This is a genomic window from Streptomyces sp. Da 82-17, assembly GCF_046098215.1.
Classification (GTDB): Bacteria; Actinomycetota; Actinomycetes; order Streptomycetales; family Streptomycetaceae; genus Streptomyces.
This window is the reverse complement of the sequence record NZ_JBJURH010000001.1, coordinates 573,555-674,640: the sequence shown is the minus strand read 5'-3', so window position 1 is coordinate 674,640 and position 101,086 is coordinate 573,555. Positions and strand designations below refer to the sequence as shown.

The 101,086-nt window shown below is 72.2% G+C and carries 65 protein-coding genes, 1 other RNA gene and 2 pseudogenes; 43 read left to right on the top strand and 25 right to left on the bottom strand.

Going from position 1 to position 101,086, the window contains the following annotated elements:
- Positions 1-43: 43 nt before the first annotated feature.
- The 5 genes from ACIDOF_RS02935 to ACIDOF_RS02915 are packed head-to-tail and all read right to left on the bottom strand — an operon-like array spanning position 44 to position 5,510.
- The gene (locus ACIDOF_RS02935; protein ID WP_409003996.1) at positions 44-1,354 is read right to left on the bottom strand and encodes a DUF58 domain-containing protein; all 1,311 of its coding nucleotides are present in this window, start codon (positions 1,352-1,354) and stop codon (positions 44-46) included.
- Positions 1,355-1,365: 11 nt separating this feature from the next.
- Positions 1,366-2,349 (bottom strand): AAA family ATPase, encoded by a 984-nt coding sequence (locus tag ACIDOF_RS02930; protein WP_409003995.1) that lies wholly within the window; start codon positions 2,347-2,349, stop codon positions 1,366-1,368.
- A complete protein-coding gene (locus tag ACIDOF_RS02925; protein WP_409003994.1) occupies positions 2,346-3,524 on the bottom strand; it encodes a DUF4350 domain-containing protein in 1,179 nt (392 codons plus the stop codon). The genes ACIDOF_RS02930 and ACIDOF_RS02925 overlap by 4 nt, the downstream gene beginning before the upstream one ends.
- The gene (locus ACIDOF_RS02920) at positions 3,521-4,210 is read right to left on the bottom strand and encodes a DUF4129 domain-containing protein (protein WP_409003993.1); all 690 of its coding nucleotides are present in this window, start codon (positions 4,208-4,210) and stop codon (positions 3,521-3,523) included. The genes ACIDOF_RS02925 and ACIDOF_RS02920 overlap by 4 nt, the downstream gene beginning before the upstream one ends.
- 4 nt (positions 4,211-4,214) lie before the next feature.
- Positions 4,215-5,510: a hypothetical protein gene (locus ACIDOF_RS02915; RefSeq protein WP_409003992.1), complete on the bottom strand. Its 1,296-nt coding sequence runs from the start codon at positions 5,508-5,510 to the stop codon at positions 4,215-4,217.
- A gap of 140 nt (positions 5,511-5,650) precedes the next feature.
- Between ACIDOF_RS02915 and ACIDOF_RS02910 the strand changes: the two genes are divergently transcribed.
- The 7 genes from ACIDOF_RS02910 (at position 5,651) to ACIDOF_RS02880 (ending at position 14,707) form a co-directional block, all read left to right on the top strand.
- Positions 5,651-6,883, top strand: a complete 1,233-nt coding sequence (locus tag ACIDOF_RS02910) for an S-methyl-5-thioribose-1-phosphate isomerase (RefSeq protein WP_409003991.1) — start codon at positions 5,651-5,653, stop codon at positions 6,881-6,883.
- Positions 6,884-6,887: 4 nt separating this feature from the next.
- On the top strand, positions 6,888-7,577 hold the full coding sequence (gene mtrA, locus ACIDOF_RS02905; protein WP_282537543.1) for a two-component system response regulator MtrA: 690 nt from the start codon (positions 6,888-6,890) through the stop codon (positions 7,575-7,577).
- A gap of 1 nt (position 7,578) precedes the next feature.
- Complete coding sequence (gene mtrB / locus ACIDOF_RS02900) at positions 7,579-9,726, top strand: MtrAB system histidine kinase MtrB (RefSeq protein WP_409003990.1); 2,148 nt, start codon at positions 7,579-7,581, stop codon at positions 9,724-9,726.
- Positions 9,716-11,554 carry an LpqB family beta-propeller domain-containing protein gene (locus ACIDOF_RS02895; RefSeq protein WP_409003989.1) on the top strand — a complete coding sequence of 613 codons (1,839 nt, stop codon included), beginning with the start codon at positions 9,716-9,718 and terminating at the stop codon, positions 11,552-11,554. The genes mtrB and ACIDOF_RS02895 overlap by 11 nt, the downstream gene beginning before the upstream one ends.
- Before the next feature lie 194 nt (positions 11,555-11,748).
- A complete protein-coding gene (locus ACIDOF_RS02890) occupies positions 11,749-12,765 on the top strand; it encodes a ComF family protein (protein WP_409003988.1) in 1,017 nt (338 codons plus the stop codon).
- 317 nt (positions 12,766-13,082) lie between these two features.
- Positions 13,083-13,775 (top strand): ribosome hibernation-promoting factor, HPF/YfiA family, encoded by a 693-nt coding sequence (gene hpf / locus ACIDOF_RS02885; RefSeq protein ID WP_409003987.1) that lies wholly within the window; start codon positions 13,083-13,085, stop codon positions 13,773-13,775.
- 185 nt (positions 13,776-13,960) lie between these two features.
- Complete coding sequence (locus ACIDOF_RS02880) at positions 13,961-14,707, top strand: response regulator (protein WP_409003986.1); 747 nt, start codon at positions 13,961-13,963, stop codon at positions 14,705-14,707.
- Between the two features lie 61 nt (positions 14,708-14,768).
- Here the strand turns inward: ACIDOF_RS02880 and ACIDOF_RS02875 are convergent, their stop codons facing one another.
- Entirely contained in the window at positions 14,769-15,953 is a 1,185-nt protein-coding gene (locus ACIDOF_RS02875) for a winged helix-turn-helix domain-containing protein (protein ID WP_409003985.1), read from the bottom strand.
- Between the two features lie 29 nt (positions 15,954-15,982).
- Complete coding sequence (locus tag ACIDOF_RS02870; RefSeq protein ID WP_409003984.1) at positions 15,983-16,567, bottom strand: GNAT family N-acetyltransferase; 585 nt, start codon at positions 16,565-16,567, stop codon at positions 15,983-15,985.
- Between the two features lie 248 nt (positions 16,568-16,815).
- On the opposite strand from ACIDOF_RS02870, the gene secA reads away from it, so the two are divergent.
- Positions 16,816-19,662: a preprotein translocase subunit SecA gene (gene secA / locus ACIDOF_RS02865; RefSeq protein WP_409003983.1), complete on the top strand. Its 2,847-nt coding sequence runs from the start codon at positions 16,816-16,818 to the stop codon at positions 19,660-19,662.
- Between the two features lie 94 nt (positions 19,663-19,756).
- Here the strand turns inward: secA and ACIDOF_RS02860 are convergent.
- A pseudogene (locus ACIDOF_RS02860) lies at positions 19,757-20,146 on the bottom strand (Rv3235 family protein); the annotation flags it as partial.
- A 423-nt stretch (positions 20,147-20,569) separates the two neighbouring features.
- Between ACIDOF_RS02860 and ACIDOF_RS02855 the strand changes: the two are divergent.
- The 5 genes from ACIDOF_RS02855 (at position 20,570) to ACIDOF_RS02835 (ending at position 31,676) form a co-directional block, all read left to right on the top strand.
- Complete coding sequence (locus ACIDOF_RS02855) at positions 20,570-21,076, top strand: DUF6912 family protein (RefSeq protein ID WP_409003982.1); 507 nt, start codon at positions 20,570-20,572, stop codon at positions 21,074-21,076.
- A gap of 97 nt (positions 21,077-21,173) precedes the next feature.
- Positions 21,174-21,842 carry an HAD family hydrolase gene (locus ACIDOF_RS02850; protein WP_409003981.1) on the top strand — a complete coding sequence of 223 codons (669 nt, stop codon included), beginning with the start codon at positions 21,174-21,176 and terminating at the stop codon, positions 21,840-21,842.
- 449 nt (positions 21,843-22,291) lie between these two features.
- The gene (locus tag ACIDOF_RS02845; RefSeq protein ID WP_409003980.1) at positions 22,292-27,226 is read left to right on the top strand and encodes an NAD-glutamate dehydrogenase; all 4,935 of its coding nucleotides are present in this window, start codon (positions 22,292-22,294) and stop codon (positions 27,224-27,226) included.
- A 338-nt stretch (positions 27,227-27,564) separates the two neighbouring features.
- Complete coding sequence (locus ACIDOF_RS02840) at positions 27,565-30,510, top strand: CDP-glycerol glycerophosphotransferase family protein (protein ID WP_409003979.1); 2,946 nt, start codon at positions 27,565-27,567, stop codon at positions 30,508-30,510.
- On the top strand, positions 30,507-31,676 hold the full coding sequence (locus ACIDOF_RS02835) for a glycosyltransferase (protein ID WP_409003978.1): 1,170 nt from the start codon (positions 30,507-30,509) through the stop codon (positions 31,674-31,676). The genes ACIDOF_RS02840 and ACIDOF_RS02835 overlap by 4 nt, the downstream gene beginning before the upstream one ends.
- Positions 31,677-31,707: 31 nt before the next feature.
- Here the strand turns inward: ACIDOF_RS02835 and ACIDOF_RS02830 are convergent, their stop codons facing one another.
- Complete coding sequence (locus ACIDOF_RS02830) at positions 31,708-32,535, bottom strand: ABC transporter ATP-binding protein (protein ID WP_409003977.1); 828 nt, start codon at positions 32,533-32,535, stop codon at positions 31,708-31,710.
- Positions 32,528-33,454 (bottom strand): ABC transporter permease, encoded by a 927-nt coding sequence (locus ACIDOF_RS02825; protein ID WP_409003976.1) that lies wholly within the window; start codon positions 33,452-33,454, stop codon positions 32,528-32,530. Before ACIDOF_RS02825 ends, ACIDOF_RS02830 begins: the two co-directional genes overlap by 8 nt.
- Positions 33,455-33,576: 122 nt before the next feature.
- Here ACIDOF_RS02825 and ACIDOF_RS02820 point away from each other — a divergent pair, with 122 nt between their 5' ends.
- Positions 33,577-34,197, top strand: a complete 621-nt coding sequence (locus tag ACIDOF_RS02820) for a TetR/AcrR family transcriptional regulator (RefSeq protein WP_409003975.1) — start codon at positions 33,577-33,579, stop codon at positions 34,195-34,197.
- 179 nt (positions 34,198-34,376) lie between these two features.
- Here ACIDOF_RS02820 and galE read toward each other — a convergent pair whose 3' ends face one another.
- From galE to ACIDOF_RS02805, 3 genes are all read right to left on the bottom strand, one after another.
- On the bottom strand, positions 34,377-35,357 hold the full coding sequence (galE, locus tag ACIDOF_RS02815) for a UDP-glucose 4-epimerase GalE (protein ID WP_409003974.1): 981 nt from the start codon (positions 35,355-35,357) through the stop codon (positions 34,377-34,379).
- Between the two features lie 147 nt (positions 35,358-35,504).
- Positions 35,505-37,136: a glycosyltransferase family 2 protein gene (locus tag ACIDOF_RS02810; protein WP_409003973.1), complete on the bottom strand. Its 1,632-nt coding sequence runs from the start codon at positions 37,134-37,136 to the stop codon at positions 35,505-35,507.
- An 18-nt stretch (positions 37,137-37,154) separates the two neighbouring features.
- Positions 37,155-38,492, bottom strand: a complete 1,338-nt coding sequence (locus ACIDOF_RS02805; protein WP_409003972.1) for a glycosyltransferase 87 family protein — start codon at positions 38,490-38,492, stop codon at positions 37,155-37,157.
- An 82-nt stretch (positions 38,493-38,574) separates the two neighbouring features.
- Here ACIDOF_RS02805 and ACIDOF_RS02800 point away from each other — a divergent pair, with 82 nt between their 5' ends.
- On the top strand, positions 38,575-40,185 hold the full coding sequence (locus ACIDOF_RS02800) for a glycosyltransferase family 39 protein (protein WP_409003971.1): 1,611 nt from the start codon (positions 38,575-38,577) through the stop codon (positions 40,183-40,185).
- Positions 40,186-40,247: 62 nt separating this feature from the next.
- Here ACIDOF_RS02800 and ACIDOF_RS02795 read toward each other — a convergent pair whose 3' ends face one another.
- Positions 40,248-41,798, bottom strand: a complete 1,551-nt coding sequence (locus ACIDOF_RS02795) for a hypothetical protein (protein WP_409003970.1) — start codon at positions 41,796-41,798, stop codon at positions 40,248-40,250.
- A complete protein-coding gene (locus ACIDOF_RS02790; RefSeq protein ID WP_409003969.1) occupies positions 41,795-45,322 on the bottom strand; it encodes a CDP-glycerol glycerophosphotransferase family protein in 3,528 nt (1,175 codons plus the stop codon). Before ACIDOF_RS02790 ends, ACIDOF_RS02795 begins: the two co-directional genes overlap by 4 nt.
- Positions 45,323-45,483: 161 nt before the next feature.
- Between ACIDOF_RS02790 and ACIDOF_RS02785 the strand changes: the two genes are divergently transcribed.
- Positions 45,484-47,643: a CDP-glycerol:glycerophosphate glycerophosphotransferase gene (locus tag ACIDOF_RS02785; RefSeq protein WP_409003968.1), complete on the top strand. Its 2,160-nt coding sequence runs from the start codon at positions 45,484-45,486 to the stop codon at positions 47,641-47,643.
- Here ACIDOF_RS02785 and ACIDOF_RS02780 read toward each other — a convergent pair.
- Together ACIDOF_RS02780 and ACIDOF_RS02775 are read right to left on the bottom strand one after the other, a co-directional pair.
- Complete coding sequence (locus ACIDOF_RS02780; RefSeq protein ID WP_409003967.1) at positions 47,619-50,195, bottom strand: glycosyltransferase; 2,577 nt, start codon at positions 50,193-50,195, stop codon at positions 47,619-47,621. The two genes, ACIDOF_RS02785 and ACIDOF_RS02780, sit on opposite strands and share 25 nt — an antisense overlap.
- A gap of 10 nt (positions 50,196-50,205) precedes the next feature.
- Complete coding sequence (locus ACIDOF_RS02775; protein ID WP_409003966.1) at positions 50,206-51,114, bottom strand: hypothetical protein; 909 nt, start codon at positions 51,112-51,114, stop codon at positions 50,206-50,208.
- Positions 51,115-51,212: 98 nt separating this feature from the next.
- Here ACIDOF_RS02775 and ACIDOF_RS02770 point away from each other — a divergent pair, with 98 nt between their 5' ends.
- From ACIDOF_RS02770 to ACIDOF_RS02740, 7 genes are all read left to right on the top strand, one after another.
- Positions 51,213-52,562 carry an FAD-binding protein gene (locus tag ACIDOF_RS02770; protein WP_409003965.1) on the top strand — a complete coding sequence of 450 codons (1,350 nt, stop codon included), beginning with the start codon at positions 51,213-51,215 and terminating at the stop codon, positions 52,560-52,562.
- 43 nt (positions 52,563-52,605) lie between these two features.
- Positions 52,606-53,361 (top strand): decaprenylphospho-beta-D-erythro-pentofuranosid-2-ulose 2-reductase, encoded by a 756-nt coding sequence (locus ACIDOF_RS02765; protein WP_409003964.1) that lies wholly within the window; start codon positions 52,606-52,608, stop codon positions 53,359-53,361.
- Between the two features lie 262 nt (positions 53,362-53,623).
- On the top strand, positions 53,624-54,364 hold the full coding sequence (locus ACIDOF_RS02760) for a methyltransferase domain-containing protein (protein ID WP_409003963.1): 741 nt from the start codon (positions 53,624-53,626) through the stop codon (positions 54,362-54,364).
- A gap of 55 nt (positions 54,365-54,419) precedes the next feature.
- On the top strand, positions 54,420-55,241 hold the full coding sequence (locus ACIDOF_RS02755) for a TylF/MycF/NovP-related O-methyltransferase (protein ID WP_409003962.1): 822 nt from the start codon (positions 54,420-54,422) through the stop codon (positions 55,239-55,241).
- A gap of 192 nt (positions 55,242-55,433) precedes the next feature.
- On the top strand, positions 55,434-58,958 hold the full coding sequence (locus ACIDOF_RS02750) for a CDP-glycerol glycerophosphotransferase family protein (protein ID WP_409003961.1): 3,525 nt from the start codon (positions 55,434-55,436) through the stop codon (positions 58,956-58,958).
- A complete protein-coding gene (locus ACIDOF_RS02745; RefSeq protein ID WP_409003960.1) occupies positions 58,955-61,771 on the top strand; it encodes a CDP-glycerol glycerophosphotransferase family protein in 2,817 nt (938 codons plus the stop codon). Before ACIDOF_RS02750 ends, ACIDOF_RS02745 begins: the two co-directional genes overlap by 4 nt.
- Positions 61,768-62,928, top strand: coding sequence for a glycosyltransferase (locus tag ACIDOF_RS02740; protein WP_409003959.1), 1,161 nt, complete (start codon positions 61,768-61,770; stop codon positions 62,926-62,928). The genes ACIDOF_RS02745 and ACIDOF_RS02740 overlap by 4 nt, the downstream gene beginning before the upstream one ends.
- A gap of 172 nt (positions 62,929-63,100) precedes the next feature.
- Here the strand turns inward: ACIDOF_RS02740 and ACIDOF_RS02735 are convergent, their stop codons facing one another.
- The 6 genes from ACIDOF_RS02735 to ACIDOF_RS02710 form a co-directional block, all read right to left on the bottom strand.
- A complete protein-coding gene (locus ACIDOF_RS02735; protein ID WP_409003958.1) occupies positions 63,101-63,955 on the bottom strand; it encodes a class I SAM-dependent methyltransferase in 855 nt (284 codons plus the stop codon).
- Between the two features lie 144 nt (positions 63,956-64,099).
- Entirely contained in the window at positions 64,100-66,331 is a 2,232-nt protein-coding gene (locus ACIDOF_RS02730) for a CDP-glycerol glycerophosphotransferase family protein (RefSeq protein ID WP_409003957.1), read from the bottom strand.
- 215 nt (positions 66,332-66,546) lie between these two features.
- Positions 66,547-67,449, bottom strand: a complete 903-nt coding sequence (locus ACIDOF_RS02725) for a carbohydrate ABC transporter permease (protein WP_409003956.1) — start codon at positions 67,447-67,449, stop codon at positions 66,547-66,549.
- Positions 67,446-68,729 carry a carbohydrate ABC transporter permease gene (locus tag ACIDOF_RS02720; RefSeq protein WP_409004034.1) on the bottom strand — a complete coding sequence of 428 codons (1,284 nt, stop codon included), beginning with the start codon at positions 68,727-68,729 and terminating at the stop codon, positions 67,446-67,448. The genes ACIDOF_RS02725 and ACIDOF_RS02720 overlap by 4 nt, the downstream gene beginning before the upstream one ends.
- A gap of 61 nt (positions 68,730-68,790) precedes the next feature.
- Positions 68,791-70,164 (bottom strand): ABC transporter substrate-binding protein, encoded by a 1,374-nt coding sequence (locus tag ACIDOF_RS02715; RefSeq protein WP_409003955.1) that lies wholly within the window; start codon positions 70,162-70,164, stop codon positions 68,791-68,793.
- Positions 70,165-70,634: 470 nt separating this feature from the next.
- A complete protein-coding gene (locus tag ACIDOF_RS02710) occupies positions 70,635-74,060 on the bottom strand; it encodes an FHA domain-containing protein (protein WP_409003954.1) in 3,426 nt (1,141 codons plus the stop codon).
- A gap of 471 nt (positions 74,061-74,531) precedes the next feature.
- Between ACIDOF_RS02710 and ACIDOF_RS02705 the strand changes: the two genes are divergently transcribed.
- The 4 genes from ACIDOF_RS02705 (at position 74,532) to ACIDOF_RS02690 (ending at position 79,902) form a co-directional block, all read left to right on the top strand.
- Positions 74,532-76,169, top strand: coding sequence for a serine/threonine-protein kinase (locus tag ACIDOF_RS02705; protein ID WP_409003953.1), 1,638 nt, complete (start codon positions 74,532-74,534; stop codon positions 76,167-76,169).
- Positions 76,170-76,423: 254 nt separating this feature from the next.
- Entirely contained in the window at positions 76,424-77,674 is a 1,251-nt protein-coding gene (locus ACIDOF_RS02700; protein WP_409003952.1) for a serine/threonine-protein kinase, read from the top strand.
- Positions 77,675-77,828: 154 nt separating this feature from the next.
- Positions 77,829-78,935 (top strand): peptide chain release factor 2, encoded by a 1,107-nt coding sequence (prfB, locus tag ACIDOF_RS02695; RefSeq protein ID WP_409003951.1) that lies wholly within the window; start codon positions 77,829-77,831, stop codon positions 78,933-78,935.
- 304 nt (positions 78,936-79,239) lie between these two features.
- Positions 79,240-79,902: an LPXTG cell wall anchor domain-containing protein gene (locus tag ACIDOF_RS02690; protein WP_409003950.1), complete on the top strand. Its 663-nt coding sequence runs from the start codon at positions 79,240-79,242 to the stop codon at positions 79,900-79,902.
- 140 nt (positions 79,903-80,042) lie between these two features.
- On the opposite strand, the gene ACIDOF_RS02685 is transcribed toward ACIDOF_RS02690, so the two are convergent.
- Positions 80,043-80,231 carry a hypothetical protein gene (locus tag ACIDOF_RS02685; protein ID WP_409003949.1) on the bottom strand — a complete coding sequence of 63 codons (189 nt, stop codon included), beginning with the start codon at positions 80,229-80,231 and terminating at the stop codon, positions 80,043-80,045.
- Between the two features lie 242 nt (positions 80,232-80,473).
- On the opposite strand from ACIDOF_RS02685, the gene ftsE reads away from it, so the two are divergent.
- From ftsE to dacB, 7 genes and pseudogenes are all read left to right on the top strand, one after another.
- Positions 80,474-81,163 carry a cell division ATP-binding protein FtsE gene (ftsE, locus tag ACIDOF_RS02680; protein WP_409003948.1) on the top strand — a complete coding sequence of 230 codons (690 nt, stop codon included), beginning with the start codon at positions 80,474-80,476 and terminating at the stop codon, positions 81,161-81,163.
- A 48-nt stretch (positions 81,164-81,211) separates the two neighbouring features.
- Positions 81,212-82,129, top strand: a complete 918-nt coding sequence (gene ftsX / locus ACIDOF_RS02675) for a permease-like cell division protein FtsX (RefSeq protein WP_409003947.1) — start codon at positions 81,212-81,214, stop codon at positions 82,127-82,129.
- Between the two features lie 68 nt (positions 82,130-82,197).
- Complete coding sequence (locus ACIDOF_RS02670) at positions 82,198-83,373, top strand: S41 family peptidase (RefSeq protein ID WP_409003946.1); 1,176 nt, start codon at positions 82,198-82,200, stop codon at positions 83,371-83,373.
- A gap of 18 nt (positions 83,374-83,391) precedes the next feature.
- Positions 83,392-83,895 (top strand): SsrA-binding protein SmpB, encoded by a 504-nt coding sequence (smpB, locus tag ACIDOF_RS02665; protein ID WP_409003945.1) that lies wholly within the window; start codon positions 83,392-83,394, stop codon positions 83,893-83,895.
- Between the two features lie 130 nt (positions 83,896-84,025).
- Positions 84,026-84,396: a transfer-messenger RNA gene (ssrA, locus tag ACIDOF_RS02660) on the top strand.
- Positions 84,397-84,533: 137 nt separating this feature from the next.
- A complete protein-coding gene (locus ACIDOF_RS02655) occupies positions 84,534-85,589 on the top strand; it encodes an alpha/beta hydrolase family esterase (protein ID WP_409003944.1) in 1,056 nt (351 codons plus the stop codon).
- Positions 85,586-87,019, top strand: a pseudogene (gene dacB, locus ACIDOF_RS02650) (D-alanyl-D-alanine carboxypeptidase/D-alanyl-D-alanine-endopeptidase); the annotation flags it as partial. The gene ACIDOF_RS02655 and the pseudogene dacB, both read left to right, overlap by 4 nt.
- On the opposite strand, the gene ACIDOF_RS02645 reads toward dacB, so the two are convergent.
- Positions 87,015-88,355, bottom strand: coding sequence for an MFS transporter (locus tag ACIDOF_RS02645; protein WP_409003943.1), 1,341 nt, complete (start codon positions 88,353-88,355; stop codon positions 87,015-87,017). The pseudogene dacB and the gene ACIDOF_RS02645 overlap by 5 nt on opposite strands.
- Before the next feature lie 83 nt (positions 88,356-88,438).
- Here ACIDOF_RS02645 and ACIDOF_RS02640 point away from each other — a divergent pair, with 83 nt between their 5' ends.
- The 9 genes from ACIDOF_RS02640 (at position 88,439) to ACIDOF_RS02600 (ending at position 100,697) form a co-directional block, all read left to right on the top strand.
- A complete protein-coding gene (locus ACIDOF_RS02640) occupies positions 88,439-89,404 on the top strand; it encodes a LysR family transcriptional regulator (RefSeq protein WP_409003942.1) in 966 nt (321 codons plus the stop codon).
- Positions 89,405-89,587: 183 nt separating this feature from the next.
- The gene (locus ACIDOF_RS02635; RefSeq protein WP_409003941.1) at positions 89,588-90,469 is read left to right on the top strand and encodes a hypothetical protein; all 882 of its coding nucleotides are present in this window, start codon (positions 89,588-89,590) and stop codon (positions 90,467-90,469) included.
- A complete protein-coding gene (locus ACIDOF_RS02630) occupies positions 90,466-92,730 on the top strand; it encodes a bifunctional polysaccharide deacetylase/glycosyltransferase family 2 protein (RefSeq protein ID WP_409003940.1) in 2,265 nt (754 codons plus the stop codon). The genes ACIDOF_RS02635 and ACIDOF_RS02630 overlap by 4 nt, the downstream gene beginning before the upstream one ends.
- A complete protein-coding gene (locus tag ACIDOF_RS02625) occupies positions 92,727-93,911 on the top strand; it encodes an acyltransferase family protein (protein WP_409003939.1) in 1,185 nt (394 codons plus the stop codon). The genes ACIDOF_RS02630 and ACIDOF_RS02625 overlap by 4 nt, the downstream gene beginning before the upstream one ends.
- Positions 93,912-94,005: 94 nt before the next feature.
- Positions 94,006-95,382: a nitrate/nitrite transporter gene (locus ACIDOF_RS02620; protein WP_409003938.1), complete on the top strand. Its 1,377-nt coding sequence runs from the start codon at positions 94,006-94,008 to the stop codon at positions 95,380-95,382.
- Positions 95,383-95,540: 158 nt separating this feature from the next.
- Positions 95,541-96,698, top strand: coding sequence for a uroporphyrinogen-III synthase (locus ACIDOF_RS02615; protein ID WP_409003937.1), 1,158 nt, complete (start codon positions 95,541-95,543; stop codon positions 96,696-96,698).
- 299 nt (positions 96,699-96,997) lie between these two features.
- Positions 96,998-97,585 carry a sigma-70 family RNA polymerase sigma factor gene (locus tag ACIDOF_RS02610; RefSeq protein WP_409003936.1) on the top strand — a complete coding sequence of 196 codons (588 nt, stop codon included), beginning with the start codon at positions 96,998-97,000 and terminating at the stop codon, positions 97,583-97,585.
- Positions 97,582-98,370, top strand: a complete 789-nt coding sequence (locus ACIDOF_RS02605) for an anti-sigma factor family protein (RefSeq protein WP_409003935.1) — start codon at positions 97,582-97,584, stop codon at positions 98,368-98,370. The genes ACIDOF_RS02610 and ACIDOF_RS02605 overlap by 4 nt, the downstream gene beginning before the upstream one ends.
- A gap of 68 nt (positions 98,371-98,438) precedes the next feature.
- A complete protein-coding gene (locus ACIDOF_RS02600; protein WP_409003934.1) occupies positions 98,439-100,697 on the top strand; it encodes a HelD family protein in 2,259 nt (752 codons plus the stop codon).
- Positions 100,698-101,086 lie beyond the last annotated feature (389 nt).

Sequence of the window (101,086 nt, the reverse complement as noted above, 5' to 3'; positions counted from 1 at the left end):
TATTTTTCGTCCCAACCGAAATGGGTCACTCTCTGAACGCAATTCACAGGCGGCCTGAAGCCTTCAAGGCGAGATAGGCATCTGCCAGAGCCGGCGCCAATTCACTCGGGGGCGCATCGATCACTGTTACGCCGTGGCGTGACAGGCGTTCTGCGGTACGCCGACGTTCCTCTTGAGCCTGTGCTGCTGCGGCAGCTCCGTATACGGCTTCCGCATTTCCTCGGCCAGCGGCCATGTGATCGACCTGGGGGTCTGAAACAGATGCCGCGATAACTGCATGGCGCTTCGTGAGTTGAGGCAGCACAGGGAGAAGGCCTTCTTCCATAGGAGCTGCATCAAGGCTGGTGAGAAGTACGACCAGAGAGCGCCGCGGGGCAGTCTTCAGGACTGTGGCGGCCAGAGTTCTTGCATCGGTTTCGACGAGCTCCGGTTCGAGGGCAGCCAGGGAGTTGACCAGCGCGGGCAGGAGTTCGTTCGCAGTTCGGCCCTGAACGAGGGTGCGGATCCGCCTGTCATAGGCCAGGAGATCGACGCGGTCGCCCGCCCTGGTGGCCAGGGCCGCTAGTAGGAGTGCCGCGTCCATCGATGCGTCGAGGCGAGGTGCGTCACCCACGCGGCCGGCTGACGTGCGGCCGGTGTCTAGGACCAGGAGGATGTGGCGGTCCCGTTCGGGACGCCAGGTGCGTACGGCGACGGCCGATTGGCGGGCGGTGGCTCGCCAATCGATGGACCTCGTGTCATCGCCGGGAACGTAGTCGCGGAGGCTGTCGAACTCTGTGCCCTCGCCGCGAGTCAAGACGCTGGTGCGACCGTCGAGTTCGCGCAGACGGGACAGCTTTGACGGCAGGTGCTTGCGGCTGTGGAACGCCGGCAGGACGCGGAGTGTCCAAGGGATTTTGTGGCCGCCTTGGCGCGCGATGAGGCCCAGAGGGCCGAGGGAACGGACCGTGACACGTTCTGCCTGGTGGTCACCACGGCGGGATGGGCGGAGTCTCGTCGTGATCCTGCGTCGCTCGCCGGGCGGGACCATGAGGCGTTGACGGGAGGCCGTGGGCTCCTTGCCGGGCAGCTGGCTGCTGGGCGGCCACGCATCGCGAAGCCGGGCGCGGAGCGGGCGTCTTGATGGGTTCGCAACGTTCAGGGAGACCTCGGCGTCCTCGCCAAGTCGAACATTTGTGTCACCGGATCGAGTGAAACGGAGCCTTCGCACTGGCGCGGCGAGGGCGTAGTCGCACATCATTGCCAGTGCGAGAGGGGAATTGACGGCGAGAATCCCTGTCCAGCTCGGCTCGATGAAGCCGACAGGGATCGTGCCGATGGCCGCGAGAAGAGCGGCGCGTCCTGTGGGGACCATGAGCAGTGGCCTCAGCGGGGTACGGGGACGTTGGTGAGGATCGCGCTGATCACAGAGTCAGCGGTGACTCCCTCCATCTCGGCCTCGGGACGCAACTGAACCCGGTGTCGCAACGTAGGCAGAGCAAGAGCTTTCACATCGTCCGGGATCACGTAGTCCCGACCAGTGAGCCAAGCCCAGGCGCGTGCAGTGGCCAGCAAAGCAGTAGCCCCACGGGGCGAGACGCCGAGAGTGAGAGACGGCGATTCGCGGGTGGCGCGGCAGATGTCGACAACATAGCCGGTGATCTCAGGGGAGACGGACGTCTTGGCGACCGATACGCGGGCCGCTTCAAGGTCTGCAGGGCCGGCAACGGGCCGGACGCCCGCCGCCTGAAGGTCTCGCGGATTGAAGCCGTCCGCGTGGCGGGTCAGTACGGCGATCTCGTCCTGCCGTGATGGAAGCGCGACGTTGAGCTTGAGGAGGAAGCGGTCGAGCTGGGCCTCGGGAAGGGGGTAAGTGCCCTCGTACTCGACCGGGTTCTGAGTTGCTGCGACGAGGAACGGCTCTGGAAGCGGGCGAGGCGTGCCGTCGACCGTGACCTGACGCTCCTCCATCGCCTCCAGGAGGGAGGACTGCGTCTTCGGCGGGGTGCGGTTGATCTCGTCGGCCAGCAGGAGATTCGTGAACACCGGGCCAGGCTGGAAGGAGAACTCCGCAGTACGCGCGTCATAGACGAGGGAACCGGTGACGTCGCTGGGCATCAGGTCGGGAGTGAACTGGACGCGCTTGGTGTCGACGTCGAGAGCAGCCGACAGGGCCCGCACGAGGAGAGTCTTGGCGACGCCAGGGACGCCCTCGAGCAGGACGTGACCTCGGCACAGCAGAGCGACCACAAGGCCCGTGACGGCAGGGTCCTGGCCGACCACGGCCTTGGCGATCTCGGTGCGCAGAGCCTCCAGGGAGGAACGGGCGGCGTCCGCGTTCCCTGCGGAGTCTGCGATCGGGGCGCTCATGAGGTGCGTACCTCTCTTTCGAGGGCGTCGAGTCGGTCGGCGAGAGTGATCAGAGCAGCGTCGTCGGGAGGGGGAGACCCGAAGAGGAGATCAGGCAGATCGGCGTAGCTGTCGGGGAGTTGGGCGGACACGGCAGGGAGCAGCGTCTCCGGGGCGTGGGCGCGGGCCTGCGGGACGCCTACAAGTGGGGCCAGGCGAATGCGGGTGGCGGAGCGAAGAGCCTTCGCGGCGCGGTCGCGTGCCCTGGCCTTGCTGTACAGGCGGGCCCTGCCCTCCACGGCTTCGGAGGCGCGGATCGTCACGGGAAGGCGTTCCTGCACCAAGGGGCCGAAGCGGCGGCCGCGCCAGAGGGCGGCAAGTACGGCGGCGACCGTGAGCTGCAGGGCACCCCAGCTCCAGCCGGACGGAATGAGGTCGAAGAAGCTGCGGTCGCCGTCCGCGGCGGCCGAAGAGTCACTGAGCGAGGGGAGGTACCAGACGAGATGCGGGCGGGAGCCGAGGAGTTGAAGGGCGAGGGACGCGTTGCCGTGCTCGTCGAGGCGGTCGTTGTAGAGGATGTCCGGGGCGCCGAGGAGGACGGTGTCCCCGGAGCCGGACGGAATGCGAAGGAGGGTGGGGAGGCCTTCGCTCGTGTAGCAGGACGTGGTGGCCGTGAGGGTCGAGTCGTAGCGGATGCCGCCGGTGTCGGCGCTGCCTGCCCGGCGGGCCTCGGGGAGGGAACAGGCGGGCTTGAGCGTCGTCTTGTCGCTTGGCTGCATGGCGCTGACACCAGGTGCGAGACCTGGGAGGGAGGGCTTCCCGGGGGCCACCAGGACAGTGCGGCCGGACGAGCGCTTCGTCGCGGAGCGGAGGGCCGACTGCTGCTTCTTCGTGAGCAGGTCGGGGTTGGCGATCAGCAGAGTGGTGTCCGGGCCCGCGGCTGCGGCGGCGGCCTTGCTCGTGGTGACCACGCGGGTGGATACGTCCCGGTCGGCGAGGAGTTCGGCCACAGCTCGGCTGCCGTAAGGGTCTGCCGCGCGGGGGTCGAGCCGGCCGTGGTGGCCGCCCGAGCGGATGGCGGCGATGGCGATGCCGGCGGCGAGCAGGACGACGAAGCCGAGGAGGAGCCCGCGCGTACGGGCCCACACCTGGCGAGGAGTTGTGGAGACCGAGGTGGAGGCGGCGGCTTCGGTCATTCGGCGGCCCCTGGAGAGGGGGCGAGGACGGGCTGGGTGCGTTCGATGTCCCGGTCGAGGTCGGCGATCCGGCGATACGCGCGCTCGTCGGCGCTGCGTCCGCCGTACGTGACGTCGTCGAAGTCGCGGGCTGCCGTGTGCAGTCCGGCCTCGTGGGAGGGCAAGGAGCGGGCGGCCTCGGAAGCGGCTTCGTCGGCGGTGCGGCCGGGCCGGGGATCGAGGAGGGCGCGCTCTTCGAGGGAGCGTACGACGGCGCGCATGCGTTCCTGCAGGGCCTGGCTCCACTGCTGGTCCGCTGCGTGGGCCTCGGCGGCCGCGCGGTGCTCGGCGGCGCTGCGGGGGCGGTCGTCGAAGACGGGGGCGGAGGACGACGGGGCGCGGTGGGGAGTCCCCAGGCGCCACCACAAGGCGCCCAGGAGGAGCAGCACGACCAGGACGAGCACGACGACTCCGACGGCGCCGCCGGGAGTTGCCCCCGCGGCGGCGTCGAAGAGGTCGCCGACCCACTCCCAGAAGCGGTCGAGGGCTCGCTGGAGGAGGCTCGGATCGTTCTCGTGGTACATCGGCCTGGACAGTTCGCGCTCCGCGGCTTCCCGTGCCGGAACGCGCTCGATGGTGACCGGCGGTTCGTCGCCGGACAGCGGCAGCACGACCCCCGCCCCGTGGAATCCCCCCGCCGTCGTCACCGCATCAACTCCCGGGTGTGGTGCCGGGGGAGGGGGAGCCGTAGCCCTGGACGCCGGCGGCGCGGGCCAGCTCCAGGTCGAGGGCCTCGCGGCGGATCCGCAGATCGATGTACAGGAGCACCGAGACGCCCGCAGTGATGGGGAAGGCGAGCATGGAGCCGATGACGGAACCGATGCCCGTGATGATCAGGAACGTCCAACCGACGTTCCCGGCACCGCTGTTGAGGAACCCGCTGACTCCGTCGCCGCTGAGGGCCACGGCGACGGCGGTGAACGGGATCAGGATGACCGACACCACGATGTTCACGAGGATCGCCGCCAGCAGCTGGATGCCGAAGACCCGCCACCACGAGCCCTGGACGAGCTTCGCGGAACGGCCGAGGGCCTTGCGTACGGTCTGCTTCTCCAGCATCAGCGCGGGCGAGGAGAGGGAGAACCGGACCATCAGCCAGATGGTGACGATCAGTCCGCCGAGCCCGCCCAGGAGCGCGAGCGACGTACCCGCCCGACCGGCGCCCGCGATGGCGACGAGGATGCCGGGCAGGGTGCCGACGGTGACGATGGCGGCGGCCAGCAGGGGCAGCAGGAAGGTGAGCCCGAGAAGACGCGGGAGCTGCGGCCGGGCGTCGCGCCAGGCCTCACCGGTGGTCACCGGCTTACCCAGGACGGCGCGGCTGGTGACCATGGTGAGCAGCGCGGTGACGACGAAACTGCCGAGCAGGGACACCAGGAGGATGACGCCGGAGTCGAGGAGCGTGGTGGTCAGGGCGTTGGTGAGCTCCTCGACCGTGGCGCTCGGGTCGCTGAGGGCGTCGGTGGTGGCCTGCGAGTTGAGGACGAGGCCCTGCAGCAGGACGACGATCAGCTCCGTGACCAGGGCCACGGCGAGGGAGATGCCCAGGACGGTGCGCCAGTGGGCGCGCATCGTGGAGACGGCTCCGTCGAGGATCTCGCCGACGCCGAGCGGGCGGAGCGGGATGACGCCGGGCTTCGCCGCGGCAGGCGGTGCGCCCCAGCCTCCGCCGCCCCAGCCACCGCGCGGCTGACCGGGCTGGCCGGGAGGCCCACCGGGGCCGCCGCCCCAACCGCCCTGACCACCCGGGCCGCCCGAGGGCGGGGGCGTCTGGCCAGGGCCGGGAGCGCCGGGCGCCGACCACTGGGCGGGCGGAGGCTGTTCCTTGGACCACTTGGAGCTCGGCCCGTCCTGAGGGGCGGTCGGCTCGGCGGGGCGGGGAGTCTCCCCGTCCGGTCCTTCGGAGGGGGTGGATCCGGGCGAGGCCCAGCCCGGAGTGTCGTTCATCGTCGCTCCTTCACGGTGCACGACCGCGGTTGCGGCGGCAGGTTGGCTGCCATCGTGCCACGGTGTGCTCGTTCGGGGACGGGGTGCTGGATGAGCTGCTTACCTTCAATTGTCCGACAGGGAAAGGGCAGACTGGGCGGATGGCTGATCAGTACGCGCAATCCCACGAGGACGGCGGGCGGATACGGATCCCTTCGATCCGCTGGGACTCCTCGCCTCAGGGGCCGGTGGTGGTCCTGCTCGACCAGACCCGGCTGCCGACCGAGGAAACCGAGCTGGCGTGCAAGGACGTGCCGGCGCTGGTGCAGGCGATCCGGTCGCTGGCCGTGCGGGGAGCGCCGCTGCTCGGGATCGCCGGTGCGTACGGGGTCGCGCTCGCCGCCGCGCGGGGGCACGACGTGGACGAGGCGGCCGAGGCGCTCGCGACGGCGCGGCCCACGGCGGTGAACCTGGCCCGTGGAGTGCGCCGGGCGCAGGCCGCGTACCGAGCCGCCGTCGTGAGCGGAGCCGGGCAGCCGGAAGCCGCGGCCAGAGCGCTGGCCGAGGCGAAGGCGCTGCACGCGGAGGACGCGGACGGAAGCCGACGGATGGCCGAGCACGGCTTGGCGCTGCTCGACGAGCTGCTGGCGGCCGGAGGCTCCGCTCCCGGAAGCCGCCCGGCGGCCGGGGGCCACTCAGTGGCGGGCTCCGCGCGCACAAGCGGCCCGGCATCCGGAGGCGGCGGCTACCGGATCCTCACGCACTGCAACACCGGCGCCCTGGTCTCCGGCGGCGAGGGCACCGCGCTGGCCGTGGCGCTCGCCGCGCACAGGGAGGGGCGGCTGCGGCGGCTGTGGGTGGACGAGACGCGGCCGCTGCTGCAGGGCGCCCGGCTCACGGCGTACGAGGCGGCGCGGCACGGCATGCCGTACACGTTGCTGACGGACAACGCGGCGGGTTCGCTGTTCGCTGCGGGGGAGGTGGACGCGGTGGTGATCGGGGCGGACCGGATCGCGGCCGACGGTTCGGTGGCGAACAAGGTGGGGAGCTATCCGCTCGCCGTGCTCGCCCGCTATCACCACGTGCCGTTCATCGTGGTGGCGCCGGTCACGACGGTGGATCCGGATACGCCCGGCGGGGCCGCGATCGAGGTCGAGCAGCGGGCGGGACAGGAAGTGACGGAGGTCATGGTGCCGCCGCTGCCGGGGGTCGGCGGGGTGCCGGAAAGCCGCTCTGTGGCGCCCGCGGGGACGCGGGCGTACAACCCGGCGTTCGATGTGACGCCGCCGGAGCTGGTGACGGCGATCGTCACCGAGTACGGGGCCGTCTCGCCGGTGACCGCCGACGGGCTCGTGGAGCTGTGTGACAGGTCACGCCAGGTAACGATTAGCTAATGGGATGATGTCAGTCATGAAGGGACGAGTCCTTGTCGTCGACGACGACACAGCACTGGCCGAGATGTTGGGCATCGTGCTCCGTGGTGAGGGTTTTGAGCCGTCGTTCGTAGCTGATGGCGACAAGGCGCTGGCTGCCTTCCGTGAGACCAAGCCGGATCTGGTGCTGCTCGATCTGATGCTGCCCGGTCGGGACGGCATCGAGGTGTGCCGCCTGATCAGGGCGGAGTCCGGGGTGCCGATCGTGATGCTCACGGCGAAGAGCGACACCGTCGATGTGGTGGTGGGCCTCGAGTCGGGCGCCGACGACTACATCGTGAAGCCGTTCAAGCCCAAGGAGCTGGTGGCCCGTATCCGGGCCAGGCTGCGCAGGTCGGAGGAGCCGGCGCCGGAGCAGCTGGCGATCGGTGACCTGGTGATCGACGTGGCCGGTCACTCCGTGAAGCGGGACGGCCAGTCGATCGCGCTGACGCCGCTGGAGTTCGACCTGCTGGTGGCGCTGGCCAGGAAGCCGTGGCAGGTGTTCACGCGTGAGGTGCTCCTCGAGCAGGTGTGGGGCTACCGGCACGCGGCGGACACGCGCCTCGTGAACGTGCATGTGCAGCGGCTGCGCTCGAAGGTCGAGAAGGACCCCGAGCGCCCGGAGATCGTCGTGACGGTCCGCGGTGTCGGCTACAAGGCCGGACCCAGCTGACATGTCCCGGGACAGTGCCGCTTCGGCGCCCGGGGAGCCGGGGAACCGCCAGGGGCGGCCGGTGAGCCCGACAGGGCGCACCCCCCGGTTCGGGCGGCTGATCGACGGTGGGCTGCTGCTGCAGGACGGTGTGCAGGGCAGCCCGGTGTTGCGGCTGTTCTCCCGCTGGGTGCGGCGACCGCTGCTGCCGGTGATGCGGCTGTGGCGGCGCAACATCCAGCTGCGGGTCGTCGCGGCCACCCTGGTCATGTCGCTCGGAGTGGTCCTGCTGCTCGGCTTCGTGGTCATCGGGCAGGTGCGCAACGGCCTGCTCGACGCCAAGGAGAAGGCTGCACAGATCCAGGCGACCGGCGGTTTCAAGGTCGCCCAGGAGAACGCGGCGGACAGTCAGGGCGCGGGCGCCGGCGGCGCCGCCAACAACATGGGCAAGCAGAACGCGGTCCTGTGGCGCTCCGACCTGGTCACGCAGCTGTCGAGCGGCGGCCAGAGCGCGTTCCACGTGGTGGCGCTCGCCGCGGGCAGTGACGCCGGACGGGGCCGCGGACCGCGTGCCTCCGGTTACGTCGACGCGCTGAAGAGCGTCCCGAACGAGCTGCGCACGCAGGTCGACCGAGCCGACGGCGCGTACCAGAGCTTCTCCCGGATCGTGTACACGGAGTCGGGGCCGGACCCGGTCGCCGGCCTTGTCGTCGGCAAGCGGCTGACGGACATCAACAACGATCCGTACCAGCTGTACTACCTCTTCCCGCTGACGCAGGAGGAGAAGTCGTTGAGCCTGGTCAAGGGCACCTTGGCCACGGCCGGGCTGTTCGTGGTGGTGCTGCTCGGGGCGATCGCGTGGCTGGTCGTGCGGCAGGTCGTCACGCCGGTGCGGATGGCGGCGGGGATCGCGGAGCGGCTGTCCGCCGGGCGGCTCCAGGAGCGGATGAAGGTCACCGGCGAGGACGACATCGCCCGGCTCGGCGAGGCCTTCAACAAGATGGCGCAGAACCTGCAGCTGAAGATCCAGCAGCTGGAGGACCTGTCGCGGATGCAGCGCCGGTTCGTCTCGGACGTGTCGCACGAGCTGCGTACGCCGCTGACGACGGTACGGATGGCCGCCGATGTCATCCATGAGGCGCGGGTGGACTTCGACCCGGTCACCGCGCGGTCGGCGGAGCTGCTCGCGGACCAGCTGGACCGGTTCGAGTCGCTGCTCGCGGACCTGCTGGAGATCAGCCGCTTCGACGCGGGCGCAGCGGCGCTCGAGGCGGAGCCGACGGACCTGCGGGACGTCGTACGGAGAGTGGTCGGCGGCGCCGAGCCGCTGGCGGAGGCGAAGGGCGGCCGGATCCGGGTCGTCGGCGACGAGCAGCCGGTCGTGGCGGAGGCGGACGCGCGCCGCGTGGAGCGGGTCCTGCGCAACCTCGTGGTGAACGCGGTGGAGCACGGCGACGGCAAGGACGTGGTCGTACGCCTCGGCGCTGCGGGAGGCGCGGTCGCGGTCGCGGTGCGGGACTACGGCGTGGGCCTGAAGCCGGGGGAGGCGACGCGGGTCTTCAACAGGTTCTGGCGCGCCGACCCGGCACGCGCGCGTACGACCGGTGGCACGGGTCTCGGCCTGTCCATCGCGCTCGAGGACGCGCGGCTGCACGGCGGCTGGCTGCAGGCCTGGGGTGAGCCCGGCGGCGGTTCGCAGTTCCGCCTGACGCTGCCGCGCACCGCGGACGAGGCCCTGCGAGGCTCCCCGATACCGCTGGAGCCGGACGACTCGCGCCGCAACAGCGCCCGCAAGGAAGCGGGCCGTACGGCCGACGGTGAGCAGGGCAAGCAGGCGACGGTGCCGGCCCAGCCGGTGGCCGAGCGCGCGCCGGTGGCCGTGCCGCCGACCGCGTCGACGCTGCTCGCGCCCCCGCCCAGCGCGGACCCGACGGCGCTGCCGGGCAGCGGGGCACGCGTCGTACCGCGGCAGGTCGGCGCACCGGAGACGTCAACGGCCCCCGTAGCCAAGTCGGTTGAGGCAAAGCCGGAGCCTGAGGCGGAAGCAGCACCAGAGCCGAAGCCTGAGCCGAAGGCAGCGCCGGAGACAGAGCCAGAGGCAGAGCCACAGTCGGAACGCGAAGCACCGGCACCGAGAGCGGCGGAAGAGGAGAGTGCGCGTGGGCGCTGATCGTGGACGGTCCGGGCTCATCCGCTCCTCGCGTACCGCCGTGGTGTTCGCGTGCGCCGCGGTGGTGCTCGCCGGGTGTGCCTCCATGCCGGACAGCGGGGGCGTCGAGCATGTGGACGCCTCGCCGCAGGAACCGCAGGTGCAGGTCTTCGCCGTGCCGCCGCAGAAGGACGCGAGCCCTTCGGAGATCGTCGAGGGCTTCCTCGAGGCGCTGACCAGCGACGATCCGGAGTTCTCGACGGCCAGGAAGTACCTGACCAAGGAGGCGTCGCAGCGCTGGGAGCCGGAGCGGTCCACGACGGTCCTGGCCGACGGCCCCAACACGGACTCGACGCGTACGAGAACGGACCCGGACGGGGACGGCTATCTGTACGCGCTGACGGGCCGGATGATCGGCACGGTCGACGACGAGCACGCGTATCTGTCGGAGCAGGGGCAGTACTCCTCGCTGGTGCATCTCGTCCGGCAGGACGGCGACGAGTGGCGGATCGACGTTCCGCCGAACGGCGTGGTGCTGGCGCAGTCGGACTTCGAGCGCCTCTATCTGCCGGTCAACAAGTACTACTACGCGTCGCCTTCCTCGTCGGACGGCGGCGAGGTGCAGCAGGCGCCGGCGATGGTGGCCGACCCGGTGTACGTCCGCAAGCGGATAGACCCGGTGACGCAGGCGGTGCGTTCGCTGCTCGACGGCCCGACGAACTGGCTCGACAACGTGGCGGACTCCCGCTTCCCGTCGGGCATCGGGCTGAAGAAGGGCGTCAAGTCCCTTGCGCCGGACGACCAGAACTATCTGAAGGTCCCGCTGAACGAGCGGGCGAACGCCGTGAAACCCGACCGCTGCGCGAAGATGGCCGCTCAACTCTTCTTCACCCTCCGGGACTTGACGCCCGCGGGTATCGAGCAGGTGGAGCTGCAGCGCGCCGACGGCCGCAAGCTGTGCGCCCTCGACGCCGACCAGGCCGAGGCCAGCGCGCCCAACCGCTCGCTGAACGGCGCGGACTACCAGTACTTCATCGACGACAAGCACCGCCTGGTGCGGATGCCGAAGAACGACGACGAGGTGGAGCCGGTCCCCGGCCCGCTCGGCAACGGCGAACGGCAACTGCGCTCGGCCGCGGTGTCGCGTGCGGAGGACCGCGCGGCGGGGGTGTCGAACGACGGCCGCTCGCTGTACGTGGGGTCCCTGCTGTCCGACGAACGGCTGGAGAAGACCGAGGTCCGCAGCAGCGCCAAGCAGGAGAAGGACCGCCTGACGAAGCCGAGTTGGGACGGCCGCGGCGACCTGTGGGTGGCCGACCGGAACCCGCGCGACCAGCGACTGCTGTGGCTGGCGCAGGGCGGCGGGAAGCCCGTCGAGGTCAAGGTCGCCGGTCTGGGCGACGCCCGGATCAACGCCGTACGGGTGTCGGCCGACGGAGTGCGCGTCGCGCTGATCGTCGAGCACGACGGCAGGACCGAGCTGAAGATAGGCCGGGTCGAGCGGCAGGGCACGTCCGAGGACCCCGAGGTGTCGGTCGTCGAACTCCGGCCGGGCGCACCACAGATGGAGGACGTCACGGCCATGTCCTGGGCCGGCGGCAGCCGTCTCGTTGTGGTCGGCAAGGAGGCAGGCGGCGTCCAGCAGTTGCAGTACGTGCAGAGCGACGGCTCGGTCGTGCAGGACTCGACGCTGCCCGCGCTCACCGGCGTGACGGACATCGCGGCTTCGGAGGACGAGCGGCTGCCGATGGTCGCCCGCTCCGAGGAGGACGGCATCGTCCGACTGCCTCCGGGCGCGAACTGGCGCCCGGTGGTCAAGGACGGGTCGTCGCCGGTCTATCCCGGCTAGGCGACTGGCGCCAGGCGACTGGCGGCTGGCGACTGTGCTGCTCGGACGACTTCGCGGTTTGACGGTACGTCAAATCCCGTCACCCTAAGCCTACTTGGGATCCTCGCTCGGCTTCTGACCTGCGATTTCGACGCCCTCCCGGAAGTTATCCACAGGGGTGGCGGGGAGCTCGCCGCCTTGGCAGAGTGAACGGCATGCGGGGTTGGTGGCGCGACCTCGCCGACCTGGTGCTGCCCGCCGACTGCGCGGGCTGCGGGCGGCCCCGGACCCTCCTGTGCGACACCTGCCGGGCAGCGCTGTACGGCAGCGAGCCACGCCGTGCGCGACCCAACCACGAGCCGGCCGGACTGCCGGTGGTGCACGCGGCCGCGCCCTATGCGGACACGGTGCGCACCATCCTGCTCGCCCACAAAGAGCGGGGCGCCCTGGCACTGGCGGAGCCACTGGGCGCCGCCCTCGCAGGCGCGGTGAGTGCGGGGACCGGCCACGGCATCAGGCGCGGCGCGGATGAGGCGCGGGATACGTGGGACGTGTGGGACGACGAGAACGGGGGACACGGTGGAACCAACAGGGACGCCTCCGACGGAACCAGCGGGGGTTCCCATGGCGGTGCATATGGGGGTGCCTATGGGGGTGGTGCGTACGAATCGGAGGACCCGGTCCTGTCGGAGGACCCGGTCCTGCTGGTGCCCATGCCGTCGGCCGGGCGGGCCGTCGCCGCGCGCGGGCACGACTCAGTGCGGCGGATCGCCCGCGCCGCCGCGCGCGAGCTGCGGCGCACGGGCATCGGGGCCCAGGTGCTCCCCGCACTGCGACAGCGGCGCACCGTCGCGGACCAGTCGGGGCTCAACTCCCGGCAGCGGATGGCGAACATGAGCGGCGCGCTGGAGGTCGTGCCGGGCGCGGAACGGCTCCTCGCGGGCCGCAGCGTGGTCCTGGTCGACGACCTGATGACGACAGGCGCATCCCTGGCGGAAGGAGCCCGCGCTCTTGCCGCCGCAGGGACGCGAGTACGTGTGAGGAGAACACAAGTAACCCGAGCCGGAGGACAAGCCGGGTCGCGGGCAGCAAGTCGGGGCGGAACAGTGGATACAAGCGCACCCAACGCCCTGGCGGGAGCACCGAGAACGATCGAACACCGAGGAATGTTCCGGCTGCGCGCGGCGGTGATCGCCACTTCTCCGGATTCCTTCGAAATAAACCGGAACTGAGCGAGAACTTGCATCGTTGCAGGTAGTGAGAGTCGAAATACACCTGAACGGAGGTACGCCGCAGTAGAGGGTGACGACATCCGTCCGGGCGAGATATGTTCGGTTGTGAGGAAAGGCCAGCCGCCTGACCTCGTATATCGGAATGCTGGTGCGTGGATTTTCCGCAATCACCCGCACCGGTGGGGTGGAGATCTTGCCCATGGGGGAGGAGGAGGTGGAAGTCACCGAGTCCGTGACTCCGGGGTCACACCGGAGTCTGGTGCAAAAGGGAGACGCTCCGCCCAAGACCGCGGAGCGATCCGGGAACGGAGTTCTGCGTGGACATCGTCGTCAAGGGCCGCAAGACAGAGGTGCCCGAGCGGTTCCGCAAGCACGTGGCCGAGAAGCTGAAGCTGGACAAGATCCAGAAGCTCGATGCCAAGGTCATCAACCTCGACGTCGAGGTGTCCAAGGAGCCCAATCCGCGACAGGCCGACCGTTCTGACCGCGTAGAGATCACTCTGCGCACGCGCGGCCCGGTGATCCGGGCAGAGGCCTCGGCCAGCGATCCGTACGCTGCGCTCGACCTGGCCCAGGAGAAGCTGGAAGCACGACTGCGCAAGCAGCACAGCAAGCGCTCCACGCGCCGTGGCAACGGCCGACTCTCCGCGGCCGAAGTGGCCGACCGAGTCCCCGGCGCAGCCACCCTCAACGGCGACGGCACGCCCGTCCCGGCCGAAGAGGAAGAAGGCGTACCGACGAAGCGGATCGGTTCCCTCGAGATCCAGGGCGACGGCCCCATCGTCGTACGCGAGAAGACCCACGTCGCGACACCCATGTCACTCGATCAGGCGCTCTACGAGATGGAGTTGGTCGGGCACGACTTCTACCTGTTCGTCGACTCCGAGACCAAGGAACCCAGCGTCGTCTACCGACGCCACGCCTACGACTACGGCGTCATCCACCTCAGCACGGACCCGATGGTGTCGAAGGCCCAGTCGACCGCGCCCGGCGGCTCGCTCGGCGGCTGACCCTCGATGACAGCGACGGTGGTGCCCCTGGAGCGCATGTGCGCCCCCAGGGGCACCATCGTGCGACCCCTTCCGGCACAGGTGCGCCGTCGGGGCATGAAATCATGGCCGAGCAGGCCAACCCGTGTGCCACGGAAGCGGGTTGCGGCATCTTGAACAGGCCTCGGCCTTCAGGGGGAGGAACGATGGCGGGCACGTTTGGACCACTGCGTGACGAGGGTGCGGACGACGACGTCGTAAGCATCGGGACGGAGGCGGAAGCCCCACGGAAGGAGCCCATCCGGGTCCTCGTGGTGGACGACCACGCGCTCTTCCGGCGGGGGCTGGAGATCGTCCTTGCACAGGAGGAGGACATCCAGGTCGTCGGAGAGGCGGGGGACGGCTCCGAGGCCGTGGACAAGGCGGCCGACCTGCTGCCGGACATCGTTCTCATGGACGTCCGCATGCCCAAGCGCGGCGGCATCGAGGCGTGCACCGCCATCAAGGAAGTCGCCCCCAGCGCCAAGATCATCATGCTGACGATCAGCGACGAGGAGGCCGACCTCTACGACGCGATCAAGGCCGGTGCCACCGGCTATCTCCTCAAGGAGATCTCCACGGACGAGGTGTCGACCGCGATCCGCGCCGTCGCCGACGGCCAATCGCAGATCAGCCCCTCCATGGCGTCCAAGCTGCTCACCGAGTTCAAGTCGATGATCCAGCGCACCGACGAGCGCCGGCTCGTGCCCGCACCGAGACTCACCGACCGCGAGCTCGAAGTGCTCAAGCTCGTCGCCACCGGCATGAACAACCGGGACATCGCCAAGGAGCTGTTCATCTCCGAGAACACCGTGAAGAACCACGTGCGCAACATCCTGGAGAAGCTGCAGCTGCACTCCCGCATGGAAGCCGTGGTCTACGCGATGCGGGAGAAGATCCTCGAGATCCGCTGACACGCCGGGCCCGGCTGACACGCCGGACCCGGGGGAGCAGGCAGCGCCGTACGGCGGCGGCTCAGGCGAGCGCCGCCGCCAGCGGGGCGCGCAACTCCACCGGAGTCACCCGCTCCACCCGCACCTGGTCGCAGCCCACCCACTCCGCGGCCTCCCGCAGCGCACGCGCCATCGGCTCCACGGCCTTCGGCGTATCGAGCGAGGCATGTCTGGCGACCAGGGTGCTGCCCTCGCGCGCCGGGTCCACGCGGCCGAGGAGACGGCCACCGGACAGCAGCGGCATCGCGAAGTAGCCGTACACCCGCTTCGGCTTCGGCACATACGCCTCCAGGCGGTGCGTGAAGCCGAAGATGCGCTCCGTGCGCGCACGCTCCCAGATCAGCGAGTCGAACGGCGACAGCAGCGTCGTCCGATGCCGGCCGCGCGGAGTGCTCGCCAGCGCCGCCGGGTCCGCCCAGGCCGGCTTGGACCAGCCCTCGACCCGCACCGGCACCAGACCCGAATCCGCCACCACCGCGTCGAACTGCTCGCTCTTCAGACGGTGGTAGTCCGCGATGTCCGAGCGCGTGCCCACACCGAGCGCCTCGCCGGCCAGCCGCACCAGCCGGCGCAGACACTCCAGGTCGTCCAGATCGTCATGCAGCAGCTCGCCCGGCACGGCACGCTCCGCCAGGTCGTACACCCGCTTCCAGCCCCTGCGCTCGACGCACACCACCTCGCCGTACATCAGGGCGCGCTCCACGGCGACCTTCGACTCGGACCAGTCCCACCACTCGCCCTTGTTCTTCGCGCCGCCCAACTCCGTTGCCGTGAGCGGCCCTTCGGCGCGCAGCTGCTTCACCACCTGGTCGTACGCCGACTGGCTCAGGTCGTGGTGCCAGTGCGGCCGGGAGCGGTACGCGCGGCGGCGGAACGCGAAGTGCGGCCACTCCTCGATGGGCAGGATGCACGCCGCGTGCGACCAGTACTCGAACGCGTGCGTGTCCGTCCAGTACGCCTCCTCCACCGGCTTGCGGCCGACCGCGCCAAGCCGCGCGTACGGAATCAGCTCGTGGGAGCGGGCGAGGACCGAGATCGTGTCGAGCTGGACGGCGCCGAGGTGACGCAGGACGCCGCGCACCCCGCCGCGGCGGTCGGGCGCACCGAGGAAGCCCTGGGCGCGCAGGGCGATACGGCGCGCCTCATCGGCGGAGAGCTCGACTTCGGGGACGGCTGTGGTCGCGGCTGAGGGCACGGCGGAGGTCATGTCCGTACCGTATTGCGCGCCACTGACAATCAGGCCCCGCCCGCGGATTTCGGAGGCAAGTACGGGTCCAGCGGGGACAGTTGGAGGTCCGAGGGAAGCAGCGAGCCGATCCAGCAGTCGCGTCGGGTGCCGCGGTGCAGGGAGCCCGCGCGCAGCGTGCCCTCCATCGTGAAGCCGGCGCGAATCGCCACCGCGCGTGAGGCGGTGTTGCCCACCTCGGCGCGCCACTCCAGCCGATCGATCGCCGCGCGTGTGAAGGCCCAGCGGGACACCGTGCGGAGCGCCTCGGTGACGTAGCCGCGCCCGCGCTGTTCCTTCACCGCCCAGAAACCCACCTCCGCGGCGCCCTCGCCGCGCAGCATGACGCCCATCACCGCGGCGAGAACGCCCTCCGCGCGTGTGCGGATCGCGAAGGTGTACTCCCTGCTGTCGCGCCAGGCGTCGGGCGCGAAGTGGTGCGCGAAGGTCTCGGCGTGTGCGCGCTCATAAGGAGAGGGGACGGTCGTCCAGCGCTGGATCTCCGGGTCCTGACACGCGGAGTAGCAGTCGTCCGCGTCGTCCGGGCCGAGGGGGCGCAGGACGAGGCGTTCGGTGGTGAGGGTGACCGGTTCCATCGGCCGATTCTCGACCGTTCCGACCGCGGGCGCCAGAACTTTTGCCGAGCGCACGGGCACCTACCGGGACCCTGAAGCGTTCTCCAAGAGAATGGCGGGTGGCCTTCGTCACGACGACCCTCCCGAGCCGCAGTCGTCCTCGCTTACGATGGCCGTTGCGGTGGGGCCCACCTGCTGTGCCCGAACCGCCGCGAATCCGAGACAGAAACCGACCGAGCCAGGCCCGACCGGCAAGGAGACCAACCCTCGTGTCCGTCTTCAACAAGCTCATGCGTGCAGGCGAAGGAAAGATCCTGCGCAAACTGCACCGCATCGCGGACCAGGTCAACTCCATCGAAGAGGACTTCGTCAACCTCTCCGACGCCGAGCTGCGCGCCCTCACGGACGAGTACAAAGAGCGGTACCAGGAGTGGGTCGACAGCGAAGGCAAGTCCGGTGACAGCCTCGACGACCTGCTGCCGGAGGCCTTCGCCACCGTCCGGGAGGCGGCCAAGCGTGTCCTCGGCCAGCGGCACTACGACGTCCAGCTGATGGGTGGTGCCGCGCTCCACCTCGGCTATGTCGCGGAGATGAAGACCGGTGAGGGCAAGACCCTCGTCGGCACGCTGCCGGCGTACCTCAACGCCCTTTCGGGCAAGGGCGTCCACCTCATCACGGTCAACGACTACCTGGCCGAGCGCGACTCCGAACTGATGGGCCGCGTCCACAAGTTCCTCGGCCTGAGCGTCGGCTGCATCGTCGCCAACATGACGCCGGCCCAGCGCCGCGAGCAGTACAACTGCGACATCACGTACGGCACGAACAACGAGTTCGGCTTCGACTACCTCCGCGACAACATGGCCTGGTCGCAGGAGGAACTCGTCCAGCGCGGCCACAACTTCGCGGTGGTCGACGAGGTCGACTCCATCCTCGTCGACGAGGCCCGTACGCCGCTGATCATCTCCGGCCCCGCCGACCAGGCCACGAAGTGGTACGGCGACTTCGCCAAGCTGGTGACCCGGCTGACCAGGGGCGAGGCGGGCAACCAGCTCAAGGGCATCGAGGAGACCGGGGACTACGAGGTCGACGAGAAGAAGCGCACCGTCGCCATCCACGAGTCCGGCGTCCAGAAGGTCGAGGACTGGCTGGGCATCGACAACCTCTACGAGTCGGTGAACACCCCGCTCGTCGGTTACCTCAACAACGCGATCAAGGCGAAGGAACTCTTCAAGAAGGACAAGGACTACGTCGTCATCGACGGCGAAGTCATGATCGTCGACGAGCACACCGGCCGTATCCTCGCCGGCCGCCGCTACAACGAGGGCATGCACCAGGCGATCGAGGCGAAGGAAGGGGTGGACATCAAGGACGAGAACCAGACGCTCGCCACGATCACCCTGCAGAACTTCTTCCGTCTCTACGACAAGCTCTCCGGCATGACCGGTACGGCGATGACCGAGGCCGCCGAGTTCCACCAGATCTACAAGCTGGGCGTCGTCCCGATCCCGACGAACCGGCCGATGCAGCGCGCCGACCAGTCGGACCTGATCTACCGCACGGAGAAGGCCAAGTTCGACGCGGTGGTGGACGACATCGCCGAGAAGCACGCCAAGGGCCAGCCGATCCTCGTCGGCACGACCTCGGTCGAGAAGTCCGAGTACCTGTCGCAGCAGCTCGCCAAGCGCGGCGTGCCGCACGAGGTGCTCAACGCCAAGCAGCACGACCGTGAGGCCACGATCGTCGCGCAGGCCGGCCGCAAGGGCGCCGTCACGGTCGCCACGAACATGGCCGGTCGTGGTACGGACATCAAGCTCGGCGGCAATCCGGACGACCTCGCCGAGGCGGAGCTGCGCCAGCACGGCCTCGACCCCGAGGAGCACATCGAGGAGTGGGCCGCGGCCCTGCCCGCCGCCCTGGAGCGCGCCGAGGCGGCCGTCAAGGCGGAGCACGACGAGGTGAAGGAGCTCGGCGGTCTGTACGTCCTGGGCACCGAGCGCCACGAGTCGCGCCGGATCGACAACCAGCTCCGCGGTCGTTCCGGCCGTCAGGGCGACCCCGGCGAGTCCCGCTTCTACCTCTCGCTCGGCGACGACCTGATGCGCCTGTTCAAGGCCCAGATGGTCGAGCGCGTCATGGCGATGGCCAACGTCCCGGACGACGTCCCGATCGAGAACAAGATGGTCACCCGCGCCATCGCCTCCGCCCAGTCGCAGGTCGAGCAGCAGAACTTCGAGACCCGTAAGAACGTCCTCAAGTACGACGAGGTCCTGAACCGCCAGCGCGAGGTCATCTACGGCGAGCGCCGCCGCGTCCTGAAGGGCGAGGACCTGCACGAGCAGATCCGCCACTTCATGGACGACACGATCGACGCCTACATCCAGGCGGAGTCCGCCGAGGGCTTCGCCGAGGAGTGGGACCTGGACCGCCTGTGGGGCGCGTTCAAGCAGCTCTACCCGGTGCAGGTCAGCATCGAGGAGCTGGAGGACCTGGCCGGTGACCGCGCGGGCCTGACCGCCGAGTTCATCAGCGAGTCCATCAAGGAGGACATCCACGCGCAGTACGACGCGCGCGAGGAGCAGCTCGGCTCGGAGATCATGCGCGAGCTGGAGCGCCGTGTCGTCCTCTCCGTCCTCGACCGCAAGTGGCGCGAGCACCTCTACGAGATGGACTACCTCCAGGAGGGCATCGGCCTGCGCGCGATGGCGCAGAAGGACCCGCTGGTCGAGTACCAGCGCGAGGGCTTCGACATGTTCACCGCCATGATGGAGGGCATCAAGGAGGAGTCCGTCGGCTACCTGTTCAACCTGGAGGTCCAGGTCGAGCAGCAGGTCGAGGAGGTCCCCGTCGAGGACAAGGCGCCGTCCCTGGAGAAGGCTCCGGTCGAGGACGCGGTGCCCGCCGGCGCCGGCCGCCCGGAGATCCACGCCAAGGGCCTCGAGGCCCCGCAGCGCCCGGACCGGCTGCACTTCTCGGCGCCGACGGTCGACGGCGAGGGCGGCGTCGTGGAGGGCGACTTCAGCAACGACGGCGACGGTGCGGTCCGCTCCTCGGCGGACGGCATGACGCGCGCCGAGCGCCGCAAGGCCCAGAAGGGCGGCCGCCGCCGCAAGAAGTGACGCGGACGGCAGGCAGGTAGTACCCAGGTCGTACGGGGCCGGGCTCAGCGCAGTGCTGAGCCCGGCCCCTCGGCGTCGGTCCACGCCCGGCGTCTCAGGCCGGTTGCCGTTCGCCGCCGAGTTCCACCGCGGCGCAGCGCCAGCGCAGGTCCGCGCCGCGCTCCAGGCGGAACGCCATCGCCCGCACCTGGTCGCCGGAGCCGATGCACGCGCTCGCCTCGACCACCCCCGGGCTGAGCGGAAGCGCCCTGCAGGTGCGGACGACGGGACGCGGGCCGTGCGCCTGGAACGGCGCGTGCGGCGCGAGCTCGACCAGCTGCTGGTAGCCGTGCCCGACGGTGTGGTTGAGCATCCAGTGCACCGGACGTTCGCCGCTCAGCACGGCGAGCAGCCGTTCGGCGAAGAGCTCGTGCGGCAGAAACCGCCTCCGCTGCGCCGGTACGGTCGCGGGCCTGCGCTGGTCGCGCCGGTTGGCGGGCCTGGTCGCCGACCGGGCGCCGGAGCGTGCGCCTGCCGGGCCTGAGCCGGCGGAGCGTGCGCCGCCGGGCTTGGGGCGGCCGGGCCCCCTGGATCCCCTGAAGCCGCCCGAGTCGTTGTGAGTGACGCTCATGATCATTTCCCCGTATCTGCTGGGCCCGGCATTACTACCGGGCAGTAGCCACGGACTTCTTGTAGGGGTACGGGGGCCTTCTCCGCAATGTGGCGTCACGCTCCGTGAGGCTCTTCCGAAGGATCACCTATCAGGGTGAGAGGCCAAGGGGCGCCTGGGATCGGAGCACCTCCCTCGGCGGACAATTCCGGACGTAAGGCATGGTGAGGAGTCTCGGACCAGCCCCTCGATGGGGGACCCCCGGCACGTATCCTGAGGTCCTCAAGCCCACGTCCCACGACGAAGAAAGCGGCGGCCATGCGCGTCTACGTACCCCTGACCCTTCCCGGGCTCGCCGAGGCGCACAAGGCGGGCGAGCTGGGCCCCGGCCCGCTGACGGCCTACGCGGTCACGCCCGCGCTGCGCGAGTGGTACGTCTCGGACGACATCGAGGAGCTGGAGTACGCGGCGCTGAACCGGGCCGCGTCGGCGTCCCTGCGCAAGCTCGCCGGCAGCCCCGCGGCCCCGCGTCGCCGGGTCGTCGTCGCGGTGGACGTGCCCGACTCCGAGGCGAGCGTCGACCCGGACCACGGGCTCACCGTCAGCACACTCGGCGAGGTCCGCCTCGAGCGGGCCGTGCCGCTGGCGAAGGCTGCCGCGGTGCACGTCGACTCCGACGAGGCCGAGGCCGACGTGCGGGCGGCGGCGGACGCGCTCGGCGCCGCGGACCAGGGCGACGACGACGCCCAGTTCACGGTCGACGGGGCCGAGGACCACGAGCTGCTCTGGTTCGCCACGCAGGAGATCCCGAACCTCGTCGAGTAGGCCCTGCGAGGCCGCCCGGACCGCCTCTGACCAGGCCTTCGGACGAGTTATCCACAGGCCGGGAGGCGGACGGCGCCGGGCAGGTACGGTCTTGGGCATGGGGAAGCAGCAAGCACCGCACATCGTCTGGGACTGGAACGGCACGCTGTTCCACGACATCGACGTGGTCATCCAGGCCACGAACGCCTCGTTCGCCGAGATCGGCCTGCCGCCGATCACGCTCGAGCGGTACCGCGAGCTGTACTGCGTGCCCGTGCCCCGCTTCTACGAGCGGCTCCTGGGCCGGATGCCCACCGACGCGGAGTGGGAGGTCATGGACGGCGCCTTCCACCGGCACTACTGGTCGCTGGCCGACGGCGCGGCGCTCGCCGACGGGGCCGGGAAGCTCCTCGCCGACTGGCAGGCGGCCGGGCTCACGCAGTCCATGTGCTCCCTTGCGCCGCACGACCGCCTGCTGCCGATCGTGAGAACGCACGGCATCGAGCACCACTTCATACGCGTCGACGGGCGCGTGGGGAACTCCACCGGAGGCAAGGCCGAGCACATGGAGCGGCATGTCGCGGCGCTCGCCTCGACCGTCGACCCGGCCCGCACCGTGGTCATCGGGGACGCGGTGGACGACGCGGTGGCGGCGGCGCACGTGGGGGCCCGCGCGGTGCTCTACACCGGCGGCTCGCACAGCCGGGCCAGCCTCGCCGAGGCGGGCGTCCCGGTGGTGGACACGCTCGCCGAGGCGGTCACCGAGGCGACCCGGCTCGCGGCCTGAGGGGGCGGCGAGCGGATGCGGTGCGCGGCCTCGGGCGGGTCCCGCTCGTTTGGCGTGATCCATTCGTTGGCCGCGGGCGCACGCATGAATCAGGGGCGTTGTCCCTGTCCAGAGTGTCAAAGTAAGGGCCAGTCTTTTGTACACATACAGCCCATGACGTGGGCCCGGTGCGGGGCGATAGCCTGGACCCGTGATCAGCGCGATATCCCTCGGGGGCGACGTAGCCCCCGGCCCGTGCCCGGTACGTCGGCGTGCCCGGGCGATCGTCGCGCTTCCCGTGCGGGGCATGCGGCCGAAAATGGCCGAGACAGCCCCTGCCACCCTCAGCCAAGGCATAGCGTCGACCCCGACCGGGAACCCCGTGTCGCGACGTAGTGCGCTTGCCCGCCACACCGGCGTAAAAATCACCTTCAACGTCACGCAACGGCGCGCGACAGGAGCCAGAGGACATGCAGACCAAGCTGGACGAAGCCAAGGCCGAGCTGCTCACACGGGCTGCCCGGGTAGCTGAGCACAGCCCGGTCGGGGGGCAACTTCCGACGGGGGCCAACACGGGAGACCGTCCGGACGAGGACACGGTTCTCTCGTACCTCCAGCGCTACTACCTGCACACCGCACCCGAGGACCTGGCGGACCGGGACCCGGTCGACATCTTCGGTGCCGCGTTCTCGCACTACCGCCTCGCGGAGGACCGCCCGCAGGGCACCGCCAACGTCCGGGTGCACACCCCGACGGTGGAGGAGAACGGCTGGACGTGCTCGCACTCCGTCGTCGAGGTCGTCACGGACGACATGCCCTTCCTGGTCGACTCGGTCACCAACGAGCTGTCCCGCCAGGGCCGCGGCATCCACGTCGTGATCCACCCCCAGGTCGTCGTCCGCCGTGACCTCACCGGCAAGCTCATCGAGGTCCTCCCGGCCGGTGCGCCCACCGACGCGCACGACACGCTCACCGAGTCCTGGATCCACGTCGAGATGGACCGGGAGACCGACCGCGCCGATCTGAAGCAGATCAGCAACGACCTCCTGCGCGTCCTGTCCGATGTCCGCGAGGCCGTCGAGGACTGGGAGAAGATGCGCGACTCCGCGCTGCGCATCGCCGACGAGCTGCCCAGCGAGCCGACCGCCGACGACCTGCAGAACCAGGAGGTCGAGGAGGCCCGCGAGCTGCTCCGGTGGCTGGCCGCGGACCACTTCACGTTCCTCGGCTACCGCGAGTACGAGCTCAACGAGGACGACTCCCTCGGCGCCGTCCCCGGCACCGGACTCGGCATCCTGCGCGCCGACCCGAAGCACAGCGGCGAGGACGTGCACGGCCACCCGGTCAGCCCGTCCTTCAACCGGCTGCCCGCCGACGCCCGCGCCAAGGCCCGCGAGCACAAGCTGCTCGTCCTGACCAAGGCCAACAGCCGCGCCACGGTCCACCGGCCCAGCTACCTCGACTACGTCGGCGTGAAGAAGTTCGACGCCGAGGGCAACGTCGTCGGCGAGCGCCGCTTCCTCGGCCTCTTCTCCAGCGCCGCGTACACCGAGTCCGTGCGCCGCGTGCCGGTGATCCGCCGCAAGGTCGCCGAGGTCCTCAAGCAGGCCGGCTTCTCGCCCAACAGCCACGACGGCCGCGACCTGCTGCAGATCCTCGAGACGTACCCGCGCGACGAGCTCTTCCAGACCCCGGTCGACGAGCTGCGCTCCATCGTGACGTCCGTGCTCTACCTCCAGGAGCGCCGCCGGCTGCGGCTGTACCTGCGCAAGGACGAGTACGGCAGGTACTACTCCGCGCTGGTCTACCTGCCGCGTGACCGCTACACCACGGGTGTGCGGCTGCGGATCATCGACATCCTGAAGGAGGAGCTCGGCGGCACCAGCGTCGACTTCACCGCCTGGAACACCGAGTCGATCCTCTCCCGGCTGCACTTCGTCGTCCGCGTCCCGCCCGGCACCGAGCTGCCGCAGCTGTCCGAGTCCGACAAGGACCGCATTGAGGCCCGCCTCGTCGAGGCCGCGCGGTCCTGGGCCGACGGGTTCGCCGAGGCGCTCACCGCCGAGTGCGGCGAGGAGCGTGCCGCCGAGCTGCTGCGCCGCTACGGCAACGCCTTCCAGGAGGGGTACAAGGCGGACCACACCCCGCGGTCCGCGGTCGCCGACCTGGTGCGCGTCGAGCAACTCACCCAGGGCCCCAAGGACTTCGCGCTCTCGCTGTACGAGCCCGTGGGCGCCGGACCCGGCGAGCGGCGCTTCAAGATCTACCGCGCGGGCGGCCAGGTCTCCCTCTCGGCGGTCCTCCCGGTGCTGCAGCGGCTGGGCTGCGAGGTCGTCGACGAGCGGCCGTACGAGCTGCGCGCCAGCGACGGCACCACGGCATGGATCTACGACTTCGGTCTGCGCATGCCGAAGGCCGCCGGCAACGGCGACTACCTGGCGGACGACGCCCGTGAGCGGTTCCAGGAGGCGTTCGCCGCCGTCTGGACCGGGCTCGCCGAGAACGACGGCTTCAACTCCCTCGTCCTGGGCGCCGGCCTGAGCTGGCGGCAGGCCATGGTGCTGCGCGCGTACGCCAAGTACCTGCGCCAGGCGGGCGCCACGTTCAGCCAGGACTACATGGAGGACACCCTCCGCACCAACGTCCACACCACGCGCCTGCTGGTCAGCCTCTTCGAGGCGCGGATGTCCCCGGACCGCCAGCGGGCCGGCACGGAGCTCATCGACGGACTGCTCGAGGAGCTGGACGGCGCCCTCGACCAGGTCGCTTCGCTCGACGAGGACCGGATCCTGCGCTCCTTCCTCACGGTCATCAAGGCGACGCTGCGCACCAACTTCTTCCAGGAGGCCGGCGGCGGCGTGCCGCACTCGTACGTCTCCATGAAGCTGGACCCGCAGGCGATCCCCGACCTGCCGGAGCCGCGGCCGGCCTACGAGATCTGGGTGTACTCGCCTCGCGTCGAGGGCGTGCACCTGCGCTTCGGCAAGGTCGCGCGCGGTGGTCTGCGCTGGTCGGACCGCCGTGAGGACTTCCGCACGGAGATCCTCGGTCTGGTGAAGGCGCAGATGGTGAAGAACACCGTCATCGTGCCGGTCGGCGCGAAGGGCGGCTTCGTCGCCAAGCAGCTGCCCGACCCGAGCGTGGACCGGGACGCGTGGCTGGCCGAGGGCGTCGCCTCGTACAAGACATTCATCTCGGCGCTGCTCGACATCACGGACAACATGGTCGCGGGCGAGGTCGTCCCGCCGGCGGACGTGGTGCGGCACGACGGGGACGACACGTACCTGGTGGTCGCGGCCGACAAGGGCACGGCGACGTTCTCCGACATCGCCAACCAGGTCGCGGAGTCGTACAACTTCTGGCTCGGGGACGCCTTCGCGTCCGGCGGCTCGGCGGGCTACGACCACAAGGGCATGGGCATCACCGCGCGCGGCGCCTGGGAGTCCGTGAAGCGGCACTTCCGGGAGCTCGGGCACGACACGCAGAACGAGGACTTCACGGTCGTCGGCGTCGGTGACATGTCGGGTGACGTGTTCGGCAACGGCATGCTGCTGTCCGAGCACATCCGCCTGGTCGCGGCGTTCGACCACCGGCACATCTTCATCGACCCGAACCCGGACGCGGCCACCTCGTACGCCGAGCGGCGCCGGCTCTTCGAGCTGCCGCGCTCGTCCTGGGCGGACTACAACAAGGAGCTGCTCTCCGCGGGCGGCGGCATCTTCCCGCGCAGCGCCAAGTCCATCCAGCTGAACGCGCACATCCGGGAGGCCCTCGGCATCGAGTCGGGCATCACCAAGATGACCCCGGCCGAGCTGATGAAGTCGATCCTGCAGTCGCCGGTCGACCTGCTGTGGAACGGCGGCATCGGCACGTACGTGAAGTCGAGCGCCGAGTCCAACGCGGACGTCGGTGACAAGGCGAACGACGCGATCCGTGTCGACGGTGCGGAGCTGCGGGTCAAGGTCGTCGGCGAGGGCGGCAACCTCGGTCTGACGCAGCTGGGCCGGATCGAGTTCGCGCGTGCGGGCGGCCGGGTCAACACGGACGCGATCGACAACAGCGCGGGCGTGGACACCTCCGACCACGAGGTGAACATCAAGATCCTGCTCAACTCCGTGGTCGCGGACGGCGACATGACGGTGAAGCAGCGCAACAAGCTGCTCGCCGAGATGACCGACGAGGTCGGCCGCCTGGTGCTGCGCAACAACTACGCGCAGAACACGGCCCTGGCCAACGCCCTGGCGCAGTCGTCGAGCATGCTCCACGCCCAGCAGCGCTTCCTGCGCACGCTGGTGCGCGAGGGGCACCTGGACCGCGCCCTTGAGTTCATGCCCACCGAGCGGCAGATCCGGGAGCGGCTCAACGCGGGCCTGGGCCTGACGCAGCCGGAGACGGCCGTGCTGCTCGCGTACACGAAGATCACGGTCGCGGACGAGCTGCTCGGCACGGACCTGCCGGACGACAAGTACCTGCAGGGCCTGCTGCACGCGTACTTCCCGACGGCGCTGCGCGAGCGGTTCCTCGACCAGATCGACGCGCACGCGCTGCGCCGCGAGATCGTCACGACGGTCCTCGTCAACGACACGGTGAACACGGGCGGCACGAGCTTCCTGCACCGTATGCGGGAGGAGACCGGGGCCTCGCTCGAAGAGGTGGTGCGCGCCCACACCGCGGCCCGCGCGATCTTCGGGCTCGGCGAGGTCTGGGACGCGGTCGAGGCGCTGGACAACGTCGTGGCGGCGGACGTGCAGACCCGGATCCGGCTGCACTCGCGCCGGCTGGTGGAGCGCGGCACGCGCTGGCTGCTCAACAACCGGCCGCAGCCGATCGACCTGGCGGAGACCATCGAGTTCTTCCGCGAGGGCGTGACGCAGGTCTGGGCGGAGCTGCCGAAGCTGGTGCGCGGCGCGGACCTCGAGTGGTACCAGCAGATCTTCGAGGAGCTGACCGGCGCCGGTGTGCCGGAGGAGCTGGCGCAGCGCGTCGCCGGGTTCTCCTCGGCGTTCCCGACGCTGGACGTGGTGCTGATCGCCGACCGGATGGACAAGGCGCCGCTGGACGTCGCCGAGGTCTACTACGACCTGGCGGACCGCCTGCAGATCACCCAGCTCATGGACCGGATCAGCGCGCTGCCGCGCAGTGACCGCTGGCAGTCGATGGCGCGTGCGGCGATCCGCGAGGACCTGTACGCGGCGCACGCGGCCCTCACCGCGGACGTGCTGGCGGTGGGCAACGGCACGTCGACGCCCGAGCAGCGGTACAAGTCGTGGGAGGGCCAGAACTCCGCGATCCTCGGCCGCGCCAAGACGACGCTGGACGAGATCCAGAGCTCGGACGACTTCGACCTGGCGAACCTGTCGGTCGCGATGCGCACGATGAGGACGCTGCTGCGCACGCACGGCTGACCCGAGCGGCCCCAACTGGGCGCCCCCGACCTGTGGTTCAGGTCGGGGGCGCTTTGTCGTTGCCGGCCCGGACGGCGCCCGTGAGCCCCTCCCGAGCCCCTGCCAAGGCCCTCCCGAGCCCCTGCCGAGGCCCTCCCGAGGCCCTACCAAGCCCCTCCCGAGCTCCTACCAAGCCCCTCCTAAGCCCCTCCTAAGGCCCCGAATAGGTCTAATTTTTCCGGTATGGCACATTTGGTACCTGTCGCCGGAACGGCCGTACATGCCCGGGCTCGCGTACCGGGCATGTCGGACAATCGAGAGGATGTTGAACGAGCGGTGCAGGTTGCCTGGAGGTACATATGGGTTTGATCTCAGAGGCTGAGCGCGAGACCGAGCCCAAGCCCGGCCCCGAGGGCCCCGAAGGTCCCGAAGGCTCCGAAGGCGCCGACTTCGACGTCTCCGTCGTCGTGATCGTCTACAACGACGAGGCCCGGCTCCCCGCCGCGGTGCAGTCCGTGCTCGACCAGACCCTGCGCGACGTCGAGATCGTGATCGTCGACGACTGCAGCACCGACGGCTCGTACGAGGTGGCGCAGCGGATCGCCGCCGCGCACCCGGAGCGGGTGCGCGCCTTCCAGCTGCCGGAGAACAGCGGCGCGGCCGGCGAGCCGCGCAACGTCGGCATCGGGCACACCCGCGGCCGGCACGTGATGTTCCTCGACAGCGACGACGTCCTGGAGCGCAACGCCTGCCGGAACCTCCTGGAGGCCGCCGAGCGGGACGGCTCGGACATCGTGTCCGGCCTCTGCGTACGGCTGCATCTGGACAGCCGGAACAAGAAGCGCGACGAGTGGTACGCGTGGCTCTACTCGCAGACGCGGGTCCTGGAGTCGGTCACCGAGCTGCCGGACCTGTTCGTCTGGGACACGCTCTCCACGAACAAGATGTACCGCCGCGACTTCCTCCTGGAGAACCAACTCCGGTTCCCCAAGGGGATGTTCTACGAGGACCTGATGTTCATAGCCGAGGCCTATCTGGCCGCGGACCGCATCACCCTCATACCCAACCAGGTGTACTTCTGGCACGTGTACGAGAAGGCGGCCGCCAAGTCGGTCACCAACCGGCGGCACGAGATGACCAACTTCGTGCACCGGATGGAGATCCACCGCCGCATCGACGCGCTCCTCGCCGAGCGCGGTCTGGACGAGCTGAAGCTCGCCAAGGACGTCAAGTTCCTCAAGCACGACCTTGTGCTGCACCTGCGCGACCTGCCGTTCCGCGACGACTCCTACCGCCGGGAGTTCGCCGGCATCGCCCGCGACTACCTCACCTCGCTCACCCCCGAGGTCTACGACGAGGTCCAGCCGATCCAGGCGATCTGCGCCTGTCTGCTGCGCGAGAACGACTGGGACAACCTGCTCCCCGCCGTCGACACGCTCACCAACCGCGACAAGATCTCCGCCCCGCTGGTGGAGCGCGACGGCCGTGTGTACTGGTGTGCCGAGCACCTCGACGACCCCTTCGGCCAACACGTCCTGGACGTCACCGACCTCGGGTACCACACCAAGACCGTCGACCGGATGTTCCTGCGCAACGCCCTCACCGCGTACGAGGAGCGCAGCGGCACGCTCCGGCTCGGCGGGCGGATCGTCAACCCGCTCGGCGTGATCCCCGAGGGCGCGCGGCTCGCCGGGCACCTGGAGTTCAGCGCCCGCCGCCGCAGCCTGCAGAGCTTCCGCTTCCCGGTCGCCGCGCTGCGGCACGAGGGCGACGTCGTGAGCTGGGAGGCCGAGGCCGACCTCGCCGCCAAGCTCCGCCCGCTCGGTATCGTCGACGAGGTCTGGGACGTGCGGCTGCGGCTCGACGTCGACGGGGTGCGCACGACGACCCGGCTGACCGCGGCCGAGCCCGACCTGGCGGAGGGCCTGCTTCCGGTGCGGCCGCGGCTGACCCGGCTGGTCGCCGACCACGTCGAACCCGAGGTCTCCCAGCGCGGCCACCTCGCCTTCCGCCTCGTCACCCGCGACCGCGTCGAGGACAAGGAGCGGGTGCGCGACCTCGTCGTACGCGGCATCCACGGCCGTCCCGGCAAGCTCGCGAAGTCCGGCTTCCAGCGGGCGAAGAAGCTGCGCAAGAAGCTCACCTCGGGCGACACCCGGCTCCGCGTCTACGACGAGGTGTTCAGCCGGCTGCCCGTGAAGAAGGGTCTGGTCGTCTTCGAGAGCCAGCTCGGCAAGCAGTACAGCGACAGCCCGAAGGCGATCTACGAGGAGATGCGCCGCCAGGGCCTCGACTTCGAGGCGGTCTGGTCGTACGCGGGCTCCCCGGAGGGCTTCCCGGAGGACGCCACGCTCGTACGCCGCTGGTCGCTGCCGTACCTCAGGGCGCTGGCGCAGGCCGAGTTCTGGATCGACAACCAGAGCTATCCGCTGAAGCTCACCAAGCGGCCCGAGACCACCTACATCCAGACCTGGCACGGCTCCGCGCTCAAGCGGATGGGGTTCGACGAGCCGGCCTGGAAGCTCAGGTCGAAGGCACGGCAGGAGGAGCAGCAGCGGGTCCTGAACCGGTTCGACCGGTTCCTGATCCGTTCCGAGCACGATGTGCGCACGCTCGCCAAGGCGTTCCGGCTGCAGGAGAAGACGCTGCTTCGCGTCGGCTACCCGCGCAACGACGCACTGGTGCACGCAAGGGAGCGCGAGCTCGCCGAGGGGCGCCGGTCGCGCGGCCCGCTCGCCGCCGAGCTCGGCATCCCCGACGACAAGCAGGTGCTGCTCTACGCGCCCACGTTCCGGCAGCACGGCGGCCGCACCCGGCGCTTCGAGCTGCCCTTCGACGTGGAGCGGTTCGCGGAGCAACTCGGCGACCGCTACGTGCTGTTGGTGCGCTCGCACTACCTCAACCACGTGGTGCTCCCGCCGTCCGTGCGCGGCACCGTCGTCGACGTCTCGGACCGCCACGACGTCAACCCGCTGATGGAGCTGTCGGACGCGCTGATCACGGACTACTCGTCGGTGATGTTCGACTACGCGCTCCTGGACCGCCCGATGCTGTTCTTCGCGTACGACTACGAGGAGTACGTGCACGAGGGCCGCGGCACCTACTTCGACCTGCTCGAACGCGCCCCGGGCCCGGTCGTGCGCAGCGAGGACGAGCTGTACGGCGCGCTCGACTCGCTGGCCGAGGACGACGCCAAGTACCAGCCGGAGCGCGAGCGGTTCGTGGCCGAGTTCGGCGAGTACGACAAGGGGACCGCCGCCCGCAGCATCGTCGAGCAGTTCTTCTCCCACTGGAGCCGTGCATGAGCACCCAGAACCGTGAACACCCGCAGCGGGACGTCTTCTTCGTCAACAACAGCGTCAACGAGCTCGGCGGGATCACCAGTTGGTCGCACCAGATGGCCCGCCTCTTCACCGAGCGCGGCCACCGGGTGCACGTCATCGGCATCACGGAACCGGCCGAACCGCAGGACATCGGCACGGACCTGCCGTACCCGACGACGACGCTGTACGACGAGCATCCGCCGCGCGTCGGCCCGGCCCGCGGCATCAGAGGGCGGCTCAACCTCGCCGAGCGGCGGCTGCGGGCCGCGCGCGAGGCCGGGATGCACGAGCAGGCGGCCAAGCTGACCGCGCTGTTCCGGCGGGCCCGGCCGGGCGCCGTCGTGATCGTCACGCAGGTGTGGGCCATGGAGTGGGTGACGCTCGCCGACACCGGCGGCCACACGGTGATCGGCATGAGCCACGAGTCGTTCGCGTACACCCGTGCCTCGTCCCGCTTCGGCCGGGTGAAGCGGTTCTACAAGGACGTGGACCGGATGCTCGCCCTCACCCGCGAGGACGCCGACCTGTGGATACGCAAGGGCGGCATGGACAACGCGTCGTTCATGCCGAACCCGCTGCCGTTCTTCCCCGAGGTGCCGTCGCCGCGCACGGAGAAGGTCGTCACGAGCATCGGCCGCCTGCACGACCAGAAGGGCATCGACATGCTCCTGGACACGTGGGCGGAGGTCGCGCCGCTGCACCCGGACTGGCGGCTCAGGATCTACGGCTCGGGCGAGGACGAGGAGATGCTGAAGGCGCAGTGCACGGCGCTCGGCCTGGACGGTTCCGTCGAGTGGATGGGGCGGACCGGGGACGTGCCGGGGGCGCTGCGCGGCGGCTCGGTGTTCGTGCAGTCCTCGCGCGGGGAGGGCTTCCCGCTCGCGCTGATGGAGGCGATGGCGGCGGCCGTGCCGTGCGCGGCGTTCGACTGCGCGCCCGGCGTGCACGAGATCGTCCAGGACGGCGAGGACGGGCTGCTCGCCGGGCTCGGCAACACCGGCGAACTCGCCCGCAGACTCGACACGTTGATGTCCGACAAGGAGCTGCGGGACAAGATGGGCGACCTGGCGCGGCAGAACATCCAGCGGTACACGACCGACGAGATCGTGCGCCGCTGGGAGGAGCTGTTCGCGTTCCTGGAGCGCTGAGCCGCCCGGGCCGACCGGGGGGGGGGGGGGGCTATTTGGCGGCGCCGGTGAACTTCTCGTACTCCTTGAGGACTTCGGCCGTCGGGCCGTCCATGCGGAGTTCGCCGCGCTCCAGCCACAGGACGCGGTCGCAGGTGTCGCGGATCGACTTGTTGTTGTGGCTGACCAGGAACACCGTGCCCGCGGTGGCGCGCAGTTCGCGGATGCGGGCCTCGGAGCGCTTCTGGAACTTGCGGTCTCCGGTCGCCAGGGCCTCGTCGACGAGCAGGACGTCGTGGTCCTTGGCGGCGGCGATGGAGAAGCGGAGCCGGGCGGCCATGCCGGAGGAGTACGTCCGCATCGGCAGGGTGATGAAGTCGCCCTTCTCGTTGATGCCGGAGAACTCGACGATGCCGTCGTACCGTTCGCGGATCTGCTCGCGGGACATGCCCATCGCGAGCCCGCCGAGGGTGACGTTCCGCTCGCCGGTCAGGTCGCTCATCAGGGCGGCGTTGACGCCGAGGAGGGAGGGCTGGCCGTTCGTGTAGATACGGCCGTTCTCCGTCGGGAGCAGACCCGCGACGGCCCGCAGCAGGGTGGACTTGCCGGAGCCGTTGGTTCCGATGAGCCCGATGGCCTCGCCCTTGTACGCGGTGAAGGAGACGCCCTTCACCGCGTGCACCTCGCGCATCCCGCGCTCGGCGTGCTTCTTGCGCCGGACGATGCGGTTGAGCGCGGCGGTGGCGCTGCCGCGGCCGGCTCCGGTGCCGGTGACGCGGTAGACGATGTCGACGCGGTCGGCGATGACGGTGGGGGTGCGGGTGTCGGACGCGGTCCCCGCCCCTGCTTCGGTTGCGGTGTCGATGAGGGTGTCAGCCACGGCCGTACGTCTCCTCTGCCTTCCAGAACCAGATGAACCCGCCGACGCCGAGCACCACGGCCCAGCCGAGCGCGAGCGCCCACATCGCGCCCACGCCGTACGGGAGTTGGCCCGCGTCGAAGCTGTCGATCAGGGCGAACCGCACGAGGTCGATGTAGACGGCCGCCGGGTTGCATTCGAGCAGGACCCGGGCGAACTGCGGGACGCCGTGCTCGGGCAGCACCTTCTTGATGCTGAACATCACGCCGGAGGCGTACATCCAGGTGCGCAGCACGAACGGCATCAGCTGTGCGAGGTCGGGGGTCTTGCTGCCGAGCCGGGCCATGACGAGGGCGAGGCCGGTGTTGAACGCGAACTGCAGCGCCAGGGCCGGGGCCACGAGGAACCAGGACCAGGTGGGCGGCACCCCGAAGCAGAGCAGGATCACCGCGAGCGCGGCCATCGAGAACAGCAGTTGCTGCAACTGCTGCAGACAGAGCGCGATCGGCAGCGACGCCCGCGGGAAGTGCAGCGCCCGCACCAGGCCGAGGTTGCCGGAGATCGCCCGCGTACCGGCGAGGACCGAGCTCTGCGTGAACGTGAACACGAAGACCCCGGTGACCAGGAACGGCACGAAGTCGGCGATGCCGCGGCTGGTGCCGAGCAGCAGGCCGAAGATCAAGTAGTAGACGGCGGCGTTCAGGAGCGGCGTCATCACCTGCCAGACCTGGCCGAGCTTCGCCTGGCTGTACTGCGCGGTGAGCTTGGCGGTGGCGAAGGCGCCGATGAAGTGCCGTCTGGCCCACAGCTGCCGCACGTACGCCGGCAGGGAGGGGCGCGCGTTGCTCACCGTGAGCCCGTGCAGGGCGGCGAGCTCGGCGGCGTCGAGGGGCGCCTGCGGGGGTGTGGGTGTACGGGGGGTGTCCAGTGTCTGACTCACTGCCGACCGGCTCCTTACGTGCGGACCAACGTCGGGACGGACCCGTATCGTCGTCACGTCGAGAGTAGGGCCGGGCGACGTCGGAACGCAACCGTTTCGTCGTAGCGTCCTATGCTGGACCCATGACTGAAAGCCCCGAACGCCCCGCCGGTACGCGCCGCAGAGCCCCCGCCGGCGCCGCCGTGCTCCGGGAGGATGTGACGGAGGCCATTCGCGCCGCGGTCTTCGAGGAGCTCGCCGCCGTCGGGTACGCGCGGATGTCCATCGAGGGCATCGCGCGCCGCGCGGGCGTCGGCAAGACGGCGGTCTACCGCCGCTGGAAGTCCAAGCTGCACCTGGTCCTCGACCTGGTCTCGGCGGTGGCGGTGCAGGGCCTGCCCGCTCCGGACACGGGCACCCTCGAAGGCGACCTGCGGCTGCTCTACGAGGTGACCTCGCGCGCCCTGAAGCATCCGGTGGCCGGCCAGATCATCCCCGACCTGCAGGCGGAGGCGGCCCGGAACCCGGAGATCGCCCAGGCCCTGCAGAAGGCGCTGCGCGAGGGGCAGCACAGCGTGGCCAGCGGCATCGTCCAGGCGGCGGTCGCCCGCGGCGAACTCCGCGCCCGCATCGACGAGGACCTGGCCCTCGACCTGGTCTCCGGCCCGCTGTACTGGCGCTCGGTCGTCGTCCGCACCGACCTGCCGAAGGGGTACCTGGGCCGACTGGCCTCGGCCACGGCTGCGGCGCTTCGGGAGTTGTAGGGCGGGGCGAACGTACGGGGGCGGACGTGCCGGGGTGGGGCGTACCGGGGCGGGGCGTACGGGTACAGCGGCGGCGCGGACGGGGTCGTGCGCGGGCGGGCATGCGAACGGGGGCGTCCGGTTCCGGTGAACTGGGCGCCCCCGTGGGGGTGTTGGAGCGGTAGGCGGGCCGGGCTCGCTCAGTCGCGCGCGGCCTCCGGGTGGTGGTGGACCCAGCCCTCCCAGGCCGACGTGATCATCGCGCGTACGTCGTGCCGCGACTTCCAGCCCAGCTCCGCCGAGATCCGCTCGGCCGAGGCGACGACGCGGGCCGGGTCGCCGGGGCGGCGCGGGTCGACCTGCGGGGCGATCCCGTACCCCGTCACGTCGTTGATCAGGTCGATCAGCTCGCGCACCGAAACGCCTTCGCCGCGGCCGATGTTGACCGTCAGGTCCGCGCCCGGCGCCGTGGCGAGGCGACGGGCCGCGGCCACGTGCGCCTCGGCGAGGTCGGCCACGTGGATGTAGTCACGGACGCAGGTGCCGTCCGGGGTGTCGTAGTCGGCGCCGAAGATGCGCGGGGGCTCGCCCGCGGTGAGGCGCTCGAAGACCATCGGGACGATGTTGAACACCCCGGTGTCGGCGAGCTCGGGGGCCGCCGAGCCCGCCACGTTGAAGTACCGCAGGCAGGCCGTCGACAGGCCGTGCGCCCGGCCGACCGCACGCACCAGCCACTCGCCCGCGAGCTTCGTCTCGCCGTACGGGTTCATCGGCACACAGGGCGTCTCCTCGGTGACGAGGTCGACGTCCGGCATGCCGTACACCGCGGCGGAGGACGAGAAGACGAAGCTGGGCACGCCCGCGGCGACGACCGCCTCCAGCAGGACGCGCAGCCCCTCCACGTTCTCCTGGTAGTAGCGCAGCGGCTGCTCCACCGACTCGCCGACCTGCTTCTTCGCCGCCAGGTGTACGACACCGGTGATGCCGTGCTCCGCGAAGGTCCGGTCGAGCAGCGCCCGGTCGAGGGTGGAGCCCTGGACCAGCGGCACTCCCTCGGGGATGCGCTCGGTGAAACCGGCGGAGAGATCGTCGAGCACGACCGCCCGCTCGCCCGCCTCGGTCATGGCGCGGACGACGTGCGCCCCGATGTAACCGGCTCCGCCGGTGATCAGCCAGGTCATGGTCACCCTGTTCCGCGTGCGATGTGTGTGCTGCTGCTGTGCTGCCGTGCAGATGTGCTGCTGTCCTGCTGCGACGGTAACGCGTGACCCCTGCCGGGGGTTCCGGCGGGCGGGGGACGGGGTGGGGCCTGGGCCCGCCCCGCCCGCTCAGCCCCTGCGCCCCGCCGTCGCGAAGAGGCGTGCCGCCTTGCGGCGCAGCATGGCGGTTGCGCTGCGGGGGCCGATGGACAGGCGCAGGGCGAGGTTCGCGGACGTGGTCGCGTACGGGCGGAGCAGCAGGACCCCGCGTCGGGCGTGCGGGCGGGCGGTGGGGCGGAGCAGGCCGGGGCCGGGGACCGCCCGCACCGTCGTGTCGCGTGCCGAGCCGTCGGCGAACCGGACCCGCACCTTGATGTCCCACACGCCCGTGTCCAGCGCGCCGAGGTCGACCAGGAGCAGAGCCGTCCACGCGTCCGCGCCCGCCTGCGGGGACCAGGCCGCAGTACGGCGCAGTCCGCAGCGGCCGCTGTCGCGGTGGCGGAACTCGACGTCGACCGTGGTCGGGCCGGCCGCGCTCACCCTGCCGTACAGGTCGTGCAGGCGCAGCCGTAGCGCCGAGGCGCGGGCGCGCGGGTGCAGTTCGCCCTCGACCGCGAGCGGGAGCAGCCGCATCGGCCGCACCAGGAGGTGGTCGAGCGGCACCTGCGGCAGCTCCTCGGACCAGACCGGCGTGCCCTCGCCGCCCCCGTCGCCCACCAGCGTGTACGGCGGCACCAGCCGGGCCGGGCGGGCCGCGACCTGCTTGAGGCGGTCCAGATCGACCGGCTCGGGGGAGGCCAGGACGACCCGGCCGATGACGCGGCCCGGCGCGGGGGCGAGCGCGAAGTCGGCCTCGTCGAACGTCCGCAGGTATGCGCGCGCGCTGTCCCACCAAGCGCGGCGGTACTCGGTGCTGCGCTGGTCCAGCTCCTTGGCGTACATCCGCAGGCCGTGGTCGAGGAACTTGGCGCGGGCGGAGCGGGCCAGCTTCTTCTCCCCGGCGTCGAGCAGCGTCTCCACCACCTGGCGGTGGGCCTCGATGCGGGCCTGCCAGTTCGCGACGCCCGCCCGGTCCAGGGACAGCGAGAGCTTCGCGGCGGCCCGGCGGACGTGCCACACGTACACCGTGTTGGCGACCAGGGCGAGGCGCGGGGCGGCGGCGAGGACGCGCGCGGTGAACACGAAGTCCTCGTAGACGAACCGGCCGTCGGGGAAGCGGATGCCGTGCTCGCGCAGGAAGTCGGTGCGGTACAGCTTGTTGACGCAGAGCGTGTCGTGCACGAGCCGCGGCCGCCGGTCCGGCCGCTCGACGATCGCCGGGGAGTCGTACAGCTCGGGCTGCCACGGCACTTCGCGCCCCGACGGCAGCTCGCGGCGGACGCACAGCCCCGCGGCGACCTCGGTGCCGTGCTCGGTCGCGGCGGTGAGCAGCGCGTCGACCGCGCCCGGCGGCAGCACGTCGTCACTGTCGAGGAACATCACGTACGGAGACGTGCAGGCGTCGATGCCGTCGTTGCGCGGGGTGCCGCAGCCGCCGCTGTTGACGCTGCGCAGCACCGGCTTGAGGCGCGAGTCCTCGGCGGCGAGGCGGCCGAGGATCTCGGGGCTGGCGTCGGTCGAGCAGTCGTCGACGGCTATCACCTCGCGGACCGCGGCGCCCTGATCCAGCGCCGAGCGCACCGCGTCCGCCACGTGGCCCGCGTCGTTGTAGCCGATCACGACGACGCAGACCTGGGGCTGCTGAGACGGAGCGCTGTTCATAGGTGGGAATTTTAGCTGTTACGAGGAATTGTCCGACTGGTGGGGTTTGATGAGGGAGTCGCAGGTTCTGCCGGTTCTGCCGGTTCTGTCGGTCCGCAGCGGCGGCTCGACGGACACCGTGGACCGCCAAAGCCCCCTCCACGACAGCAAGACGGCCGTGACGAGCAGGACGTTCCGCACGAGAAGGGCCAAAACGCCGGTCCAGGTGCCGGTCATGACGTCCTCGTACAGCAGCGGGTACACGAGCGTGCTGACCGCTGCCGCGGCCGTGACCAGGGCCGCCGCCGGGCGCTGCGAGGTGGCACGCGAGGTGAGGCAGACCGCGGCGAGGCCGAGCAGCCAGATGAGGTACTGCGGGCTGATCACCCGGCTCGTGACGGTGAAGAGCAGCACCGCGCAGAGCGCCGCGTCGAAGGGCGTGGCCTCGGTCCAGTGCCGTGCCCGCACCCGCCACAGCAGCAGCGCCGCGCAGGCAAGGACGGTCGCGGCCAGCGAGACCTGCGCGACGGCGGCGACCTGCGGGCCGGTGAACTCCATCGCCCCGAAGCGGTACTCGACCCGCAGCGGCTGCCCCGCGAGGCGCGCGAACGCGAGGGCCGTGCCGCCGAGCGACTCGATCTGCACACCGCGCCCGCCCTGTTGCCGCAGGAACGCGAAGGGGTGCGCGAACAGCACGGCCAGGGCGAGCAGCAGTGCGGCGGCGGCCACGAGCGCGGCGCCCCAGGCCGCACGCGTGCCGCGCCCGCGCGGGGTGCCGAGCAGGGTGAGCGCGGGCCACACCTTCACCAGCGCCCCGAGCGCGGCGAGCACCCCGGCGGCCCGCGGTCTGCGCGCCACGCACAACAGGGCGAGCACGGCGAGCGCGGTGACATACACGTCGTACCGCGCGAGCGGAACGTGCAGCAGCAGGGGCAGGCCGCCGACCCAGAGCGCGGCCCCCGCGAGACCGCACCCCGGGCGGCGCCCGGCGCGGACGAGCGCGCAGGCGACGACCGCGTCCGCGAACAAGGCGAGCGCCACGAACCCCTGGAAGTAGCTGAGCCCGGGCAGCAGTCCGGGCGCGAGCAGGACCGGGCCCGCCGCCGGCGGGTACTGCCACAGCGGGTCGTCGAGCGGGAAGGCGCCCTGCGCGAGCACCTGCGACCAGTGGAAGTACAGCTCGTGGACCTCGCGGGCGATGCCGCCGACGCCGAGCGGGAAGCGGCCGTCACGGGCGAGCAGGACCAGCATGACGGCGCGCGTCACCGCCCAGCAGACGGCCAGGGCGGACAGGACGAGACGGGTACGGGCGGCGGCGGTGCTGCGGCGGCCGGGTCCGGGGAGTTCCGGCCGGGGCGGCAGGAGTGTCGTGGTCATCGAGGGCAGCGTAGGTCGCACAAACCGCCTGAGGCGCCGTCAATCCACAGGAACGGTCGGTTAATAGCACAAACTGAGGTGCATGCAGGTCACGACTCTTCGTGCGGCCCTCGCTGCCGGACCGTCCGCCACGGCCGCCGCGCCGGGCCACGTCCGCACCGCATGGGCGGCACTCACCGCCAGGCCGGCCGCCACGGCCGTGCTCGTTCCCGCCTCCGTCATGCTCGTCCTCGGCCTCTGGGGCCTGGACCGCGAATCGATGTGGCGCGACGAGGGAGTCACCCACCAGGTGGCCTCCCGCTCGCTCCCCGAGATCGTGCGACTCCTCGGCAGCGCAGACGCCGTCCACGGCCTCTACTACCTCCTGATGCACGGCGTGCTCTCCGTGCACCCCGGCGAAGTCGCCCTGCGGCTCCCGTCGGTGCTCGCCGGAGCCGCCACCGCCGCACTCGTCGCGGCCCTCGGCGTCCGCCTCGCCCGCCCCCGCGTCGGACTCTGGGCCGGACTCCTCTACGCGGCGATCCCGCTCACCGGCTACTACGCCCAGGAGGGCCGCAGCTACGCCCTCGTCGCCGCCGGGGCCACCGGCGCCACCCTCCTCCTGGTCCGCGCCGTCCGCCGCGGCCGCGCCCTGGACTGGTGCCTGTACGGGGCCGTCGTCACCGTGACCGTGCTGCTTCACCAGCTCGCCGCGCTCGTCCTCCTCGCGCACGCCGTCACGCTGCTGCTGTCCTGGCGGCGGCTCGACGGGCGGGCCTGGCGCTCCTGGGCCGTCTGCGCCTGCGCCGCGCTCACCCTGCTGCTGCCGCTCGCCCGGCTCACCCTCGGCCAGAGCGAGCACACGGCCTGGCTCGCCGGGGCCGACGAGGGCGGCGCCGCCTCCCTGCTCAAGGCCTTCGCCGGGCCGACCGAACTCGTGGTCACCGGCGCCCTGTTGCTCGCCTGCGTCTCCCTCAACTCGCCGCTGGAGCGCACCGGCAGGCTCTCCCTCAACGCGGTCGCGCTGCCGCTGATGGTGCTGCCCCCGGCGGTGCTCCTCGCCGCCTCGCAGTACACGCCGCTGCACCACGACCGCTACCTGTACTTCGCGCTCGCCGGCGTCCCGCTGCTCGCCGCGGCCGGCGCCGAGCGGACCGCGCGCGTCGTACGGATGCTGCGGGCCCGGCCCGGCCGGCGCGGGGGCGGGGCGCTGTTCGGGGCGGCGGTCCTCGCGGTCGCGTTCTGCTGGCAGCTGCCGCTGCACCTGGACGACCGCACTACGGAGCAGCGGCCCGACGACCCGGCGGCCGTCGCCACGGTCGTGGCCGAACGGGTCGGCGAGGGCGACGCGATGCTGTACCTGCCGTCGGCGGGGCGGCGCACGGCGCTCGCCTACCCGGACGAGTTCGCCAACACCAGCGACATCGCCCTCGCCCGCTCCGCGGCGGCCTCGGGAACGCTGTACGGCGAGGAGACCGGCGCCGGTGAACTGCGGCGCAGGCTCGCGAACCTGGAGCATGTGTGGCTGCTCGCCGAGCCGTACGCGCTGCGCGAGGGCTGGGACCCGAAGAGCGCTGCCGAGCGGGCCAAACTCACCGCTGTGAACGAGGAGTTCCTGCTGCGCGACGAGTACCAGACCCGGAGCGGGGTGCTGCGGCACTACATCCGGCGTCCCGTCGACAAGCCGGTGGGGTGGCCGCCGGCGCACCACTGAGGCGGCAGTGTCACAGGGCCGGCCGGACCAGTCGCCCGACTGGTCCGGCCGGCCCGTCCGCGTCAGCCGACGCGTGCCAGGACTTCCCCCGTACGCGGGCTCCAGGCGACGACCACCGCCTCCTTCGGGGCCTGCTGCTCGGGGGAGAGGAGGAGCCAGCGCACGTCGTACTCACGGACGATCGCGGCACGCTCCGCGCGTGTGGACGTTTTCGCGAGGTAGCGGCTCACGGCGTCCTGGCGCTCGGCGCGTTCCGGTTCCGGCAGGGACGCGTCGGGCCAGGCCGGGGCGAGCAGGTTCGGGCCGTAGCCGGGCAGGGAGCGGGAGGCGCGGTAGACGTCGGTGAGGACGACCTCGCCGGGCCCGATGCGCCGCGCGGCCCAGTCGTACTGCGGCCAGCGCGGCGGCTGGTCGAAGCCGACCGGGTCGACGCTGCGGGGCACCACCGCGCCGCCGTGGACGAGGAAGCCGAGGGCCGTGCCGACCGCCGCGGCCTGGGCGAGGAAGCGGCGGCTCGCGGGCCACGGGCGCGGCTCGGCCAGCTCGACGGCGAGCGCGAACTGCAGGGGGACGAGGGCGAGTCCGAGGATCCGCCCGTACGTGTAGTGGCCGCTGAACCAGCCGTACGCGATGACCAGGACCTCGGCCGCGAACATCAGCACCAGGGGGTCGCGGCGGTCGCGGCGGGCCCGGAGCCAGAGGGCGGGGAGGCCGATGAGGGCCAGCCAGAAGCGGGCCTCCATCTCGGAGTACAGCTGCTCGTGGATGCCGTCCACGCTCGGGTCGCCGACGAGCGAGAACACGCTGTAGTACGGCCAGGTCACCGCCACCAGAACCGCCACCGCACCGGCGAGCGCCCAACGCGCCACCACGCGCGCGTGCCAGTCCCGTTGCCGCCCGACGACGAAGGCGACGACGCCGATCATTGCCGCGACCGCCGAGATCGGGTGGACGAGCAGCACCAGACCGCACAGCGCGCCGAGCCCCGCGTACGCCCACGGGGAGCCGCCCGAGCGGGCCAGGCGGGCCGTCAGCGCCCACACCCAGAAGGCGAGCCCGATCCCGAACGTCGACGGGAAGGGCAGGTGCCCGGTCAGCGACATCAGGCCCAGGTACCCGGACCACCAGGCCATCCGCGTGCCCCACAGCAGCACCATGAACCCGAGCGCGAGAACCGGCGCCCACGCGCGCGTGGTGAGGCTTTTGACGGCGCGGTTCAGGCCGGTCAGGAGGACGATCAGGTTGACGGCCCCGGTGAGCTTGACGACCTGCCAGCCCGCGAGACCGGTGACCTGCGCGAACAGGCCCTGGACCACGGCGTACGGCGAGTAGTAGGCGCTGCCGTCGCCGGGCAGCGCGGAGGTCGGGTGGGCGGGGTCGAGGAGGTCGGCCTTGAGGCGTTCGACGACGGCGGCGTGCTGGCCGAAGTCGCAGCAGATCGGCACCCGCCAGGCCGCCGCCGAGACGAGCAGCCAGAAGAGGGTGCCGAACACCAGGTAGGGGCTGGGGCGCAGGGAGCGCCGGCCGCCGAGCACCGCCGTCGCGCCCCGCACCACGCGCGCGTAGTGACGGTTTTCGGTAGGAGCAGAGGGCGGAGTGGCGGTCGTGCTCATCGCAGCAGCCTGTCCGCGACGCGCCGGGCCGCGCGGCCGTCGTCGAGGTCGCAGTAGGCCTGCCGGAACGTGGCGTAGGCGTCCGCGTGCCGGGCCGCCACCGCGTCCAAGTCGGCCAGGGCGGCGGCGAGTTCGGCGGTGCTGCGGAGCAGCGGGCCGGGGGCGCGGCGCTCCAGGTCGACGTAGAAGCCGCGCAGTGTGTCCCGGTAGTGCTCCAGGTCCGGGGTGAGGAACAGCATCGGGCGGCCGGTGTGCGCGAAGTCGAACATCAGGGCCGAGTAGTCGGTCACCAGGACGTCCGCGACGAGCAGCAGCTCGGCGGGCTGCGGGTGGTCGCTCACGTCCCGCACGAAGGGCGCGCGGGCCCCGGTCAGGCGGCCGGAGGCGAGGGGGTGGCGGCGGACGAGGACGGTGTGCCGGACGCCGTCCCGCTCCCGGCGGTCGTCGAGCTCGCGTTCCAACTCGGCCAGATCCAGGGCGGGTTCGTAGCGGAAGCGGCCCCGCGCGTGTGCGAGGTGGTCGCGGTAGGTGGGGGCGTAGAGGACGATCCTGTGGTCCTCGTCGAGGCCGAGCTCGGTGCGGACGCGGTCGGCGACCTTCTCGCGGTCGTCGGCGAAGAACAGGTCGTTGCGCGGCGACCCGGCCTGCAGGATCTCGCCCTCGTAGTGGAGGGCGCGGGTCATGTGCGGGATCGCGTACCGGTTCGGGGTGACCAGGACCGACCACTGGGCGGACAGGCGCGGCAGCGCGTCGAGGTGCCCGTGGTCGGCGTACAGGGTGTCGGTGAGGTCGGCGCCGATGCGCTTGAGGGGGGAGCCGTGCCAGGTCTGCACGACGGTCTGGCCGTCGCGGCGCTCGAACCAGTCGGGCAGGTGGTCCTCGGTGACGATGCGGCGGCAGCGGGCGAGGGCCTCGTACCACTCGGCGCTGTGCCGTTCGACGCCGCGCGCGGCGGGCGGGACGCGGGTCCGGCCGTCGTCCGTGACCCACAGGTGCTCGATCTCCACGCCGCGCCGCACCAGCTCCTCGTGGACGGCCCGCGGCGAGCCGCCGTCGCACCACAAAATCGCCTCCCTGAAGGGAAGTTCGCGCTTTTGCGTGTACTGCTCGACGCGCAGCCGCGCGCGCCGGTACGCGCCGCGCTCGGCGGGGGAGAGGGCCGGGCCCGCCTCGATCAGGAGGCGGTCGCCGAAGCGCCGGTCGGCGGCGTACTCGCGGCCGCCGTGGGTCTGCCGGGACGGCAGTTCGGCGCAGAGCGAGGTGAGCAGCCGCACCGGCATCCCGTCCCGCGCGTGCACCTCCCCGACGCCCGGGCCCGGCGCGGTCTCGCGCAGGAACGCGTACCAGCGCCCCGCGCGCAGCGGCAGCCCCGCGTGCACGGAGGCGGGCGGGAAGGCGGCGCGGAACCGGTCGCCGGTGCGCTCGACGGGAACGGCGACCTCCTCGCCGCGCGCGCTGTGCCGCAGCACGAGCTCCGTCTCGCCCCAACTGGCCGCCGCCAGGCTGCCCTCGACCTCCAGGACCCCGTCGGCCGGCCAGCGCACCGCGTCCGCGATCGGCTGCCGGGTCAGCTCGACGACCAGCTGCCCGGTGTCGTTGGCGGTGGCGCACAGCTCGCGGCCAGGGCCCGTGGCGTACCGGCCGGGCGGCAGGTCGGTGAGCGCGGCGACGGACCGCATCGAGCCGTCGGCGAGCAGCAGGTTGGCCTGCCAGCGGTCGCCGGGCAGCGGCTCGACCTCGCGGGGCGCGCGGTGCGGCGTCGGCGGCACGGCTTCGAGTTCGGGCAGCGGCACGCGCGCGGTGAAGTCCCGGCCGTCGACGATGACCGGGCAGGTGACCTCGGCGTCGGAGTGCTTGTGCTTGAGGTGCAGGCCGGTGGGTGCGAGGTCGGCGTACAGGCGGCCGGTGAGCAGCACGTCCTCGCCCACGCGTGCGTGCTGCTCGATCCGGGCCGCGTACTCCTGCACCTTGAGGACCAGGCGGCCCTTGCTGAAGCCGAGGACGAGGCGCATGCCGTCGCCGAGGTCGTGCACCACGGGCTGCGCGGCCGAGCCGTCGAGGGCGCGCACGGCGGCCCGCCGCACGCGTCCGTGGCCGCCGACCACGACCCCGAGCTGCCAGCTGCCCGGCCGCCAACGGCCCCTGGACTTCAGCTTCTTGAGGTCGAGGGTCATCTCGAAGCCGGACAGGTCGTAGTCGTGCAGCCGCTGCCCGGAGTTCTCGGTGGCCTGCGGTGCGGCGACGGTTCTGGTCGGCACGGTGCGCAGCCTGCCGCGCCCGCTCCCGGACTTGAGCACGCCGACCTTCACGGACTGTCCGCGCCGCCCGGCGGGCAGGTTTCGTACGTACGCGTAGCCGCTGATCCGCAGCCGCCCCGCGTCGTCGAAGGAGGTCTCCGACACCCGTGCCACGACGGGGAGTTCGCCCTTCCGCAGCCGGGTCAGGGCGGCGTCGACGGCGAGCGGGGCGCCCGCCGGGGCGGGGTGCACGGCGCGGCGGCGCAGTCGGCCGCGGACGTGGAAGGCGGTCCCGCCCTGCTGCTCGCACTCCAGGAGGCCGATCAGCTCGTCGAGCCGCCGCTCCCGGACCAGCTGCCACTTGACCCGCAGCTCGACCGGCAGCTCCCCGACCACGGACGCGTCGGCGGCGTCGAGGAAGGCCCCGGCGCCGTCGAGGAACGCGGCCCGGTACTCGGGACCGCCCATCGGCAGCCCCTCCAGGAAGTACACGAAGTCGTCGCGCAGGCAGGACACGTCGTACGTGCGCCGGTGCTCGGGGAAGCGTTCGGCGAGGAAGGCGCTGACGCCGCGGCAGGCGTCGATGCGGTCGGTGACGCCCCTGACGTCGCTGCGCCGCCGCGTGATGGAGCCCTCGCGGACCCGCCAGTAGTAGACGTGGTCGCGCAGCACGTCCACGGCGGAGGCGAGGAAGTGCGCCGGGATCATCACCGGGGTGTCCTCGTAGAGCTTGCCCTCGGGGAACTCGAAGGCGTGGCGCAGCCAGAACTCCCGGCGGAACACCTTGTTCCAGGCGACCCGGTCGGAGAGCAGCGACGGGTCGCGGGTGATGTGCGTGCGGCGGGCGGCCCGGGTCAGCCACTTGTACTGCCAGGCCTGCTGCCGCCCGCGCTCGCCGAGCCGCCACACGTTTCCGGTGGCGAAGTCGGAGCCGGTGTCGTCGAGGCTCGCGAGCATCCGCGCGTACGCGCCGTGCGGCACGATGTCGTCGCTGTCGACGAACGCGAGATACGTGGCGTCCGGTGAGGTGTGCCGCACGCCGGTGTTGCGGGCCGCGCCGAGCCCCGCGTTCTCCTGGTGGACGTACCGGAAGCGCGGGTCGTCGGCCGCGAAGGCGCGGGCGATGCGGGTGCTGCCGTCGGTGGAGCCGTCGTCGACGAGGACGACCTCGATGCCGTGCCCCGCGGGCAGCGTCTGCTCCGCGACGGAGCGCAGGCACTCCTCCAGATAGTCCTCGACGTTGTGGATGGGGACGACGACGCTGAGACGTGGCTGCGCTGAACGCACGATGAGGGGCCTTTCGCAGCGGGACACCGGAGCGCACCGACGGGCATGACGGTGCATGTGGCCGATGTGCCCTCTCGCGTCAATCTTTTTGCCGTAAGTCGCCCGAAAGGGTGGGTATCGGTCTTCGACAGGACGTATGCGCCTGGCTACGGTCGGTGCCCATGGTCCGTTTCTCCGTAGTCGTCCCCGCCCACCGCGTCCAGGGCTACCTGCGTGAATGCCTGGAATCCACGCTGAGTCAGGGCTTCACGGACTTCGAGCTGATCGTCGTCGACGACTGCTCGCCGGACGCCTCCGGCGCGATCGCCGCGGAGTATGCGGAGCGCGACCCGCGCGTGCAACTCGTACGCCTCGACGCACGCGCGGGCGCGGGCGGCGCGCGCAACGCGGGAGCGGAACGGGCGCGCGGCGCGTACCTGCTGTTCCTCGACGGTGACGACCTGCTCCTGCCGGGCGCCCTGGAGGCGATCGACGCGGGACTCGGCGGCGCGGGCGAGCCCGACGTCCTGCTCTTCGACCACGACCGGGTCGACTGGTGGGAGAACGTGCGGGGCAGCGGCGACCGGTTCGACGGCGACCCGCTCGCCGTCACCTGCGCGGCGTGGAACCGGGTGTTCCGGCGGGAGTTCTGGGCGGCGGAGGGGTTGGCGTTCACGGCGGGGGTCGAGCCGTACGAGTACGTGGTGCCGGTGCAGTTGGCGACGTCGGTGGGGCGGGTCGGGGTGCTGGAGCGGGTGTGCGTGCGGTGGCGGCGTCGGCGCGTGCGGGGCGAGGACAGTCGGCGGCACTTCGCCCTGCTTGACAGGTACGGCGAGCTTTTCGCTGAGGTAGGTCGTCGTTCAGCGCACTCGGCGCCGGGGCGTTGTGCCCACCCGCCCCCAAGCTCTCGGCTCCGCTCGAACAGGGGGGACCCCCATCGCCCTGCGGAACGCCTGCCCACAACGGTGGGAAGGCTGCACCCGGTCGTCGCCGACCACCTCCTCCGCGTTCTCGACGAAGTCGACGATCGGGCCGAGTTCTTCCGTCGGGCCGCCGCCTTCTGTCGTGCGCACTCCATCCCCTGTGCCGAACTGTTCGGCTCGTACGCCGCGTTCCGGGCGCGTGAAGTGGCCGCGGAGCGGGCGCGGGCGGCGCGCGCGCAGGCCAGGGCGCGGAAGAAGAAGCTGCGCGCGCGGGTCATGAAGGTGTCGTACGGCGTGGACCGGCGGCGCTCGCTCGACCCGGGGCTCGCGGTCTACGGGGCGTACTGGAACCGCGGGCTGTCCTGCAATCCGCTCGCCGTGTACGAGAAGGCCCGCGAACTCGCCCCGCACGTGCGGGGCGTGTGGGTGGTGAGCAGCCGCAACGTGCACAAGGTGCCGCCGGGCGTCGCGTACGTCGTCGAGGGCTCGCGGCGGTACTGGCAGACCATGGCCAGGGCCACGTACCTCGTCAACAACTCCAGCTTCCCCGGCGGCTTCGTGAAGCGGCCCGGGCAGGTCTACCTGCAGACGCACCACGGCACCCCGCTCAAGAAGATGGGCCTCGACCAGCGCCGCTACCCGGCCGGCACACACGGCATCAGCTTCCGGAAGGTCCTCGACCACACCGACCAGTGGGACTTCAGCCTCTCCTCCAACCCGCACTCCACGGAGGTGTGGGAGCGGGTCTACCCGTCCGGGTACGAGGCCCTGGAGCTCGGCTACCCGCGCAACGACGCATATTTCCGGGCGAGTTCGGAGGACGTCGCCCGCATCCGCAAGGAGCTGGGCATTGTTGACGGGCGGACCGCGCTGCTCTACGCGCCCACCCACCGCGACTACCAGAAGGGCTTCCTGCCGCGGCTCGACCTGCGCCGGTTCGTGCGCGCCCTCGGCCCCGACTTCGTCGTCCTCGTCCGCGCCCACTACTTCTACGGCGCCGACGCCGGGATCGAGCAGCACCCGCAGCTGCTCGACGTCACCGCGCACCCGCGCGTGGAGGAGCTCTGCCTCGCCGCCGACGCGCTGGTCACGGACTACTCGTCGCTGATGTTCGACTACGCCTGCCTGGACCGCCCGATCGTCACGTACGCCCCCGACTGGCAGGCCTACCGGCTCGCCCGCGGGGCGTACTTCGACCTCCTCTCCGGCCACCCCGGCGACACCCCGGGCGCCGTCGCCACCAGCGAGGAGGAGCTGGCCTTCCTGTTCCAGGCCGAGGCCTGGGACACCCCGGCGACGACCGCGCTGCGCGCCGCCTTCCGCGCCCGGTTCTGCCCGTACGACGACGGCAACGCCGCCGAACGCGTCGTCCGGCGGCTCTTCCTGACGGGCGATCAGGAGGATCGGGGCCGCTCGTAGGGCGACGGCACCGGGAAGTACGCCGTCAGGAACGCCCGCAGCGCGAGCGTCCGCTCCTGCTCGCCGCACGTGCCGTGCGGGGACGCGGTGATGCGGAACGCCGTCCGGTCGCGGCCGTGCAGGATCCGCCCGAGCCGGGCGTGCCCGGCCGGCTCGGCGAGGTCGACGTCCGCGTACGCGAGGCCGTCCGGCACGGCGCGGCCCGTCAGGCAGGCGTAGTGGTGGTGGAGGTGCGGGCTCGGGGCGGGGCCGTACCGCTCGGCGAGCTCGTCGAGGACGCTGCGGCGCAGGGCGTACGGGGCGTGCGGCAGGCCGTGGTCGAGGGTGCGGCCGAAGTCGCGGCGCAGCAGGTCGGCGTCCGCGGCCGGGGCGTTCACGGTGGGCGACCGGAAGACGCGGGGGAGGCCCGAGCCGAGGAAGAACGTGCCGGGGGTCGTGGGGCGGCCGAGGAACATCGTGTCGTCCAGGTACAGGAAGTGCTCCGCGAGGCCCTCGATACGGGCGAGGGGCGTCTCGGCGTCCTCGACGACGGTCAGGCCAGGGCGGTCCTCGGCCAGCCACTCCGGCCGAGGGCCCGCCAGGAGCAGGTGGACGCGCCGGAGCCACGGGGCGTACTGGCTCAACGACCGCAGGCAGTGGCGGAGTTGGAGGTCGGCCTCGGTCGTCGCCGCGCACACCGCGTCCACCGGGAAGTCGATGTCGTCGAGCAGGCGCTGCGTGAAGACGTCGACCGTCGGGTACGGGCGGCCGGAGACCGTCAGGTGCGCCGTGGGCCGCAGGGACGGCAGGCGCGGGCCCGCGAGGGTCGGGCCGAAGGGCGCGCGCCAGGGGCCGCCGTCCCGCTCCGCCGGCCAGAACTCCACCGTGCAGGCCGCGTCCGCGCCGTACCGCAACGTCCGGGTCGACGTGGTCGCCGGGCGGAACACCTTGACGCCCGCCACCTCGCCGACGCAGTCCAGACGCTCGGCGAGCACCTCGCCGGGGGGCATGCCGCGCGGGCCGAGCAGCTCCGCGTAGACCGCCTCGCCGGAGGCCGCCTCGGCGAGTGCCTTCAGGGCACGGTCGCGGTCGTCGGCGTCCACGGCCAGGGTGTGCGTCGTGCCGCCGGTGCGTACGAGGACATACGGGATGCCGTACAACTCCAGTGCGGACGCGGTGAGTTGGAGGTTGCGGTCGACGGCGGCCGGGAGCGTCAGGTCGTCGCGCTCCTCGGCTAGACGGCCCGCGCTGCGGACGAGGCGGCGGGACGCGCCGCATTCGAGGAGCTCGTTCTCGCGCGCCGATTCGTCCGCGACGGAGAGGGCGCCGGGCGCGGCCGGGGCCGCGGGGCGGAAGGCGCCGCCGCCCGCGACGATCGCCGCGGCCACCCGGTCGGCCCGCTCGGCGAGCCGCTCGGGCCGGTCCCGGCGGGCCACGAGCCGGGCGCACAGCTCCTCCCAGAGTCCGGTGACGCGCACCGGCGAGAACCGGTCGTACGCGCCGCGGCGGGCGGCGAGCGCGCAGCCGTGCCGGGTCTCCGGGTCGCCGAGCAGGGACCCCAGCGCGGCGGCGAGCCCGTCGACGTCGCCGGGCGGGGCGAGCAGGCCGTCGACGCCGTGCCGGACGATCTCGGCGGGCCCGGCCGGGTCCTCGTACGCGACCACGGGCACCCCCGCCGTCAGGGCGTCCAGGAGCGTCAGCGGGAACGCCTCGTCGTGCGCGCAGGTCAGCAGCGCGAGGCCCGCCTCGGCCCACTCGGCCGCCATGTCCCGTACGAGGCCGAGGAGTTGGACCCGGTCGTGCAGGCCGAGGCCGTCGGTCAGGCGGCGCAGCTCCGGCACGGCGCCGTCGTCCGCGAAGACGCGCAGCGTCCAGTCCGGGTGGGCGTCGGCGACCCGGGCGAAGGCCCGTACGGCCTGGTCGGCGCGGTGCTCACCGGCGGGCGGCGCGACCGTCACGAGAACCCGGCTCTCCCCGTCGGCGGCGGGGCGGAACCCGTCCGGCGCCGCGTGCGGGATCACCGCCGGCTCGGGTGCGCCCGGGCCGAGGAACTCGGCGAGCCGGCGGCGGCCCGGCTCGGTCGGCGTGACGAGGGCGTCGAGCCGGGGCCCGTGCAGCAGCAGCGCCTCGACCGACGCGTCCCGGCACCGCGGCGGCCGGAACTCCTGGTGCAGGGTCACCACCCGCGCGGGCACGTGGGCCGCCGCGGCGGCGAGCAGCGCGGGGCCGGTCGTGACCAGGACGTCCGTGTCGAGGGCGGACAGGGCGGCGGCCAGCTCGACGTCCGCGAGCCGGTCCAAGTCGCCCTCCGGATCGGGGAGTCGGCTCGGCAGCGCGGTCAGCGTGCGGCAGGTCTCGTCGTCGAGCCGGGAGGCGCGGAGCGGGCGGGCCGGGGTGCGGGTGCGGTCGATCAGGTGGCGCGGCCGTAGGCCGAGGAGCGGCTCGGGCCTGGTCCTGGTCGCCGACAGGACCTCCACGTCGTGCCGTTCGGCGAGCTGCCGGACCTGGGCGTGCACGGCGCGTTCGACGCCGCCCGCCTCATCGCCCCGGGCGAGGAGATACGTGATCTTCATCGGTGCTCCGTCAGTTCGAGAGGTCGAGGCAGGTCAGGGCGAACGCGCCGGACGCCGTGAAGTACGGCTGCACCCGCACGAGCGAGCCGCAGGGCAGCGCGCAGAGCCGGGCCGGGTGGCGGAAGACCGCCCGGGGGCTGCGGGGGCCGGACAGGCGGCGGGCCAGGACGAGGCGGTCCGGGGCTTCCGGCTCGTGCCGGGCCGGCGCGGGCACGAGCCGGAAGCCCCACGTCCACGGCCCCGTCGCCGCCGACCCCGCCAGCTCGCCGAGCGGCAGGTCGAGGCTGAACTCCCGCCCTTCCCAGGCGACTTCGAGCGGTACGACGGTGTCGTCCGCGTGCCGTACGGCCTCCGCGCGCCGGGCCGTCGGCGGGGCCGCGAGCAGGCGGCCGCGCAGGGTCACGCCGTCGCCGCGCGGCTCGAACCGGACCAGCTCGGCCTGCGGCCCGGCCTCGTCGACCTGCAGCGCGGCCCGCCCGCCCGGGCAGCGCACGAGCCGGATCAGGGCGCCGGTGCGGAAGTCCGGCGCGTACCGCCGGGCCGAAGCCGTGTCCTCCAAGGGCAGGCCCCGGCGGCGTACGCGGCCCTCCGGGCCCGTCGTCTCGACCGTCAACCGCCAGACCCCGGAGGTCAGATGGAGGCCCGCAGCGTCCGGCTCGGCGCCGGGGCCGCGCAGCGTGGCCGTCGCCGTGAGCAGCCTGCCGCCGCCCGGCGCCGTCCGCTCCACGACGAGCGGCACCTGGTGGCGCGCACCGCCCCGGGACAGCAGCAGGCGGGCCCCTCCGACGGGCTCCGGCGGGTCGACGGCGAGGTTGAACGTACGGCTGTCCCCGAGCGAGAGATGGGCGGGCGGAGGCAGCAGTTCCGTCCGCCCGCGACTGCGGCCCGCGACGAGCCGCTCCATGCGGAGTCGAAGCATCCGCCCACTCTGCCGCCTCCGCACGGGCCCGCCCGGGCGGCGCACCACTCCCCGGCGCTTGTCCTATTTCATATGGCTTGCGGCGTTATGGTCGCCGCATGTCTGCCGAAACGGTTTCTGTCTCCGGCTGGGGCCGCACCGCCCCCACCAGCGCCCGCGTCGTCCGCCCGCGCACGTACGAGGAGGCCGCCGAGGCCGTACGCGGCTGCGGGGCGCGCGGCGGGATCGCCCGGGGCCTCGGCCGCGCGTACGGGGACGCCGCGCAGAACGCCGGCGGGGCCGTGCTCGACATGACCGGGCTCGACCGCGTCCGCGCCGTCGACGCCGAGGCCGGCACCGTCGTCTGCGACGCCGGGGTGAGCCTGCACCGGCTGATGCAAGTCCTGCTCCCGCTCGGCTGGTTCGTGCCCGTCACGCCCGGCACCCGGTACGTGACCGTGGGCGGGGCGATCGGCGCCGACATCCACGGCAAGAACCACCACGTCTCCGGCTCCTTCACCCGGCACGTCACCGCGCTCGACCTGCTCACCGCCGACGGCGAGGTGCGCACCGTACGCCGCGGGGAGCCGCTGTTCGACGCCACCGCGGGCGGCATGGGGCTCACCGGGGTCGTACTGCGGGCGACGGTGCGGCTCCTTCCGGTCGAGACCTCGCTGATGTCCGTCGACACCGAACGCGCCGCCGACCTCGACGACCTGATGGCCCGGCTCGCCGAGACCGACCACCGCTACCGCTACTCCGTCGCCTGGATCGACCTGCTCGCCCGGGGCCGCGCCCTCGGCCGCTCCGTCCTCACCCGCGGCGAGCACGCCCCCCTCGACGCGCTGCCGGACAAGGCCCGCCGCGACCCGCTCGCCTTCCGGCCCGGCACCCTGCCCGCGCCGCCCGCGTTCGTCCCGGAAGGGCTGCTCGGCCGCACCACCGTCGGCCTGTTCAACGAGCTCTGGTACCGCAAGGCGCCCCGCTCCCGCACCGGCGAACTCCAGCGCCTCTCCACCTTCTTCCACCCCCTCGACGGCGTTCCGCACTGGAACCGGATCTACGGCCGCGGCGGCTTCGTGCAGTACCAGTTCGTCGTCGGGTACGGGGCCGAGGAGACGCTCCGCCGGGTCGTGCAGCGCATCGCCGAGCGGCGCTGCCCCTCCTTCCTCGCCGTCCTGAAGCGGTTCGGCAGCGCCGACCCCGGCTGGCTCTCCTTCCCGGTGCCCGGCTGGACCCTCGCCCTCGACATCCCCGCAGGCCTGCCGGGGCTCGGCGGCTTCCTCGACGAGCTCGACACGGAGGTCGCCGCCGCCGGAGGCCGCGTCTACCTCGCCAAGGACGCCCGGCTGCGGCCGGAACTCCTCGACGCGATGTACCCGGAGCTCGGCCGATTCCGGGCCCTGCGCGCCGAGTTGGACCCCGAGGGCGTCTTCACGTCCGACCTCGCACGCCGCCTGTCCCTCTGAACCCGCTTGCCCGCCGTCCCACGCACCTTGGAGAACCCGAACCATGAAGGACGCCTTCGGCACCCCGCAGTCCCTGCTCGTCCTCGGCGGCAGCTCCGAGATCGCCCTCGCCACCGCGCGCCGCCTCGTCGCCCGCCGCACCCGCACCGTCCACCTCGCCGGACGCCCCGGCCCCGCCCTGGAGTCGGCCGCCGCCGAACTGCGCGACATGGGCGCCGAGGTGCACACGCACCCCTTCGACGCGCTCGACCCCGGCAGCCACGAGGAGGCCGTCGGCAAGCTGTTCACCTCCGGCGACATCGACATGGTGCTGCTCGCCTTCGGCATCCTCGGCGACCAGCAGCGCGACGAGGACGACCCGCTCGCCGCGGTCCGCGTCGCCCAGACCAACTACACCGGGGCCGTGTCCGCCGGCCTCGTCTGCGCCGCCGCCCTCAAGCGGCAGGGGCACGGCTCGCTCGTCGTGCTCTCCTCGGTCGCGGGCGAGCGGGCCCGGCGCGCGAACTTCATCTACGGCTCCAGCAAGGCCGGCCTCGACGCCTTCGCCCAGGGCCTCGGCGACGCGCTGCACGGGACGGGGGTGCACGTGATGGTCGTACGGCCCGGGTTCGTGCGGTCGCGGATGACCGCGGGCCTGAAGGAGGCGCCGCTCGCGACGAGTCCGGAGGCGGTGGCGGAGGCGATCGAGGGGGGTCTGCGGAGGCGGGCGGAGGTGGTGTGGGTGCCGGGGTCGCTCCGCGTGGTCATGTCCGCCCTCCGGCACGTTCCGCGTCCGGTCTTCCGGCGGCTGCCGCTGTGAGGGTCTCCCGGCCCTGCATCGCCCTGCGGGCTCGCGTCCTCAATCTCCCCCAGCTACCGCTGGGAGGTGCCCCGGACGGGCTCCATCAGTTCCCCACCCGCCCCCTCCCGAAAGCCTGCGGCGCCGGGCGTTCGGCTTTCCCGCCGTCGTGGTTGCTCGCGCAGTTCCCCGCGCCCCTTTCGGGGCGCGCCCCCTCCCCGTGACCTCGACACCCGCCCGCCCGTTGATGACCGCAACGCAGTCGAGTTGAGGATGAGGCGCCGTGCACAGGTCCGCGTACGAGCAGATGGCACTCTGCATCGAGGAGTACATGCCCACCGACCGGCGGCAGCGGGTCGTCGACCTCGGGTCCCGCATCTCGGACGGGCAGAAGCTCACGCACCAGGAGCTCCTGAAGGGCCGTGACATCGACTACTGCGGGGTCGACGTGTGGGACGGGCCCAACGTCGACCGCGTGATGACCAAGCCGTACCGCGTTCCGGTGAAGTCGAACAGCGCGGACTTCCTGCTGTCCGGGCAGGCCTTCGAGCACATCCCGTTCTTCTGGGCGTCCATGCTGGAGATCGCCCGGGTGCTGAGGCCCGGCGGCATCGCCTTCGTGACCGCGCCGTCCCGCGGGCACGTGCACGACCAGCAGGACTGCTGGCGCTACTACCCGGACGGCTTCCGCGCCCTCGCCGCGTACACGAAGCTCGAACTCGTCGAGGCGTACACGGACTTCCCGCCGAAGAACGGCATCTGGCACAGCTACAAGAGCATCGACGCCAAGCACGCCTACTGGGGCGACACGGTCGGGGTCTTCCGCAAGCCGAAGGGCTATCCCCGGCTCACCATGACCTTTGTTCGGGCGACCACTCGGTGGTGGGCCAACCGCGTCGGCGGCGTCGAGGGCGTCCCGCTGCCCGAACCGCTGGCCAAGCGCGGACAGTGCGGCCGGCCCGCCGCCGTGCCCGAGCCCGCGGGACCGGCGAAGCCCAACACCCCTGCCCCACACGGACAGTAAGGGTGCATTGACGAAACGTGACATCGGTGGCGGCGCGCGCGTATCGTCCCGCCGCATGGCATGGCGAAACGCAGTGAACGGCGTACTGAAGCAGCTCACCGGATACCACCTGACCCGCGCGACCGCCCCCGCGCAGAAGCCGGCCGCGGCGGCCAGGACCGCCGCGCCGGCCCCCAAGGCCAAGCCGAAGCCGAAGGGCCTGGTCTTCCCGGACGACTACGACGACGAGGCGAAGGCGATCATCCGCGAGGTCAAGCCGCGGACGATGACCTCGCCGGAGAAGCTCAACGCCTTCATCCTCGCCATCCGGCACGTCGTCGCCCACGACATCCCCGGCGACATCGTGGAGTGCGGCGTCTGGCGCGGCGGTTCGATGCAGGCCTGCGCGAAGACCCTCCTGTCCCTCGGCGCCACCGACCGCCACCTGTACCTCTTCGACACGTACGAGGGCATGACCCCGCCCACCGAGGTCGACGTGCGGCGCGACGGGCGGCCCGCGCAGGAACTCCTGGAGATCCAGGGCAAGGACCGCCCGATCTGGGCCGTCGCCGACCTCGACGACGTCAAGTCCGGCTTCGAGAGCGTGCCGTACCCCGAGGAGCGGATGCACTACGTCGTCGGGAAGGTCGAGGAGACCGTCCCGGACCAGGCGCCGGAGCAGATCTCGATCCTCCGCCTCGACACCGACTGGTACGCCTCCACGAAGCACGAACTCGACCACCTCTACGACCGGTTGTCGCCCGGCGGCGTCCTGCTCATCGACGACTACGGCTACTGGCAGGGCTCCCGGCAGGCCGTCGACGAGTTCCTGGAGCGCACCGGCGAGCGGCTGCTGCTCCTGCGCATGGACGAGGGGCGGATCGCCGTCAAGCCGTAACAGGCCGTTTCCGCAAGTGAGTTGGCCGATCCCGGTCACGCGGCGCGCATGCCGTGGGGGCGGGATCGGCTTATTTTCACTCGAACGGCCGTCATGGGGTGACCGCGCGAAGCGCCACCTGTTGTTAACCCGTAGGCCCGTAATAGGGCTTGTCTGTGTAGCCCTGCCGTCCGGAAGGATCGTGTGCACCGCATGGCACCCCGCCTCAGCGTCGTCGTCCCCGTCCACAACGTCGAGGACTATCTCGGCGCCTGCCTGCAGTCGCTCGCGGGCCAGACCATGACCGACCTCGAGGTGGTCATGATCGACGACGGGTCCACGGACGGGAGCGCCCGCATCGCCCGCGAACACGCCGCCCGCGACCCGAGGTTCAGGCTGTTCCAGCAGGAGAACGCCGGCCTCGGCGCCGCACGCAACGCCGGAGTGCACCGCGCCCGCGGCACCCACCTCGCCTTCGTGGACAGCGACGACCTGGTGCCGGTCGACGCCTACGAGAAGATGCTCGACGCCCTGGAGGAGTCCGGGTCCGACTTCGTCAGCGGCAACGTGCACCGGCTGCGGGTCGGCGGGAGGACCGAGCAGTCGTGGATGTTCAAGAAGCCCATGCGCGCGACGCGTTCGGGCGTCCATGTCACCCGCGACTGGTCCCTGCTCGCCGACCGGATCGCCTGCAACAAGGTGTTCCGGCGCGAGTTCTGGGACCGGCATCAACTGGCCTTCCCCGAAGGTGTGTTGTTCGAGGACACGCCCGTCATCGTGCCCGCCCACTTCCTCGCCGACGCCGTCGACGTCCTGCACGACACCGTCTACCTGTGGCGCGACCGAGACGGCTCCATCACCAACCGCCGCACCACCCCCCGCGCCGTCGAGGAGCGCACCGCCGCCTGCACCAAGGCCTCCGCGTTCCTCGCCGAGCGCGCCGCAGCCGCCGAGTCCGGCACCGAGGAACACACCAAGTGGGCCGAGGGGAAACGGCGTTACGACTCCTCGGTGCTCGTCGCCGACCTGCGCTACTTCCTCGACGTCCTGCCCGACGGCGACCCCGACTACCACCAGGCGTTCCTGGAGCACGCGGGCCGCTACGCCGCCGCCGTCGACCGCTCCGTGCTCACCGGCCTGCCGCTGCACCTGCGGGTCAAGTGGCAGCTCGTCACCGAACGCCGCCTCGACGAACTCCTCGCCCTCCTCGCGTACGAGAAGGGCCACCCCGGCGCGTTCCGGGTGCGGGGACTGCGCCGGCGGCGGGCCGACTACCCGGTCCTGGAGCGGGCGCTGCCGCGCGACGTGGCCGCGCTGAAACGATCCGAGATCCCGCTCGTCACCCGCGTCTCCCAGGCCGAATGGCGGGACGGCAAGCTGCACTTGAAGGGCTGGGCCTACCGCCGCAACCTGCCCGCCGGGCGGCTCGGCGGACGCGTCAAGTTCCTCTGGCTGCGGCTCGGCAGACGGCGCCTGGTGCCGCTGAAGGCGCGTACGACCTTCCTGCGCGAGGCCACGTACGCCTCCCGGCAGGGGCTGCACCGCTACGACTGGGCCGGGTTCGAGGCCGTCGTCGACCCGGCGAAGCTGCTCACCCGGCGGCGCAGCGCCGTCTGGCAGGCCGAGACGGCCGTGCTCGGCGGCGGCGCGCTGCGGCGCGGGCCGCTGCGGATGCCGGGCGGCGCCGCGCCCGCGGCCGTGCACTACCTCGACGACCACGCGCGCGTGGTGCCCCTGCTCAACCGCGGCCGGCTCCAGCTGAAGGTCGAGCGGACCGCCGCCCAGCTCACCGGGCACCGCCTGGACGGCGACGAGATCGTCGTCGAGGGCAGCCTCCTGGAACCCGCCGCCGGGCTGACCCTGCGCGTGGAGAACTGGCACTCCAAGGACGGCGTCGACATCCAACTCGACGTGTCCGGCAAGGAGTTCACCGCCCGCGTCCCGATCGCCGCGTTCGCCCCCGCCGAGGACGCCGAGACCCGCGAGGCCGAGCCGTGGGGCGCGTACCTCGTGCGGGCCGACGGCACCCGGGCGCCCGTCGGCGCCCGCGACACCCTGCCGTCCGGGCGGTACCCGCTGCGCCAGGGCCGCGAGCTGTATCTGACCGCCAACTCCAGCGGCAACCTGGAACTGCGCGACCAGACCGTGCGCCCCATCGCCGAGACCCTCGCCTGGGACGCCGACGGCGAACTCACCGTCGGCGGCAGCTTCCCCGCCCTCGTCAAGGGGCCCGTCCACCTCGTCCTGAGGCACAGCGGCCACGACGAGGAGATCACCCTGCCCGTGCGCCTGGCCGACGGGCGGTTCCACGCCACGTTCGCGCCCGCCGCCGTCGCCGGGCTCGCCGGGGAGCTGCCGCTCGCCGAGGGCCGCTGGTATCTGTACTTCCGCGTCGCGGGCGGCACCGGCGAGGCCCTGCCCATGCACGTCGCCCCCGGGCAGCACCAATTCCTGCCCCTCGTGCGGGAGTTGGGCGGGCGCGAGTTCAGTCTGGAGCGGCGGGCCCACGACCGGCTGCTCATCGCCTCCGGCAGCGCCCTGCCCGCCGCCGACCGCGGCGGCCCCCGGCAGGGCGAACTCCGCGCCCGCTACCAGGAGTTGCGGACCGCGCCGCGCCGCGAGGCCGTCCTCTACAGCAGCTTCGACGGCCGCCAGTACAGCGATTCGCCGCGCGCCGTCCACGAGGAACTCGCCCGCAGGGACACCTCCTTGGAGCACCTGTGGGTGGTCCGTGACCAGCAGGCCGTGGTCCCGCCCACCGCCCGCCCCGTCGTCCTGTGGAGCGCCGAGTGGTACGAGGCCCTGGCCCGCTGCCGCGCGATCGTCACCAACACCCAGCTGCCGCAGTGGTTCGAGCGCGCCGACGGGCAGACCGTCGTCCAGACCTGGCACGGCACCCCGCTCAAGCGCATCGGCCGCGACGTCGCCGGCAGCGTCTCCGCCGACCCCGCCTACATCGCCACCCTGCCCGGCCGGGCCGCCCAGTGGAGCGCCCTCGTCAGCCCCAACCGCGCCTCCACGCCCATCCTGCGCCGCGCCTTCGGCTACGAGGGCGAGGTCCTGGAGTACGGCTATCCGCGCGCCGACCTGCTGCACGCCCCCGACCGGGCCAAGGTCGCCGCCGCCGTACGCGAACGCCTCGGCGTCCCCGAGGGCGCCAAGGTCGTCCTCTACGCCCCGACCTGGCGCGAGAACCAGCCCAGGACCGGCGGCCGGTACGGGCTCGACCTGCAACTCGACCTCGCCGCCGCCGAACGCGCCCTCGGCGCGAACCACGTGCTCCTGGTCCGCCGCCACTACCTCGTCGGCGGCACCGTCCCCGGCAGCCGCTCCGTGCGCGACGTCAGCCGCTACCCGGACGTGGTCGAACTCCTCCTGATCAGCGACGTGCTGGTGACCGACTACTCCTCGCTGATGTTCGACTTCGCCCAGACCGGCCGCCCGATGCTGTTCCACACCCACGACCTCGACCACTACCGCGACACCCTGCGCGGCTTCTACTTCGACTTCGAGGCCAAGGCCCCCGGCCCGCTCATCGCCGACCAGGAGGAACTGCTCGCCGCGCTGGCCGACCCGCTGGTGGCGACCGTCGGCCACGCCGCCGCGTACGCCGCGTTCCGCGAGACGTACTGCGACCTGGACGACGGCCGCGCCGCCGCCCGCGTCGCGGACTACCTGCTCGACCGCTGCGCCCGGGAAGGGGCGACCGCAGCCGCGCAGAACGGAGGCCGGGCGTGAACACCCCCGAGTTCAGCGTCGTCGTGACCCTCGGCGACGACCCCGACGCGATGACCGCCACCGCCGACTCCGCGCTCGGCCAGAGCCTGCGCTCCGTCGAGGTCGTGCTGGTCGGCGACCGCACCGACGCCGACGTGCGCCGCACCGCCACCCTCCTCACCGCCCGCCACCCCGACCGGGTCCGCGTCATCGACGCCCCGCCGGAGGTGCGCGGCGCCGCCGCCCTGCGCAACCTCGGGCTCGACGCCGCCCACGGCCGGCACGTGCTGATCCTCGACTCCGGCGAACGGCTCCAGAAGCACGCCCTGCGCAACCTCCTGGAAGCCGCCCGCCGCACCGATGCCGACCTCGTCGCAGGACGCTGGACCCGCATCGCCGGACCCGGCGGCAAACAGCAGGGCCCGGACTGGCAGGACGCCCTGCACGCCCGCACCCGCACCGTCACCGACCTCGCCGACGCGCCCGAACTCGTCGCCCGGGACGCCCTGGTGAGCGGCTTCTGCCTGCGCCGCGACGCCATGGACCGGCACGCGCTGCGGCACGCCGAGGACCTGGCCCGCAGCGAGGTCCACTTCGGCGTACGGGCCGCGCTCGCCGCCCGCCGCATCACCCTCGTGCCGAACCTGATCGTCACCCACCGCGCCCCCGCCGACCACGGCGCCGACCTGACCGCCCTGCTCGAGGCGTCCGGGCGGATCGGGCTCCAGCTCGCGCGGCGCGGCCTGACCGAGCTGCGGGACGCCCGCGACCGGGCCTTCGTCGTCGACCATCTGCTGCCGCTCGCCCGCACCTTCCTGAAGCTGCCCCGCGGCGAGCGCGCCGAGATCGCCGCCCAGGCCGCCGCCCGCCTCACCGCGCACATCCGCCCCGAGCACTGGGCGGACCTGCCGGCGGAGGAGCGGATGTGCGTGACGCTGCTCGCCGCCGGCGACGCGGACGGCGTGCAGGCCGCCGCGTACGCCCTGGCCCGGCCCGGCACCGTCGTCGCCCCGCTCGTCGAACGCGACGGGCGGGTCCTGTGGAGCGACGCCCGGCCCTCCGACGTCACCGAACTCGGCCACCAGCACCGCCCGTTCGCCGGGCTCCGGCTCCTCAACCGGCTCACCCGCTGCATCTCCGAGGCCGGCCGCCTGCACCTGGAGGGCGAGATCGTCCTCCCGCTCGACAAGCTCCCGGCCGCCACCGACGTGACCGTCGAGCTCGAACTGCGGCTCCGCGGCGGCAAGCGGGTCTTCCGGCTGCCCGTCGACGACGCCGTCCACCAGGGCGACCGGCTCGGCTGGCGCATCCGCCTCGACCCGGGGCTGCTGCCCGTGCGCGGCATGAGCGAGCGGATCTGGGACACCCGCATCGTGCTCACCGCCGGCGGCGAGAGCGCCCTCGCCGAGGTGTTCGCCGAGCGCGAGGTCGTCGGCAAGGGCAGCCGCTTCCCGGCCGCACCCCGCCTGCTCGGCCGGCTCTCCGCCGACACCTGGCTGCCGTACGCCACCGCCGGCCACCACCTCGCCCTCGAACTGCAGGCCTGCCGCCGCCCCGCCCGCACCCTGCGCCGCCTGCAGACGTACGTCACCCACTTCCGGCCCACCCGCAAGGCGCGCAAGCTCCTGAACGCGCTGAAGAAGAAGCGCGACCGGCTGCACTCCGGACACGTCAAGACCCGGGTGTACAACCGGCTGCTGGTGAAACTCCCGGCCCGCCGCGGATCGGTCGTCTTCGAGGCCCACATGGGCAAGGCGTACGGCGACAGCCCCCGCGCGATCCACGAGGAGCTGCGCGCCCGCGGCCACAAGGTCGACGGCCGCCGCATCCGCGCCACCTGGTCGTACGCGGGCTCCCCGGCCGGGTTCCCGGACGACGCGAGGCGCGTGCGGCGCTGGTCCTGGCGGTATCTGTGGGCGCTCGCCCGCGCCGAGTTCTGGATCGACAACCAGGGCTTCCCGCACGCCCTCGACAAGCCCGCCCGCACCACGTACCTGCAGACCTGGCACGGCAGCGCGTACAAGCGGATGGGGTTCGACGAGACCCGCGTCCGCATGCAGAACACGCCGCAGCGGGCCAAGCTGCAGCGCGCCGTCGACCGCTTCGACCACTTCCTGGTCCGCTCCGAGCACGACGTGCACACCCTCGCGCGGGCCTACCGCCTGCCCGACGAGAAACTCCTGCCGCTCGGCTACCCCCGCAACGACGCCCTCGTCGCCGCCCGCGCCCGCGACGAGCGCGAAGGCCGCTTCCCGCGCCCCCCACTCGCCGCCCGGCTCGGCATCCCCGACCACAAGAAGACCGTCCTGTACGCGCCGACCTTCCGCGGCACCCCCAAGGACGGCCGGAAGCACCAACTCCAGCTGGACGTACGGAGGTTCACCGAGGAACTCGGCGACGAGCACACGCTGCTCGTGCGCGCCCACTACATGGAGCGGGCGGAGCTTCCGGTGTGCGCCCCGGGCACGCTCGTCGACGTCTCCGGGCACCACGACGTCAGCGAACTCCTCTGCCTGGCCGACGTGTTGGTCACCGACTACTCGTCGATCATGTTCGACTACGCGCTCCTCGACCGCCCGATCGTGCTCTTCGCGCCCGACCTGGACGCGTACGCCGCCGAGCGGGGCAGCTACTTCGACCTGCGGGAGCGGGCGCCCGGACCCGTCGTCGACACCGAGGACGCACTGCTCCGCACACTCGCCGACCTCAAGCCCGCCGACACCGAACACGCCGAGCGACGCCGGGAGTTCGCCGCGGAGTTCGGCACGCACGACGACGGCGGGTCCGCGCGCGCCGTCGTCGACGCCCTGTTCGGCAGGAGGGAACGCGCATGACCACGGCCCTGGACGTCCGGGAACGGGACATCTTCCTGTTCTCCAACAGCACCGACGAACTGGGCGGCGTCACCGCCTGGATGCACCAGACGGCCCGGCTCTTCCGGTCCGCCGGGCACCGCGTGCACACCCTCGGCGTGCACCCCGCCGAGCTCAAGCTGACCCTGCCCGAGCCGCTCGGCTACCCGATGACCGCCCTGCACCCCGCGCACCCGCCCGCCCCGCGCCGCCTCACCGGACTGCGCCGCCTGCGGCCCGCCGAACGGCGCCGGGAGGCCGCGCGGGCCGCCGACAAACAGCGCGCCGTGGACGAGCTGTCCGCGCTGTTCCGGTCGGCCCGGCCCGGCGGCGTCGTCATCGTCACGCAGGTCTGGCCGATGGAGTGGGTGCGCGCCGCCGACACCGCGGGCCTCACCGTCATCGGCATGAGCCACGAGTCGTACGCGTACACCAAGGCCTGTCACCGCTACCGCTGGATCAAGCAGAACTATCCGCACGTCGACCGCTGGCTCACCCTCACCCAGGAGGACGCCGACGACTGGATCGCCGACGGCATGCACAACGTCGGCTTCATGCCCAACGCCCTCGCCCACCTGCCCGAGGAGCCCTCGCCGCGCACCGAGAAGGCCGTCGTCTCCATCGGCCGGCTGCACGACCAGAAGGGCATCGACATGCTGCTCGACGCCTGGGCCCTCGTCGCCGGGGAGCGGCCCGACTGGACGCTGCGGATCCACGGCGCGGGCGTCGAGGAAGCCGACCTGCGGGCGCAGTGCACCCGGCTCGGCCTGGACGGGTCGGTGCGGTGGCTGGGGCGTACGGACGACGTGCCGGGGGCACTGGCAGCGGCGTCCGTGTTCGTGCAGTCCTCGCGCGGGGAGGGGTTTCCGCTGGCCCTCATGGAGGCGATGGCGAGCGGACTGCCGTGCGCGGCGTTCGACTGCGCGCCGGGGGTGCGGGAGATCGTCCGGGACGGGGAGGACGGGCTGCTCGCCCCCGCCGGGGACAGTGCGGCTCTGGCGGACCGGTTGCTGCGGCTCACCGGCAATCCGCGGATGCGGGATGCGATGGGGGACCGGGCTCGGCGGAACGTCCAGCGGTTCTCGGAGGGGGAGATCCTGCGGCGCTGGGAGCAACTGTTCGCGCTGCTTGAGTTGTAGTTCTCCCCGCCCCGCCCCTTCCCGAAAGCCTGCGGCGCCGTCGTGGCTGAGCGCGCAGTTCCCCGCGCCCCCCAGGGGCACGGGGAACTGCCCCACCGCGGCGGGAGAGCCGAAGTGGAAGGGAGCCCCTCCGGCGATTGAGGAGCGGGGTCTGGGGCGGAGCCCCAGGTCGTCAGCGGCGGCCCTTGAGCGTGCGGGTCAGTCGGGAGAAGCCGCCCGTGCGGGTCGTCGGTTCGGTGGGGGGTGCGGCGGGGGCTTCGCCCTCGTACCGGGACCGCGGCTGGGCCGGGGCCTTGGCCTTCTTGCCGTCGATGCGGATCATCGGGTACCCGGCGACCCCCTCCGCCCCGTGCCACAGATCCTTGCGGGTGCGGAGCATGTCGAGCAGCTCCCCGTGCACCTCGTCGTACGCCCCCCACGTCCCGTAGAACTTCGTGGCCGTGATGCACAGCGGCTTCAGGCCGGTCGTGGCGACCGCGCCCCACGTGGCGGCGGCGACGCCGGGGCAGTGCTCGGCGCGGAAGTCGTCCAGGACCACGATCCCGTCGGGGCCGAGGAGTTCGCGTACGGCGAGGATGTCGCCGTGGACGTGCTCGTACAGGTGCGAGGCGTCGATGTGGGCGAAGCGGCAGCTGTCCGCCTCGACCTCGTCGGCGACGACGGAGGACGGCGCCTGGATGATCGTGGGCAGCTCGTCGTGGAACGAGCGGTAGTTGGCCTCGAAGGCGCGGCGGGTCAGCGTCGAGTAGGAGCGGTTCATCTCCTTGGAGTTGGGGTCGTCGGGCGCGGGGGAGTCGAAGAGGTCGCAGACCGTGAAGGTCTCGTCGTCCCGCAGATAGGAGCCCATGAAGATGGCGCTCTTGCCGAGATACGCGCCGAGTTCGAGAAGGTCGCCGCGCTGTTCGCGGTCGCGCTGCCGGCCGAGGAACCAGTCGAAGAGCAGCTGGTCGGCGGGGAAGAACCAGCCCTTCACATCGGAGAGCCGCGTGGGGCGGGGCAGTGCCTCGGTGGCGGACGTGGTGCTCATGGGTGCTCCTGTTGTCAGGTGCGTGCGATGGGCAGTCGTGGTGCGTGTGGGGGGTGACGGTCCGGTGGCCCGGTCGTGACCTGTGTGGTCCCGGGCCTCGCTGTCGTGAGCGTTCTCTTCAGTTGTGTTCAGTTGTGGTTGTGCTCAGCTGTGTTCAGTTGTGGGCGGGGGCAACAGGCCGCTGGATGCGGCCGGTTGGGGGTGCTGCTCCTCCGCCGGGCGGGGGCCCGGCATGCCCGCGTACTGGCCCAGGAACACATGGCGGACCACGCGCTCCGCGGCCCGACCGTCGTCCAGGGCGCAGAACCGGGTACGGAACGCGGCCCGCAGCTGCGCCGAGCGGGAGCCGCGCCAGTGGCCGGTGGAGAAGATGTCGATCAGCTCGTCCTCGTCCCGCGCCACCGCGCCCGGCGGGCAGGACCGCAGGTCGAAGTAGGTGCCGCGGGTCGCCTCGTAGACCTCCTGGTCGTCGGTGTACAGGACGATCGGGCGGTCCAGGTGGGCGTAGTCGAACATCAGCGACGAGTAGTCCGTGAGCAGCGCGTCGCTCGCCAGGCACAGCGACTCGACGCTTCTGTGGCCGGACACGTCCACGAGCCGCGCGTGCTCCCCGCCGCCGAGCGGTTCGCCGTACGAGGGGTGGGCGCGGGCCAGGACGGTGAAGCGGGGGCCGAGTGCGCGCAGCACCCGGTCGAGGTCGAGGGGCCGGTGCTGGCTGCGCCGGTGGTCCCGGAAGGTGGGGGCGTACAGGACGGCGACGGTGCCGTGCGGGATGCCCAGCTGCTCCCGTACGGCGGCGACGTCCTCCGAACTCGCCTGCAGGAGGCGGTCGTTGGCGGGCCGCCCGTACTCCAGGGTGGTGTACGAGCCGGGCAGGACGCGCTCCCAGACCAGCGTCGAGTGGCGGTTGGCGGACAGGACGTAGTCCCAGGTGTCGACGTCGTCGAGCAGGGCCGCGAAGTCCGTGCCGCGGGCGGCGGCCGGGCGGTCCTGCAGGTCGAGGCCCATCCGCTTGAGCGGGGTGCCGGGCATGGGCTGCACGCGGACCTGGGCGCGGCGCTTGACGACCGGGTGGCCCGGTTCGCCGCCGAGCACCAGGTACTTGGCGCGGGCCAGGGCCGTCCAGTACGCGGCGGTGCCGGGGGTGATCCTCCTCGTGGCCGTCGGGACGGTGTGGTGGTGGGCGGGGCCGGTCAGCCACGCGGTGCGCAGGTGCGGGGCGAGATCGCGGACCTTCTCCTCGATCGCCCCCGCGTCCCCGCCGTGCCCGGTCATCCGGGCGCCGGTGAACACCGCGAGGTCGTCCCAGACCGGCAGGCGCAGCTGCACCCGGTAGTGCAGCCGCATCAGGGACGCCCGCAGGCCTCCCCGCACGGCCGTCCAGGCCCGGCCGAACCGGAGCTTCGCGGCCTTGGCGAGGCGCAGCGCGCGGTACGTGCGGTGCGCGGCGAAGCGGACCAGGCCGTGCCGCAGCCGGGTGCGCGGATCGAGCCGGAGCCCGGGGACGTGATGGCGGCGGTACTGCTCGCGGGCCCTGCGCAGGAACTCGGGGCGGCTGCCGCGGGGCAGCCGGTCGGGCCTGGCGAAGACCGTCGCGTAGTGGTCGACCATGCGCCGGAACAGCACGGGTCGCCACTCGGCGAACTCCGGCCGGGCGTCGAGCTGTGCGAACACCCGGTCGTACTGGTCGAAGATGTCGAAGTGCTTCCGGCTGGTCGTACCGAGGATGTTGCCCTGGCGGCGCTGCCGGTAGTGCACACACACCCGGTCCAGGGTGGCGATCGTTTCCGCTGCCATCAGGACTGGATAGGTCCAGGGAGTGTCCTCGTAGTAACCGGGAGGGAACCGGAAGCCCTCCCGCGCGATGAACTCCCGGCTGTAGGCCTTGTTCCACACCACCATCAGCAGGTTGAGAAGCCCCGGCCGCTCGGCGAGCCGGAAGGGCGCCGGGCCGTCCTCGGTGACCTGCCTGGCCTGCATGTTCCGCACTTCGCGGCCGGTCCAGTAGGTGCGCGCGTAGTCGTAGACGAGGACGTCCGGGGAGCCGGTCTCCTTGAGGCGGTCGGCGGTGGCCGCGAGGGCGCCGGGGGTGAGGGTGTCGTCGCCGTCGAGGAAGACCAGGTAGTCGCCGGTGGCGTGCTCCATGCCGGCGTTGCGGGCCCGCCCCAGGCCCACGTTCTCCGTCAGGTGCACGGGCCTGACCCTCGGGTCGGCCGCCGCCAGCTCGTCGATGATCTCGCCCGAGCCGTCCGGTGAGCAGTCGTCGACCGCGATCAGCTCCAGATCCGTGAAGGACTGTCTCAGGACGGAGTGGAGCGCCTCGTGCAGATAGGCCTGCACGTTGTATGCGGGGACGATGACACTGAACCGGGGCAAGGCACATCCATGGGTCGGCGCGGGCATCTGCACGCCAACCCCCGAATGGCGGCTCCGGTTACGCCGAATGTGCCAAAGGGGTGAGTACGGCCTGCGGATACTTGCCGCAGACCGCACTCGTGGGGTACGGGATCAACTCACGTACGAATCCGGGTAGTTGACCCGAAAGGTGTGCGGTGCGTGAGCGTCCGGTTGACGGTGACCCGGGGCGGCGGTCACTTGACGGCGCCCGCCATCACCCCGGAGACGAACTGCCGCTGGAAGGCGAAGAACACCGCGAGCGGGATCACCATCGACAGGAAGGCGCCGGGCGCGAGGATCGACACGTTGTCGCCGAAGTGCCGTACCTGCTGCTGGAGCGCGACCGTGATCGGCGGGTTCTTCGAGTCGGCGAAGATCAGCGCGACCAGCATGTCGTTCCACACCCACAGGAACTGGAAGATGCCGAGCGAGGCGATCGCGGGACCGCCGAGCGGCATCACCACCCGGAAGAACAGCCGGAGTTCACCCGCCCCGTCGAGCCGGGCCGCCTCCAGGAGCTCCCTCGGGATCTCCGCGAAGAAGTTCCGCAGCAGGAAGATCGCGAACGGCAGGCCGAACGCCACATGGAAGAGGATCACGCCGAGCGTCGTCTCGAAGATGCCGATCGTGCCGAACAGCTGGGACACCGGCAGCAGCGCCACCTGCACCGGCACGACGAGCAGCCCCACGACCCCGAGGAACCACCAGTCGCGCCCCGGGAAGTCCATCCACGCGAACGCGTACCCGGCGAGCGAGCCGATCACCACGACGAGCAGCGTCGACGGGACGGTGATCGCCACCGTCGAGAGCAGCGAGTTGGTGATCGTCTCGTCCTGCAGCAGGTGGGAGTAGTTCTCGAACGTGATCTGCGCGGGGACCGAGAACACCTCCCACCAGCCGCCCGCACTGATGTCGGCCGGCGCGCGCAGCGAGGACAGCGCGAGCCCGATCGTCGGCACCAGCCACAACAGGCCCACGACCAGCAGGAACACCCGCATCAGCCCGCCGCTGACCGCCCCGGCGACCCGGGACGCGGCGGACCGCTCGGCCTTGCCGGCCGCCGTCGCTTCAGCGGCCACCGCTCCGTCGGCGCTCATCGCCGCACCTCCCTGCGCAGTCGCCGTACGTTGAACGCCATCACCGGGACGACGAGCAGGAACAGCAGCACCGCGATGGCGCTGGCGACCCCGGAGTCGCGGTCCACGAACGAGTTGTAGAGCTGCAGGGCGAGCACGTTCGCGTCGTCCCGCACGTCGCCCGGCGCGATGATGAAGACCAGGTCGAAGATCTTCAGGACGTTGATCATCAGCGTCACCAGGACGACCGCGAGGACCGGAGCGAGCAGCGGCACCGTGACGCGCCGGAACACCTGCCACTCGTTCGCCCCGTCGACACGGGCCGCTTCGAGCAGCTCCCGCGGAATGCCCGCGAGCCCGGCCGCGATCAGCACCATCGCGAAGCCCGCCCACATCCACACGTACGCGAGGATCACCGACAGCGTCACGAAGTTGACCCCGACGAACGGCAGCACCTTGTCCGGGCCGAGCCAGTCCACCCCGTTGTACGGCTCCCTGAAGTTGCTTGCCGGAAGCCGGAGTTGGGCGCCGTCGGCCGCCTCGGGGAGGGTGAACGTGCCGTCGGCCGCGGCCTTCGCCGACGCGACGACCTCGCCGCCCTTCACGGCCTGCACGGTCATGCCCGGGTAGCCGGACTCCGAGGCGTCCGGGGCGTTGCGCTCGCCCACGCCCTTGCCGAGCGTGAAGTCCTGCCAGACCGTGCCGGTGACCTTGCCGGGCTCCGCCGCCGCGGCCTTCGCGGGCGCCGCCTCGTCCGGCATCTGCTCCTTCGCCACGCCGAGCAGCGGCAACGCCACGGGCACGCCCGCCTCGACGGTCGTACGCGTCACGAAGCTGCCGCCGCCGCCCGGCTTCAGCGGCGACTTCTGGCCCGGATGCGCCTTCGGGAACGCCGACGACTCCGCGAACGTGTCGTGCACGCCCACCCACACGGCGTTCAACGCGCCCCGGTCCGGGTCCTGTTCGTACACGAGCCGGAAGATGATGCCCGCGGCCAGCATCGAGATCGCCATCGGCATGAACACAAGGAGCTTGAACGCCGTTCCCCAGCGCACCCGTTCCGTCAGGACCGCGAAGATCAGGCCGAGCGCGGTGGCGATGGTCGGCGCGAGCACCACCCAGATCGCGTTGTTGCGGATCGCGGTCAGGATGGTGTCGTCGGTGAACAGCGTGACGTAGTTGCCGAAGCCGGTGAAGTCGCCGGACTTGTCGAAGAAGCTGCGCTGCACCGAGTACCCGATCGGGTACACGACGAGCGCCCCGAGCAGCACCAGCGCCGGCAGCAGGAAGGCGGCCGCCATGCGCTTGCGGGTGCGGATCGTCCGTGCCGGTGCTTCGGTCCGTGCCCCCGAGGTCACCGCGTCAGTCCTTGTACGCCTTGGCCGCGGCGTCCTCCAGGGCCTTCTGCGTGCCCGCGACGTCCTTCGGGTTCTTCAGGAAGTCCTGCAGCGCCTTCCACTCGCCCTTGCCGGGCGTGCCGCCGAAGGCCTGCGGGGCCTGGTCCGACATGTCGAAGCGGATGTCGTCGCCGGCCGCGATGAGCGCCTTCGCGATGTCCCGCTGCACGTCGTTCGGGTACGTCGCGAAGTCCAGGTTCTTGTTCGGCGAGACGAAGCCGCCCGCCTTCGCCCAGATCGCGGCGGCGTCCGGCGAGGCCAGGTAGGTGAGGAGGGCCTGCGCGCCCTTGCTGTCCTTCAGCGCGACCGCCGCGTCACCGCCGACCACCGCCGGGGACTCGCCGCCGACCGCCGGGAACGGGAAGACCTTGGCGTCCGTGCCGACCTTCGCGTCCGTCTCCGCGATGGCGAGCGAGACCATGTCGCCCTCGAAGACCATGCCCGCCTTCGGCTGGTCCCCGCCGACGAAGGTCTGCTTCACGGACTCGGGGAACTCCGTGCCGAGCGCGCCCTGCGGCCCGCCCGCGATGAGGTCCTTCTCGCCGAACAGCTCGCCGAGCGTGGTGAGCGCCTTCTTCACGGACGGGTCGGTCCACTTGATCTCGTGCTTCGCGAGCTGGTCGTACTTCTCCGGGCCCGCCTGGGAGAGGTAGACGTTCTCGAACCAGTCGGTGAGGGTCCAGGCCTCGGCGCCGCCGACGGACACGGGCGCGATCCCCGAGTCGTAGATCATCCGCGCGGTCTCCAGGAACTCGTCCCAGGTCTTCGGCTCCTGCCCGCCGGCGTTCTTCATGACCGCGGTGTTGTACCAGACCAGGGACTTGTTGGCGGCCTTGAAGTACACCCCGTACTGCTCGCCGTCGACGGCCCCCAGCTCCCGCCACCCGTCGCTGTAGTTCTTCTCCAGCTGCTTCCGCGCCTCGGGCCCGACCGGCTTGGCCCACTTGTTGGCCACGGCCTGCTCGATCGCCCCGACCTGCGGCAGCATCGCCACGTCCGGCGGCTCACCGCCCGCGACCTTCGACTCCAGGAACCCGATGATCGGGTCCTGCGCCGGTACGAACGACACCTCGGCGCCGGTGCGCTTCTCGAACTCGTCGAGCACCTGCAGGAAGACCTTGCGCTCGGCCCCGCCCCACACGGCGGCGACGGACACCTTCTGCCCGTCCAGCTTCGGCAGGTCGACGGTCTGCTCGGGGGCGCCCCTGCCCTTGCCCTCCGCGCCCTTCCCCTCCTCCGGGGAACCACACCCGGCGAGCACCAGCGCGCCGACGGCCACCACCGCCGCGACGGCTCTCCCGCCCCCAACAGCCTTGCGTGTACGCAGAGTTGTACGCATCACTGCCCCGTCCCGTCCGGCGACGTCCCGTGCGGACAGGTGTACGCCCGGGGGTTGAGGAGAGGCAAGAGCGCGGAGGGCGACGACGAGTGGATCGTGATCCCCTCGTGACCCCTGTGGCCCGGCTTTCCGGCTCCGGCCCACGCCCTTCTTCGCCCTGCGGGCTCGCGTCCTCGATCGCCGGACGGGCTCCATCGCGGTCGTCCGTCGTCTGGCGGCGCGGCGGTGGCGGCTCGCGCAGTTCCCCGCGCCCCTGACGGGGCGCACCTTGCTGTGGGCAGGGGTTCCGCAGGGCGGTGGGGGGAGCCGAAGGCGGGGCGAGGGGCGTAGCCCCTGGCAAGGGGCGCGGGGAACTGCGCGACCAGCCACGACGGCGGGCAAGCCGAAAGACGACCCGGATGGAGCCCCTCCGGCGTTTGAGGAGCGGGGGGGTCGGGGGCGGAGCCCCCTGAGGGTGCGGGCGTCGGGGCTCAGCTCGCCCCGACCGACGCCGCCCGCTCCAACGCACTCGCCAACAGCGCCAGATCCGTAGGCCCGTTCCCCAACTCCCGTACGGGCCGCCGCTCCGGAGGATCCCCCATCCGGTGCCACTCCAGCGGCACGGCCGTGGGCCTGAGCGTCGACGTACGCGGAATGCGCCCCGTCACCCGCCCCGCCTGGAACGGCGTCTCCGCCCCGTCGGCGGTGTGCAGCCACCCCCGCCCGGGCGCCGGGTCCTCCGGCGCGGCCGACGGCGCGTCGAGCACGATCCGCAGGGTCGCCCGGCGCGCCAGCTCCGTCTCGGCCGTGCGCTCGGGTCGCCCCGTGGCCGCCACCAGGTGCACGCCGAGCCGCCCGCCCTCCCGCGCGACGGCCTCGAGGGCACGCACCACCGAACCCGCCGACGGCCTCCCGGGCGCGCCGAGCGCGGGCGCGACCAGCGCGTCCAGGTCGTCCACGACCACCACGAGCCGCGGCAGCGGCGCATCCGGCTGCGGCTCGGCGACGGCCGCGGGCCTCCCGGCGCCGTCCGCCCCGCGAGCCCCGGCGCCGCCCGAACGGCCTTGCGGCGGCCGCAACTTGACCGTCGTACTGGGTGGGCTGTCCAGATCTCCGGCCCCGCCCCCGGCGAGGTCCGCGCCGCCCGGCGCGGGCCGGCCGGCCGCCGCGCCCGAGCGGCTGCGCTGTGCGACGAGCCGCTGCGCGACCAGCTGCTGGGAGTGCCACTCTGTGAAGTCGATCCGCCCGAGCAGCTCCGCCCGCCGCTTCAGCTCCGCCGTCAGGGCCTGCGCGAACTCCCGCATCCGCACCGGGTCGTTGGCGGCCAGATGCGCCGTCACATGCGGCAGGTCCGTGCACACCCGCAGCCCGTCCCCGCGTTCCGTGCCCGCCCCGTCGACCAGGACCAGGCGCAGCCGCTCCGGCCGTTCCGCGGAGGCGAGCGCGGCGGCCACGGAACGCAGCAGTTCCGTACGCCCGCTGCCTGCCGGGCCCTCCGCCAGGAGGTGCGGCCCGGCCGCAGCGAGGTCGGCGCAGAGCGGGCCGCGCGGGCCCGCGCCGAGCACGGCCTGGGCGCGGCCGCCGAGCGCGTCCGGGTCGTCCGCTGCCGCCGCCCACCGTGCCATCAGGGACGCCGGGGTGGCGCGGGCGAGGCCCAACTCGTCGAGCAGGCGGGCCGCTTGGGGGAGCGGTGCCGACACGCGCGCGTGCCGCTCGCCGCCCGCGTCGGCCGGACGCAGCGGCGCGAGGGCACGCGCGAAGCGCTCGGCCCAGGCCGCGGACACGGCGTCCACCGAGGCGACGGTGCCGTGGCCGACCGGCTGCCCCTGCGACGTACGCAGCAGCCGCAGCGCCGTGGCCACGTCCCCGCTCAGCAGTGCCACAGCGCCGCACGCGCGGAAGGCGGGCGAAGCCGCACAGGCCGCTTCGTACGTCGCCGTCACGGGTGACGCGGGCGACGCGGCGGGCGTCTCCGCCAGGCACAGCACATGGATCCCGGCCGCGGAGCCCTCCGCGGTCAGCCGCACCGTCGCCTCCCGCAGCCCTGCCGAACCGGGGTCCCCGTCGACGACCAGCACGGTCAGCGGCCCGCTGAACTCGCCGCCCCGGGCGCCTACTTGGGCCCCTTGGGCGACGGGCGGAACGCCTTGCGCGGCCCTCACCTCCGCCGCGCCGCCCACCGGGACAGTCGAGCCCGCGGTGACTCCGGCCGGGCCTGCTGTGGCTCCGGCCGGACCGGCCGTGGCTCCGGCCGCGGCTATGGACTCCGCCGCCCGCACGTCCGCCGCGGCGCCCACCGCCGCAGGGCCCGCCGCGCGCCCCTCCTCCTGGAGGTGCTCGTCGAGCCGCCGCAGCAGCTCACCGGTCCGTGCGGCCGCCTGCTCACGGTCGTACGCGAGCAGAAGCCGGCAGTCCTGGCCGTGGGCGGGGCGCAGATGCGGGAGCCAGCCGAGCCAGGACCACTGCGCGGTGCGCTCCTCGACGCTGCGCGCGCGGTCCGTGCTGACGAGCACGATCTCCAGGTCGGCGGGGGAGTGCAGCGCCGCCAGCTGGGCGAGCACCGCGCGTGCGAGCCCCGCGAGCCGTGGCCGGGGCCCCGCGAGCCCGAGCGCGCCCGCCTCCCGCAGGCCGACGGTCACCGGCACCGCGGGCAGCAGCCCGCCGTCCGGCGCCGTACGGTCCGCCGTGCCGAGCCGCACCGCCAGCGCCTCCGGGTGCGTCAGGTCCCGCTCCCACAGCCGTGGCCCGGGGCCGAGCGCCGTCAGGAGCAGCGCCGACGGGTCGGGCCACGCCTCCGGGACGGCCGGCTCCACGGGCGCGAGCGCCGCCGGCGCCTGATCCGGCGCCTCCCGCTCGGTCCGCGCGCCGGTGAACCGCCGCGCCCACGCGCCGATCCCGCCCCGCCTGCGCACCTGCCGCGGCACCGTCGTGCCCCGCGCGGGCGTCCCGGTCCGATTCCGCTCGTACGCCTCGTCGTCCTCGCCCAGGGGGCCGCCGGGCGCCGCGCCGTACGCGTCCTGCGCCTCCCGCGCGTCCCCCGCAGCGGCCGAACTCCCGCTCCCCGCCGAGGTGTCGAGTCCCACGGCCTCGGCGTCCAGCCCCGCGCCGTCCGCCGAGAAGCCGCGCGCGTACGTCGCCTCGTCCTCGTACGCCCCCTCGCCGGGGCCGCCGCCGGAGAGGGGCCCCGAAGCCCCGTACCCCCGGGCCGTCGGGCCGATCGGCGGCCGGGCGCCTGCGTCGGCACGCGCGGTGGGCGGTTCCGGCTCCGGGCCTACCCGCAGCTGGCCCTCGCCGTCCGCGAGGGCGGAGAGCGGCGGCTCGTCCCGCGCGGTGCCGATCCGGAGCGTGGACTCGCCGATCCGCAGCAGCGCGCCCGGCGAGAGCCGCACCGGGCGGTCGCCGACCGGGCGGCCGTCGACCGACGTGCCGTTCGTGGAGTTCAGGTCGGTCACCGAGACGCGGCCGTCCTCGCCGACCGTGACCGCGCAGTGCAGCCGGGAGACGTCCGGGTCGTCCAGCGGGACGTCCGCGTCGGCGGAGCGGCCGATGCTGATCCGGCCGCCGTGCAGCAGATGCACACCGCCCGCGTCCGGCCCCGCGACGACATGCAGCCGGGCGGCGGCGCCCGCCGTGGTCGGCTCCGGCTCGGCCGGGCCCTGCAGGGACAGCACGGCGCCGTCGATCAGCGGGGGCTCGCCGAGGGTGGCCGTGGCGGCGTCCAGGCGGTCCGAGCCCGCGTACACCACCGTCGGGCCGTCCGGGGCTCCGGCGGCGGCCGCCAGGCCCGAGGCCACGGCGGCGAGCGCGGTCCCGGCGGGCGCGGTGACGAGCACGTCACAGGCACGCGGCGGCGCGCCCTGACCGGGCTCCTTGGCCCGGCCGCTGGGCGGCCCGAGGACGGTCAGCCGGATCTGCATCGCCGTCAGCGGTCCCTTCTGCGCGGGTGCCCGGCAGGAGGTCGGCCCATGTGACTCCCCCCACCGAACACGGCATGGCTCCGTGCTGCTGTGCATCCTCGCACCTGGCACCGACAACACGCCCGCCGCCCACCATCAAGTGATCTTGATTGGCTGGGTCTGCTCGCAAAAGTGCCTGCACAGGCCGGATGAGATCGTTGCGACCGACCCGTCCCCTGCCTGTGGAAAACCTCTCCCCGCCCGAGCGGCCGACCCGCCCCCGCGCAACCATCGGCCCCGGCCGCACGTCTTCCCCTCCAGCCGCCCGGCCGCCCCGTTCATGCGATTCACAGAGAGGTGTACGAGGGTGGCACCTGGGCAGACAACGCCGGAACGGTGCCCGCCGGTGCCGCACTACAGTGGATCGGAACACCTACGGGGACACCGACATCCAGACCATCAGCAGGACCAGATCGACAGGGAGCGCATGACGTGCGGCCGGTAGGCAGCAAGTACCTGCTCGAGGAGCCGCTCGGACGCGGCGCCACGGGCACCGTCTGGCGAGCCCGCCAGCGCGAGACCGCGGGCGCCGAGGCCGCGGTGGCCGGACAGCCCGGCGAGACCGTCGCGATCAAGGTCCTCAAGGAGGAGCTGGCGAACGACGCGGACGTCGTGATGCGCTTCCTGCGCGAGCGCTCCGTGCTGCTCCGCCTGACGCACGAGAACATCGTCCGCACCCGCGACCTCGTGGTCGAGGGCGATCTGCTCGCCCTGGTCATGGACCTCGTCGACGGCCCCGACCTGCACCGGTACATCCGGGAGAACGGCCCGATGACCCCGGTCGCCGCATCCCTGCTCACCGCGCAGATCGCCGACGCCCTCGCCGCGAGCCACGCCGACGGCGTCGTGCACCGCGACCTCAAGCCCGCGAACGTCCTGCTCCAGGAGGACGCCGACGGCGCCATGCGCCCGATGCTGACCGACTTCGGCATCGCCCGCCTGGCCGACTCCCCGGGCCTGACCCGCACCCACGAATTCGTCGGCACGCCCGCGTACGTGGCGCCCGAGTCCGCCGAGGGCCGCCCGCAGACCTCCGCCGTGGACATCTACGGCGCGGGCATCCTGCTCTACGAACTGGTCACCGGACGCCCGCCGTTCGCCGGCGGCACCTCCCTCGAAGTGCTGCACCGGCACCTCAGCGAGGAGCCCCGCCGCCCCAGCACCATCCCCGAGCCGCTGTGGACGGTCATCGAGCGCTGCCTGCGCAAGAACCCCGACGAGCGGCCCAGCGCCGAGAACCTCGCGCGCGGACTGCGCACCGTCTCCGAGGGCATCGGCGTGCACGCGAACTCCGCGCAGATCGCCGCCGCCGAGGGCGTGGGCGCCCTGCTCGCCCCCGACCCGGCGCCCGCCCCGGTCCCGGACACCCCCGGCGCCGCCGACCCGACGCAGGTCCTGCCGAGCAACGCGGGCTCGTACGGCGAGGCCGACCCGAACGCGGCGACCAGCGTCATGCAGCAGACCGGCCCCTCGGGCCCCGGCGACGCCGACCCGACCTCCGTCATGCCGCCCGTGCCGCCCCGCCCGGACGGCCCGCCGGAGCCGGAGGGCCCGCACCCGTGGGAGAACCAGCTCCGCGCGGCGCGCGACCGCAACGAGCAGACGCAGGTCCAGCAGTACCTCGACCCGAGCCAGGACCCGCTGCGCAGGCGCCGCCCGCAGCGCCAGGTCCAGCCCCCGCCGCAGCAGGCCCCGGCCGGCTACGGACAGCAGCACCAGCCGCAGCGGTACGCCCCGGCGCCGCAGCCCCAGCAGCCGCCGCAGCGGTACGCGCCGCCGCAGCAGCCGCCGCCCCAGCAGCCCCGGCCGCCGCGCGAGCCGCGCAGGCGCAGCGCCAACCCGATGCGCATCCCGGGCCTGGGCTGCCTCAAGGGCTGCCTGTTCACGCTGGTCATCCTGTTCGTGGCGGGCTGGCTGATCTGGGAGCTGAGCCCGCTCCAGGAGTGGATCGGCACCGGCAAGAACTACTGGGAGCAGCTCTCCGACTGGTTCACCTCGGTGACCGGCTGGATCGGCGACCTCGGCGGCGACACCGGCAGCACAGGCGGTACGACGGGCGGCACGCAGTAGAGAGCGAAGCACCGGGAAACGGCCACCACGCACGCGTGGTGGCCGTTTTCGTACCCCGGCCCTCTCCCGTACGGCTACCCCGGCCCTCTCTCGTACGGCTACCCCGACTCTCTCCCGTACGGTCGCCGACCCCCCCAACTCGTGCGCTGGCCTGGAGATTTGTCGACATCCAGAGGGTGATTTCCGCCGGGGACGTGAAGGTTGGCGACCCGGCCGCGTAGCTTTGTTGCCAACAGAAGCCCGTAGGAGCAGTTTTGGCACGGAAAATCGGCAGCCGGTACACCGCGAACCAGATCCTGGGACGCGGCTCCGCCGGCACGGTGTGGCTCGGCGAGGGACCCGAGGGGCCCGTCGCCATCAAGCTGCTGCGCGAGGACCTCGCGTCCGACCAGGAGCTGGTGGGGCGCTTCGTGCAGGAGCGCACGGCGCTGCTCAGCCTCTCGGACCCGCACGTCGTCGGCGTGCGCGACCTCGTCGTCGACGGCAACGACCTCGCCCTGGTCATGGACCTCGTGCGCGGCACCGACCTGCGTACGCGCCTGGACCGGGAGCGCAGGCTCGCCCCCGAGGCGGCCGTGGCGATCGCGGCGGACGTGGCCGACGCCCTGGCCGCCGCGCACGCCGCCGGGATCGTGCACCGCGACGTCAAGCCGGAGAACGTCCTCCTGGACATGGAGGGCCCGCTCGGCCCGGGCGGCTCGCACCCCGCGCTCCTGACCGACTTCGGCGTGGCCAAGCTGGTCGACTCGCCCCGCCGGACGCGCGCGACGAAGGTGATCGGCACCCCCGACTACCTCGCCCCCGAGATCATCGAAGGCCTGCCACCGCGCGCCGCGGTGGACATCTACGCGCTGGCGACGGTCCTCTACGAACTCCTCGCCGGATTCACCCCGTTCGGCGGCGGCCACCCCGGAGCCGTACTGCGCAGGCACGTCACGGAGACCGTGGTTCCGCTCCCCGGCATCCCCGAGGAGCTGTGGCAGCTGATCGTGCAGTGCCTGGCCAAGGCGCCCGCCTCCCGGCTGCGCGCCTCCGAGCTCGCCGCGCGCCTGCGCGAGCAGCTGCCGCTGCTCGCCGGCATGGGCCCGCTCGACGTGGACGAGCCGGACGCGGAGCCGCAGGAGGAGGCGGCGCCGTACGCCGAGACCGAGTCGCAGGCCGCCGAGCCGCGGGCGCCGCGGCGCGGGGCCGTGCCGCTGGTGCCGGGCACCAAGACGGACTCCAACCGCGACACCCACACGTCGATGCGGGTGCCGGGCCCGGACGAGCTCGCGGGCGGCGCCCGGGGCACGGCCCGCGCCCCGCGCGCGGCCGGCGCCCCGCGCCCCGGCTCGGCCCGCCACCGCATGGAGGCCAGACGCCGCCGCCTCGCCCTGACCGCGGCGGCGGTCGGCGTGGCAGCGGCCGTCGGCGTGGGCGGCTGGCTCGCGGCGGGCGGGGACGACGCGGACGCGGTCCCGCAGGACAACAAGGGAGCCAGCCCCACCGCGCCCCTCGCCCCCTGAGGGCGCCCCCCCGAATCCGTTCCGTTCTGATCCGCTCCGTTCCGTCCCGCCCGCACCTCCCCGCGGAGCGGCCCCGTACCCCCGGTGTCCCGGGCCCGGGGCCGGTTGTCCACGGGGGGACGGGCCGGGTTCCCCGAGCCGTTAGGCTGGTGTCGTGGCAGTCGTCGATGTTTCCGAAGAGCTGAAGTCCCTCGCCTCCACCATGGCGTCCATCGAGGCCGTCCTGGACCTGGACAGGATGAGGGCCGATATCGCCGTGCTCGAGGAGCAGGCCGCGGCACCGTCCCTGTGGGACGACCCGGAGGCGGCGCAGAAGATCACCAGCCGCCTGTCGCACCTCCAGGCCGAGGTCCGCAAGACGGAGGCCCTGCGCGGCCGGCTCGACGACCTGGGCGTGCTCTTCGAGATGGCCGAGGAGGAGGACGACCCGGACACCCGTGCCGAGGCCGAGGCCGAGCTGGCCGAGGTCCGGAAGGCGCTGGACGAGATGGAGGTCCGCACCCTCCTCTCCGGGGAGTACGACGAGCGCGAGGCCCTCGTCAACATCCGCGCGGAAGCCGGCGGCGTGGACGCGGCCGACTTCGCCGAGCAGCTCCAGCGCATGTACCTCCGCTGGGCCGAGCGCCACGGCTACAGCACGGAGATCTACGAGACGTCGTACGCGGAAGAGGCCGGCATCAAGTCGACCACCTTCGTCGTCAAGGCCCCGTACGCCTACGGCACCCTCTCCGTCGAGCAGGGCACGCACCGCCTGGTGCGCATCTCGCCGTTCGACAACCAGGGCCGCCGCCAGACCTCGTTCGCGGGCGTCGAGATCCTCCCGGTCGTCGAGCAGTCCGACCACGTGGACATCGAGGAGTCCGACCTCCGCGTGGACGTGTACCGCGCGTCGGGCCCCGGCGGCCAGGGCGTCAACACCACGGACTCCGCGGTCCGCATCACGCACGTCCCCACCGGCATCGTGGTCTCCTGCCAGAACGAGCGCTCCCAGATCCAGAACAAGGCGAGCGCCATGAACGTCCTCCAGGCCAAGCTCCTGGAGCGTCAGCGCCAGGAGGAGCGCGCCAAGATGGACGCCCTCAAGGGCGACGGCGGCAGCTCCTGGGGCAACCAGATGCGTTCGTACGTCCTGCACCCCTACCAGATGGTGAAGGACCTGCGGACCGAGTTCGAGGTGGGCAACCCGCAGTCCGTGCTCGACGGCGAGATCGACGGCTTCCTCGAGGCCGGCATCCGCTGGCGCAAGCAGCAGGAGAAGTAACGGCGAGCGGCGCGAACTCCGCCGCTTTGTCGACAAGGTAACTGCCGTTCAAGAGCCTTCTCTTGAGCGGCAGTTGCCATTTCCGTCACAGTCAGATCTCCGTACGACGGTCAACTGCCGCGATAGCGGACATACGGAACTCAACGCCCTTGACGCGGCCTTTAATTGTGGGAAGGGTTGCGCGCGGCATGCGTATTACTGGGGCATGCATGGCGGGGGGACGAATGACCATTCTCGGTCTCCCAACGGACTTTTGCCCCGGGCGCTGCTCCACAAACGAAACAGCTACTGGGGGTAGCAGCAGATGACGAAGAAGACGCGGATCCGCGTTGCGCGGATAGCGGCCGGTGCGGTGATCGCCGCCGGTGCTTCGCTGGCCGCGGCCGGCGCCGCTTCCGCTGTGGGCATCGGTGTCGACCTGGGCGGCGTGGGCGCCGACGTCGGCGTCGACGAGAACGGCCTGGAGGTCGGCGTCGACCTCCCGGGTGGTGGTGACGACGACGAGCCCACCGACCCGCCGACCGACATCCCCACGGACCCGCCGACCGACGTTCCCACGGACCCGACGGACCCGACGGACGAGCCGACGGACCCGACCGACCCGACGGACCCCACGGACCCGACGGACGAGCCGACCGACCCGAGCGAGCCGACCGATGAGCCCTCCGAGCCGGGCAACGGAAACGGCGGCGGCAACGGCAACGGCGGCGGCAACGGCGGCGGCAACGACAACACCGACCCCGACGGCGGCAACGAGCCCGTCGAGCAGGGTCAGGGCAAGGAAGGCCTGACGGACACCGCTCCGCAGGTCCCCGCCGAGGACCAGGGCAAGGACAAGGGCGAGCTCGCCGAGACGGGCGCCGCCGAGACCACGTTCCTGCTCATCGGTGCCGCCACGATGATCGCGGGCGGTGTGGGCTTCCGTATGCTGCCCCGCCTCGTCGCCGGTCGCGGCGCCGCTGCCTGATCACCGGCGGTAGCCGAGCGACAGCAGTAGCCGAAAGGGCCCGGAGCATCCAGCTCCGGGCCCTTTCGACGTCCTCGCACGGGACATGCCGTACGTGATCTCCGTACGGGAAAGTGTTCTCGCGTGGTCGGGGCGGCGGCTCAGGCCTGGTGCGCCAGGAGCGCCAGGGCGCCGATCAGGACGAGCAGCAGCGCGACCAGCGTCACCGGGTTCAGCCCGGCCAGCGGGCCCTCCTGCTGCATCCGCTGGCGGTTCGCCCTGCATACGGGGCAGCGCCCTTCGCTCACCGGCGCCGCGCAATTCGCGCAGACCAACCTGTCAAAGGTCATGCCGCCTCCTCTCTGCCTCCGCACAACGCTCGGGGGAACGCGACCGTTCCCCCTACCACTGTGCCAGCTTCCCCGGCTTTCGGCGCGCCCCGCCGGAACTCATCTGGTTCAGCCCGAAGTGTTCCGGGCCGCACGCCGGTCAGATCCGTGATAAAACGCGCAACCCAGGACGCCGACTGCGCTGCGCGCACGCCTTCGCGTATGGTCACGCTCACCTACCCCCGGCGACCCGTGGTGCATCCGTGATCCGATTCGACAACGTGTCCAAGACCTACCCGAAGCAGACGCGTCCTGCTCTGCGGGACGTCTCTCTCGAGATCGAGAGGGGCGAGTTCGTCTTCCTCGTGGGATCCTCCGGCTCCGGAAAGTCCACCTTCCTGCGGCTGCTGCTGCGCGAGGAGCGCGCCAGCCACGGCCAGGTGCACGTCCTCGGCAAGGACCTCGCGCGCCTGTCCAACTGGAAGGTGCCGCACATGCGGCGTCAGCTCGGCACCGTGTTCCAGGACTTCCGCCTGCTTCCCAACAAGACCGTCGGCGAGAACGTGGCGTTCGCGCTCGAGGTCATCGGCAAGCCGCGCGGCACCATCCGCAAGACCGTCCCCGAAGTGCTCGACCTGGTCGGGCTCGGCGGCAAGGAGGACCGGATGCCCGGCGAGCTCTCGGGCGGTGAGCAGCAGCGCGTGGCCATCGCCCGCGCCTTCGTGAACCGCCCGATGCTGCTGATCGCCGACGAGCCCACCGGCAACCTGGACCCGCAGACGTCCGTCGGCATCATGAAGCTGCTCGACCGCATCAACCGGACCGGCACCACCGTCGTGATGGCCACCCACGACCAGCAGATCGTGGACCAGATGCGCAAGCGCGTCATCGAGCTGGAGAAGGGCCGCCTCGTCCGCGACCAGTCGCGCGGCGTCTACGGCTACCAGCACTGACCCGAGCCCCCGCAGTACCGGGCAGCTAACGAGCACTGAAAGGACGCCATGCGCGCCCAATTCGTCCTGTCGGAGATCGGCGTCGGTCTCCGCCGCAATCTCACGATGACCTTCGCGGTCATCGTCTCCGTCGCCCTCTCCCTGGCGCTCTTCGGCGGCTCGCTGCTCATGCGCGACCAGGTCACCACGATGAAGGGCTACTGGTACGACAAGGTCAACGTCGCGATCTTCTTCTGCAACAAGGGAGACGCGGAGACCGACCCCAAGTGCACCAAGGGCGCGGTCACTTCGGACCAGAAGGCCGCCATCAAGGCCGACCTGGACAAGATGCCGTCCGTCGATACGGTCATCCACGAGTCCAGCGACGAGGCGTACAAGCACTACAAGGAGCAGTTCGGCGACTCCCCGCTGGTCAACTCCCTTACGCCGGACCAGATGCAGGAATCGTTCCGGATCAAGCTCAAGGACCCGGAGAAGTACCAGCTGATCAAGTCGGCCTTCGACGGCCGTGACGGCGTCCAGGCGGTCGAGGACCAGCGCAAGACCGTCGACAACCTCTTCGAGCTGCTCAACGGCATGAACTACGCGGCGCTCGCGGTGATGGCGCTGATGCTGATCGTCGCGATGATGCTGATCGTCAACACCGTGCGCGTATCGGCGTTCAGCCGCAGACGTGAGACGGGGATCATGCGGCTCGTCGGCGCGTCCAGCTTCTACATCCAGATGCCGTTCATCATGGAGGCCGCGTTCGCCGGGCTTCTCGGCGCCGGCGTCGCCTGCGTGATGCTGGTCGTCGGCCGCTACTTCCTCATCGACCACGGCCTCGCGCTCGCGGACAAGCTGCAGTTGATCCAGTTCGTCGGCTGGGACCAGCTGCTCGCCAAGCTGCCGCTGGTCCTCGCGATCGGCCTGCTGATGCCCGCACTTGCCGCATTCTTCGCCCTGCGCAAGTACCTGAAGGTGTGACGCAGCTACCAGAGCGCCGTACGGACAACCGACCGTACGGCGCTCTGCGTTGTCCTAGACTCACCGACATGTCGGGTCTCGATCGGTGTCCCAGGCCCCGCAGCGTCCGCCGCGGGGCAGCCCTGACATTGGTCTTCGCCGGTCTCCTCGCCACGGGCGTCGCGACCGGTTCCTTCGGCGGCGATCCTTCCGGCCGTGATCACAACGACCGGGATCTGTCGGCCCGTTCGGCCGCCCCCGCCTCCAGCAGCGAACGCGTCGCGGACGCCGCCGCCGAGGCCATGGCCGACGGCAAGTCGCCCGCCGCGGCCGCCGAGGAAGAGGTCAGCCGCAGCGGCGACCGTTGGGGCGCGGTGTACGACCCGGCCGAGTACCGCGCGTTCGCCGAGGAGTTGGACGGCGCGTACATCGGCGTGGGCCTGTGGACCCGCAGCGGCGACGACGGCCGGATCGAGGTCGACCGGGTGCAGCGCGGGGGCCCCGCCGAGCGCGCCGGTATCCGCACCGGCGACCGGCTCCGCTCCATCGACGGCCGCCCGATCGCGGGCAAGCCGGTCCGCGAGGTCGCCGAACTGCTGCGCGGCACCGGCTCCGGCGAGGGCACACGGGTCGAGCTCGGCCTGCAGCGCGGCTCGCGCACCTGGACGGAGAGCCTGCGCCGGGCCCGCCTGGAGCGGCCGACGGTCACCGTCGAGCAGCGGGCCGACGGCACGTTGTGGATAAAGGTCTCCGCGTTCACCAAGGGCACCGGCGAACGCGTCCGCGAAGCGGTCCGCACCGCCCCGCAGGGCGGCGGCGTCGTCCTCGACCTGCGCGGCAACTCCGGCGGTCTGGTCGCCGAGTCCGTGACCGCCGCGTCCGCGTTCCTCGACGGCGGCCTCGTCGCGACGTACGACGTACGGGGCGAGCAGCGGGCGCTGCACGCACGCGGCGGCGGGGACACCGACCGGCCCCTGGTGGCGCTGGTCGACGGCGGCACGATGAGCGCGGCCGAGCTCCTCGCCGGCGCCCTCCAGGACCGTGGCCGGGCGGTGGTCCTGGGCTCGCGGACCTTCGGCAAGGGCTCGGTGCAGATGCCGAGCCGGCTGCCGGACGGCTCGGTCGCCGAGCTCACTGTCGGTCACTACCGCACTCCGTCGGGTCGCGGCGTCGACGGCCGCGGCATCACGCCGGACGTGGACGTGGACGAGGGCGCGGAGGCCCGGGCCCGCACAGTATTGAGTGGCCTCGGCACCCCCTCGTAGTGCGAAAATGACCGCACTATGGCTGCGAAGAAAAAGAAGGACAAGGACACGGGTGACGGGCGGAAGATCATCGCCCAGCACAAGAAGGCCCGGCACGACTACCTCATCATCGACACCTACGAGTGCGGCGTCGTCCTGACCGGCACCGAGGTGAAGTCGCTGCGCCAGGGCCGGGCCTCCCTGGTGGACGGCTTCGTGCAGATCGACGGCCACGAGGCGTGGCTGCACAACGTGCACATCCCGGAGTACGCGCAGGGCACCTGGACCAACCACGCCGCCCGCCGCAAGCGCAAGCTGCTGCTGCACCGCGTGGAGATCGACAAGCTGGAGTCCAAGTCGCAGGAGACCGGCCACACGATCGTGCCGCTCGCCCTGTACTTCAAGGGCGGCCGCGCCAAGGTCGAGATCGCGCTCGCCAAGGGCAAGAAGGAGTACGACAAGCGGCAGACGCTGCGCGAGAAGCAGGACCGCCGAGAGGCGGAGCGGGCGATGTCCGCGGTCCGGCGGCGCCAGCGGGCGTAGCCGCCCGTGCCGGGTGCCGGGCCCCCGGAAATAAGCTGGCACCGTCGCGCGTTGTTCACGTACGATGGAGCACGCTCCGCAGGTGACGGAGCTGCCGGTTCCCTCGGGGACCACTTTGAAAAATCAACATGGGGATGATCGGTTTCGACAGCGGATGTCGAAGCAGGGGAAGCGTGTCGAGGAAGCGGCAATGATCTCGTTAACCATATGTCGCAACCAATAATCGCCAACACCAAGCGCGATTCCTTCGCCCTCGCTGCCTAAGTAGCGACCTGCGAAGTGTCAGCCCGGGGATGATCCCGACCCGGATCCTGGCATCAGCTAGGGGTCTCATCCACTAAGCCCGGTCACGGGGAGTAGTGGAGACATCAAACAGTGACTGAGCCCGTCGGAGACTTGTTCGCGTGATCTCCGGGGCCGAGAAAATCGCAGCGAACTGCACACGGAGAAGCCCTGATTCCGCACCGTTGGACGCGGGTTCGATTCCCGCCATCTCCACAATTCCCATGTGAGGAAAGAGCCCCGGCCGTTTCGACGGTCGGGGCTCTTTTCATGTGCGCCGGGCCCATGGAAAAGGGCGGTCCTTGTGGTTCCCCAGCCCATGTCCGCCGGTGACTCCCGCTCCTACCTTCCCTCGCATGACATCGACCAGAGCCGCACTTCTCGCCGCCCTGACCGCGGTGGCCGCCCTCTGCTCCCTGCTGCTCCACGTGCCGCGCGCCCAGGCCGCGGCGGGCCTGGAGGAGGTCACCGGCTTCGGGTCCAACCCCGGGGCCCTGAAGATGTACCGGTACGTGCCGGACGGGCTGCCCGCCGGGCGTCCCGTCGTCGTCGTGCTGCACGGCTGTACGCAGAACGCCGCCGGGTACGGGCCCGGCAGCGGCTGGACCGAGCTGGCCGAACGGTGGGGGTTCTCCGTCGTCGTGCCCGAGCAGCAGGCCGCCAACAACCTGAACAAGTGCTTCAACTGGTTCCAGACCGGCGACAGTTCACGCGGGCAGGGCGAGGCCGCGTCCATCGCGCAGATGGTGGACCGGCAGCTCGCCGACGTCTCCGGCGACCCGGCCCGCGTGCAGGTCACCGGGCTGTCCGCGGGCGGCGCGATGACGTCCGTGATGATGGCCGCGTACCCGGAGAAGTTCCGTGCCGGCGGAGTCGTCGCCGGGCTGCCGTACGGCTGCGCGCAGGCCGCCGGGTCGCCGTACGTGTGCATGTACGTCGGGGCGACGCAGACGCCGCGGCAGTGGGGCGACCGGGTGCGGGCCGCGCGGCCCGGGTACGCGGGGCCGTGGCCGCGGCTGACCGTGCTGCACGGCAGCGCCGACACCACCGTGAAGCCGGTGAACATGGGCGACCTCGTCGAGCAGTGGACCGATGTGCACGGCGCCGACCAGGCCGCCGACGTCAGCGACACCGTGGGCGGCCACCCGCACCAGGAGTTCCACGGGCCGGACGGCACGGCGGTCGTCGAGACGTACAGCATCACGGGCATGGGCCACGGGCAGCCCGTCGACCCCGGCAGCGCGGACACCCAGTGCGGGACGGCCGGGCCGTACCTGCTGGACGTGGACTTGTGCGCCGCGTACCGGATGGGGAAGGCGTGGGGGCTCGGCCAGGGACCGGGCGTACGGGGGACCTGTGCTGCGGGGCGTCTGTCGCTGTGCGGAGGATTGCGGGATCCTGCCGTGGCATGAGCCTCAGCAGACCTGGGAGCACCAACTTCCTTGCGCGCGCCGCCGTTTGGCCCGCGCTCGTCGGCCTCGCGGCCACCTTGACCTGGAGCGCACCGGCCGGGGCGGATGTCTCGGCGGTGCGCGCCGGGCTTCCGGAGGCGATCGACACGATCCTCGGCGACCCGCGGCTGCAGGGCGGCGCGGCCAGTGTCGTGATCGCGGACGCCGAGACCGGCGAGACCGTGTACCGGCACCAGCCGACCGGCCGTCTCATGCCCGCCTCCAACACCAAACTCCCCACCTCCGCCGCCGCCACAGCACTGCTCGGCCCCGACCACCGCTTCCGCACCGACGCCCTCGCGCACGGCGACCGCAGCGGCCCGACGCTCGACGGCGACCTGTATCTGCGCGGCGGCGGCGACCCCACCACGCTCGCCGAGGACTACGACGAACTCGCCGCAGGCGTCGCGAAGTCCGGCATCCGCCGGGTGACCGGGCGGCTCGTCGCCGACGACACCCGCTTCGACGCGGAACGGCTCGGCCGCTCCTGGGCCGCCGACGACGAGTCCGCGTACTACTCGGCGCAGATCTCCGCGCTGACCGTCGCCCCGGACACCGACTACGACTCCGGGACCGTGGTCGTCGAGGTCGCCCCGGGCGCGGAGGCGGGGCAGCGGCCGCAGGTCGGGCTCACGCCGCGCACCGGGTACGTGCGGATCGAGAACCGGGCCCGCACCGTCGCCGCCGGGGAGCCGGACACCCTGTCCGTGCAGCGGGAGCACGGCGGCAACACCGTGGTCGTCAGCGGAAATCTGCCCGTCGGCGCCGCCCCGGCCAAGGAGTGGGTGGCGGTCTGGGAGCCCACCGGGTACGCGGCGGCCGTCTTCCGGGACGCGCTGGCCCGGCACGGCGTGCGGGTCGAGGGCGGGACGCGGCTCGGCCGGGGCACCCCGGAGGGGGCGCGGCCGGTCGCCGAGCACCGGTCGATGCCCCTGAAGGACCTCCTCGTACCGTTCATGAAGCTCTCGAACAACATGCACGCCGAGGCGCTCGTCAAGGAGATGGGGTACGTCAAGTCCGGGCGAGGGACGTGGAGTTCGGGGCTCGACGCGGTGAAGGGGTACCTGGAGAAGGCAGGCGTGGACACCGGGAAGCTGCGGCAGGTCGACGGCTCGGGGCTCTCGCGGATGAACAACTACCCCGCCGACCAGCTGGTGCGGCTGCTGCTCGCGGTGCGGGACGCGCCCTGGTACGCGGACTGGCTGGACTCGCTGCCGGTGGCCTGCGACCGGGACCGGTTCGTGGGCGGGACGCTGCGGTCGCGGATGTGCGGCACCCCGGCCGCGCTCAACGCCCGTGCGAAGACCGGGTCGTTGACGGGCGCGTCGGCGCTCTCCGGGTACGTGGAGGACGCCGACGGGCGGGAGCTGGTGTTCGCGGTCGTGCTCAACAACTACCTCGCGTCGTCCGTGAAGAGCATCGAGGACGCGATCGTGGTGACCCTCGCGAAATCCACCGCTGAGGAGACGGTTCTCGTACGGCCCGAGTCGGCCGCGCAGCGGTCGGCGGCTCCTGGCGGGACCGACGTCGAGTGCTCCTGGCGCAAACCGTCACCGTGCTGAACAACGCGAGGGCGACCGCGGCCGCGGTGACCGGCACGACGTAGCCGGCCCGCGCACCCACGTGCTCGACGGCCTGGCCGCCGAGCGCGCTGCCGCAGGCGATGCCCCCGAGCAGGCCGGTCACGGCGAGGGTCATGCCCTCGTTGAGCCGGCCCTCGGGGGTCCTGGACTGCACCAGGCCCATGCCCGTGACCATGGTCGGCGCCGTCGCCATGCCCGCCACGAGCAGCGCCCCGGCGAGCAGCAGCAGCGAACCGGTGCCCGCGGCGAGCAGTGGCAGCGTCATCAGGGCCGCCATCCCCAACAGGCAGAACAGGAACCGCCGTTGCGCGGATCCACCCGGCGCGCGGGTGCCGTAAAGCAACCCCGCCACGCACGAACCGGCCGCCTGCAGGGCGAGAACCGGGCCCGCCGCGGACGCCTGCCCCTGCCCGTCGGCGTACGCGACCGTGATGACCTCCATGGAGCCGAAAACCGCACCTGTGGCGACGAAAACCGTCACCAGAGGGAGCATCCCGGGGGCGCGCAGAGGGGAGGCGGTTTTCGTCGTTTCCCTTTGGGGTGGCGGTTCTGTGGAGCGCTGTGCGGTGAAGAGCACGATTCCGCCGAGCAGGAGCAGCGCGCCGGTGAGGGTGCCCGCCTCCGGGAACAGCGCGGTGCACAGGAACGCGGCGACGACCGGCCCGAGCATGAAGCACAGCTCGTCCGCGGCCTGTTCGAAGGAGTTGGCGGTGTGCAGCCGCGCCGCGTCGCCCCGGTACAGGTGCTGCCAGCGGGCGCGGGACATGCCGCCGGTGTTGGGCGTGGTGGCGGTCAGCGCGTACGCGGCGAACAGCGTCCAGGCGGGCGCCCGCAGGTGCACGCACAGCGCGAGCAGCAGCGAGCCGAGCACCGCGAGGGCCGTGGCGGGCAGGGCGATCCGCGCCTGGCCGTGCCGGTCGACGAGCCGCGCGGTGTACGGGGCGACCACGGCGGTCGCGGCGAGTCCGGTCGCGGTGACGGCGCCGGCGAGGGCGTACGAGCCGTACCGTTCGGCGATCATGACGATGGCGCTGACGCCGAACATGCCCATGGGGAGGCGGGCGACGAGGTTGCCGAGGGTGAAGGCGCGGGTGCCGGGGAACTCGAAGAGCCGGAGGTACGCGTGGACGGAGGCTGAGGCCATGCGGCAAGGCTCGCGGCGGCCGGTGTCCGGCGTCCAACACCTTCTGGCCCCCGATTCACGCACCGCGGTTGTAGATTGCGGCGATGCCCCGTGACATAGAGCCGCGGCTGCTGCGCTGCTTCCTGGCGGTGGCCGACGAGCTGCACTTCACCCGCGCCGCCGCCCGCCTGCACGTCGCCCAGCAGGCGCTGAGCCGCGATGTCCGCCGTCTGGAGCGGGAGTTGGGCGTCGAGCTGTTCGTCCGGACCACCCGGCAGGTGACGCCGACGGCGGACGCGGAACGGCTCGTGCCGTACGCCCGCCGGGTCCTCGCCGCGCAGGACGAGCTCCTCGCCGCCGTGGCCGGGGGCGGGCGGCCGCTGCTCGTCGACGTGAACAGCCCCGGCCTGGTCTTCGAGCGGCTGCTCGCGCAGGCCCGTGAACTCGCCCCGGAACACGAGCTGATGGCCCGCTACGAGAGCGGCCTCACCGGCGCCGCCGCGGAGATCGTGGCGGGCCGCCTGGACGCCTCCTTCGGCCGGTACGCCGGGCTCGACGCGGCCCTGCGCGCCGGGCTCGACCACCTCCCCGTGCGGTACGAGCCGATGGCCGTCGTGCTGCCCGAGGACCATCCGCTGGCAGGCCTCGCCGAGGTGCCGCTCGACGCGCTCGCGGGCGAGGCCGTGTACGCGGGCGCCGGGAATCCGCGCACGCCGGAGTGGACGGACCTCGCCCGGCGGCTCTTCGCGGGGCGCGGTATCGACGTGGCGCCGCCCGCCCCGCTGGCCGTCGGCGCCGAGGAGTTCCGGCGGATCATGGCGAAGACGCGTACGCCGGTGCTCGCCGTGGTGGACTTTCCCGCGATGCCGGGGTGCGTGCTGCGGCCGCTGGTGGACCCGGTGCCGCTGTCGCCGGTCTCCCTGGTCTGGCGTCGGGGCCTGCGGCATCCCGCCCTGGACGCGCTGCGGACGGCCTGCGCGCGGGCGGCGGCCGTGGAGGGCTGGCTGCGGAGGCCGGTCGACGGATGGATTCCGGCCGAGGATGAACAGGTCATGACGGGCCAGAACTGATCACAAAGGGTCGGATCAGAACGAGAAATACGATAGTGACCTTTGTTGCGCTACCTTCAGTCCGCCGGCGCGTTGGTTGGTCATTGGGGGGCGCCCGGACCGGGTGGGGGCTTGGTCCGGCTGCGAGTGTCGGTCTCGCGCGTGCGCCCGATTTTCCGGTCCTTGGGGAATGGGCTTACTTCAGTGGGAACTTGGCGGGAAGACGTCCTGTCCGGACGTACGCACGACCCGAGCGGTGTCACGGTTCAGATCGACGGCGTGGGGCGCCGGCTGCGGGGGCCCGCTCCGAGCGCGCCCGCCGGCGGCCCGGTGTTCGTGGACGAGTCCGGCAGCCGCGGCAGGCTGCTGCGCCGGGCGGGTTGGGTCGTCGGCCTGGCCTGCGCGGGTTACGCGGGGGTGCTCGGGGTGTCGCTGCTCACCGGCACGTCCGACGCGCCGTGGATGCCCGGCATCGGCAAGGAGTACGACGAGCCCGCCGGGCGCGCCGAACCCACGTCGACGGCCGCGCTCATGGACGACGAGGGCGGGAAGGGCGGCGCGGCGGACGTACGGCGCCCGGGCGCGGGCGGGGCCGAAGGGAAGCGCCCGGCGCCCTCGCCGAGCGGCACCGCGCGATCCGGGCCGGACGGCCTCAACGGCCCGTCGCCGCAGGCGGGTTCCCCCCGCCCGGCGGAGAGCGACCGGCACGGCACGGGCGGTACGGGCGGCGCGAACGGCGGGCCCGCTTGGGGCCCCGGGCGCGGTACGAGCGGGGGCGGCGGGCTGCCGAGCCGCGAGCCGACCCGCCCCGGCCCGCCGCCCCGCCCCGAACCCACCCGCGAAGCCCCGCCCCCGCCGAGCCACGGCAACGGACACGGCCACGGCCCCAGCCACAGGCCCGAGCCGCGCCCCACGAGCAGCACCGCACCCGGGCCGGGCCCGGCCGGACCGCCCGCCTCGAACGCGCCCGGAACCACCAAGGCCAAGGGCAAGGGCAAGGGCAACGGCAAGGCGAAGGCCAAGGGCAAGGGCAAGGGCAAGGCCAAAGGCAAGGCGAAGGCCAAGCACAGGGCCGGGGCCCGATGACCGATCGCACGAGCCGTGCGACCTGCGCGAGCGGAACAAGCCGTACGAGACCCGCCGCCCCCGGCCGTACGAAATCCGGCGCCCGGCTCCCGTCCCGCCGCCCGATGCGGTTTCTGCTGCCCGTGCTGCTGCTCGTGGCGCTCGTCGCGATGCTGATGCTGCGCGGCTACGTGCACAGCGAGATCCTCGCCGACCACCGGGTGCGCCCGCCCGCGCCCAGCGACAAGGTGCCGCAGCAGGTGCTCGAAGGCGGCCCCGTCATCGACGCGCGGGACCCGGAGCGGCCCGCCGAGGCGCTGCGCGTGCCCCGGCACAAGCTGGTGCTGACCTTCGACGACGGACCCGACCCGGTGTGGACCCCGAAGGTCCTCGACAAGCTGCGCGAACACCGGGCGCACGGCGTCTTCTTCGTCACCGGCGCGATGGCCGCCCGCCACCCCGGCCTGGTCGAACGCATGGTGCGGGAGGGGCACGAGGTGGGGCTGCACACGTTCAACCACCCGGATCTCTCGTACCAGTCGAAGGGCCGGATCGACTGGGAGCTGACGCAGAACCAGCTCTCCCTCGCCGGCGCCGCCGGGATCCGGACCTCGCTGTTCCGGCCGCCGTACTCCTCGTTCGCGGACGCCTTCGACAACGCCAACTGGCCGGTCACGGAATACATCGGGGGCCGCGGCTACATCACGGTCGTCAACGACACCGACAGCGAGGACTGGAAACGGCCCGGCGTCGACCGGATCGTCGCCAACGCCACCCCGCGCGGCGGCGACGGCGCGATCGTGCTGCTGCACGACTCCGGCGGCGACCGCTCGCAGACCCTCGCCGCCCTCGACCGCCTGCTGCCTCAACTCCGGGCGCAGGGCTACGAGTTCACCAACCTCACCGAGGCGCTCGGCGCCCCCGGCGCGCACACCCCGGTCACCGGGTTCGAGCTGTGGCGGGGCCGCGCGTTCGTGGCCGCCGTCGGGGTGTCGGAGGGCGTGACGGACGCGCTCGTCGTGTGCCTGGCCGTCGTCGGCGTGCTGGTCCTGGCGCGCTTCGGGCTGATGCTGCTGCTGTCGTGGGCGCACGCCCGGCGCACCCGCAGCAGCCGGTTCAGCTGGGGCCCGCCCGTCACGGAACCGGTGTCGGTGCTGGTGCCCGCGTACAACGAGGCGAAGTGCATCGAGAACACGGTGCGGTCGCTGATGGGCGGAGAGCATCCCGTCGAGGTGATCGTCGTCGACGACGGCTCGACCGACGGCACCGCCCGGATCGTCGAGGACCTCGGCCTGCCCGGCGTGCGGGTGGTCCGGCAGCTGAACGCGGGCAAGCCGGCCGCCCTCAACCGGGGCCTGGCCGAGGCCCGGCACGACCTGGTCGTGATGATGGACGGCGACACCGTCTTCGAGCCGTCCACGGTCCGCGAGCTGGTGCAGCCCTTCGGCGACCACCGGGTCGGCGCGGTCGCGGGCAACGCCAAGGTCGGCAACAAGGACACCCTGATCGGCTCCTGGCAGCACATCGAGTACGTGATGGGCTTCAACCTCGACCGCCGCATGTACGACGTGCTGCGCTGCATGCCCACCATCCCCGGCGCCGTCGGGGCGTTCCGGCGCAGCGCCCTCGCGCGGGTCGGCGGCATGAGCGACGACACCCTCGCCGAGGACACCGACATCACCATGGCCCTGCACCGCGAGGGCTGGCGCGTGGTGTACGCCGAGAACGCCCGCGCCTGGACCGAGGCCCCTCAGACCGTCAGACAACTGTGGTCGCAGCGCTACCGCTGGTCGTACGGCACCATGCAGGCGATCTGGAAGCACCGCCGTGCCCTGGTCGAGGGCGGGGCCTCGGGCCGGTTCGGGCGGGTGGGCCTGCCGCTGGTCTCGCTGTTCATGGTCCTGGCCCCGCTGCTCGCCCCGCTCATCGACGTGTTCCTGCTGTACGGGCTGGTCTTCGGGCCGACCCTGCGGACCGTCGCGGCCTGGCTCGGGGTGCTCGCGGTGCAGGCGGCCTGCGCGGCGTTCGCGTTCCGGCTCGACCGGGAGCGGCTCGTCCACCTGGTGTCGCTGCCGCTCCAGCAGCTGCTGTACCGGCAGTTGATGTACGTGGTGCTGCTCCAGTCCTGGGTCACCGCCCTGTCCGGTGGGCGGCTGCGCTGGCAGAAGCTCCGCCGGACCGGAACCGTCGGCTCCCCCGGAGGCGCCCCGGGCGGCACCCTGGGCGGGACCGTGCCCGCCGCGCACCGCCCGGCCGCCCGCGAACGGAGGCCCGTCGGATGACCACCGCGACCGCCCGCCAGGACCCGCCGACGACCCCCGCGCCACCTCCCGTACGCGACCGCTACCTCGACCTGCTCCGCACCCTCGCCCTGGTCCGGGTGGTCGCGTACCACGTGTTCGGCTGGGCCTGGCTGACCGTCCTCTTCCCGTCGATGGGCGTGATGTTCGCGCTCGCCGGGTCGCTCATGGCCCGCTCGCTGCGCCGCCCCGCGTGGAGCGTGATCCGCGGCCGCCTCCGCCGGCTCCTGCCGCCGGTCTGGCTGTTCGCCGCCGTCGTCGTACCGCTGATGCTGTACGCGGGCTGGCAGCCGGCCCGTACCGGCACCTGGGCGGTGGAGTTCCTGAACTATCTCGTGCCGGTGGGCGCACCGCCCTTCCCGGAGCGGCTCGGCGGGGACCCGGGGCTCGTCGACGGGACGTGGGCGGAGCAGGCGGTCGGGCCGCTCTGGTACGTGCGCGCCTACCTCTGGTTCGTCGTCGCCTCGCCGCTGCTGCTGTGGGCGTTCCGGCGGGCGCCGTGGCCGACGCTGCTCGCGCCGCTCGCGCTCACCGCCGTCGTCGGCACCGGCCTGCTGCGCGTCCCCGGCGAGACCGGCGAGGCCGTCGCCGACTTCGCGACGTACGGCTCCTGCTGGGTGCTCGGCTTCGCCCACCACGACGGGCTGCTGCGGCGCCTGCCTGGCCGGATCGCCCTCTGCTGCGGCGCGCTCGCCATGGCCCTCGGCCTGTGGTGGGCCGCCGGGCACCTCGGCCCGGAGGGCTGGGACCTGAACGACATCCCGCCCGCCCAGGCCGCCTGGTCCGCCGGCTTCGTCCTGATCCTGCTGCGGTACGCGCCGTCCTGGCGCCGACTCCCGGGCAGGCTGCGGCACTTGGACCGGATCGTCACCCTCGCCAACAACCGGGCCGTCACCGTCTACCTCTGGCACAACCTCCTGATCCTCGCGACCGTCCCGCTCCTCGACCTCCTCTGGGACGTCCCGTACGTGGACGCGCATCTCTCCGGGTTCCTGGAGAGCACGTACACGCTGTGGATGTTCCTGCTCGTCTGGCCGCTGCTCGCGCTCGCCGTGCTCGGCGCCGGCTGGGCCGAGGACCTGGCCGCGCGACGGCGACCGCGGCTCCGGCCGGACGGCGGCACCCGGACGAGAGGGCTCACATCCGGGGCGGGCGGCGGGTGAGAGCAAGGTTGCGCGGAGGTCACCTGACGCCACGGGGCTGAAATGCGCCCTCCCTAGCGTCGCTTCCACGACCCGACGCATCAGTGGAGGCGTGATGACAGCCCCGACCACCACCCCACCCGCCCGCAAGGGGGGCCGCTGGATCGAGCAGTGGGACCCGGAGGACGAGGGCTTCTGGAAGGAGACCGGCGAACGCGTCGCCCGCCGCAACCTCGCCTTCTCCGTCCTCTCCGAGCACATCGGCTTCTCTATCTGGACCCTCTGGTCCGTGCTCGTGCTGTTCATGGGCCCCGAGTACGGCATCGACCCGGCCGGAAAGTTCTTCCTCGTGTCGATGGCCACCCTCGTCGGGGCCGTGGTGCGAGTGCCGTACACGTTCGCCGTGGCCCGCTTCGGCGGCCGCAACTGGACGGTCTTCGCGGCGTCCCTGCTCCTGCTGCCCACGGTCGCCGCGTTCCTCGTCATGGAGCCCGGCACGTCGTACACCACGTTCATGCTGTGCGCCCTGCTCACCGGCGTCGGCGGCGGCAACTTCGCCTCGTCCATGACGAACATCAACGGCTTCTTCCCGCTCCGCAAGAAGGGCTGGGCGCTCGGCCTCAACGCGGGCGGCGGCAACATCGGCGTGCCCGTCGTCCAGCTCATCGGCCTCGCCGTGATCGGCGCGGCGGGCGGCCCGCGGCTGCTGCTCGGCATCTACATCCCGCTCATCGCCGTCTCCGCGGTCTGCGCGTTCCTGTTCATGGACAACCTCGCGCCCGTCCGCAACGACACCGGCGCCGCCAAGGAAGCCGTCCGCGACCCGCACACCTGGATCATGGCGTTCCTGTACATCGGCACGTTCGGCTCGTTCATCGGCTACAGCTTCGCGTTCGGCCTCGTCCTGCAGACCCAGTTCGGGCGTACGCCGCTGCAGGCCGCGTCGATCACGTTCATCGGGCCGCTGCTCGGCTCCCTCATCCGGCCCGTCGGCGGCACGCTCGCCGACCGCTTCGGCGGGGCCCGGATCACGCTGTGGAACTTCGTCGCCATGGGCGCCGCGACCGCCGTCATCGTCGTCGCGTCCCTGCAGGCCTCGCTGACCCTGTTCACCTGCGCCTTCATCGCCCTGTTCGTGCTGACCGGGCTCGGCAACGGCTCCACGTACAAGATGATCCCCGGCATCTTCCAGGCCAAGGCACTCGCCCAAGGGCTCGGCGGCGAGGAGGCGGCGGCCTACGGGCGGCGGCTCTCCGGCGCCGCGATGGGCCTGATCGGCGCGGTCGGCGCGCTCGGCGGGCTCGGCATCAACCTGGCCTTCCGCCAGTCCTTCTCGACGGCCGGGTCCGGCACCGGCGCGTTCGTCGCGTTCCTCATCTGCTACGCCGCCTGCTTCGCCGTCACCTGGGCCGTATACCTGCGCCGCGGCACCCCGAAGCCGACGGCGGCCGAGCCGCAGAAGGAGCGGGAGCTCAGCTACGCCCAGGTGTGAGCCCACGCGGGAGCGGCCGACCCGTCGGCCCTCCCGCCCTGCGGCCGCCGTGCGTGCTGCGCGACGATGTAACACGTACGACATCGAGGCGATCCGAGCCCGTCACGCCCCGTTGACATGCTCGCAGAGCTCAAGGCTCCTCAGTGAACGAGACCCTCATGCAGCCCAATGACCATGCGAAACACGGCCCCCTCTCCGGGTTCACCGTCGGCGTGACCGCCGCACGGCGGGCCGACGAGCTCGGTGCGCTGCTCACCCGGCGCGGCGCGGCCGTCCAGCACGCGCCCGCCCTGCGGATCGTGCCGCTCTCCGACGACGGCGAACTCCTCGACGCCACCCGGCAGATCATCGACCACGCGCCCGACGTCGTGATCGCCACCACCGCCATCGGCTTCCGCGGCTGGATCGAGGCCGCCGACGGCTGGGGGCTCGGCGACGCCCTCCTCGACCGGCTCCGCGGGCTCGAACTCCTCGCCCGCGGGCCCAAGGTGAAAGGCGCGATCCGGGCCGCCGGGCTCACCGAGGAATGGTCGCCCGACTCCGAGTCCATGGCCGAAGTGCTCGACCGGCTGCTCGCCGAAGGCGTCGAGGGCCGCCGCATCGCCCTCCAACTGCACGGCGAACCGCTCCCCGGCTTCGTCGAGTCGCTGCGGGCGGGCGGGGCGGAGGTCGTCGGCGTGCCCGTCTACCGCTGGATGCCGCCGGAGGACCTCGCGCCGGTCGACCGGCTGATCGAGGCCACCCTCGCCCGCGGCGTGGACGCGCTCACCTTCACCAGCGCGCCCGCCGCCGCGTCCCTGCTGAACCGCGCCCGCGAACTCGACCGGCTCGACCCGTTCCTCGACGCCCTGCGCCACGACGTCCTGCCGGCCTGCGTCGGGCCCGTCACCGCCCTCCCACTGGAGGCCCACGGCATCGACACGGTCCAGCCGGCCCGCTTCCGGCTCGGCCCCCTCGTCCAGCTCCTCTGCGTCGAACTCCCGGCCCGCGCCCGTACGTTGCACCTCGCCGGGCACCGCGTGGAGATCCGCGGCCACGCCGTCCTCGTCGACGGCGAGCTGCGCGCCGTGCCGCCCGCCGGCATGTCCCTGCTGCGCACCCTCGCCCGCCGCCCCGGCTGGGTCGTCGGCCGCGCGGAACTGCTGCGGGCGCTGCCGGGGGCGGGGCGGGACGAGCATGCGGTCGAGACGGCGATGGCGCGGCTGCGGACGGCGTTGGGGGTGCCGAAGCTGATTCAGACGGTGGTGAAGCGGGGGTATCGGCTCGCCCTCGACCCGGCGGCGGAGTCCAAGTACGCGGACGTACCCGGGAGTTGACCTGCGGTCGGCCCGGGCGTCGTCGCGGGTCGCTCGCGCAGTGCCCCGTCGGGGCCGTCACTTGGCTTTCCCGCCGTAGTGGCCGCTCGCGCAGTTCCCCGCGCCCCTTTTGGGGTCCGCCCCCCGTCGTTCGGCTTTCCCGCCGTCGTGGTCGCTCGCGCAGTTCCCCGCGCCCCTGTCGGGGCACGCCCCGGGCCCGGGAAGGGGCGGGGTGGGGAAAAGGGCGCGGTGCGGTTGAACGTTCTCGCCCGCTCCCACGTACCTCTGGAAAACCAGGGCCCCGGGCCGGGACAGTGGAGGTGCGCGTGCGGGAGGATTCCGGCGTGGCAGCGGCAGCCGACCGTCGCTCGCGGGCACGCCATCGCATGCCCCGACAGGCGGGCGTCGACGAGGAGTTGATGCGCGCGCTCTACCGGGAGCACGCGGCACCGCTGCTCTCGTACGTGCTGCGCCTGGTCGCCGGCGACCGGCAGCGGGCCGAGGACGTCGTGCAGGAGACCCTCATCCGGGCGTGGAAGAACGCCGGGCGGCTGCAGGGCGGCTCCGGGTCGGTGCGGCCCTGGCTGGTGACCGTGGCCCGGCGTATCGTCATCGACGGCCACCGCAGCCGGCAGGCCCGGCCGCAGGAGGTCGACCCCTCGCCCCTCGACGTGATGCCCGCGGAGGACGAGATCGACAAGGCGCTCTGGCTCATGACGCTCTCGGACGCGCTCGACGACCTGACGCCGGCGCACCGCGAGGTCCTCGTGGAGACGTACTTCAAGGGCCGTACGGTCAACGAGGCCGCGCAGTCGCTCGGCATACCGCCCGGCACGGTCCGCTCGCGGGTGTTCTACGCGCTGCGCTCGATGAAGCTGGCACTGCAGGAGCGGGGGGTGACGCCGTGAGCGCGTACGGGGGGTCCGGGGCGGGGGAGTCCGGGCAGGAGTCCGTGCACGAGGCCGTCGGGGCGTACGCCCTGGGTGTGCTCGACGAGCCGCAGGCCGCCGCGTTCGAGGCGCATCTCGCCCAATGCGCCTACTGCGTGCGGGAGTTGGACGAGCTCGCCGGGATGGAGCCGATGCTCGCCGCGCTCGCCGCCGACGGCGTGCCCGGCCAGGTCCCGTCGCCCGCGTCGCCCCGCCCGGAGTCCGACCGCCTCCTCGACGGGCTGCTCGCCGCGACCGCCCGCGAGCGCACCGGCCGGCGCAGGCGCGCCCGCCTGCTGCTCGCCGCCGCGGCCGCGCTGATCGTCACCGTCCCGCTCGCCGTCCTCGGCGCGAGCGGCGACGACCCGGGTACGCGCACGCCGGAGGCGCATCCGACGAGTCCCGCGCAGGACGCGTTCTTCCACCACGTTGAGGACAAGGCCGCGGCCACCGACCGTACGACCGGCGTCACCGCGACCGTCGGCACCGAGGCCAAGCCGTGGGGCACGCACGCCGTCCTGGAGCTGAAGAACGTCAAGGGCCCGTTGAAGTGCAGGCTCGTCGCCGTCGGCCGGGACGGCGCGGAGGAGACCGTCACCACGTGGTCGGTGCCGAAGTGGGGGTACGGGATCGACGACAGCCCGCACACCCGGGCCCGCGCCCCGCTCTACGTGCACGGCGGCGCCGCGATGGCCGCGTCCGAGATCGACCGGTTCGAGGTCCGCACGCTGGACGGACGACGCCTTGTGGAGGTCGGCGCGTAACTTCGCGTACGGTTGACGGCTGCCCAGTACAGCAGAAGGGGAACGCGGTGGCCGTCGACAACGGAACCATGCCGTCAGGCACACGCGACCGGGAGATCAGCGCCGAACAGGCCCACCTCGACCGTGTCTACCGCCGTCTCGAGGAGAAGATCCACGAGGCCGAGTTCCTCATGCACGACGCCGCCAAGCGCGGCCAGGTCGGCACGCCGGGCGCGCTCGCCGAGCGGGACGCGCAGGTCTTCCGCGCCGGTGTGCACCTCAACCGCCTCAACAACGAGTTCGAGGACTTCCTCTTCGGCCGCATCGACCTGCTCCTCGGCAAGGACGGCAAGAAGGGCCCGGACGGCGCGTACACCTCGGTCGAACCGGCCGACGACGCGATCCGGCCCGACAACACCGCCGACATCGCCGAGACCCTGCACATCGGCCGCATCGGCGTGCTCGACGCGGACTTCTCGCCGCTCGTCATCGACTGGCGCGCCCCGGCCGCCGCGCCCTTCTACCGCTCCACCCCGGTCGACCCGGGCCGGGTGGTGCGGCGCCGCGTCATCCGCTCCAAGGGCCGCAAGGTGCTCGGCGTCGAGGACGACCTGATGCGCCCCGAGCTGACCGCGTACCTCGACGGCGAGGAGCTCCCGGTCCTCGGCGACGGCGCCCTGATGGCCGCGCTCGGCCAGGCCCGCTCGCACACCATGCGGGACATCGTGGCCTCCATCCAGGCCGAGCAGGACCTGGTCATCCGCGCCCCCGCCGCCTCCGTGACGTACGTCGAGGGCGGCCCCGGCACCGGCAAGACCGCCGTCGCCCTGCACCGCGCCGCGTACCTGCTCTACCAGGACCGGCGGCGGTACGCGGGCGGCATCCTGATCGTCTCGCCGACCCCGCTGCTCGTCGCGTACACCGAGGGCGTGCTGCCGTCGCTCGGCGAGGAGGGGCAGGTCGCGATCCGCGCGGTCGGCTCGCTCGTCGACGGCGCGGAGGCCACGGTGTACGACGAGCCGCCCGTGGCCCGCGTCAAGGGCTCCTCGCGGATGCTGAAGGTGCTGCGCAAGGCGGCCCGCGGCGTCCTGGAACGCCCGGACGCGCCCGACCTGCTGCGCGTCGTGGCCTTCGGCCGGCGCATCGAGCTGGAGGCGGCCGAGCTGTCCCGCATCCGGCAGGCCGTGCTCGGCGGCACCGCGCCCGTGAACCTGCTGCGCCCGCGCGCCCGCAAGCTGCTCCTGGACGCGCTGTGGGCCAAGTCCGGTGCGGCGAACCGGCATTCGGACCCGGAGCTGGCCGCCGAGCTGCGCTCCTCCTTCGACGAGGACGTCTCCACGGAGGACGCCTTCCTCGCGTTCCTGGACGCCTGGTGGCCCGAGCTCACCCCGCGCCAGGTGCTCGCCGCGATGGCCGACGAGAAGCGCCTCGGCCGCTGGTCCCGCCGCGTCCTCAACCCGGGGGAGACCCGCCGCCTGGCCCGCTCGCTGCGCCGCGAGGGCCTGTCCGTGCACGACGTGGCGCTCCTGGACGAGCTGCAGACCATCCTCGGCGCCCCGGCCCGCCCGAAGAAGAAGCGTGAGCTCGACCCGCTGGACCAGCTCACCGGCCTGGAGGAGCTGATGCCGCAGCGCGAGGAGACCCAGCGCGAGCGCGCCGAGCGCCTGGCCCAGGAACGCGTCGAGTACGCGCACGTCATCGTCGACGAGGCGCAGGACCTGACGCCGATGCAGTGGCGGATGGTCGGCCGCCGCGGCCGGCACGCGACATGGACGGTCGTCGGCGACCCGGCGCAGTCCTCCTGGTCGGACCCGGACGAGGCGGCCGAGGCGCGCGACGAGGCGCTCGGCACCCGCCCCCGGCGCCGCTTCGAACTCACCGTCAACTACCGCAACCCGTCGGAGATCGCGGAGCTCGCCGCGAAGGTGCTGGCCCTCGCCATGCCGGGCAGCGCGTCCCCGAAGGCGGTCAGGTCGACGGGCGTGGAGCCGCGGTTCGCGGTGTCCGACGGCGACCTGGGCGCGCGCGTCCGGGCGGAGGCGGAGGCGCTGCTCGACCGGGTCGACGGCACGATCGGCGTCGTCGTCGCGATGCGCCGCCGCGAGGAGGCCGCCCGCTGGCTCGCGGGGCTCGGGGAGCGCGTGGTCGCCCTCGGCAGCCTGGAGGCCAAGGGGCTGGAGTACGACGCGACGATCGTGGTCTCCCCGGCGGAGATCGCCGACGAGTCCCCGGCGGGCCTGCGCGTCCTGTACGTCGCCCTGACCCGCGCCACCCAGCAGCTCACGGTGGTCTCGGGCGAGCGCGACGAGCCGGACGCGGCGGGCGTACCGGACCTGCTGCGGGACTGACGGCGACGGCGGAACGGTCACTTCCGGCCTTGCACAGAAGCCGGAAAAGTGCCACCCCGCACGGGAATTGCCTTACGGGGATCGTTTGTTACCTTGGACGTGGCACCGGCCCGATCCAAGCCCCCGGGCCCAACCTTCGTCGCTACGAGCGACCACTTGCCGCGAGGCGAGCATGGCGGGTCGGTGTCATCGAACGTCAGGAGAGGCCCGCGTCACCCACGGTGGCGCGGGCCTCTTCGTCGTTGCTTCGCCCGGCGCCCGGCTCGTCGCCCTCTTCGTCGATACCTCCAGGGTTTGGCCCGTGGAGCGGCAAGGACTTCCCACGATCCTCCACTTCTCGTATGGTGGAATATGTTTTCCGAATCCACTCGGTGAGCGTCCGAGCCCGT

What these genes read in the sequence shown, in the direction of transcription:
- ACIDOF_RS02690 (WP_409003950.1), top strand. Translation starts at nt 79,240, where the DNA reads ATGACGAAGAAGACGCGGATCCGCGTTGCGCGGATAGCGGCCGGTGCG.
- ACIDOF_RS02855 (WP_409003982.1), top strand. Translation starts at nt 20,570, where the DNA reads ATGCGCGTCTACGTACCCCTGACCCTTCCCGGGCTCGCCGAGGCGCAC.
- ACIDOF_RS02645 (WP_409003943.1), bottom strand. Translation starts at nt 88,355, where the DNA reads ATGGCCTCAGCCTCCGTCCACGCGTACCTCCGGCTCTTCGAGTTCCCC.
- ACIDOF_RS02930 (WP_409003995.1), bottom strand. Translation starts at nt 2,349, where the DNA reads ATGAGCGCCCCGATCGCAGACTCCGCAGGGAACGCGGACGCCGCCCGT.
- smpB (WP_409003945.1), top strand. Translation starts at nt 83,392, where the DNA reads ATGGCTGCGAAGAAAAAGAAGGACAAGGACACGGGTGACGGGCGGAAG.
- ACIDOF_RS02880 (WP_409003986.1), top strand. Translation starts at nt 13,961, where the DNA reads ATGGCGGGCACGTTTGGACCACTGCGTGACGAGGGTGCGGACGACGAC.
- ACIDOF_RS02750 (WP_409003961.1), top strand. Translation starts at nt 55,434, where the DNA reads ATGGCACCCCGCCTCAGCGTCGTCGTCCCCGTCCACAACGTCGAGGAC.
- ACIDOF_RS02785 (WP_409003968.1), top strand. Translation starts at nt 45,484, where the DNA reads ATGGTCCGTTTCTCCGTAGTCGTCCCCGCCCACCGCGTCCAGGGCTAC.
- ACIDOF_RS02620 (WP_409003938.1), top strand. Translation starts at nt 94,006, where the DNA reads ATGACAGCCCCGACCACCACCCCACCCGCCCGCAAGGGGGGCCGCTGG.
- ACIDOF_RS02715 (WP_409003955.1), bottom strand. Translation starts at nt 70,164, where the DNA reads ATGCGTACAACTCTGCGTACACGCAAGGCTGTTGGGGGCGGGAGAGCC.
- ACIDOF_RS02600 (WP_409003934.1), top strand. Translation starts at nt 98,439, where the DNA reads ATGCCGTCAGGCACACGCGACCGGGAGATCAGCGCCGAACAGGCCCAC.
- ACIDOF_RS02740 (WP_409003959.1), top strand. Translation starts at nt 61,768, where the DNA reads ATGACCACGGCCCTGGACGTCCGGGAACGGGACATCTTCCTGTTCTCC.
- ACIDOF_RS02770 (WP_409003965.1), top strand. Translation starts at nt 51,213, where the DNA reads ATGTCTGCCGAAACGGTTTCTGTCTCCGGCTGGGGCCGCACCGCCCCC.
- ACIDOF_RS02640 (WP_409003942.1), top strand. Translation starts at nt 88,439, where the DNA reads ATGCCCCGTGACATAGAGCCGCGGCTGCTGCGCTGCTTCCTGGCGGTG.
- mtrB (WP_409003990.1), top strand. Translation starts at nt 7,579, where the DNA reads ATGTCCCGGGACAGTGCCGCTTCGGCGCCCGGGGAGCCGGGGAACCGC.
- ACIDOF_RS02850 (WP_409003981.1), top strand. Translation starts at nt 21,174, where the DNA reads ATGGGGAAGCAGCAAGCACCGCACATCGTCTGGGACTGGAACGGCACG.
- ACIDOF_RS02910 (WP_409003991.1), top strand. Translation starts at nt 5,651, where the DNA reads ATGGCTGATCAGTACGCGCAATCCCACGAGGACGGCGGGCGGATACGG.
- ACIDOF_RS02800 (WP_409003971.1), top strand. Translation starts at nt 38,575, where the DNA reads ATGCAGGTCACGACTCTTCGTGCGGCCCTCGCTGCCGGACCGTCCGCC.
- ftsX (WP_409003947.1), top strand. Translation starts at nt 81,212, where the DNA reads ATGCGCGCCCAATTCGTCCTGTCGGAGATCGGCGTCGGTCTCCGCCGC.
- ACIDOF_RS02780 (WP_409003967.1), bottom strand. Translation starts at nt 50,195, where the DNA reads ATGAAGATCACGTATCTCCTCGCCCGGGGCGATGAGGCGGGCGGCGTC.
- ACIDOF_RS02810 (WP_409003973.1), bottom strand. Translation starts at nt 37,136, where the DNA reads ATGAACAGCGCTCCGTCTCAGCAGCCCCAGGTCTGCGTCGTCGTGATC.
- ACIDOF_RS02935 (WP_409003996.1), bottom strand. Translation starts at nt 1,354, where the DNA reads ATGGTCCCCACAGGACGCGCCGCTCTTCTCGCGGCCATCGGCACGATC.
- ACIDOF_RS02725 (WP_409003956.1), bottom strand. Translation starts at nt 67,449, where the DNA reads ATGAGCGCCGACGGAGCGGTGGCCGCTGAAGCGACGGCGGCCGGCAAG.
- ACIDOF_RS02890 (WP_409003988.1), top strand. Translation starts at nt 11,749, where the DNA reads ATGCGGGGTTGGTGGCGCGACCTCGCCGACCTGGTGCTGCCCGCCGAC.
- ACIDOF_RS02625 (WP_409003939.1), top strand. Translation starts at nt 92,727, where the DNA reads ATGACCACCGCGACCGCCCGCCAGGACCCGCCGACGACCCCCGCGCCA.
- ACIDOF_RS02655 (WP_409003944.1), top strand. Translation starts at nt 84,534, where the DNA reads ATGACATCGACCAGAGCCGCACTTCTCGCCGCCCTGACCGCGGTGGCC.
- ACIDOF_RS02925 (WP_409003994.1), bottom strand. Translation starts at nt 3,524, where the DNA reads ATGACCGAAGCCGCCGCCTCCACCTCGGTCTCCACAACTCCTCGCCAG.
- ACIDOF_RS02765 (WP_409003964.1), top strand. Translation starts at nt 52,606, where the DNA reads ATGAAGGACGCCTTCGGCACCCCGCAGTCCCTGCTCGTCCTCGGCGGC.
- ACIDOF_RS02805 (WP_409003972.1), bottom strand. Translation starts at nt 38,492, where the DNA reads ATGACCACGACACTCCTGCCGCCCCGGCCGGAACTCCCCGGACCCGGC.
- ACIDOF_RS02795 (WP_409003970.1), bottom strand. Translation starts at nt 41,798, where the DNA reads ATGAGCACGACCGCCACTCCGCCCTCTGCTCCTACCGAAAACCGTCAC.
- ACIDOF_RS02875 (WP_409003985.1), bottom strand. Translation starts at nt 15,953, where the DNA reads ATGACCTCCGCCGTGCCCTCAGCCGCGACCACAGCCGTCCCCGAAGTC.
- ACIDOF_RS02670 (WP_409003946.1), top strand. Translation starts at nt 82,198, where the DNA reads ATGTCGGGTCTCGATCGGTGTCCCAGGCCCCGCAGCGTCCGCCGCGGG.
- ACIDOF_RS02630 (WP_409003940.1), top strand. Translation starts at nt 90,466, where the DNA reads ATGACCGATCGCACGAGCCGTGCGACCTGCGCGAGCGGAACAAGCCGT.
- ACIDOF_RS02845 (WP_409003980.1), top strand. Translation starts at nt 22,292, where the DNA reads ATGCAGACCAAGCTGGACGAAGCCAAGGCCGAGCTGCTCACACGGGCT.
- ACIDOF_RS02775 (WP_409003966.1), bottom strand. Translation starts at nt 51,114, where the DNA reads ATGCTTCGACTCCGCATGGAGCGGCTCGTCGCGGGCCGCAGTCGCGGG.
- ACIDOF_RS02710 (WP_409003954.1), bottom strand. Translation starts at nt 74,060, where the DNA reads ATGCAGATCCGGCTGACCGTCCTCGGGCCGCCCAGCGGCCGGGCCAAG.
- ACIDOF_RS02685 (WP_409003949.1), bottom strand. Translation starts at nt 80,231, where the DNA reads ATGACCTTTGACAGGTTGGTCTGCGCGAATTGCGCGGCGCCGGTGAGC.
- ACIDOF_RS02840 (WP_409003979.1), top strand. Translation starts at nt 27,565, where the DNA reads ATGGGTTTGATCTCAGAGGCTGAGCGCGAGACCGAGCCCAAGCCCGGC.
- ACIDOF_RS02735 (WP_409003958.1), bottom strand. Translation starts at nt 63,955, where the DNA reads ATGAGCACCACGTCCGCCACCGAGGCACTGCCCCGCCCCACGCGGCTC.
- ACIDOF_RS02755 (WP_409003962.1), top strand. Translation starts at nt 54,420, where the DNA reads ATGGCATGGCGAAACGCAGTGAACGGCGTACTGAAGCAGCTCACCGGA.
- ACIDOF_RS02820 (WP_409003975.1), top strand. Translation starts at nt 33,577, where the DNA reads ATGACTGAAAGCCCCGAACGCCCCGCCGGTACGCGCCGCAGAGCCCCC.
- galE (WP_409003974.1), bottom strand. Translation starts at nt 35,357, where the DNA reads ATGACCTGGCTGATCACCGGCGGAGCCGGTTACATCGGGGCGCACGTC.
- ACIDOF_RS02870 (WP_409003984.1), bottom strand. Translation starts at nt 16,567, where the DNA reads ATGGAACCGGTCACCCTCACCACCGAACGCCTCGTCCTGCGCCCCCTC.
- mtrA (WP_282537543.1), top strand. Translation starts at nt 6,888, where the DNA reads ATGATGTCAGTCATGAAGGGACGAGTCCTTGTCGTCGACGACGACACA.
- ACIDOF_RS02720 (WP_409004034.1), bottom strand. Translation starts at nt 68,729, where the DNA reads ATGGCGGCCGCCTTCCTGCTGCCGGCGCTGGTGCTGCTCGGGGCGCTC.
- ACIDOF_RS02615 (WP_409003937.1), top strand. Translation starts at nt 95,541, where the DNA reads ATGCAGCCCAATGACCATGCGAAACACGGCCCCCTCTCCGGGTTCACC.
- ACIDOF_RS02915 (WP_409003992.1), bottom strand. Translation starts at nt 5,510, where the DNA reads ATGAACGACACTCCGGGCTGGGCCTCGCCCGGATCCACCCCCTCCGAA.
- ACIDOF_RS02835 (WP_409003978.1), top strand. Translation starts at nt 30,507, where the DNA reads ATGAGCACCCAGAACCGTGAACACCCGCAGCGGGACGTCTTCTTCGTC.